This window comes from Paraplanobispora siamensis (assembly GCF_016863175.1).
Taxonomy (GTDB): Bacteria; Actinomycetota; Actinomycetes; order Streptosporangiales; family Streptosporangiaceae; genus Planobispora; species Planobispora siamensis.
The window spans coordinates 1-81,906 of the sequence record NZ_BOOJ01000020.1; the positions used below are offsets into that span (position 1 = coordinate 1).

Below are 81,906 nucleotides of genomic sequence, written 5' to 3' on the forward strand. Positions count from 1 at the left end.
ACCGGCGACCCCTCGCGGGGGCCGTGATTTGGCGGAAGAGGGGTCAGGCCGCGCCGAGGAGGGTGCGCACGGCGGTGATGATGAGCTGGACGGCCAGGGCGGACAGGAGCAGGCCGGCGATGCGGGTGACGAGTTCGATGCCGTTCTCTTTGATCACGCGGACGATGGTCACGGAGAAGCGCATGAACACCCACAGCAGGATGTGCACGACCGCGATGGCCAGGGCCAGGGCCAGGATGCCGCCGGTCTTGGTCTCCGCCTGCTGGGCGAAGACGATCGTCGCGACGATCGCGCCGGGGCCGGCGAGCAGGGGGGTGCCGAGCGGGACGAGCGCGACGTTGACGTTGGACTTCATCGTGCCGGCGGGTGGTTCGGTCTCCCCGGTCAGCAGCTGGAGGGCCACCAGCAGGAGCAGCAGGCCACCGGCGATCTGCATGGCCGCCACCTCGACGTGCAGGTAGGCGAGGATCGCCTGGCCGAAGACCGCGAACAGGACGATGAGGCAGAAGGCGACGATGGGGGCCTGCCGGGCGACCCGCTTGCGCTCGGCCGTGCTGCGGCCGCTGGTGTAGGCCAGGAAGAGCGGGATGATGCCGGGCGGATCCATGATGACGAACATCGTGATGAGTGCTTCAACGAAGAACTGGACGTCGAACACGAATCCCCCCGGAAACGATCAGGGGGACGAGTCTAGTGACGGATCAGGCGCCTTCCGTGCCCAGCCTGGGTGAGAAGGCGCCGAAGGGAAGGTCGAGGGCCTGGTCGTCGTCACGCAGGTCGCGAAGGCAGAGCTCGGTCAGCGTGATCAGGCAGCCCGCCTCGGCGGGCCAGACGATGGTCCACAGCCAGTCTCCCAGCGCCTCTCCGGCGTAGACCGCCCGGTCGGGGGCGCCCTCCACGCACCACAGCGCCGCCGGATGACCCTTGACCTCGATCTTCGCGTGCGCCGGGCCCTGGCCGAACCCGTCCCCGGGATCGGGGCCGTCCAGCCCGGCGAACGCCGCGCCCAGCCCCACTCCCGGCTCCTCAGCGATGATCAGCAGGTCGGCGGGTCCCTGGGTCACCGAGGGGCCCGAGAGCGCCACCACCGCGGCCCGGGTGCCGGTGCGTTCGTCGCCCGCCTCGGCGAAGCCGGTGACCAGCCATCCGGTCGGCAGCGGCCAGGGCAGCCAGACCGGGACGCGCGCACTCTGGACGACCGCCTCGACCGCCGCGGCCGACGGACGTCTGGCCGGTTGTAAGGGCAGGACGTCGCCGTGCGGGCCGCACCGCCAGGCACTTGACCAAGCACTCGGCGGACGAAGCGGGCCGAAACAGCGCGGGCAGGTTGGCGAGGCTCTCACGACTACCCACGGTGCGCTCCACGCGACCCATGAGTCAAGGCCGAAGGTCGTTATAGAGCCGTAATCTTGTCAATGTGCGCGTAAATTGTGTGGGAGCGATCGTCTTCGACGACTCCGGGCGGATCCTTCTCATCCGCCGTGGCCGCCCGCCGGCCCAGGGGATGTGGTCCGTTCCCGGGGGCCGGATCGAGTCCGGCGAGTCCGACGCCGAGGCGGTCGTCCGCGAGATGCTGGAGGAGACCGGCCTGAGGGTCGCGGTCGGTCCCCTGGCCGGCACGGTGGAACGCCCGGGCCCCGGCGGGGTCGTCTACGAGATCCGCGACTATCTGGCCGAGGTCACCGGCGGCACGCTCACCGCCGGTGACGACGCCGCCGACGCCCGCTGGTTCCCCGTCGAGGAGCTGCCGCGCCTGCCCCTGGCGCCCGACCTCCTGGAGGCCCTCACCTCGTGGGAGGTCATCGGCCGCCGTCCAGGGTCGAACGCCACAGGGTGAGGTGGTCGGCGTCGTAGGTGGTCGACCGTCCCAGGGCCACCACCTGGTCGCCGGAGACCGCGACCGCGCCGAACCCCTGGGCTCCGTCACCGGCCAGCTGCCCCTGGGTGGGCGTGTGCCGCTGCCAGGACAGCCCGTCCTCGGAGGTCCAGACCACGCTGTCGCCCTCGCCCGGCGTGCCCTGCCAGCCCACCGCCACCACGCCGTGCTCGACCGCCGCGAGGTCCTGTACGGCCGCCGCCCCCTCGGCCGGCAGCCAGACCGTCCGCCACGTCGTCCCGTTGTCGCGGGAGATCGCGGTGAAGGCCCTGTCGCCGTCCGGGGTCTGCGCGACCCCGGCCACGACGGCCTGCCCGCCGTACGTGACCACGTGCCGCAGGCTCGCCGCGGTCGCCCCTGCGGGCAGGACGGACTTGCGCGCCGTCCAGTTGACGCCGTCGGCCGACACCCAGACCACGCCGGTCTCGCCGTCCCGCGTCCCGGCGCCGCCGACGGCCATGTAGCCGGAGGAGGTCGGCGCGACGTCGTACAGGCGCACCCCGGCGCCGCCCGCGGGGAGCTTGCCCGCCCTGGTGAAGCGCTTGAGGTCGGTGGAGAACCACAGCACCGGCACGGTCCCCGACAGGTTGCGCTCCTCCCCGGCCAGGACGTAGCCGGACGGGCCGGCCGCGACCGCGTGGGGGGCCAGGAAGGCCTCGTCGGCGCCCTCCGGCTTCAGCGCGCCCATGACCGGGACCCTGCGCCAGTTCCGGCCGTCGCCGGAGACGACCAGCAGGGGCTCGGTGGAGGCGACGCTGTTCATCGTGCTGCCCACGGCGAGCCAGCCCTGCCTGCCGTACGCGATGTCGCTGAGCGCCTGGCGCCGGTCGCCGCCGAGGATCTGCGCGGGACCGCCGGGCGTCCACCGCTCGCCGTCCGGACTGGTCCAGATCCCGGCGTCACCGGACATGGCGCCGACCGCGACGAACCCGTCCTTGCCCGCGGCCACGCGGGTCATCTCGCGCGCGGGCCGGGTGAGGCCGTCGACCGCGTCCAGGGAGACCTGCCTGGCCCCGCCCCCCCGGGGCGCCGTCATGAGGACGAGCCGGTTGTCCACCCCGACGCCGGGCCGGTCACCGCCGACGACGAGGGTCCCGTCCCCGGAGATCGCCAGTGCCCGCAGCGTGCCGGGTATCTGGCCCAGTTCGGTGCTCTTGTCCCACCGGTTACGACCGTCCTTGCTGGTGTAGACGGTGTAGCTGCCGGGACCCGAGTCGGCGACCGCGGCCAGCCCGCCGGGGAAGGCCGCCAGACGCCTGACGCCGGTCCCCTGCCGGTCCAGGCCCTCGATGGTGCCGCACCGGCTCCATTCGCCGCCGTCGGAGGAGCAGTAGACCGTGGTCTCCCCCTTGGCGCTGCGCTGCTGTGCGGGGACCAGGACGAACTGCTTGCCCGCCACGGCCAGCGATCCCGGCTGGGCCGCCACGCCGTCGAGTTCCCCGTCCCCCCGGCGCCAGGACTCGCCGCCGTCGTCCGATCGCAGGGTGACGGCGCCGCCGCCCTCCCGGTCGGCCAGCACGACCACCGTGTCGCCCCGGGCGGCCACCGTCCTGAGACTGCGCACCCCGCCGGGCACGTCGAGGTCGTCCGCCTGCACCGGGGTCCAGCTCCGGCCGTCGGCCGAGGTCCAGGCGGCGGCCCGCTGGTTGCCGTCCGCGGGGACGGTGGTGCCGACCGCGACGAAGCCCGAGGAGGTCCGGGTCAGATCCATGATCCGGTCCCCCGTCTTGAAGGTCGCCCCGCCGGGCTCCACCTGGGTCCAGGTCAGGCCGTCGGTGCTGGTCCACAGGCCCGGAGGGCCCGACAGCTCGTAGCCCACGGCCGCCCAGCGGCCGTCGCCGCCGGCCACCAGGCTGACGGTGGTCGGGCCGCCCTCACGCACCGGCCCGGCCAGCTCGCCCAGCCGCCACGTCGTGCCGCCGTCCGGGGACACCAGGAACAGCGGGCGGGGAAGCGGGCTGGTGGTGTCGGTGCCGACCGCGACCACGGTGGAGCCGTCCGAGGCCATGGAGTTGAGCACCTGGCTGGAGCCGTCGCCGCCGCCTGCCGGAGGCGCGAAGGCCTGGTCTCCCGAGCGGAAGTCGTCACCGACCAGGCGCAGGCCCGAGGCGAACGGGCTGCTCATCCACCCCCACAGCACCAGTCCTCCGCCGACCGCGGCGGTCAGGACGAGGACCATCAGGAAGGGGATCACCAGGCTCCGGCCGCGCCGGCTGCGCATCGGGCTGGAACGGCGCACGGCCGAGGGGGCGGTGGCGGCGCGGTGGTGCCGTCCGCCGTTGGGGCCCCGCCTGCGCGGCGGCCCCTGGGCCACCAGGAGATCCGGCCGCGCCGGACGCCCGCCGGGGGGCTTGCCGACCCGGCGCACCGGCTCGAAGTCGTCATGGCCGTCCGGTTCGGGACGGGAGTCCTGCCGGGCCTCCCCCTGCGGCTCCCGAGCCGGAGTCACCTGCTCCGGCTCGCGGCCCCGCGTTTCCTGTTCCGGCTCGTGGGCCGGTACGGCCTGCCCCGGTCCTCGGGCCGGCACGGCCCGATCCGGTTCACGGACCCTCGGGGGCTGCTCCGGCGCGGCCCGTTCGGGTTCATGGGGCGGCGCGGCCCCTTCGGGTTCATGGGGCGGCGCGGCCCGTTCGGGTTCCGGCGGGACAGCGGGCCCCGTCGGGTTCCCCCCGTCCCGGGTGTCCCGGGTGTCCCTGGGCGGGCCCGAGGCGACCAGCAGGTCCGGACGGGTCACCATCCTGCGGCGCGGCCCCGCCGCGGGCGCCGGTTCCCCGGCGTCTCGTCCGGCTCCAGGATCGCCCGTGGGCGGCTGGGCGCCTTCCTGGGCGGGCTCGGGGGCGGGGTGGCCGGGAGGACGGGAGGCGGGGGCGTAGGGGCGGGCGTAGGGGCGGCGGCGCTCGCCGGGGGGACGGGGAGGCTCCATGTCCTCGGGGGCGGGGGCCGAGAAGGGCGGCGACATCCACGGGGAGGACAGCGGGAGGCCGCGGGTGCGGTCGTCGGAGGGGCCCGGTGGGGAGTGCTGGATCGTCGGCGGGAAACGGCGGGACTCGGGGGTCCCGGACGCGTTCGTCGCGTCGTCGGCCACGCCGTCGTCCGGCGGCCGTTGTCTCGAGCGCGGGTCGTGAGAACCCGAGGCCACGCTCAGCACCTCCTCGCAGGAAGCCTATCTGTCCGGTTTTTATCGATTACCGGACCGTTCCAGTCGTCTCCATGACACTTAACCGCAATTCCCTACAGGAAGGGCAAATCGCACGTGACCATAGTCCTACCCGCATCTCCGAAACGATCACCTCGCCGTCCGGGCCGCCTCGCGCCGCGCCGTACACCATCCAGAGCAGCATGCCGCGACGGCTATGGCGATACCTCTCTAGTGAGATTCACCATCACTGCGCCTGTTTTGTCACTCGTTAAAGAAACAAATCCGATTTCATCAGTCCACGGAGCCCCGGAAGAGAACGCGTGAACCTCCCGTCCCGGGCAGGACGACCGGACTCCGCGGGCGACATCGGGCACCAGCCCGCCACCGCCGCATCCGTGGGAGATCGCACATCTGCGGATTACTTCACAGACACCCCCGCCGGTGGGACCTTTTCATAGGGGCCAGGAAAACCCCAACCCCAGGGAGCGAACTATGAAACGGCTGGGGCCCGTTCTCACGCTGGCGTCCGGCGCGGTCATCGCCGTCGCGCTCGGAGCGCTCAGCGCCACCACCTCACCAACGATTCAGACCGCCAACGCGCAGGGCCAGCAGGCTCCGGCGGTCGAGGCCACCTCCGAGGCCTCCGCCGCGCCCAAGCCCGCCAAGACCGTCAAGCCGGTCCCGGCCAAGGCCGACTACGCCGGCCGGGTCAAGGGCAACGGCGGGCTCATCGCCATCTCCATCCGCAACGGCAAGGCCGTCGGCTACTTCTGCGACGGCAGGGTGGAGGCCTGGCTCAAGGGCAAGGCCGCCGACGGCAAGGTCACGCTGACCGGCGCCCGCAACGCCTCCGTCGAGGCGAACCTGGGCGGCGGCCGGGCCTCGGGGACGCTGGAGTTCGGCGCCAAGTCGTGGGAGTTCACCGCGCCCACCGTCAAGAAGCCCTCCGGCCTCTACCGGGCCACCGCCGTCGTCCGCGGCGCGAACGTCAAGGCCGGCTGGATCTACCTGCCCGACGGCAGCCGGGTCGGTCTGCTCTCCGTCGACGACGAGCCCGTCGACGTCGCGATCCCCGAGCCCGGCGAGAACGCGACCGTCGACGGCGAAGAGGTCGACCCCAAGGACGTCGACGAGTTCATAGGGGAGTTCTGATGCACGAGAACACGCGAGTCTCCCAGCTTCCCCCGCGGCAGAACCTCGCCCCGCTGCTCGTCCCGCTCGTCGTCGGCGGCCTCGTGGCGGTCGCGCTGGGCGTGTACGGACGCCTGCACACGCCCACCGGCTACGCGATCGGCCCGGCCGGGTTCTCCGGCCCGCTGGCGATGAAGGCCTGGCTCACCACCGGCGCGTTCCTGCTGGCGCTGGTCCAGCTGTTCTCCGCCCTGGTGATGTGGGGCAAGATCAAGATGGACGCCCCGTGGGCCCCCACCCTGCACCGCTGGTCGGGCCGGTTGGCGTTCATCCTGACGATCCCGGTGGCGTTCCACTGCCTGTACGCCCTGGGCACCCAGTTCGACGTGCCGCGTGTGATGATCCACTCGCTGCTGGGCTGCTTCTTCTACGGTGTCTTCACCGCGAAGATGCTCGCCCTGCCCAAGCGCGGGCTGCCCGGCTGGACCCTCCCGGTGCTGGGCGGGCTGACGTTCACCGCGCTGACCGGGCTCTGGCTGACCTCGTCGCTCTGGTTCTTCACCACGATCGGGATCAAGTTCTAGTCTCCGGCGGGGTGAAGGCGGTGGTCCGGGGGAGCCCTGCCGCGCGCCCCTTGGCCGCCACCACCAGCGCCATCTTCCGGGACGCCTCGTCGATCATCTCGTCGCCGAGCATGACCGCGCCGCGCTTCTCCACCGTCGTGTAGTACTCGTACGCGTCGAGGATGAGCTCGGCGTGGTCGTAGTCCTCCTGCGACGGCGAGAACACCTCGTTGGCCGCCTCCACCTGGGTGGGATGGAGCACCCACTTGCCGTCGAACCCGAGCGCCGCCGAGCGCCCGGCCACCCGGCGGTAGCCGTCCAGATCCTTGATCGCCAGGTACGGCCCGTCGACGGCCTGCAGGTCGTGGGCGCGGGCCGCCATCAGGATGCGCATCAGGATGTAGTGGTAGGCGTCGCCCTCGGTGTAGCCGGGCGGCTGCTCGCCGACCACCAGGGTCCGCATGTTGATCGAGGCCATGAAGTCGGCGGGGCCGAAGACCAGCGTCTCCAGACGGGGCGAGGCCCCGGCGACGGCGTCCACGTTGACCAGGCCCCGGGCGTTCTCGATCTGCGCCTCGATGCCGATCCGGCCGACCGGCAGCCCGTTGGCCTTCTCGATCTGGGTGAGCAGCGTGTCCAGCCAGATCACCTGGGTGGCGTCCTCGACCTTGGGCAGCATCAGGCAGTCGAGGAACTCCCCCGCGCCCTCGACGACCTCGATGACGTCGCGGTAGGTCCACTGCGTGCCGACGTCGTTGACCCGCACCACCCGGACCTTGCCCGACCAGTCGCCCTCGCGCAGCGCGGCCACGATGTTCTTGCGGGCCCCCTCCTTGGCCAGCGGCGCGACGGAGTCCTCCAGATCGAGGAAGACCTCGTCGGCGGGGAGGCCCTGCGCCTTCTCCAGGAACCGGGGGTTGCTGCCGGGGACCGCGAGGCACGAACGACGGGAGCGCATGGCCACACCGTAGCGGCCGCCCCTCCGGCCGCGGCAGAGCGGTCCCGCCTATGGCGGTCATACAAAGTCTCGGCCCCGTTCTTGGAGCCACCCTCGTGCAGGTCTCCGGTGCGATGTCCGAATAATGGGCACGACGCCTCGGTAAAGGGAGACATATCACGATGGCAAACGCTTCCTCGGTGGCCCGGCCCGCCGTACTGTCCGACCTCATCCCCGGCACCTGGGCCCGCGACATCGCGCTGGTCGTCGGCGGCGCCGCGCTGACCGGCCTGGCCGCGCAGCTCAGCTTCCCGATGTGGCCGGTCCCGGTCACCGGCCAGACCTTCGCCGTGCTGCTGGTCGGCGCGACCCTCGGCATGGGCCGCGCGGCGCTGAGCATGGCGCTCTACATGGCCGTGGGCATCGCGGGCGTGCCGTGGTTCGCGGAGGGCGCCTCGGGCTTCGGCGGCCCCACCTTCGGCTACGTCGTCGGCTTCATCGCCGCCGCCGCCGTGGTCGGCAAGCTCGCCGAGCGCGGCGGCGACCGCACCGTCGCCCGCACCGTCGGCACGATGGTCCTGGGCAACCTGGTCATCTACGCGTTCGGCCTGCCGGTCCTCATGGCCACCCTCGGCCTGGGTCTCGGCAAGGCGCTCGCGGTGGGCGTGATCCCCTTCCTCGTCGGCGACGCGATCAAGATCGCCGTCGCGGCCGGTCTGCTCCCGGCGGCCTGGAAGCTCGCCGGCCGCTGATCTCACGATCCTGTACGGCCTGCGCCCCGGAATCCGCGGGGCGCAGGCCGTACAGTCGTTTCATGAGCGTGATCGAAGAGGGCGCCAAGAAGTCGAGCGTCCTGTGGCTCTCGCTGGACCGGCCGCGGCTGGCCTGGCACACCTGGCACGACGGCGCGATCTACCTGGTCACCGGGGGCGGCGAGCAGGAACTGCCGGGCCTGGCCGGATCCGAACGGGTCGAGGTGACGCTGCGCAGCAAGGACAACGGCGGGCGGCTGGTGGTCTTCGACGCCTCCGTGGAGGTGGTCGACCAGGCCGCGCACACCGACGCGGTCGCCGCCCTGGCCAAGGACCGGCTCAACGCCGCCGACGGCGCGACCATGACCGACCGCTGGGCCGCCGAGTCCCAGGTCGTACGGCTCACGCCGCGGGAGTCGACCCTCTGAGCGAGGCCGTACGGCTCACGCCGCGGGCCCGCCGGTCACCCGACCGCCACCGACTCCCCGGGCTCCCGGACGGCGACGGGCAGGTCGGCCGTGGCCCGCTGGGCGAGATAGGCCCCGGTCAGCACGATCAGGCCGCCGACGATCTGGAAGACGCCCAGCGCCTCCCCGATCAGCACCCAGGCGATCACCGCCCCGGCGATGACCTCCAGCGAGGCGACCGTGGAGCCGACCGCGGCCGACAGCCTGCGGACCGCGGTGACGCCGAGGATGTAGGCGACGACCGTGGCGATCACGATCATCCACAGCACCGCCCCCAGCACCGGCATGGCGGGCCCGCCCTCTGGGGCGGCGGTCAGCGTGAAGGCCGACCACGGGATGTCCCACGGCCGGGAGATCGGCACGAGCACGACGGCCGCGCCGGCCAGGCCCCAGGCGATCAGCCCCAGCGGGTCCACGTCGTCGCCGAAGCCGTCGCTGAGCAGGAAGTACCCGGCGCAGCACGCCGCGGCGCCGAAGGCGAGCAGCAGGCCGAACGGGTCCAGGCTCAGGCCCGACCAGGCCTCCACCACGATGCCCAGGCCGACGACCGCCACCACGGCCCCGGTGAAGGCCGCGCGCGGCAGCCGTACCCGGCGCACGAAGCGCACCCACAGCACGACCAGCACCGGCGAGGTGAACTCGATCAGCAGGGTGATGCCCACCGGCAGCCGCGTGATCGCCGCGAAGTAGAGCGCCTGCACACCGGCCACCGCGACCACCGCGTAGGCCAGGAAGAACGGCAGGCGCGAGCGCGGGATGCGCAGGGCGCGGGGCCTGACCGCCGCCAGGATGCCGAGCAGCAGCAGCCCGGCCCCGGCCATCCGCACCCAGACCGCCTCCAGCGGCGTCAGCCCGGCGGCCCCGAGGTATTTGGCCATCGGCCCCGAGAAGGCGAAACACCAGGACGACGCGAACGCGATCAGCAGGCCTGCACGCCTCATACAGCACCATCCATGTAACTACCGTTCTAGTCTTTTGATGCTGTCATGTTGTGGCGGGTGAGGGCAAGTGGCATCCGGTATATGGGCGTGCCATGGGACTGTGTCCGGGGATACGGCCTACGCTTCAAATGTGAGGATCTTCATCGCCCGGCTCGCCGGCACCCCGATCTTCGACCCGGCCGGTGACCAGATCGGCCGGGTGCGCGACGTGGTGGTGACCGTGTCCGGGACCGCGCCGCCGCACGTGCACGGTCTGGTGGTGGAGGTGCAGCCGCGCCGGCGGATCTTCGTGCCGATCACCCGGGTCCTCGGCATCGAGGCCGGCGCGATCGTCTTCAGCGGACGGGTCAACATGCGCAGGTTCGAGCAGCGGGCCTCGGAGACCCTGGTGATCGCCGAGATGCTCGACCGGACCGTGGAGGCCGGCGGCCGGAAGATGACCGTGCTGGACCTGTCCATGGAGAAGACCAGGACGGCGGAGTGGCTGATCACCAAGGTCGCGCTGGTCAAGAGCGGTTCCGTGCTCGGCCTTCGGCGGCGCGGCGCCAGCGTGATCGTGGACTGGGACGAGGTCACCGGCTTCGACACGGTGCAGAGCGACCAGGGCGCCGCGGCGCTGCTGGCCGCCTTCGAGAGCGAGCGCGCCGCCGACCTGGCCAGCGCCCTGCACACGCTGTCCGACAAGCGGCGGATCGAGGTCGCCGCCGCCCTGGACGACGCGCGGCTCGCCGAGGTGCTGGAGGAGCTCCCCGAGCCCGACCAGATCGGCATCCTCAGCCGGCTGGACCCCGAGCGCGCCGCCGACGTGCTGGAGGAGATGGACCCCGACGACGCGGCCGACCTGCTCCAGGACCTGCCCCTCGACCAGGCCGAGGCGCTGATGGCGCTGATGGAGCCGGAGGAGGCCGCACCCGTCCGGCGGCTGCTGATCTATCCGGAGAACACCGCGGGCGGCATCATGACGTCCGAGCCGATCATCCTGCCGCCCAGCGCCACCGTCGCCGAGGCGCTGGCGCACATCCGCCAGCGGGACCACATCCCGGCCGTGGCCACGCAGGTCTACGTGACCCGCCCGCCCGTCGAGACGCCGACCGGCAGGTATCTCGGCCTGACCCACTTCCAGCGCCTGCTCCGCGAGCCCCCGTCCACCCTGATCGGCACCGTGATGGACGACTCCCTGGACCCGATCAGGCCCGACTTCACCCTGAAGCAGGTGACCTCCTACCTGGCCACCTACGACCTGGTGGCCGTACCGGTGGTGGACGAGGCGGGCCTGCTGGTCGGCGCGGTCACCGTCGACGACGTGCTCGACCATCTGCTCCCGGGTGACTGGCGGGAGCATGAGGACCACGGAGGAGCGTGAGCATGACCGACCGGCTCGACCAGCCCAGGGAACTGGGCCTGCGCCTGCGCCCGCACTACGACCCGGAGGCCTTCGGGCGGCTGTCGGAGCGCATCGCCCGGTTCCTCGGCACCGCCAGGTTCCTCGTCTACATGACCGGCTTCGTCGCGGTCTGGATCCTGTGGAACATCTTCGCCCCCGAGGCCTGGCGCTTCGACCCCTACCCGTTCATCTTCCTCACGCTGATGCTGTCGCTGCAGGCCTCCTACGCCGCCCCGCTGATCCTGCTGGCCCAGAACCGGCAGGACGACCGGGACCGCATCCAGAACGAGCACGACCGCCGGGCCGCCGCGCGCAACCAGGCCGACGTCGAGTATCTGACCCGCGAGATCGCGGCCCTGCGCATCGCGCTCGGCGAGGTGGCCACCCGCGACTACATCCGCTCGGAGCTCCAGCGTCTCCAGGAGGACCTCCGCGAGCCCTCCGAGGCCGCCCTCCCCCGCTCCAACGTGACCCGGTGAGCCGCCGCCGTCCGGGGCCCGGGACTGCGGCCGGGGCCCGGCGGTCAGCGCTCGGCGGCGTCGGGGAACAGCTTGGTGAGCATGGCCGCGCACTGGCGCAGCTCGTCGGCGTCGAGCACGTCGAGGAAGCGGGTCCGGATGCCGCGCAGGTAGGTGGGGGTGGCCTCGGCCAGGCGCAGGGCGCCGGCGTCGGTGAGGACCGCGAACAGGCCGCGCGCGTCACTGGCGCAGGCCTCCCGCTGGACCAGGCCGTCACGCTGGAGCCGGTCGATGAGCCGCGTCAGCCCGCTGCGCGAGAGCAGGACCCGCTCCGCCAGGTCGTTCATCCGCAGCCGCCGCTCGGGCGCCTCCGACAGCTGGGTCAGCACGTCGTAGGAGGCCAGGGCCAGGTCGTGCTCGACCAACAGATCCGTCTCCAGCAGCCGGGTGATGCGCACCTGGGCCCGCTGGAGCATGCGCCAGACCACCAGCTCCTCGGAACTGATCTCCCCGGGGCCGATGGCGTCTCTTGACTCGCTCGCCGTCACGGTCACGGAGTAACCTTAGAACGTTGCATGCGCATCTACATAGCGAATTGTCCGGATCGGTTCAGCGTGCCCACCCCCGGAGTTCTTCGCAGTCCCGCTGGGTTCATACCATGGACCCGGCCCCTGAACGTCTGGACGACACACGACAAGGAGGGACGGCATCCCCCGTCGCCCTCAAGGTGGCGGTCTCTTGCCTACACTTTCGATGGCACCTACCCCGGAACTCGTGACGGCCGCCCTCGCGACCGTCAACGACCCTGAGATCCGTCGGCCGATCACCGAGCTCGACATGGTCAAGAGCGTCGACATCTCCCCCGAAGGGGTCGTGCGCGTCGGCGTCTTCCTCACGGTGGCGGGCTGTCCCATGCGCGACACCATCACCCGCGACGTCACCGCCGCGGTCTCCAAGGTCGAGGGCGTGACCGGCGTCCAGGTCGAGATGGACGTGATGAGCACCGAGCAGCGCAAGACGCTGCAGACCAAGCTGCGCGGCGACCGCGGCCCCGAGAAGGAGATCCCGTTCGCCAAGCCCGGCTCGCTGACCCGCGTGTTCGCGGTCGCCTCGGGCAAGGGCGGCGTCGGCAAGTCCTCCGTCACGGTGAACCTGGCCGCCGCCATGGCCTCCAACGGCCTGAAGGTCGGCGTCGTGGACGCCGACATCTACGGCCACAGCGTGCCCCGCATGCTCGGCGTCTCCGAGCGGCCCACCAAGGTCGAGGACATGATCATGCCGCCGGTGGCGCATGACATCAAGGTCATCTCGGTCGGCATGTTCAAGCCCGAGGGCAACACCCCGGTGGTGTGGCGCGGCCCCATGCTCGACCGCGCGCTGCACCAGTTCCTGGCGGACGTCTACTGGGGCGACCTCGACGTCCTGCTGATGGACCTGCCCCCGGGCACCGGCGACATCGCGATCTCGGTGGCGCAGCGTCTGCCGTCCGCGGAGATCCTGGTGGTGACCACCCCGCAGCAGGCCGCCGCCGAGGTCGCCGAGCGCGCCGGCTCCATCGCCGCGCAGACCCACCAGCAGATCGCCGGCGTCATCGAGAACATGGCGTGGCTGCCCTGCCCGCACTGCGACGAGAAGATCTCGGTCTTCGGCGAGGGCGGCGGCCAGACCGTGGCCGACGCGCTCACCCGCACGCTCGGCTCCCGCGTGCCGCTGCTGGGCCAGGTGCCCATCGACATGCGGCTGCGCGAGGGCGGCGACGAGGGCAAGCCGCTCGTGCTCACCGACCCCGACGCGCCGGCCGCGGCCGAGCTGCACCGCATCGCGGCGGGCCTGAGCAAGAAGTCGGGCAGCCTCAAGGGCATGCAGCTGGGCATCTCCCCCACCCGGGGCCGCTGAAGACCGGCGAGAAACGACAGGAGGCGCTCCCCCGAGGGGGGCGCCTCCTGCCGTTTCCGTCGTCCGTCGCGTGTTTCCGTCGTCCCACGCCGTTCCGTCCCACGCCGTCCCGTCGCCCGTCGTGCGCGCTCGCCGTACCGGCGGCTCAGGTGGCCTCCGGGTCGTACGGCGGGACCTCGCCGTAGCCGAGCTCCTCGACCGCGTGGGAGGCCGCGGCGGGTACGGCGGCCGCGGCGGTGGGAGAGGCGTTCCAGTCGTCCTCGAGGTCGGCGGTGAGGTGCTTGCGGACGAAGTTCTTCGGGTTGAGGTCCGCGGGGTCGAAGTTGGCGAACTCGGGCCCGAGCCCCGTCTGCAGGTCCTCCTTGGCGTTGTTGGCCATCCGGCGCAGGTTGCGCAGGGTCCTGCCGGCCTGGGCGGCGGCCTGCGGCAGCTTCTCCGGGCCGAAGACCAGCAGGGCGATGACCACCAGCGCCGCGATCTCAGGCCAGCCGAGTCCGAACACTGTGATCTCCTACGGGCTCAACGAGGTCGCTCTCCCGGACGGGTCCCGGAGAGCTTCCAGACTAATGCTCCCGACCTCAAGCATGCACCCACGCGGTCCGCAGGTCAGGAGGGAGCGGGCGTGGGGGTGGCCACATCCGCCTGCACGGTCACGGTGGCGGTCTTCTCCTGGCCGCCGCGCAGGTACTTGACCTCCAGCTTGTCGCCCGGCGCCTTGCCCCGGACCAGGGCGATCAGCTCGTTGCCGTCCTGCAGGACCAGGCCGTTGACCTCCAGGATGACGTCGCCCGGCTTGATCCCGGCCTTGTCGGCGGCGCCGCCCGGCGTGACGGGCGCGCTGCCGTCCACCGCCTCGCTCGCGATCCGCACGCCGGTCCCCTCGTACCGGGGGTCGATCATCACGCCGATCCGGGACTTGCTCGCCTTGCCGGTGGTGACCAGCTCCTCGGCGACCCTGCGCGCGTGGTTGACCGGGATGGCGAAGCCGAGGCCGATGCTGCCGCCCTGCTCGCCGATCTGCCGGCCCAGGGTGGCGATCGCCGAGTTGACGCCGATGACCTCGCCGTTGGCGTTGACCAGCGGGCCGCCGGAGTTGCCGGGGTTGATCGCGGCGTCGGTCTGGATGGCGCTGAACCAGGTGGTGTCGGAGCTGTTCTCCTCGCCCGCCTGGACCGGGCGGTTGAGGGAGCTGACGATCCCGGTGGTGACCGTGCCGGTCAGGCCGAGCGGGGAGCCGATCGCGATGACCGGGTCGCCCACCACCACGTTGTCGGAGTTGCCGAGGGTGATCTCCGGCATGCCGAAGGTCTCCTCGGGCTTGACCACGGCGAGGTCGGACTCGGGGTCGCGGCCGATGATCCGGGCCGAGGTGGACTTGCGGTTGTTGAACTGGATCTGGATCTGCCCGCCGCCGGCGGCGGCCGCGACCACGTGGTTGTTGGTGACCACGTAACCGCCCTTGATCAGGAAGCCGGAGCCGGTGCCCGAGCTGCCCCCGCCCTCGACGGCCAGCGAGACCACGCTGGGCAGCACCTTGGTCGCCACGCCCGCCACGGACTCCGGGGGCCTGGCGTTGGAGGCGCCGGAGCCGGTCGCGGGAAGGTTGTAGGAGGGGTCCACGCCCGAGCCCGTCGGGCGGGTGAGCAGGTAGGTGCCGACGCTGCCGAGCGCCGAGGCGAGCAGGGCGATGACCACGGCGAGCGCGACGAAGGTGCCGATGCCCATGCCCCGCCTGACGGGGGCCCCGGCGGGCGCGACGGTCGCGACGGAGGCGGGCGGCGGCGCCCAGCCCGGTCCCATGCCGAACGCCTGGGAGGGCGGGGGCGGCGGGTTGCCGAAGACCGCGGTGTCGTTGCCGGGCGGTCCCGGTGGCGTGATCATGGGCGCGGTGTCCGGGCGCGGGCGGCCGGAGGGGTCGCCCCAGCCGGTGTCCTGCGCGGATCCGGTCCAGCCCTGTTGCGGCGCGGGCTGGTCCCGGCGGTCCCGCGCGGGCGGCCCGCCCAGCTGGCTCCAGCCGTCACCGGGACGGTCTCCGCCGGACTCTCCGGCGGGCGCGGAGCCCTCGGCGGGCAGGAACTCCGGCCGGGAGGGCTCCGGGGACCGGCCAGACGCGTCGGCGAGATCCGACGGCGCGCGCCCCTCGGCGTCGTTCCCCTGGTGGGTGCGGGGGTCGTCGGTCATCGACTACTCACTACTCCTCGCCTCGTATGAGACCGCTCGCCGGCAGCAGGCCACGCCATTTTCCCTGGAACGGCATACGAGAGACATAAAGCACGCCTCATCCGGAGGGATCGTCCCAGGCGGGGGCGGCCCCGCCCGGATCCCGATCGTATGCCCGCGGCGCCGCCGCGCATGCCCGCACCGGGGCACTCACCGAGCGCACGCGGCCCCGGAGAAACGGACATCTCAGCCATACGATCTGGATTCATCAGATACCAGTATCGCGGAGAGACGTCGTGCACGAGATGCCGCCCTCACGGCACCCGGGTGAGCGGTCCCGTCAGGGGCTGGGAGACAGCGGCGCGGGCAGCGGGGTCGGCGTCACCGTGACGCTGCTGGACGGCGCGGTGTTCCCGGGCTGGTTGGCGAACATGTCGGCCGGCGGGCGCGGGCCGGACTCGGCCCCTCCTACGACGAACAGCGTGCCCAGCGCCACGGCCGCCGAGGCGAAGCCCACCGCGACGTAACCCGCCCGGCGCGAGCGGCGGGGTCCGGCGGCGCGTCCGCGGGGCCGGTTGTCCGGCGGTGCGATGCTGTGCATGCTCGGAATCGGCGCCCCGCCGAAGGTCCTGGGCGCCGGAAAAGGCCGCTCCCGCGGCGGCAGCGGGCCACCGGGCTCCGCCATCCGCAACAGCGACACGGTCAGGTCCGCCGGCATCGACGGCCCGTCCAGGGACCGCAGGCGGCTCTTCAGCGCGCGCATGGTGTCGACCTCGGCCCGGCAGCTCGCGCAGAACGTCAGGTGGGCCAGGGCGCGGTCGCGCTCGTGGTGGTTCAGCTCTCCGTCGACGAGGGCCGAAACCCGCTCTCCAAGATGACTCATGCCGACTCCTTGCCAAGCAACTCGTCGTGACATTCGCCCTTGACGGTGGTGCTCATTTCGGGCCTTCGCTGGTTCTTCATGCCAACTCCTCCCCACGAGTGACACTCGGGGGGAACTGCTCGTCGCGCGGCGCACGGTGCTCCAGCGCGTCACGCAACTGGGCCCGGCCGCGGTGGATGCGGCTGCGGACGGTGCCGAGCTTCACCCCGAGCGTCGCGGCGATCTCCTCGTAGGACAGTCCCTCGATGTCGCACAGGACGACGGCCGCGCGGAACTCCGGGGCGAGCGCGTCGAGCGCCGCCTGGATGTCGGGCTCCAGATGGTTGTCGTCGTAGGCCTGGGCCGGGGACGGCTCGCGCCCGCGCAGCCGTTCGGCCGCGTCGTCGGCGAGCCCCTCGAACCTGATGCGCTGCTTGCGCCGCGCCATGTCGAGGAACAGGTTCGTGGTGATGCGGTGCAGCCAGCCCTCGAAGGTGCCCGGCGTGTAGTTCGACAGGGATCTGAAGACCCGGACGAAGACCTCCTGGGTGAGGTCCTCGGCGTCGTGGACGTTCCCGGTCAGCCGATAGGCCAGCCGGTAGACACGGGCCGAGTGGGTCCGGACCACCTCCTCCCAGGTGGGAGGCGTCCAGTCAGACATGGGAGCATCCGCCTGGTGGTCGGATCCGTCCACCGGCACTCCTCTCTCCGGGACCACCGCTATCGCCATAGTGCCTGGTTTCGTCCCTTCATGCGTACTCACTACCTTCAGGACCGGCAAAGGCCGCTTAAACCGTGCAACGCACCGGGCGTGACATGAGTTCCCGATCTGGCCTGACTCCCTTAGGCTGCGACCCAGTCCTATATGACTGTGTACGGAGAAAGCGGGAGGAGAGGCCGATGGCAGAGACGCCGACAAGTCCGTTGGAGGCCACTCTGGCCTATGCCGAGGACTTCCATCCCGAGGACGAGATCCTGCGCACCGCACGCCTGCGGGGCGCGGAGGTGGGCGCGCCCCCGATCGCCCCCAGCGGCGGCGCGGCCCTGTGCTTCCTGGCCACGGCCATCAACGCCCGCGCCGTCGTGGAGATCGGCACCGGCTGCGGCGTCTCCGGTCTGTGGCTGCTCCGTGGCATGCGTCAGGACGGCACCCTGACCAGCGTGGACGTCGAGCCCGAGCACCAGCGCCTGGCCCGGCAGAGCTTCGCCCAGGCGGGGTTCTCCGGCGGCCGGGTCCGGCTGATCACCGGCCGCGCCCTCGACGTGCTGCCCCGCCTGTCCGACGGCGGCTACGACATGGTCTTCTGCGACGGCGCCAAGCAGGAGTACGGCGACTATCTGGCCGAGGCCGTACGGCTGCTCCGGGTGGGCGGCATCGTGGTCTTCGACAACGCCCTGTGGCACCACCGGGTCGCCGACCCGACCCAGCGCGACCCGGACACCGTCGCCGTGCGGGAGCTGGGCAAGCTGGTGCGCGCCGACGAACGGCTCCGCCCGCTCCTGCTGCCGCTCGGCGACGGCATCCTCGCCGCGCTCAAGCTCACCGACTAGCGCTCAGGCTCACCGGCCGGTCAGCCACTCCAGCAGCAGGCGGACGCCGAACCCGGTCGCGCCCTTGGTGAGCAGGCCCTCGTCGGCCGTGCTGCGGCCGACCCCGGCGATGTCCAGGTGGGCCCACGGCCGCTTGCCGGTGAACTCGCGCAGGAACAGCGCCGCGGTGATCGACCCCGCGCCGTAGGCGGAGCCCGCCTCGATGTTGGCCAGGTCCGCGACCGCGGACTCCAGGGCCGGGGCGTAGTCGTCGATCAGTGGCATTCGCCACAGTCGCTCGCCGCTGGCCTCCCCCGCCTCGTTCAGCCTCGCGGCCAGCTCGTCGTCGGAGGCGAACACGGCGCCCAGGCCCTTGCCGAGCGCGATGCCGATCGCCCCGGTCAGCGTGGCGATGTCCACCATGAGGTCCGGGTCGAGCTCGGCGTCGGCGTAGGCCAGCGCGTCGGCCATCACCAGGCGGCCCTCGGCGTCGGTGTTGAGCACCTCGACGGTCCGCCCGCCGTACTGCGTGATCACGTCTCCGGGCCGCTGGGCGGAGCCGGAGAAGGAGTTCTCGGCGGCGGCGATCAGGCCCGTGACGCGCACCGGCGCCCCCAGCCTGGCCAGCGCGCCGAGCACCGCGATGACGACCGCGCCGCCCGCCATGTCGGTCTTCATGAACTTCATGTTGTCGGTGGGCTTGAGCGACAGGCCGCCGGTGTCGTAGGTGATGCCCTTGCCGACGAGGACGTAGTGCCCGATCCGCTCGCCCCGGGCGCGGCGCTCCGGCGCGTCGGCGGGCTCGTAGGACAGCTGGATCAGCCGCGGCGGGCTCACCGAGCCCTGGCCGACGGCCAGGATGCCGCCGAAGCCGCCGGACCGCAGCGCGTCCTCGTCCCACACCCGGGCGCTGGTGCGCCCCTGCGGGCCGTCCTCGGCCAGCTGCTCCAGGGCCCGCTCGGCGAGCCACTCGGGGTTCTTCTCCGACGACGGCGTGTTGGCCAGGTCCCTGGCGAGCGCGACCGCTCCGGCGATCGCCTGCCCCCTGGCCACCTCGGCCTCGGCGTCCTCGCTTGCGAACTCGATCGCGGCGACCGGCCCGGAGCCGCTCTCGCCGATCCGGAAGGTGTAGGCGGCCAGCAGCGCGCCCTCCACGAACGCGGCCCGCGCCCCCTCGGGCAGCACCACGCTGAGCGCGTCACGGCCCTTGGCCCGGCGCGCGACCGCCGCCCCCGCCTTGCGCAGCGCGGTGGCCGAGCCGTCGCCCACGCCGTACAGCAGCACGCGCCCGACGGCGTCGCCGCGGGCGACCGGCACCTCGACGATCTCACCCGCCTCGCCTTTGGCCTGGTAGTGCTCCAGCAGCGGGGCGGCCGGGACGGGGAGCTCGACCCGGGGAGCGAGATCCTCCCCGAAGGGGACCGCCAGCAGGGCGGCGTCCGCCGACGCCTGCGCGACCGTGGTGATCGAGGTCTGTATGGGCACGTGACAACTCCAGATCGTGAACCGGGAAACACCACGGCCCTGGCGCGAGCCACCACGGAGGCGGTCCAGCGGCCAGGGCCGTGTCATCGGTCGCGGTCGGACGGGCCATCGTCGGTGTCGTGCTTCTCGGAGCACGGGGGTCGGCGCCCGTCACATCCCGCCGGAGATCAGGCCGGACTCAGCCGACGACCTTCTTCAGCTCCTCACCCAGGGCCCCCGCCTCGTCGGCCGAGAGTTCGACGACGAGCCGGCCGCCGCCCTCCAGGGGAACCCGCATGACGATCCCCCTGCCTTCCTTGACGACCTCCAGCGGACCATCGCCGGTCCTCGGCTTCATCGCCGCCATGCGTGTATCCCTTCCTGCTTCGGGCTCCGGATCTCCGACTGACCCGAGGGTGGCCGACGCATTCACGTCTTCTGTGATGTCCTATTATCCCGCCTCCGCACTCGGATTGGGAACGATCAGGTTCCGCATCTCGCCATCAAGCGCTCAATACCGTTGTCCGCAGCCCCTCCGGACGACCAAACTTGTCTTCGTGAACGCCCGCGCCGCGTTGTTCGACCTGTACGGGGACCACCTGCGGTCCCGGGGCGGCCGTGCGTCCGTGGCCGCGCTGGTCCGGCTCCTCGCCCCCCTGGAGATCGCGGCTCCCGCCGTGCGCACGGCCATCTCGCGGATGGTCCGGCAGGGCTGGCTCACCCCCGTCCGCCTGCCCAGCGGCCCCGGCTACGAGGTCACCCCCAAGTGCGTGCGCCGTCTCGACGAGGCCGCACTGAGAATTTACCGAGCCGGGACGATCGCCTGGTCGGGCCGCTGGCACCTGGTCGTGCTCCAGCCGTTGCGCGAGCGTCCGCGACGCGAGCGGGTCAAGGCCGACCTGTCCTTCCTCGGATACGCGCCGCTGTCGGAGACGACCTGGATCGGCCCGCGCTCCTCCCCCGAACTCGACTCCCTGCTCGCGGGGGAGAAGGCCGTGGCCGAGCGGTTCGAGGCCGTGCTCGACGGCGACCCGCGGGCCATGGTCGCCAGGACCTGGGACCTGGAGGCCATCGGGACGGCCTACGAGGAGTGGCTGGCCCAGGCGACGGAGCTGATCGGCGCCCTGCCGGACGGCTCCCCCGACGACCGCGTCTTCGCCACCCGCAGCAGGCTGTTGCACGGGTGGCGCAACTTCCTCTTCCGCGATCCCGGGCTCCCGGCCTGCCTGCTGCCGGACGGCTGGGCCGGGGAGAAGGCCAGAGCCTACTTCGAGCAGGAGGCCGCCCGGCTGCTCCCCGCGGCCGCGGCGTTCGTCGACAGCCAGCTGACCGAACAGTGAAGGGGTCCTTCCGTTGAACGATGTCCTCTACTCCGTGGACGACGGGGTCGCCACCGTCACCCTGGACCGCCCCGAGGCGATGAACTCGCTCACCGTCCGGATGAAGACCGAGCTGCTGGAGGCGCTGAACAGGGCCTCCCAGGCCTTCGCCGTGCGCGCGGTGCTGCTGACGGGCTCTGGCCGGGCCTTCTGCGCCGGGCAGGACCTCAACGAGCACGCCGCGAACCTGGAGGCCGGCCGCGGCCTGAACGACACGGTGCGCGAGCACTACAACCCGATCGTCCGCACGATCGCCGAGATGGGCAAGCCGGTGATCGCCGCGGTGAACGGCGTGGCGGCGGGCGCGGGCGCCTCCCTGGCCTTCGCCTGCGACCTGCGGATCGCCTCGGAGAAGGCCAAGTTCGCGATGGCCTTCACCGGGATCGGCCTGGCCCCCGACTCCGGCGCCTCCTGGACCCTGCAGCGCCTGGTCGGCCCGGCCCGCGCGGCCGAGCTCCTGCTGCTGGGCGAGCCGCTGGACGCCGCCCGCGCGATGGAGCTCGGCGTCGTCTCCAAGGTCGTCCCGGCCGGGGAACTGGAGGCCGCCGCCCGGGCTCTGGCCGTACGGCTGGCGCAGGGCCCCACCGCCGCCTACGCCGCCACCAAGCGGGCGCTGGCGTTCGCGGCGGACAGCGGCCTGGGCGAGGCACTGGAGCTGGAGGCCGACCTGCAGGACGCCTGCGCCAAGACCGACGACCACCTGAACGCCACGCGGGCCTTCCTCAAGAAGGAGCGACCGGTCTTCGAGGGCCACTAGGCCGTCTCCCGGGCCGCCTCCTAGATCGTCCCCTGGGTCGTCTCCCGGGTCGTCTCCGCCCCTCCTGCGGGCCCTTTCCCCGATCTTTGCCGGGATCGGGCCCGGCGGGGTGACGCGGCGGGCAGGGGACTCCGGGAAACGCGCCGCCGGCGCCGGGCCGTGTCCCGGCCCGGCGGTCCCTCCTGGAGGATCACAGAGGAGCCCAGGTGTCCAGCCCTCAGCCCGCCTCCGGACGTCGCCTCACCCCCGAGGAGCGCGCCGCCCTGTACGAGACGTCCCGGCGCACCAGACTCCGGGTGCTGGTCCTCGTCCCGGTGGTGATCGCGCTGTTCGTCCTCCTGATGGTGGCCGTCCCTCCCGCGGCGACGAAACCGGCGGCGTTCCTGGGCACCCTCCTCGGCATCGGGGTCGTCGTGCTGCAGGGAAGGGCGCTGCACAACCTGCACACCAGGCTGGGGATCACCGGCGAGGAGGGCAGGGCGGTCGTCGCCGAGGAACGGGCCCGGCGCCGCGCGTGAGGAGGGAACCTCAGGGCGTGTCCGAGGGGCGCGCTCCGGTCAGGAGACCGCGTCCCGGACCCAGCAGCCGGCGACGTGGTCGTTGACCAGGCCGATGGCCTGCATCAGCGCGTAGGCGGTGGTGGGGCCGACGAAGCGGAAGCCGTGCCTGCGCAGCTCCTTGGCCAGCGCCTTGGAGCCGGGGGTCTGGGCGGGCACGTCGGCGTCGGTCGCCGGCACCGGAGAGCCGGGGTCGGCATGGCGCCAGACCAGGTCGGACAGGCCCACGTCGAGCGCGACCCGCGCGTTGGCGACGGCCGCCTCGATCTTGGCCCGGTTGCGGACGATGCCCGGGTCGGCGAGCAGCCGGTCCACGTCGGACTGGCCGAACGCGGCCACGGCCGGGATGGAGAACCCGGCGAAGGCGGCGCGGAAGTTCTCCCGCTTGCGCAGGATCGTGATCCAGGACAGGCCCGACTGGAAGGCCTCCAGCGTGAGCCGCTCGAACACCCGGTCGTCGCCCTCGACCCTGCGGCCCCACTCGTCGTCGTGGTAGGCGATGTACTCGGGCGCGGAGGTCACCCACCCGCAGCGCACGGGCCCGTTCTGCCGCCCGCTCATCGCGGCTCCTCCGCCTCCGCCCGTCCGGTGGAGGCGGTCTCGGCCCGGTCGGCCGGCGCGGCCTCCGCCTGGTCGTCGCTCACCGTCCCGGCCTGCCCGGCGCGCGCCGTGCCGGTGCGGGCGGCCGCCGGCTCCGCGTGCCCGGCGGACGCCCCGCCGTTCTCCGACGACGGGTTCTCCCAGCCGCCGAAGGACCCGGCGGCCTCCCCGGGCACCTCGGCGGGCTCATCCCGCGGGATCTCGGGCTTGTGCTGGGTGACCGGCCCGTACGCCGGGGCCGCGTGGACCTCCTGGCGCGCCTGGAGCCTGCTGGCGAGCAGCTCGGAGACCCGCTGCTCCAGCACCGCGATCCTGGTGTCGCGCTCGCTCAGCGCGCTGGCGACGCGCTGCAGCGCCTCGTCGACGCTCTGCGTGTGATAGCCGACCAGGCTCACCGGCAGCTGCAGCGCCATGAAGTCCACGGCGTTGAGCTGCCCGGCCTCGGGCAGGGCGAGCGGGGGGACGTCGGGGGCGAACTCGGTGAGCTCGCCGCCTTTCCCCATGGCGACCATCACCACACCGGCGAGGATGGCGAGGGCGGCGAGGGCGAGTACGACCAGCAGCACACTACGAATCGTGCCACAACTCTCCCGCCTTAGGATCGTGGGATGGCGGCGCTCATGGTGATCGGACCGGATGACGACGGCGAGGCCGGCTGGGCCGAGGCCCGCTCGGTCGCGGAGATCGAACGGCTCGTCCGGGCCGGGCGCACCGTCGTCGTCACCCCCGCGGAGCTGACCGGGCCGCAGGACGGCGGGTCCCCGGACGACGAAGAGGCCGCCGAGCTGGCCGCGGCCTCGATCTGCGCCTGGCTGGGCGCCCGGGTCTTCCGTACCTCCCGGCCCGATCAGGTACGGCTCGCGGTCGAGATGACCGAGTCCCTGGCCGGCCGCCGGCCTCCCGCCCTGGCCCGCCGCGGCCTCGCCTGAGTCCCCGCCGGGCGGGCGGGGATCGGGCCGGCACCGATCCGTCCGGGTCTTGACAGCTCTGGGGAGCCTGCCTAGGCGTGGGACCGGAGGTGGTTCATGACGGGGCAGACACCGACCGGACGCGACGACGGAGCCGCCGCGCGGGAGGAGCGGAATCTCCTCTACTCCGCATGCCGGTGGATCGCCGCACTGATCCTGGTGCAGTACGGCTTCGCCAAGCTCTTCGGCGCCCAGTTCACCGTGCTCGACTCCGAGCTCGACAAGCCGATGGGCACGGTGAGCGGGTTCTGGCTGACGTGGTACTACTTCGGCTACTCGCCGATCTTCGGCAACCTGCTCGCGCTCCTGCAGATCGGCCTCGGCCTGGCGCTGGCGTTCCGTCGCACCGCGCTGCTCGGGGCCGCGGGCACCGCGCCGCTGCTCGGCGGCATCAGCGTGCTGAACCTCTCCTACGGGATCGCCCTGGACGCCCTGGTCGTCTCCCTGATCGGAGCCGGCTGCGCCGGCTACGTGTTGTGGCGGCACCGCCGGGAGCTGAAGGCGGTGTTCTGGGACGACCGGGCCGCCTCCGGCGCGCGTCCGCGATGGGTGCGCGCCGTGCTCGTGGTGCTCCTGCTCGCCGTTCCGGCCTCGTGCTCGTACTACGTCGCCAACTACAACAACCGGGCGCCCACCGCGCTCGACGGCACCTGGGAGGTGACGGCGGGCGACTTCCGGCCGCCGGGCCTGCCCGGTCCGGCCGAGCGCGCCTACTTCGAGCACAACCGCGCCCACCAGCTCGTCCTGCGCAGCGGATGGACATGGCAGACCCATCACTTCGAGGTCGATCCGGCCGCCCGCGCGATCGGGGTCTGGCGGACGTGGCTCCGCAAAGACGAACAGCTGCTGTCCGGGCGCTACGACCTCACCGGCGACCGGCTGGTGATCACCGCTACGGACCCGGCCTCCGGCCGGCCCCTGCGCTGGGAGCTGCGGCGGGTGCCCCCCGGGCAGCTCCGCCGCAGCCTGTGACCGGTGCGCGGCGCGTCAGCCCGCGCTGGCCTCTCCCAGTTCCTCCGGGCTGGGGACCAGGTGCCGGGGCGTCTTCTCCAGGAGCTCGAAGGCCTCCTCGACCGCGGTGGTCCAGGAGATCGCGTCGAAGACGCCCGGGCGGGTGAAACCGGCCTCGTGCATGCCCTCGACGAGCTCGCGCAGCGGGGCGTACAGGCCCCAGGGGTCCAGGATCACCAGCGGCTTGTCGTGCAGCCCCAGCGTCCGCGCCGTCCAGATCTCGAACAGCTCCTCCAGCGTGCCGATGCCGCCGGGCAGCACCAGGAAGGCGTCGGAGCGGGCGTCCATGATCCCCTTGCGCTCACGCATGTCGGCGGTGACGACGAGCTCGTCGGACTCCTGGTCGGCGATCTCGATGTCCACCAGGACCTGCGGGATCACCCCGACCGTACGGCCGCCGGCCGCGCGGGCCGCCCGCGCCACCGCCCCCATGCACGACACCGTGGCGCCTCCGCTGACCAGAGTGTGCCCGCGTCCGGCGAGTTCCCGGCCCACCTCCTCCGCCAGGGCCAGGTACTTCTGGTCAATCTTCTGGCTCGACGCCAGGAATACGCAGATAAACACGGATCAACCCTATTGGGCGTCCCCCACCGTGTTCTTGACCGCCTCCGCCTCCTCATCGCGCAGCCGGGACCTGTTGCGATCCGCGTCGACGATGATCCGCACCGCCTCGTCCGGGTCGTCGGTCACGTGGATGAGGTCGAGGTCCTCCGGGGAGATCTTCCCGGAGGACGCGAGGCTGGACTTGATCCAGTCGATCATCCCGCCCCAGAACTCCGTGCCCATCAGCACCACGGGGAAGGAGGTCACCTTGCGGGTCTGGACGAGCGTCAGCGCCTCGAACAGCTCGTCCAGGGTGCCGAACCCGCCCGGGAGCGTGACGAAGCCACAGGAGTACTTCACGAACATGGTCTTGCGGACGAAGAAGTAGCGGAACTCGATGCCGAGGTCCACGTACTCGTTCATCTGCTGTTCGAAGGGCAGCTCGATGCCGAGCCCGACCGAGACGCCGCCCGCCTCGACGGCCCCCCTGTTGGCCGCCTCCATGCAGCCGGGACCGCCGCCGGTGATCACGGCGTAGCCCGCCTCGGAGAGCTTGCGACCGAGCTCGACGCCCAGCGCGTACTCCGGAGAGTCCTCGGGCGTGCGGGCGGAGCCGAAGACGGTCACCGCCTGGGGCAGCTCGGCGAGCTGGCCGAAGCCCTCCACGAACTCCGCCTGGATGCGCAGGACCCGCCACGGATCCATGTGCAGCCAGTCCGCCGGTCCCCGGCGGTCGAGCAGCCTCTGGTCGTAGGTGGAATCGGGGACGAAGTCGCCGCGGACCACAGCGGATCCCTGACGGCGCTCCGGACGTGTCTTCTTCATGCGGATCACGCTAGCGCCACCCCACAAAAAATCTTGAAATTCTCTCCGGAGACACGGAACCGGATTTCGAGGAGGCTGCGTCTAACTGCCGAGGGTGCTGCTCGGGACTGAAAGTGGCTTTCCCCGCCAAATGGCCGGCGAGGAAAGCCACTTTCTCTTTTCTATGGCGACGCCGCGCGTCGCGGGCTCGGGGCTGTATCGATGGCGACGCTGCGCGTCGCGGGCTCGGGGGCTCCTTGATCCGGCTCCCGCCCTCGTCACGTCCTCGCTCGTTCCTCGCTCCGGGCGTTCCTCGGTTGGTTCACCGGCGCCCCCTCGCGGAGGCCGTGGCGACGGAGAGGTCGTTGAGCGGTTCCCCGGAATCTCCTTGTCGGTTAGGCGAGCCAGGTGAGCATGCGGTGTTCACAGTCGGCGATCTTGGATAGGGAGACGTGCTCGTCGCGCTGGTGGGCGAGGTTGGGGTCTCCGGGGCCGTAGTTGACGGCCGGGATGCCGAGGGTGGAGAACAGGGAGACGTCGGTCCAGCCGAGCTTGGCCCTGGGGACGCCGCCCACGGCGGTCACGAAGGCGGCCGCCACGGGGTGGGTCAGGCCGGGGCGGGCGGCGGGGGCGCCGTCGGTGAAGCGGACCTCGAAGCCGTCGAACACCTCGGTCACGTGCTCGCGCGCCGCCTCCAGGGACAGGTCGGGGGCGAAGCGGTAGTTGACCGTCACCGTGCACTCGTCGGGGATCACGTTGCCCGCGACCCCGCCGGAGATCCCCACCGCGTTCAGGCCCTCGTGGTACTCCAGCCCGTCGACGACCGGCAGCCTCGCCTCGTAGGCCTCCAGGATCTCCAGCACCGGCCGGGCGGCGTGGATCGCGTTGATCCCCAGCCAGGACCGGGCGCTGTGGGCGCGCTTGCCCCGGGTGACGACCTGGGCCCGCAGGGTCCCCTGGCAGCCGCCCTCGATGGTCCCGTCGGTGGGCTCCATGAGCACCGCGAAGTCACCGGCCAGCCAGTCCGGGCGGTTGCGGCTGAGCCGCAGCAGCCCGTTGCGCTCGGCCTCGATCTCCTCGCAGTCGTAGAAGACGTAGGTCACGTCCCGGCTCGGCGCCTCCAGCGCGGCGGCCAGCTTCAGCGCGACCGCGACCCCGCTCTTCATGTCGGAGGTGCCGCAGCCGTACAGCAGGTCGCCCTCGACCCGGCTGGGCAGGTTGCCGGCGACCGGGACGGTGTCGATGTGCCCGGCGATCACCACCCGCTCGTCGCGGCCGAGCCGGGTGCGGGCCACGACCGCCTCCCCGTCGCGGTCCACGGTCAGGTGCGGCAGGGCTCGCAGGGCCTCCTCCACCGCGTCGGCGAGCGTCTTCTCCCCGCCGCTGACCGACTCGATGTCGACGATGCGCGCGGTGAGCGCTCCGACGTCCTGTGCGAGATCCAGCCGCGTACTCATGTCCGCGACCTTATCGCCGCCCGCGGGTTCCGCCGGAACGCGGGTTTCGCCCGCGAGGTGGGTTTTACTGGAAGGCGTGTTGCGTATCGGGGAGTTCGCCGCCCTGGCCGGGGTCAGTGTCGGGACGATTCGCCGCTACCACCGGACGGGCCTGCTGCCCGACCCGCCGGACGCGAAAGGGCGGCGGCTGTACGGCACGGCGGACGTGGTCCGCCTGATCAGGATCCGGCGGCTGGTGGCGCTCGGGGTGGACCTGCCCGACATCGCCCGGGTGCTCGGCCCCGACCCCGGGCTCGACGGGGATCTGCGCAGGGCCCTGGCCGACCTGGACGCCGACCTCGCCGTCCAGGAGGAGGCGGTACGGCGGCAGCGGGCGATGCTGGCCGAGCTGCGGCACACCGGGCCCGACCCGGCCCCGACCCCGGCGCTGACCCAGATCGTCGGCGAACTGGAGCGCGTCGTCCCCGCCCACCCGCTGCTGGAGCGGGCACGGGAGACCATCGCCCTGCTGGGCGCCGCGGTGCCGGGGCTTGCCGGGGCGCTCGCCGGAGCCTACCGGGCGTCCATGGGCGACGAGGGGCTCAGGCGCCGGCTGTGGGATGTCGGCCTGCGCTTCGAGGAGCTCAGGGACGCCCCGCCCGAGGCTCCCGAGGTCGCGGTCCTGGCCGAGGAGCTCGGCCGTCTCCTGCGGCCCTTCTTCGACAGCCGTCCCATCGGGGCCGTGCGGGGCGGCAGGATCGACGAGCTGTCCCCCGCGCAGCGGCACGTCGTCCGTCTGCTCGGCCGTTGACCTGCCCGTACGGGACGGAATCCCCTATCCGGCAGGGTTTGCCGGACCGCGTACCAGTCGTGGGCATGTAGGTTCTTCACCGTGCGGCGGCGGTTGTCCAATGGGGTCATCGCGATCATGGTGATCGTGACCGTGCTCGCGGTGGCCATCACCGTGGGCGTCTTCGTGCTGATCAACCGGTTCGACACCCTGACCGTCGCACGCGAGGGCTGCCGGGTGACCACCCCGCAGGGGAGCATCGACCTGGAGATCGAGCAGGCCCAGGTGGCGGCGGCGATCGCCGGTGTGGCCCACCGCCGCAAGCTCCCCGAGCGCGCGGTGGTGATCGCCTACGCCACCGGCATCCAGGAGTCCAAGCTGCTGAACCTGACCTTCGGCGACCGCGACTCGCTCGGGGTCTTCCAGCAGCGGCCCTCGCAGGGCTGGGGCCCGCCCGAGAAGCTCGTCGACCCGGTCTACGCCAGCGGCAAGTTCTTCGCCGCCCTGGTCAAGGTGAAGAACTACCGGAAGATCCCGTTGCACGTGGCCGCCCAGGAGGTGCAGCGCTCGGCCGACGGCTCGCTGTACGCCCAGCACGAGGAGAACGCCAAGATCCTGGCCGCGGCGTTCACCGGCCGGGTGCCCAAGGCGGTGCACTGCTGGTTCCCTCCCCGCGGCGAGGAGACTCCCGCGCCCTCTCCCTCACCGGACGGGGCGGAGCGGGAACTGGCCCGCACGCTCGGCGCGGGGACCACTCTCGAGGCCGGTTCGCGCAAGCGGGGCTGGCTGATCGCCACCTGGTCGCTCGCCCACGCCCAGAAGTACGGCCTGCGCCGGATCCGTTACGACGGTCAGGCATGGAGCGTGACAACGGGCGAGAAGGGCGACTGGACGCCCGACGCCGGTTCCTCCCGGGAACGGGTCCAGATCTCCTGAGGCCGGCGGGTCCCCCGATCGGGGGCCTCAGACCTTCCTGTCGATCGTGATCGAGCCCGGCGGGAGCGACTGGGCGTAGGAGGAGTTCCAGGCCCCGCCCTGGACCCGCTCGAAGGCGAGCAGACGGCCGTCGGCCGCGTGATAGTCGGCGAAGTCGAGCAGGCCCCGGTCGGGCATGCCGGTGTAGCCCTCGGAGCGGAAGGCCGCGGTGCCCCGGTCCGCCGGGAAGAACTCGGCCCCCTCAACGATGATCATCCGCTTGGCGGGGACCATTCCCTGGGTGGGCACCGGCGTCCACAGCAGCACTTCGAGGTGGGGGGCATCGCCCGGAGCGTTCCCCGAGCGCGTCTCGACCGACAGCCACCGGTGGCGGCGGCTGCCGTCGTCGAGCATGTACTCGGTCCACTGGACGCCCTGGCACGACAGGTAGACCGCTCCGAGGACCCGGGAACGCGTCCCCTGGCACTCGATCGTGTCGCCCACCTTGATCGTGCGGGGGTCGGGGTAGTCGATGCCGACATGGCCCGTGTCCTGCACAGGCCCGCGCGGAGGCGACCGCTCGGCTTCGACCGGCGGCGGCAGGGGGGTCTCGCCGGAGGACCCGTCCCCGGGCGTCCTGCGGTCCTGGCGGGTGGTCGCGTAGAACGCGCCCAGCAGCAGGACCACAGTGATCGCGCCCAGTCCGATCATCACGGCGACCGCAGGGGTCATGCCGCGGGATCCTACTGGAGCCGGCGCACCGCCGCATCGACGCGTTCGTCACTGGCGGTCACGGCGATCCGGACATGGCGGTCGCCGGCCGCCCCGTAGAAGTCACCAGGAGCGACGAGAACGCCCTTCTCGGCCAGGGCGCGCACCTGGTCCCAGCAGTTCTCGCCGTTGGACGCCCACAGGTACAGGCCCGCGGCGGAGTGCTCGATCCGCCAGCCCGCCGACTCCAGCGCGGGGCGCAGCGCCGCCCGCCGCGCGGCGTAGCGGGCCCGCTGCTCCTCGGCGTGCGCGTCGTCGTCCAGCGCCGCGGTCATCGCCGCCTGGACCGGGGCCGGGACGATCATGCCCGCGTGCTTGCGCACCTCCAGCAGCCGCCGGATCAGCGCGGGGTCCCCGGCCACGAAACCGGCCCGGTAACCCGCCAGGTTGGAGCGCTTGGACAGCGAGTGCACCGCGAGCAGGCCCTCGTGCGAGCCGCCGCACACGTCCGGATGCAGGATCGAGATCGGCTGCTCCTCCCAGCCCAGCTCGATGTAGCACTCGTCGGAGGCCACGATCGCGCCGTGCTCGCGCGCCCAGGAGACGACCTTGCGCAGGTGCTCGGCGGGCAGGACCTTGCCGGTCGGGTTGGACGGGGAGTTCACCCACACCAGCGGCACCCGCTCGGGCCCGAGCGCGAGCAGCCCGTCGGTGGCGTACGGCTCCGCGCCGGCCAGCCGGGCGCCCACGTCGTAGGTGGGGTAGGCCAGCTCGGGGAAGATCACCCGCTGGCCGGGACCGATGCCCAGCAGCGTCGGCAGCCAGGCCACGAACTCCTTGGAGCCGATCAGCGGCAGCACGTCCGCCTGGTCGAGGACGACGCCGTGCCTGCGCCGGAGCCATCCGGCCGCGGCGGAGCGCAGCCGCTCGGTGCCGTAGGTCAGCGGGTAGCCGGGGCTGTCGGAGGCGTCGGCCAGCGCACGCCGTACGACGTCGGGAACGGGGTCGACGGGGGTGCCCACCGACAGGTCGACGATCCCGTCCTCATGCCTGCCCGCCAGCTCCTTGTACGGCGTGAGCCGATCCCATGGAAAGTCCGGCAGCCCGATCACAGTTCTCCCCGCTGGCGTGCCCCCACCCGGGCGGGAGGGGGAAAGGTCGTCGATGGAACCCGTGCACGGGGGCGGCGCGTCGCGCCGCCCCCGCCCACATCGGCTTTCTAGTGCCCCTCGGCCTGCGGAGGCAGGGCCGCCACGACCGGGTGGTCCTTCTCGATCTTGCCGACCTTGGAGGCGCCGCCGGGCGACCCCAGGTCCTCGAAGAAGTCCACGTTGGCCTTGTAGAAGTCCTTCCACTGCTCGGGAAGGTCATCCTCGTAGAAGATCGCCTCAACGGGGCAGACGGGTTCGCACGCGCCGCAGTCCACGCACTCGTCGGGGTGGATGTAGAGCATGCGCTCGCCCTCGTAGATGCAATCGACGGGGCACTCCTCGATGCACGCCTTGTCCAGGACGTCCACGCAAGGCTGCGCGATGACGTAGGTCACCTCGGGCTCCTTCTTCTTTACGCACCTAGGCACGACTTCGACCGCGGGTTGCTACGACCTAGTATTGCCGTGCCCGCCATATGTCTGGAACAGGAGGGGGTCCTCTGCGGTGTCCCCCGCATTCGGCGCTCGGCTCAGTATCAACATAACCCCAGCTGACGTGGGGAAAAGGGTAACCGTCCGGCGACGGGTCCCCGAGGGCTTCCGCGACGCCGTCGGGCAGCTGGAGTTCTGGCGGGACGGCGTGCTGGGCGTGCGCAAGCGCGACGGCACCCTCGTCGAGATCCCCGAGGACACCCTCGCCGCGGCAAAGGTTGTCGTGAGCCGGGCGTAAGCCGTTCACCAAGAACGCTCGCGCCTCCTCGACCGCCCCGGCAGGACCCGAGAAGGATCCGGCGCGTGACCGTACGCAGCATCACCGCCGCCGTGATCCTCCTCTCCGTGATCACCGGATGCAGCTCCGCCGTCCCCGCTCCCGAGCAGGGGCCGCTCCCCCCGGTGAAGCTCCAGGCCGCCTCGCTCCAGGAGGGCTTCGCGAGCATGGAGCGCCTCGTCGAGGAGGCCAGGAAAGAGGGATCGCTCAACGTCGTCGGCCTGGCGCGCGACTGGGTGAACTACGGCGAGATCATCGACGCCTTCTCCGAGGAGTACGGCGTCAAGGTCAACGAGCTCGAACCGGACGCCGGCAGCCTGCGGCAGATCGAGGCCGCCGCCCGGCTCAGGCCCGACGTGTTCGACCTGAGCCTGGAGGTGGCGGTGGCCAACGCCGGCTCCTTCGCCCCGTACAAGGTGCGCGGCTGGCAGGACCTGCCCGACGACCTCAAGGACTACGACGGCGCCTGGTACGCCGCCTACGGCGGCTACATGTCCATCGGGTACGACTCGGCCAAGGTGTCCGCCCCGGCCTCCTACGAGGACCTGCTCAAGCCCGGCTACAGCGTCTGGCTCCCCGGCGACCCCCGGCACAGCGCGGCCGCCTTCGGCGGCGTGATGGCGACCGCCTTCGGGGAGGGCGGCACGGCGGGTTCCGGCAGGCCCGAGGCGCGGCGCGGGGTGGAGTTCTTCGGCCGCCTGAAGGAGGCCGGCAACCTCGCCGAACCCGGCGCCACGCCCACGGCCGTCCTCGACTGGGACTTCCTCAACGCCGGGCGGGTGACGAGCCGGAAGGGCTGGAAGGTCGTCATCCCCGGCGACCGCGTGCTCGGCTCCTACTACGTGCAGGCCATCGGCAAGGACGCCCCGCACCCGGCCGCCGCCCGGCTCTGGCAGGAGTTCCTCTTCTCCGACCGGGGCCAGAACCTGTTGCTGAAGGGTTACGCCCGCCCGGCCCGCATGGAGGCCATGCGGATGCGCGGGACGCTCGACGCGGAGCTCGCCCGCAGACTCCCGGAGACGGCGGCGCGGCCGGTGGTGCTCACCGTCCCGGAGACCGACGCCGCCAAGGCCTACATCCGAAGTGAGTGGGCCGTGACGGTTGAGTGACACTGATGCCGGTGAGACTGATATGTCGCGACATGCTTGAGGCTCTAAAGTGTCAGGAGAGTACCGGCACGAGGCCGCGTCTTCTCAGAATGTGAGCTGATCGTCTTGCGATACGATACACCGAGCATGATCAGGTGGAACGCTCGCACCTATGACAGCAGCTTCGGTTACGTTTCGGCGCACGGCGCCCCCCTGGTCGACCTCCTCGACCCCCAGCCCGGGGAGCGCATCGTGGACCTGGGCTGCGGCACGGGGGTGCTGACGGCCGAGATCGCCTCCCGGGGCGCCCACGTCCTGGGCATCGACGGATCACAGGCGATGATCGAGAAGGCGCTGGCCCAGTACCCCGGACTGGACTTCATCGTCGGCGACGGTCACGACTTCGTGCTCGCCCAGCCGTACGACGCGGTCTTCTCCAACGCGGCTCTGCACTGGATGGGCCGGCAGCCGGACGCGGTGATCGCCAGCGTGCGCGAGGCCCTGGCCCCGGGCGGCCGGTTCGTGGCCGAGATGGGCGGCGCGGGCAACTGCGCCGCGCTGACCGCCGCGGTCTCCACGGCCTGGCGCGAGCACGGGCTGCACGAGCCCGATCTGCCGTGGTACTTCCCGAGCCCGGCCGAGTACGCCACGCGCCTGGAGAAGGGCGGGTTCACCGTCCGAATTCTGGAGTACTTCGACCGGCCGACTCCACTTGACGAATGCCCCAACGGTGCGGCGGACTGGGTGCGGATGTTCGCCGGTTCACTGCTGCGAGGAGTCCCGGTGAACCTGGTCGAATCGCTGCTGCGCCGGGTGAATGAGCTGGCAGCGCCCGCTCTGCGGCGGGAGACCGGGTGGGTGGCCGACTACGTGCGGCTGAGGTTCGCCGCCGTACGCCGTTGACCAGACTCGTGCGCTGGGGCGATTTGCCAGACTAAGGTCTGTTCCATGAGTCTCGTTCTCCAGCGGCGAGGAGTGGATCAGGCGGCTTGAGGGGCTGGTGAAGGGAACGGATGAACTTCTGTCTGAGTGACCTCGTGCCGCCGTTGCGCTGGAGCGACGCGGCCGCGATCCCGCTTCTGCGCGACCGGCCGGACCTTCCGGACGCCTGGTGGCGGAGTCTGCCGCTGGCACGGGTGCTCGCCGTGGTGCCGCCCCAGGAACTGGCCGAGCTGCTCGCGGAGATCGCCCTGGAGCACTGGCCCGCGGCGGCCGTGGGCGACGTGCTGCCCGCCCTGCACGTCCTGGACCCGGAAGAGGCCGACGAGCCCTGCACGTCCATCGCCCTCGACCGGGCCGGCTCGTGGCCGGGCCTGCTCTCCCTCACCGGTCACGACCTGCGCGACCAGCCCTTCATCCAGGCCCGTCCCGTGCTGCACGCCCTGTTCGGCGCGGTCTTCGCCCACCTGGCCCCCGCGCCCTCCCCCGCGCAGGCGCCCCCCGCCGCGCAGGCGCCGCCCGTGTACGTGCCCGCGGCGGTGAGCGGTACGGCCGAGGCCCCCGTCGCGCCGGAGTTCATCGAGGCCGGGTTCATCGGGGCCACGCCCGCGGGCGTGGCCGAAGCCGGTGTGGACGACGCAGCCGCCGAGCCTGTGGACGCCGAAGCCGTCGCACCCGTGGAAGCGGAACACGACGACGCCGTGGCCGCCGGCCCGGACCCGGACGAAGACGCCGTCGAACCCGCAGAAGCGGACGAAGACCCACCCGAGCCTGCAAACGCGGACGAAGACCTCGTCGCACCCGTGAACGCCGGACACCGCGCAGCCGTATCCCCGGACGTGGGGGTGGACGAGCCGCGCGATCTGCTTGCTCTGGTGGACGGCGTCTTCGCCGGGCTGGAGGACACGAGCTGGGCCGTCGCCCAGAACCGGGTGTTCAGTGACGAACCCGCGGCCGTGGAGGCGCTGGCCAAGCTCTTCGCGGTCTCGCCCGAGGCCATCGCCGAGATCGAGACCGGGCTGCGGCGGCGGCTGGCCGGCTGGCTCGGCTCCGAGGAGGCGGCGCCGTACCGGGAGCACCTGGCGGAGATGAGGACGGTCCTCGGCAAGGCCGCCCCGCGCAACCGGCTGATCGGCGCGGCCGGCTGGCACACGCGCGAGCTGCGCTCGCTCGACGTGCCCGCCTGGCAGTTCGTGCTGGCGACGCTGACCGACTACTACGTGGTCGACGGCTGGCTGGTCGACGGCGACATCGCCGAGCTCCAGCACCGCACCCGCGACCTGATCGGCGGGGCCGAGCGCCCGCCCACCGTCAGCCGGGCCCTCGAGCTGGTCTCCACCCTCGGCATCCACCCCGAGGTGGCCGAGGAGTGGCTGGAGAACGTCCCGCAGCTGCGCATCCTCGGCGGGGGCGACCCCGCGGCCCAGCGGTCCAACGGCGCCGTCCCGGTCCAGGCGTCCGGCCCGCCCTCCGCGTCCCACACCGGGCATCCGGAGAGCGAGCCCGCCCAGGGGCCGCCGCAGGACCCCGCCTGGGCCAAGACCCCGTTCCGCCCCCTCAAGGACGTCGCGCTCACCCGGCGCTGCTTCCGGCAGCCCGACGGCCGCTGGTGGCTGCGGATCGACGTCACCGCCGAGCACCTCGAAGGCGCGGAGTGCCCGCTGCCCAGCGGGTTCGCCGCCTACCTGGGCATGGCGCCCGGCGACAGCCGCACGGTCGGCAGCGTGGTGGGCGAGCTGGTCGTCAGCTGGCACGACCGGCCGGTCCTGGAGTCGCTGGGCACCCTCCTGCGGGACGCGGGCGCCAAGGAGGGAAGCCACCTGTTCCTGACGCTGTCCGACGAGGGGGTCCTGCGCGCCAGGCACCTGCCGGCCGCCGGGACGGCCATGGAGCCGGTGGTGCGGGCCCTGCGCCTGGTGGGCTACACCGCGCCGTGCGAGACCGCCGAGCACGCCGCGCGGGTGATCGGCACCAGGGTCGGGATGTCCGGGCCGGTGAGCCTGCCCGAGCTGCTGACCCGCCTGCGCGAGCGCGGGGACCGCGACCTGCAGTCCCTGCTGGCGTAGCCCATGCCCCGACTAGCGCTCTCCCCCGAGTTCCCCGCGGAGCTCAGCGCCCTGGCCCAGCCGGTGCGCCGGGACGCGGTGGTCTCCGTACGCCGGTTCCTGCAGAACGTGTCGGGGGCCCCGCATCCGGAGCGGGTCAGGGGGGCGCGGGACGAGCGGGTGGCGACGCTGCGTCTGGCCGACCGGCACCGCGGCGTCGTGGTCAGGCAGCGGGACGTCTACTGGCTGCTGACCGTCCTGCCGGAGCCCGAGTCCTGGGCCTACGCCCAGCGTCACCGCTTCGCGGTCAACTCCGCCCTGGGCGTGGTCGAGATGTGGGACGCCGCGGCGCTGGAGCGGGCCGAGTCGGCGATCCGCCGGGCGGCGCGCTCGTCCCGGACGCGCCTGTTCGCCGACTTCTGCGACACCGACCTGACCGAGCTGGGCGTCGGCCACCGGTTCCTGCCGCTGGTGCGGCAGATCACCGACGAGCTGACCCTGGAGGCGCTGGAGCCGCTGCTGCCCCCCACGCAGTACGCGCCGCTGGCCGCGCTGGCCCGGGGGGAGTCGATGACCGGGGCCTGGCGGGAGCTGGAGAACTGGCGGTGCGTCCCGGCCCCCTTCGAGCCCGCCGGCTGCGCGGAGCTCGACGACCTCGCCGCCGCGCTCCTGCGCAGCCCCGACCGCGCCGTCTTCGTCGAGGACCCGCGCGAGCTGAACCACGTGCTGGACGCCCCCGACTGGTGCGTGTTCCTGCACCCGCCGCAGCACCGGCTGTCCCACTGGGAGTCCTACGAGCGGCCCGTGCTGGTCACCGGCGGCGCGGGCACCGGCAAGACCCTCACCGCCCTGCACCGCGCGGCCCATCTGGCCAGGAACGGGCGCGGGCCGATCCTGCTGGTCACCTTCTCCCAGGGGCTGAGCACCGAGCTGTCGGCCAGGCTCGACCTGCTGATCGAGGACGAGGTGGTGCGCAAGCGGGTCGAGGTCGGCAACGTGGACCGGCTGGCCCACCGCATCGTCTCCCAGGCCGAGGGCCGCCCGCCCACGCTGGTCGGCGCGGCCGAGCTGACCGCGCTCTGGCGGGAGGCGGAGAGCGAGCACGGCCCGGCGTTCCTGCTGCGCGAGTGGGAGCAGGTGATCCTGGCGCAGAACCTCCAGACCCTGGACGAATATCTGGCCGCCCCCCGCCCCGGCCGCGGGGTCGAGCTGTCGGCCGAGGAGCGGACCGGCGTCTGGAAGGCCGTCGGGCACGTCACCGGCCGGCTGGCCGAGCGCGGCAAGCGCACCCTGCTCCAGCTCGCCGCCGAGGCGGCCACCCTGCTCGGCCAGAGCACCGGGGACCTGCTGGAGGAGGACGAGCCGCGGCGGGAGCCGTACCGGCACATCGTGGTGGACGAGGCGCAGGACCTGCACCCCACGCAGTGGCGGCTGCTGCGCGCCGCGGTGCCGTACGCGCCCGACGACCTGTTCATCGTCGGCGACCCGCACCAGCGCATCTTCGACACCCGGGTGGCGCTGGGCGCGGTGGGCATCGACGCGATCCAGCAGCTCCTGCAGGTCTCGCACCGGCTCCCCCAGGAGATCCTCTCGTGGGGGGTGCGGCTGCGCGGAGGCGGACCGGCCGACGGGCTGGTGGCGGGAGTCCAGGAGTTGTACGGTTTCCGCGCCACGCGGCACGGCCCGCGCCCCATGGTGCGTGCCTACGATTCACCGGAGGAAGAGCTGAGCGGACTGGTCGCGCACGTCTCGCAGTGGGTGAAAGACGGCGTCTCCCCCGGCGAGATCGGTGTGGCGGCCAGGACCCCGGACCTGGTCCGGGAAGCCAGATCCCTCCTGCGGGAGTCCGGGGTGCGGGTGAGCACGCTGCACGGCATGAAAGGGCTGGAGTTCCGGCGGGTCGCCGTGATCGGCGTCGCCGACGGGATCGTGCCGGCTCCCGAGTCGCTCACCCCGGCCGAGGAGGATCCCGCGGCCCGGGCGCACGATCTTCAGCGCGAGCGCGGTCTGCTCTACGTGGCCTGCACCCGGGCGAGGGAGGTGCTGTACGTGTCCTACTCCGGACGGGCAAGCCCATTCCTACCCACCTGACCACATACTCTGAACTGCGGATACATTCCCCTTTGCCGGTTGGACCCCAATGAACCTCAGCCTGAGCGACATCGCGCCACCCCTGCGCTGGACCTCTCCCGGCCAGGTAGCGCCGATCGCAAACGACACCCGTCTTCCCGAGGCGTGGTGGCAGGCAATCCCGCTGGAGCGGGCCTGCTCCACCATCGGGACCTCCGAGGTCGCCGGCCGGCTGGCCGATCTCGCCCTGGCGTCCTGGGGACATCTGGCGCTCGGCGACGTCCTGCCCCTGCTCAGGTTCGCCGACCCGGCCGCAAGCATGAACACCCCCGAGGGGCTCGGCCGCGAGGCGGTGCACAAGCTGTTCACCGGGGTCCTGGAGAGGCTGCTCGAACCGGTCACCGAGGACACCGTCGCCCCGGCGCGTCCCTCCCGGCCGGACCGCCCGCTGCCCGAGCTGATCGACGAGGTCTTCTCCTCCCTGGACGACCGCCAGCGGGCCATCGCCAGGGACCGGCTCTACGCCTCCCAGCGGGTCACGCTGGACGAGCTGGCCCAGCGGTTCTCGGTGACGCGCGAGCGCATCCGGCAGATCGAGCGCGACCTGCGCGACCACGTCGAGGCCTGGCTGACCTCCGCGGACGCGGCCCCGCTGGTGGCGCACGTGTCCTGGCTGCGCGGCCGGCTGGGCTCCGCCGTACCGGCCGACGACCTGGCCGCCGCGGTGCCGTGGCACCGGACCGAGCTGGCCACGCTGACCATCCCGGCCTGGCGGTTCGTGCGCACCCTGCTGACCGGCTACGAGCAGGTGGACGGGTGGCTGGTCGCCGGGGGCGCCGACGAGCTGCGCGAGAAGACCCGGCAGCTGTTCACCGACGGGCCGCGCCCGCTGGCCGAGGCCATCACGCTGGTCAGCCAGCTCGGCATCCGCGAGGACGTGGCCGAGCGCTGGCTCATCTCCGTGCCCCAGCTGCGGGTGCTGGAGGAGCACGTGGTGCCCTGGCCGCGCAGCGTCAACGACAAGGCGGAGGCCGTGCTCGCGGTGGCGGGCAACGCGCTGACCCCCGAGGAGATCCAGGAGCGCATCGGCGAGGACTACAGCCTGGTGGGCATCCGCAACCAGCTCACCGCCGACGACCGGTTCCTGCGCCTCGACCGCAACAAGTACGGCCTGACCCGCTGGGGCGGCGAACAGTACCTCGGCATCCGCGAGATGATCGTCCGGGAGATCGAGCGGGCCGGGGGCGAGGCCTCGGTCAACACGATCGTGGCCAACCTCACCGGCCGCTACGACGTGAGCGAGAGCTCGGTGCGCGCCTACGCGGGCGGGCCCGGCTTCGAGCGCACCCAGCGCGGGTGGATCCGGGTGGCCGGCACCGAGCCGTCCGAATACCAGCCGCGCCGGGACGTCTCGGCCACCCGCCGCTGCTTCCGCAGCCGCGACGGCCGCTGGTGGCACCGGGTGGACGTCAACGCCGAGCACCTGCGCGGTTCCGGCTCACCGCTGCCCACCGGTTTCGCCGCCTACCTCGGCATGGCGCCGGGCGGCCAGCTCACCGCCTCCACCCCCTCGGGCGACGTGGTGATCAGCTGGCACAACCAGCCGACCATGGGCTCCATCCGCCCGGTGCTGGTCGCCGCCAACGCCTCCGAGGGCGACCACGTCTTCCTGACGGTCTCCGACGGCGGCGAGCTGCTCACCCGCTACCTGCCCGCGGCGATGCCCGGCATCCCGGCGCTGAACCGGGCGCTGCACCTGATCGGCTACACCGCTCCGGTGGCCTCGGAGACCGAGGGCATGCGCCTGATCGGCGCCCGCATCGGCCTGCCCGACGGCTCCGGCCGCGAGGAGGTGCTGGGCCGTCTGCGCGAGCGCGGCGACCGCGACATCCTCGGCTATCTGGAGGGCGGCGTCTGAACTAGTCTCGGTTCATGCTGCGGCTCTATGACACGCGGAATCGCGAGGTCCAGCCGGTCGTGCCCGACGGTGCCCGCTCCCTGCGGATGTACACCTGCGGCCCGACCGTCTACCGGCACGCCCACGTCGGCAACCTGCGCTCCTACCTGCTGTCCGACCTGATCCGGCGGATCGCCGAGCGGCAACGGCTCCGGGTGACCGTCTGCCGCAACATCACCGACGTCGGGCACCTGGTGGACGACGCCGAGATCGACCCGACCGGCGAGGACAAGGTGCTCGCCCAGGCGCGGGCCGAGGGCCGGGCCTGGCAGGAGATCGCCCGCTTCTACGAGGAGGCCTTCACGGCCGACACCGCGGCGCTGAACATGCGGCCGCCGGAGCACTCGCCCCGGGCGAGCGAGACGATCGACCTGATGGTCGAGATGATCGCCAAGCTGATCGAGAAGGGGCACGCCTACGCGACGCCCGACGGCTCGGTCTTCTTCGAGGCGGGCTCCTTCCCGTCCTACGGCGAGATCTCCGGCAACCGGCTCGACCGGCTCAAGCCCGGCCACCGGGAGGCCGTCGACCCGCGCAAGCGCTTCCACGCCGACTGGGCCCTGTGGAAGTCCTCGGACCGGGAGGCCACCTGGGACACCCCGTGGGGCCGCGGCTTCCCGGGCTGGCACATCGAGTGCTCGGCCATGTCGCTGCGCCTGCTCGGCGAGCACATCGACGTCCACACCGGCGGCATCGACCTGCGCTTCCCGCACCACGAGGACGAACGGGCCCAGTCCGACGCGACCGCGGGGCACGAGGTGGTCCGGCACTGGGTCCACGGCGAGCACCTGCTGTTCGACGGGCGCAAGATGGCCAAGTCGACCGGGAACGTCGTGCTCCTGCGGGACGTGGCGGAGCAGGGCCTCGACCCGCTGGCCGTACGGCTGGCGCTGATGGAGCACCGCTACCGCCAGCAGATGAACCTCACCTGGGACACCCTGCGGGCCGCCGACCGGACCCTGCGGCGCTGGCGCTCCCGCGTCGCCGAGTGGTCGGAGTCGCCGAGCTCCCCGATGCCCGCCGAGCCGGTCGCCCGGATCGAGGCGGCGCTGGACGACGACCTGGACACCCCGCTGGCGCTGCGGCTGCTGCGCGAGCTCGACCGGGACGAGTCGATCGCCCCCGGCTCCCGGTTCGAGGCCTTCCTGCACCTGGACCAGATCCTCGGCCTGGACCTGCCGGCGGACATCGGCAGGGTCAGGGTGCTGCCGCCGGGCGCGGCCGAGCTGCTGGAGCAGCGCGAGCGGGCCCGGACCGCCAGGGACTGGGCGGTCGCCGACCGCCTGCGCGACGAGCTGGCCGAGCTCGGGGTGAAGGTCTCCGACACTCCCGAGGGTCAGACCTGGAGCTGAGCGGCCGAAATGTCGGCGCCGGTCGATAGCGTCACGATCATGACTGAGACCGGTGTTGTGGTACGGCCCGCTGGGGCGGAGGATCTGGACGGCGTCGTGGCCTGCAGCGCGGCGCTGTTCGCCGAGGACGCGGGGACCCGCGACCCGGCCGTGAACGTGAACTGGCCGAAGGAGTACGGCGCGGCGAAGTTCGCCGACGCGCTGCACGACCCCGACCGCCTGGTGCTGGTGGCCGACGACGACGGCCGGATCGTCGGCCACCTGACCGGCGCGCTGTCGGGGCCGACCCCGATGCGGCCGGTCACGGTGGCCACCCTCGGCAGCATGTACGTCCGGCCCGCCTACCGCGGCCGCAAGATCGGCACCCGGCTGGTGGAGGAGTTCCGCGACTGGGCCCGCCTGCACGGCGCGCTGTACGCCGGGGTGACCGCCTACGCCGGCAACGAGGGGGCCTCGCGTTTCTTCGAACGCAACGGTTTCGCGATGCACTCCACCGTCAGGGAGGCCACTCTCTAGCCGGAGTCCTGCCAGACTTCTGAGACATGTCGCTTAGGAGGTCTGTGTTGAGGTTCCGGCCGTATGCCTGGATGCCCCGGCCGCTGCGGTGGCCGGCGCGGGTGCTCACCGTGCTGGTGGTGCTCGGGCTGGCCCTGGGCGGGGTGGTCGTGTGGAACGTGCGCGCGTCCTTCCCCCAGGTGTCGGGCGAGCTCAAGGTGGACGGCCTGACCGGCAAGGTCACCGTATATCGCGACAAGACGGGCATTCCGCACATCTATGCGGACTCTCCGGAGGACCTGTTCCTGGCCCAGGGATACGTCCACGCGCAGGACCGGTTCTTCGAGATGGACTTCCGGCGGCACGTGACCGCCGGGCGGCTGTCGGAGATGTTCGGCTCCGCGACCCTCACCGAGGACAAGGTCATCCGGACCATGGGCTGGCGCAGGGTGGCCGAGGAGGAGCTGCCGACGCTCGCCGAGAGCACCCGGCACTACCTCGACGCCTACGCCAAGGGCGTGAACTCCTGGCTGGAGCGGCACCGGGGCGCCTCCGAGCGGAGCCTGGAGTACGGCGTGCTCAAGCTGACCAACTCCGCCTACGAGCCCGAGCCGTGGACCCCGGCCGACTCCCTGGCCTGGCTCAAGGCCATGGCCTGGGACCTGCGCTCCAACATGTCAGACGAGATCGGCCGGGCCCTGGCCGCCACGAAGCTGCCGCCCGAGCGGGTGGAGCAGCTGTGGCCGGACTACCCGTTCGACGACCACCAGCCGATCGTGACCCGGGGCACGGTGGTCCGGGGAAGGTTCGACCAGGACGGGGAGCCGTCCCGGGACGGCGTGGCGACCGGCGCAGGCGCGCTGACCCGGGCCGCGCGGGCGATGCGGGCGGTGCCGAGCCTGCTGGGCGACCCCGCCGGCGGCAACGGCATCGGCTCCAACTCCTGGGTGGTGGACGGGCGGCACACCGCCTCCGGCAAGCCGCTGCTGGCCAACGACCCGCACCTGTCGGCCGCCATGCCCTCGGTCTGGTACCAGGCGGGGCTGCACTGCCGTACGAAAAGCGCAACCTGTCCCTTCGACGTCACCGGCTTCACCTTCTCCGGCGTGCCCGGCGTGATCATCGGCCACAACGACAAGATCGCGTGGGGCTTCACGAACCTCGGCCCGGACGTGGCCGACCTGTACATGGAGAAGGTCGAGGACGGCTCCTACCTGTTCATGGGCCAGTGGCGGCCGCTGACCGTCAGGACCGAGACGATCAAGGTGGCGGGCGGGCCCCCGGTCCGCCTGGAGGTCCGGGACACCATGCACGGGCCGATCATCTCCGACGTCATGGAGAACGTGACGAACGCTCTGCCCGGCGCCGCCGAGGCCGCCGGGCAGGAGGCCGACGCGGTCGCGCTGAAGTGGACCGCGCTGGAGCCCGGCAAGAGCGCAGACGCGATCTTCGCGATCGACGCGGCGCAGAACTGGCAGGAGTTCCGCACGGCGGCGGCCCTGTTCGACGTGCCCGCGCAGAACCTGGTCTACGCCGACACCGAGGGCAACATCGGCTACCAGGCGCCCGGCCGGATCCCGGTCAGGACCCTCGGCGACGGCACCTGGCCGGTGCCCGGCTGGACCGGCGAGTACGCCTGGAAGGGCACGATCCCCTTCGACGAGCTGCCCTCCCTGTACAACCCGCCGGAGGGCTACATCGTGACCGCCAACAACGCGGTCATCGACCCCGGGCGCTATCCGCACATGCTCACGACGGACTGGGCGTACGGCTACCGCTCCCAGCGCATCCTGGACCTGCTCCGCGCCGAGCTGGACAGGGGCAAGGTGGACGTCGCGGCGATGGGCCGCCTGCAGCAGGACACCCACAACGGCCTCGCCCGCTTCCTGGTGCCCGCGCTGATGGAACTCGACGTCGCCGGGCCCGCCGAGCAGGCCCGCGCGCTGCTGCGCGGCTGGGACGGCTCGCAGGGGTCCGGCTCCGCCCCCGCGATGTACTTCAACGCCGTCTGGCGCCACCTGCTGATCGAGACCTTCAACGACGACCTGCCCGAGGGCGCGCGGCCGGGCGGCGGCGACCGCTGGTTCGAGGTGGTGCGCGTCATGCTGGACCGGCCCGACGACCCGTTCTGGGACGACGTCAGGACGGACCTCACCGAGACCAGGGACGACATGCTGCGCCGGGCCCTGGGCCGGGCCTACGACGAGCTGAGCGCCCGCCTGGGCCCGGACCCCGGGCAGTGGCGCTGGGGCGACCTGCACTCCCTCACCCTGGTCCACCAGTCCCTGGGCACCTCGGGGATCACCCCGATCGAGTGGCTGTTCAACCGGGGGCCGTTCCCCCTGGGCGGCAACGACGACGCGGTCAACGCCATCGGCTGGGACGTCCAGGACGGCTACGAGGTGGGGTGGCTGCCCTCCATGCGGATGGTCGTCGACCTGGCCGGCTTCGACCGGTCGCAGTGGATCAACCTGACCGGCGCCTCCGGCCACGCCTTCCACGACAACTACGCCGACCAGGCGCCCCTGTGGGCGAGCGGCAGGACCCTGCCGATGCTCTCCGGGCGGGAGGCGGTCGAGAAGGCGGCGGCGAACACGCTGACGCTGGCGCCCGCCGGGTGAGCCCGTCTCAGGGCGTCTTCGAGCGGACCCACCAGGGCGATCTGCGGGGATAGTTGCCGTCCTCCAGGTTGGCCAGGCGCTCGAAGACGTTCCAGGAGGCCTGGTTCCCGCAGATCAGCATCGAGACGACCACCGCCACCACATAGAGCGGGAGCATGAACACGCCCGCGCAGGCCGCGTACTGCGAGGCGTGCCGGTCCTCGTGCCGGAGCAGGTGACCGGTCAGGCGGCCCTCCTCGTGCCGGGTCAGCACCACGTTCCCGAGGGTGAAGGCCCCCGCGACCGGGAACGGGATGCGGTAGCCGTACGCCAGCAGCAGGCCGTCGGGCCCGGGGGTCACCCGCGCGCGGCCCAGGCGCGCCACCAGCAGCCCCAGGGGCGTGGAGAGGTTCACGTAGTTGACGACCCGCCGCACCCGATGCCACCGCCGCATACCGGTGATTGTCCGCTATTCGGCCAGCCGGCGGTAGCGACCCTCGTGATACAGCAGCGGGGAGCCGTCGGCCGGGGTCGCCACCGCGACCACCTCGCCGACCACGATGGAGTGGTCGCCGCCGTCGTGGACCGCGGCGGTGCGGCACTCGAGGGTGGCCAGGGCGTCGTCGAACAGCGCGACGCCGAGCCGGCCGTGGTGGTGCGGGTGCGCGTCGAGCTGGCCGGTGAGGGGGCGGCCGCGGTGGGCGAAGAAGCGGGAGACCTCCTCGGCGGAGTCCGGCAGGATCGACACCCCCCATATCCCGGCCGAGAGCACCGCGTCGTGGAAGCGGGCGATCTTCTCCACGCAGAACAGCGCGAGCAGCGGATCGAGGGAGACCGAGGCCAGGGAGTTGATGGTCATCGCGTAGTCGGCGTCGTCACGGCGGGTGGTGACGACGGCGACGCCGGTCGCGAACCGGCCCATGGCCCTGCGGTAGGAATCCCGGTCCGCCCGATCATCTGTCTGCACGCAGGCCACCTTATGCAATCAGGACGGATCGGACCTGACCGGGGCGGGGCCGTACGGATGCGGGGTGAGCAGCCAGGACCCGCCGCCCCTCGACGGGACGAGCAGGACGCCCGCCATGACGGCGAACACGCCCCCGTAGAGGTAGACGTAGCCCGACAGGTCGTTGGCCACCACCACGTCGCCCTCGGGGCGCTCGCCCAGCCAGAGCATCGTGACCAGGATCCAGCCCACCGCGGGCGCCAGGGCGGCCGCCTTGCCGCCGATCCCCCGGCCGGCGCCGTAGCAGGCCGCGAACAGAGCCACGACCCAGGCGATGGCCGCGACCGGGACGGGCCGCAGGTACCACGAGTGGTGGAACCCGCCCAGCACGCCCATGAGAAGACCGGGCACGGTGAGCGCGGCGTACGTCGCCACGGCGGCCGCGCCCCGCCACGACGGCCTCGTGCCCGCCGGGACCTGCTCCATCACAACCACCGAGGCTATCCGATGCCCGCGAAGAGATCGTTCTCGCGGTCGTACGGCTCGCCGACGCCGCCCGCCTCGGCCGGCGCGCCCGGCCCGGCCGGACCCGGGACGCCGGAGTGCAGGATGAAGTGCTCGACCCCGAGCGCCTGCTGGCCGATCCCGTTGGACAGGGCGTACCAGGGCGCGTCCACGCTGATCTGGGTGGCGTGCGCGCGCATCGCCTCGAGCTTGGCGCCGACGTACGCGCGGGCGTCGATCTCGGTGGTGACGTCCCGGTCGGCGCAGCCGAACGGCAGGTCGTCCACGGACTCCTCGACGACGAAGCCGATGCCCGCCTCGCGCATCGCCTCGGCGGAGCGCCGCATGACCGAGCGGGGCAGGGCGGTGAGATAGAACTTGGCGATCCGCCACGGCTCGCCCTCGCCGAAGCCCGGGTCGGCGGCCAGGTCGAAGGCCCGCCGGGAGACGCGGTGGGCCTGGATGTGGTCGGGGTGGCCGTAGAAGCCGTTCTCGTCGTAGGTGACCAGGACCTGGGGCCGTACCTCGCGGATCACCTTGACCAGCTCGCCGGCCGCCTCGTCCGGGTCCGCCTGCCAGAAGGCGTTCGCGCGGTGGTTGGAGGCCACGCCCATCATCCCGGAGTCGCGCCAGCGGCCGGGGGCGCCCAGGAAGCGGTGGTCGGTGACGCCCAGCGCCTTGCAGGCCGCGGCGAGCTCGCCGATGCGGTGTTCGCCCAGGGTGTCGTCGCGGTCGGCGGCCAGGTGGGCCAGCTCGGGCGGGATGACCTCGCCCTCCTCGCCGAGGGTGCAGGTGACGAGGGTGACGTGGGCGCCCTCGGCGGCGTACTTGGCCATGGTGGCCCCGGTGCCGATCGTCTCGTCGTCGGGGTGGGCGTGCACGAGCAGCAGGCGCCGGTCATTCATGCCATGAGCGTATCGGGGGCCGGGGGCGGCGGGTCCGCGGGGCGGCCGGGGTCTCCCGCGCCCCTGCCGGTGACAGGTGTCACGCGGGCACCGGCTCCTGTCGCCGGGGCACCGGCGCCGCCGGGCGCGTACGGGCTCCGCACACCTGCACTGTCCGGCGGAGCTGGCAGGATGGACGGTATGAGTGAGAGCTTTCCTCGTCTGCACGCCCGGACCCGCCGTTTCAGTCTCGGTGTGCCGCGCGGCTTCACCATCGCGCCCGACGGCTCACGGGTCGTCTTCCTGCGGACGAAGAGCGGCTCCGACCCCGTCACCTGCCTGTGGGAGTTCGACGTCGCCGCCGGCGCCGAACGGCTGGTCGTCGACCCCCGCGCGCTGGACGCCGACGACAGGGACCTCCCGCCCGAGGAGCGCGCCCGCCGCGAGCGCAGCCGGGAGCAGGCCGGCGGCATCGTCGGCTACAGCACCGACACCGCGGTGACCACGGCCGCCTTCGCCCTCGCCGGCGGCCTCTACGTCGTGGACCTGCGCAGCGGGGGCGTGCGCCGCCTGCCCACCGCCGGGCCCGTGGTCGATCCGCGCATGTCCCCCACCGGCGGCCACGTCGGCTACGTGACCGGCGGCGCCTTCCACGTCCAGGACCTGGAGCAGGGGGTGGACCACGCGCTGGCCCGCCCCGAGAAGCCCGAGGTGACCTACGGCCTGGCGGAGTTCGTCGCGGCCGAGGAGATGGACCGCCTGCGGGGCTTCTGGTGGTCGCCCGCCGGTGACGCGGTGCTGGTCGAGCGCGCCGACGAGTCGCCGGTGCACAAGTGGTTCATCGCCGACCCGGCCAATCCCTCCCGCCCGGCCGTCGAGCAGCGCTATCCCGCCGCGGGCACGCCGAACGCCGAGGTCGAGCTCTTCGTCCTCGGCCTGGACGGCTCACGCGTCCGGGTCCCCTTCACCGACGAATACCTCGTCACCGCCACCTGGGACGCCCACGACCTGGTGATCGTCACCATGTCCCGCGACCAGCGCTCGATGAGCGTGTTCTCGGTGGACCCGGTGACCGGGGCCACGACCCTCCTGCGCCGCGACACCGACGACGCCTGGGTGGAGATCGTCACCGGCGTGCCCGGGCACCTCTCCGACGGCACCCTCGTCTGGGTCGCCGACTCCGACGGCGGCCGGCGGCTGGTCATCGGCGACGCGCCGGCCACGCCCTCCACCCTCCAGGTCCGGCAGGTCCTCGACATCGAGGGCGACACCGTGCTCTTCCGGGCCAGCGGCGGCGACCCCGCCGAGATCGCCGTGTGGGCCTACCGCGACGGCCGGATCACCCTGGTCAGCCCCTCCGAGGCCGGCGTCTACAGCGGGCACGTCGCGGGCGGCACCCTGGTGATCACCGGCCACACGCTCGACAGCGAGGGCCCGGTGACCCAGGTCTTCCACCACCACAAGCCGCGCGGCCACATCACCTCGCACATCGAGCGGCACGGCCTGGACCTGCGGGTCTCCCTCATCAGGACCGGCGAGCGCGAGCTGTCCACCGCCGTGATCCTGCCCGCGGGGCACGTGCCCGGGTCCGCGAAGCTGCCGGTCCTGATGGACCCGTACGGCGGGCCGCACGCCCAGCGCGTCCTGTCCGCCTCCGGGGCCTACCTCACCAGCCAGTGGTTCGCCGACCAGGGCTTCGCCGTGGTCGTGGCCGACGGCCGGGGCACCCCGGGCCGCAGCCCCGCCTTCGAGCGGGCCATCCTGCACGACCTGGCCGGGCCGGTCCTCCAGGACCAGGTGGACGCCCTGCACGGCGCCGCCGCCCAGTATCCCGACGACCTCGACCTGTCCAGGGTCGGGATCCGCGGCTGGTCCTTCGGCGGCTTCCTCGCGGCCCTGGCCGTGATGCGCCGCCCCGACGTGTTCCACGCGGCCGTCGCCGGGGCGCCGGTGACCGACTGGCGTCTCTACGACACCTGCTACACCGAGCGTTATCTCGGCCACCCGGAGGAGGGCCACTACGACGCCTCGTCCCTGTTCGGCGACGCCGCCAAGCTCGACCGCCCGCTCCTGCTGGTCCACGGCCTGGCCGACGACAACGTGGTCGCCGCGCACACGCTGCGGCTGTCCTCCGCGCTGCTGGCGGCGGGCCGCCAGCACAGCGTGCTGCCGCTGTCGGGAGTCACCCACATGACCCCGCAGGAGGTCGTGGCCGAGAACCTGCTCCTGCTCCAGGTGGCGTTCCTCAAGAAGGCCCTCGGCGTGGAGTGACCCCCGGCGCCCGCCGGTCAGCGGCGGGCGCCGGGGGACGCCCCCTCGGGGGCGCCGTGCCAGCTGCTCCACAGGGCGGCGTAGGACCCGCCGGCGGCCACGAGCTCGTCGTGGGAGCCCAGCTCGCTGATCCGGCCGTCCTCGACCACCGCGACCCGGTCGGCGTCGTGCGCCGTGTAGAGGCGGTGCGCGATGGCGATCACCGTACGGCCGTCGAGGACCGCCGCCAGCGACCGTTCCAGGTCGCGGGCCGCCCTGGGGTCGATCAGCGAGGTGGCCTCGTCCAGGACGAGGGTGTGCGGGTCGGCCAGGACCAGGCGGGCGAGCGCGATCTGCTGGGCCTGAGCCGGTGAGAGCGTCTCGCCGCCCGAGCCCACCACGGTGTCCAGCCCGGCGGGCAGGGCCTCGACCCACTCCCGGGCGTCGACGGCCTCCAGGCACGCGCGGACGCGCTCGTCGCCTGCGTCGGGGCGGGCGATCAGCACGTTGTCGCGCAGCGTGCCCCGGAACACGTGGTGCTCCTGGGTGACCAGGGCGACGTGGCCGCGCAGGTCGTCCAGGGGCAGCTCGACGAGCGGGGTGCCGCCGACCGTGACCGCGCCCTCGCGCGGGCCGTGGATGCCCGCCAGCAGGCGGCCGAGCGTGGACTTGCCCGCCCCGGACGGGCCGACCATCGCCAGCCGCTCCCCCGGCCGGACCGTCAGGTCGATGCCGTGCAGCACGTCGTGGCCCTCGCGGTAGGCGTAACGCACGCCGTCGGCCCGCAGCTCCTCGCCGTCGGGGACGCCGGAGCCCGCCTCGCGGTCGTCGGGCACCTCGGCCACGCCCAGCAGGCGGGCCATGGAGGCCCCGCCGACCTGGAGCTCGTCGATCCACATGAGCAGCCGGTCGAGCGGGTCGATCAGCTGCTGCACGTAGAGCGTGGCCGCGGTGACCTGGGCCAGCCCGGCCCAGCCCTCGATGTAGAACAGCCCGCCGACCACCAGCGTGGACACCACCGGGATCACGTAGCCCATCTCGACCGCCGGGAACCAGACCGTGCGCAGCCCGAGGGTGTAGCGCTCGGCCGCCCACGAGCGGGCGATGTCGGTGTCGGTGCGCCGGTGCCTGCGCTCCTGCAGGCCCAGCGCCTCCACCGTGCGGGCGCCGTTGACCGTCTCGGCCAGGCCGTCGGTCATGTCGGCGTACGCCGCGCTCTCGCGGAGGTAGCCGTCCCTGGCCCGCTTGAGGTACCAGCGTGTGGAGATCCACAGGACGGGGACGGCCAGCAGCGACGGCAGCATCAGCAGCGGCCCGGTCAGCAGCAGCGCGCCGACGGTGATCACGCAGGTGACCAGCGCGATCAGCGTCTCGGGCACGGCGTGCCTGACGGTGCGCGACAGCGAGTCCACATCCCGCGAGGTCCGGCTGATCAGGTCGCCCGACCCGGCGCGCTCGACGACGGACAGCGGCAGGCCGAGCACCCGCCCCACGAACTCCTCGCGCAGTTCGGCCAGGACCTTCTCGCCGAGCCTGGAGGAGGCCAGGACGGCGTATCTGACCAGTACGGCCTGCAGGGTCAGGAAGCCCGCCACGGTCAGCGCGACCACGGCGACGTCGACCCCGACGCCCTCCTTGATGTCCTGGACGAGCCCGCCCAGCAGCCACGGCACGACCAGGCCCGTGACCGCGGACAGCCCGTGCAGGGACAGCGCCAGGGTCAGCTCACGGGGGTACTTCAGCGTGAGCCTGCGGGCGTAGGCCCGGACCTGGGCCTGGCCGGCGACCGGCAGGATCTGCCTGCTCATCTGGCTCAGTCCTCCCCTCGGGTGACGGTGGCGGTGTAGGCGGGTGCGGTGGCCAGCAGCTCGCGGTGCGTGCCCTGGGCCTGGACGAGGCCGTCCTCGACGTAGATCACGTGGTCGGCGCGGTCGAGCACCAGCGGGCTGGTGGTGCAGACCAGCGTGGTCCTGCCCGCGCGGGCCTCGGCCAGGCGCCCGGCGATGCGGGCCTCGCTGTGCGCGTCGACGGCGCTGGTGGGCTCGATGAGGATGAGCACCTCGGGGTCGTTCACCAGGGCGCGGGCCAGCCGGAGCCGCTGCCGCTGACCGCCGGAGAACTCCCGGCCCGCCTCGGCGACCCGGCTGTCCAGGCCGTCGGGCAGGGCCTCGACGATGTCCTCGGCGCAGGCGGTGCGCAGCGCCGCGGCCAGCTCGTCGGCCGAGGCCCGGCCGCTGACGTCCAGCTCATCCCTGAGCGTCCCGGCGAACAGCGCGGCCCCGTTGTCGGCGACCAGGATCCGGCGGCGGACCTCGGCCAGCGGCAGCGTGTCCAGCGGCACGTCGCCGAAGTCCACGTCGCCGTCGGCGTAGCGGCCGAGCCGGTCGGCGACGGCGATGGCCTCCTCGGGCGTGGCCGCCGCGACGGCGGTGAACACCCCGGGCCGGACCGCCACCCCGGAGGCCACGTCGCGCAGCAGGCCGCCTTCGGAGCGGCCGGTGCCGCCGGTCATCTCGGGCTCCAGGTTCAGGATCCGCACCACCCGGCGGGCGGCGACGTGCCCCTTGGTCAGCTTGTCGGCCGCCTCGGTGAGGGTCCGCATCGGGGCGATCAGGAAGACCGCGTAGCCGTAGAAGGCGACGAGCTGGCCCGCGTCGATCTCCCCCTGGACGGCGAAGGCGGCGCCCACCCAGATCACCGCGGCGGTCAGCAGGCCGGGCAGCAGGATCTGCGCGCCCTCCAGCATCGACTCGACCGAGGCCACCCGGACGCCCGCGTGCCGTACCCGCTGCGACTCCCCGGCGTAGCGGTCGGCGAAGACCTGCTCGCCGCCGATGCCGCGCAGCACGCGCAGGCCGGCGACGATGTCGGCGGCCCGGGTGGACAGGTCGCCCTGCAGGTCGCGGTGGGCCTGCTGACGCCGGTGCAGCGGCTTGAGCAGCGGCGCGACGGCGGCGGCCATGACGGGCACGCCGACCAGCACCATCAGCCCCAGCGGCGGCGAGGCGTCGATCAGGATCACGGTCACCGTGCCGATGGCGACGAGCGAGCCGATGCCGCGCAACAGGATGTCGATCGCGTTGCCGATGTGGGCGATGTCGGAGTTGCCGATGCTGACCACCTCGCCGGTGGACATGCGCTTGGGCAGCGTCGCGCCCAGCCGGGTCGCCTGCCTGGCGGTGACCTGGACGGTCCGGTAGGCGGCGCTCAGCCAGTTGTAGACGGCCATGCGGTGCCGCAGGATGCCGGTCACCGCCTGCACGACGCCCAGGGCCAGCACCACGGCTCCCCAGGTCAGCAGCCCGCGGGTGTCCATGACCGTGATGGCGGTGATGGCCTTGCCGATCGCGGCGGGCACCAGCGCCATGGCCAGCCACCACACGGTGGCATAGCCGATGCCGCCCAGCAGGGGGCCCATCTGACGGCGGGCCACCCACAGCAGGTAGCGGATCGGTGAACGGGCGTCGGGAATGCCGGGATCATCGGCTGGCAGGGAGCGCATAACCGTTACAGGCTGGCAAGATCTTCCTGGCCGGGCAAACCATTTTCCCTTGACTGTCAACTATTGTTGACAAGGGAACGCCGTCAACATAAATTGACATCATGAGCGACACGGCACAACTGGCCTCCGACGCCAGCAGCCGCGACCCCTCCGTCGGCCTGCGGGCCGTACGGGCCCTGCGGATGCTGGTCGAGCGGCTGGAAGCCCTCCAGGTGGAGAACGCGCGCGAGCAGGGATGGTCCTGGCAGGAGATCGCCCACTGCCTGGAGGTCTCCCGGCAGGCGGTGCACAAGAAGTACGCGGGGGGCCGGGGGCTCCTGAGAAGGGAGAAGTGACCATGTTCGAGCGCTTCCAGCAAGAGGCCCGCCAGGCGGTCGTCCTCGCCCAGGAGAACGCCCGGCAGCTCAGGCACCACCACATCGGCACCGAGCACATCCTGCTGGGCCTGCTCGCCCAGCCGCAGAGCCTGTCGGCCCGGGTGCTGGACCGGCACGGCCTCGACCACGCCCGCGCCATGCAGGCCGTCGCCACGCTGATGCCGCCCCAGGGCGGCGACGACATCGACGCCGACGCCCTGGAGACGATCGGCATCGACCTGTCGGCCATCAAGGAGAAGATCGAGGCCGCCTTCGGCCCCGGCGCCCTGGACCGCCCCGCACGCCCCGACCGCAAGGGCCGCCTCTTCGGCGGCCGCCACATCCCCTTCACCCCGCGGGCCAAGAAGACCCTGGAGCTGTCCCTGCGCGAGGCGATCCACCTGAAGCACAACCACATCGCCGACGGCCACATCCTGCTCGGCGTCCTACGCGAGGGCGAAGGCCTGGGCGCCCGCATCCTCGCCGAGGCCGACATCGACCTCACGACCCTCCGCCAGGAGATCGTCACCGAACTCGGCTGATCCCACCCCGCCCGGCGGCGAAACAGACCGAGCCTGCGGAAAAACCAACCGGCACGCGGTGCTCATGGACAGCAGGCCCGAGAAGAACCCCGGCACGTTCAAGAGCCGGATCAACCGTGCCGGGCTGACGGAGTCCGCCTTCCCCGCTCTCGTCGACGGCACTTTGCGGGGCGGCTTCGCCCTCACCGGGGGTCTGACCGCCGGCATACGCCTGGCCCTTCCCCGACGTGCGGCCCGGGGGCCGTACGGCGTGCGGGACGATGGGCGGAAAAAGAGATTGAATCTCCAGCCGCTGGAGGATTGAGGCTCGTCCCGTGAACGACCGCACCCAGCTGTTCACCATCGGGCAGCTCTCCGACCGCACCGGCCTGTCGGTGCGCACGATCCGCTTCTGGTCCGACAGCGGCATCCTGCCGCCGACGCGCCGTTCCGCCGGTGGGCACCGGCTCTACGGCGCCGAGGCGGTGGCCCGCCTGGACCTGGTCCGGACCCTCCGCGAGCTGGGACTCGGCCTGGACACCGTCCAGCGGGTCCTGGCCGGGCAGGCCACGATGGCCGAGGTGGCAAGGACGCACGCGGACGCCCTGGACGCGGAGATCCGCACCCTGCGGATGCGGCGCGCGGTGCTGCGGTCGATCGCCCGGCGTGGGAACACGGCAGAGGAGATGAGACTCATGCACGAGATGGCCAGGCTGTCGGCGCGGGAACGGCAGCGCCTGATCGACGACTTCGTCGACCGCGCCTTCGAGGGCGTCGGCCCCGAGGCGCCGGGAGGGCACATCGCCCAGGCGATGCGGCGGCTCCCCGCGGAACTGCCGGACGAGCCCACCTCCGAGCAGGTGGACGCCTGGATCGAGCTCTCCGGGCTCATCGCGGACGGCGGCTTCCGGCAGCGCGTGCGCCAGATAGTGGTGGCCGGCGCGCAGGCCGCGCAGGAGCAGCGGGAGCCGTACGACACCGCCCCGATCGTGGAGCACGCCGGGGGCGCGGTGGAGGCGGGCATCGCCCCTGGCAGCCCCGAGGGCGGGGCGGTCCTGGAACGCATCATCGCCCCCGACATCCCGGCCGGGGAGCGCGCCCGGCTGGCCGAGGAGATCGAGATGTTCACCGACCGGCGGGTGGAGCGCTATTGGCAGCTGATGGGCATCCTCAACGGCTGCTCACCGATCCCGACCGTCACCCCCGCCTTCGAATGGTTCGCCGCCGCCCTGCGCGCCCACCCCTGAACCGGCGAACCCCCGAGAGAGCGCGGCTCGCGGTGGCGGGGTCAGGGTTCCACGGGGGTGCGCAGGCCGTCGAAGACGACCTGGAAGGTACGGCTGCGCACGTCGGGGGGTGCGGTTTCGGCGGCCCTGGACATGCCGACCATGAGGGTGACGAGTTCGGGGACGCCGATGTCGGGGCGGACGGCGCCGGCCTCCTGGGCCCGGGTGAGCAGGATGCCCAGGACGCGTGGCAGCTCCCGGCGGCCTTCGGCCAGGGCCTCGTCCATGTCGACGCCGGCGGCGGCCAGCGCGTCGGCGTAGGCGTTCTTGGCCGCCGACATGTCGACCATCCGGGCCAGGAGGGCGAAGAGGGCCTCGCCGGGGTCGGGGGCGGAGACCAGGGCGTCGGCCTCGTCGGCGAGGCGGCGCATCAGCTCGGTGAAGACGGCCTCGATCAGGGACTCCTTGGCCGGGAAGTGCCGGAAGACCGTGCCGATCCCCACGCCCGCCCGGCGGGCCACGTCCTCGGTCGAGGCGGAGGTGCCCTGCTCGGCGAACACGGCCTCGGCGGCCTGGAGGATCCGCGCGCGGTTGCGCAGGGCGTCGGCGCGCAGCGGCCTGCCCGTCGCCGGAGAAGTCATGGGCACCTCGTTGACAAACGGAGTCGTCGCTCCGTATTTTCTAATCGGAGTCAGCACTCCGATTCTATGACACGGTCCCAGCGAGGAGAGTGCCGTGAAGAAGACGACCACCATCGATCCGCGCGAGGTCCTGGAGCGCTACCTGCGCACCGGCCTCGCCGGAGACCGCGACGCGCAGGCCGACATGTTCCTGGAGGACGGGGTCGTCGAGTTCCCGTTCGCCCCGCCGGGCACCCCGCGCCGCTTCGAGGGCCGCGAGGAGATCCGCGCCGTGCTCGCCGCCCTCGGCCGCGCGCGGGCCGGGATGCGGGTCGACGAGGACAGGACGGTGCTGGAGGTGCACGAGACGGCGGATCCGGAGGTGCTCGTCGCAGAGATGGAGATCCACGTGGACGTGGAGGCGACCGGCGACACCCTCAGGGTCCCCTACGTGCAGGTGTTCCGGATCCGTCACGGCGGGATCGCCCTGTTCCGCGACTACTGGGCCACGACCACGGCCGACTTCGTGAAGGCCGCCCTCGGAGACCCTGGGACGGCGTGACGGCCGCGGGACATCACGGCCGCGGGACATCACGGCCGCGGCACACGACGGCCGGAAAAACGGGACCGCGGGTCGTACCTCCCCACGAAGGTACGGCCCGCGGCCCGGAAGCCATGTTCCCCTACCGGGACACAACTTTCACATTCTTCACATCCGCGACTACTTCGATGCCTTGAGGTAATCGCGGTTCATCCGGGCGATGGTGTCCAGCGGGATGCCCTTGGGGCAGACCGCCGTGCACTCGCCGGTGTTGGTGCAGCCGCCGAAGCCCTCGGCGTCCATCTGCTCCACCATGGCCTTGGCGCGGGAGGCGCGCTCGGGCTGGCCCTGGGGGAGCAGGGACAGGTGAGTGATCTTGGCGGCGGTGAAGAGGGAGGCCGAGCCGTTGGGACAGGCGGCGACGCAGGCGCCGCAGCCGATGCAGGTGGCCGCGTCGAACGCCGCGTCGGCGTCGACCTTCTTCACCGGGACGCTGTGCGCGTCGGGGGCCGAACCGGCCGGGACGGAGATGAAGCCGCCCGCCTGGATGATCCGGTCGAACGCCGAGCGGTCCACGACCAGGTCCTTGACCACCGGGAACGGCGCGGCGCGCCACGGCTCGATGGTGATGACCGCGTTGTCCTCGAAGTGCCGCATGTGCAGCTGGCAGGTGGTGGTGGCCACCTGCTCGCCGTGCGCGACACCGTTGATGACCATGCCGCACATGCCGCAGATGCCCTCGCGGCAGTCGTGGTCGAAGGCGATCGGGTCGTCGCCCTCCAGGATGAGCCGCTCGTTGAGCACGTCCAGCATCTCCAGGAAGGACATGTCCGGGGACACGTCCTCGACCCGGTAGGTGACCATGCGGCCCTTGTCCTCGGGGCCGTTCTGGCGCCAGACCTTGAGAGTGAGGTTCATACCCTTGGCTCGCTCGCTCACTTGTAGCTCCGCTGGCTCATCTTGACGTACTCGTAGTCCAGCGCTTCCTTGTGCAGGATCGGCCCCTGCTCGCCGTACTCCCAGGCCGCGACGTAGGCGAAGTTCTCGTCGTCGCGCAGGGCCTCGCCGTCGGCGTCCTGCGACTCGGCGCGGAAGTGGCCGCCGCACGACTCGGTGCGGTGCAGGGCGTCGATGCACATCAGCTCGGCCAGGTCGAAGAAGTCCGCGACCCGCCCGGCCCGCTCCAGCGCCTGGTTGAGCTCCTCGGCCTGGCCGGACACCTTCACGTTCTGCCAGAACTCCTCGCGGAGCTCGGGGATCCGCTCCAGGGCCTTGCGCAGCGACTCCTCGGTGCGCTCCATGCCGCAGTAGTCCCACATGATCTTGCCGAGCTCGCGGTGGTAGGAGTCGGCGGTACGGGTGCCGTTCACCGAGAGCAGCTTCTCGATCTTGTTGCGGACCGCGATCTCGGCCTCGGCCACGGCCTCCTCGTCCACCTCCCCGTAGGGACCGTTCGCGAGATAGTCGCCGATCGTGGTCGGCAGCACGAAGTAGCCGTCGGCCAGGCCCTGCATCAGCGCGGAGGCGCCCAGGCGGTTGGCGCCGTGGTCGGAGAAGTTGGCCTCACCGATCACGAACAGGCCGGGGATCGTGGACTGCAGGTCGTAGTCCACCCACAGGCCGCCCATCGTGTAGTGCACGGCCGGGTAGATGCGCATCGGCTGGGTGTAGGGGTCCTCGCCGGTGATGCGCTCGTACATCTCGAAGAGGTTGCCGTACTTCTTCTCCACCGCGTCCCGGCCGAGACGGCTGATCGCGTCGGCGAAGTCGAGGTAGACGCCCAGGCCGCCGGGGCCGACGCCGCGGCCCTCGTCGCAGACGTTCTTGGCCGCCCGCGAGGCGATGTCACGCGGGACCAGGTTGCCGAAGGCCGGGTAGATGCGCTCCAGGTAGTAGTCGCGCTCGTCCTCGGGGATCTCCGCGGCCGGGCGGGTGTCGCCGGCCTTGGCCGGGACCCACACGCGGCCGTCGTTGCGCAGCGACTCCGACATCAGGGTCAGCTTGGACTGGTACTCGCCGCTGACCGGGATGCAGGTCGGGTGGATCTGCGTGTAGCAGGGGTTGGCGAACATCGCGCCGCGCCGGTGCGCCCGCCAGATCGCCGTGGTGTTGCAGCCCTTGGCGTTGGTGGACAGGAAGAACACGTTGCCGTAGCCGCCGGTGGCCAGCACGACCGCGTCGGCGACGTGCCGCTCGATCTCGCCGGTGACCATGTCGCGGACGATGACGCCGCGCGCCCGGCCGTCGCTCACGATCAGTTCGAGCATCTCGTGGCGGGTGTGCATCTTCACGGTCCCGGCCGCGATCTGCCGCTCCAGCGCCTGGTAGGCGCCGAGCAGCAGCTGCTGGCCCGTCTGGCCGCGGGCGTAGAAGGTACGGGAGACCTGGGCGCCGCCGAAGGAGCGGGTGTCGAGCAGGCCGCCGTACTCACGGGCGAACGGCACGCCCTGGGCCACGGCCTGGTCGATGATGTTCACGCTGACCTGGGCCAGGCGGTAGACGTTCGACTCGCGGGCGCGGAAGTCGCCGCCCTTGACGGTGTCGTAGAACAGCCGGTAGATCGAGTCGCCGTCACCGCGGTAGTTCTTGGCCGCGTTGATACCGCCCTGCGCGGCGATGGAGTGCGCGCGCCGGGGCGAGTCCTGATAGCAGAACGACGTGACGTTGTAGCCCAGCTCGCCCAGGGTCGCGGCGGCCGAGCCGCCCGCGAGACCGGTGCCGACCACGATGACGTGCAGCTTGCGCTTGTTGGCCGGGTTGACCAGCTTGGCGCTGAACTTCCGCTTCTCCCAGCGGTCCTCGATCGGTCCCTCGGGAGCCTTGGTGTCGCGGATCGGCTCGCCCTCGGTGTACAGCTCGTTCACTTGATCACTCCGATCATGACCGCCACGGGGACCACGAGGAAGCCCAGGACCAGCACCGCGGAGATCGCGGCGGCGGTGAGCTTCAGCGGGCGGTAGCTGCGGCCGCTCGCCAGGCCGAGGGTCTGGAAGGCGCTCCACAGGCCGTGGCGCAGGTGCAGGCCGACCATGACGACGGCGACGACGTAGAAGAGGGTGACCCACCAGCGCCCGGGGGCGAAGCCCTCCACCAGGCGCTCGTACGGCGTGCCGTCCCAGCCCGCCGGGTTGACCGTGCCGAAGGTCAGGTCGAGCAGGTGGTAGATCACGAACAGCAGGATGATGACGCCGCCGTAGCGCATGGTGTGGACGGCGTAGCCGTTCGCCTGCGACTTGCGCCTGGCCGCGTACTTGACCGGACGGGCCTTGCCCGCCCGGCGGGCCAGCGAGATCGCCGACCACATGTGCAGGACGATGCAGACGCCCAGCACGACCTCGACGAGGGTCAGCGCGACCCGGTAGGTGAGCAGCGGCTCGCCCATCGTGCGCAGGAAGCTCGCGTACTCGTTGAACGAGTCGGCGCCGAGGAACGCCTTGAGGTTGCCGACCATGTGGCCGACGAGGAAGAGCACCAGTACGGCGCCCGTGACGGCCATCACGGCCTTCCTCCCGTTGGAGGATCCCAGGAACCCGCCGCGACGCCTGGGCGTTGTCGGCCTGGTGTTCCTCGGAGGCGTCGCTGGCTTCGCGGGGGTCCGCGCGGGGGGCTCAACCGGCGCGGTGGAACTCCCGCGCTCAATCATGGCAGTCACGACCCCGAAGGTAGGAAAAGGACTTTGGTCCCGTCCAAGTCATCGTGGATGTGGTTTCCATAGCCCCCGGCTATGGCCTCTGTTTACCTGCCCCTTACATGGCCTGGTCAGCGGCGTAAGTGCGACTAAGCTCACAGGGTTGACGGCCGTGCTGCGCACGGCTGGCTCGGGGACTCCTTGATCCGGCTCCCGCCCTCGTCACGTCCTCGCTTCGCTGCGGGCGTTCCTCCGTTGGTTCACCGGCGCCCCCTCGCGGGTCTGGGTGCTCGGGGTGTCCGTACGCTAGGGAAACGTGCAGCTCCAGCAACTGGCCTACTTCGTCGCGGTCGCCGAGACCCGGCACTTCACCCAGGCCGCCGAGCGGATGCGCGTCGCCCAGCCGTCGCTGAGCAAGCAGATCAAGACCCTGGAGGCCGAGCTCGGCGCGCCGCTGTTCAGCCGTGCCCGGGGGAACGTCACCCTCACCCCGGCCGGGGAGGCCCTGCTGCCGCTGGCCCGCCGCATGCTGGCCGACGCCGACACCGCCCGGCGGGAGGTCGCGGAGCTGGCGGGGCTGCGGCGGGGGCGGGTACGGCTGGGCGCGACCCCCTCGCTGTGCGCGGGGCTGATGGCCGACGCCCTGGCCCGCTTCCACCAGGCCTATCCCGGCATCGAGCTGCTGGTGGAGGAGGGCGGCTCGCGCGACCTGGTCCGCGCCCTGGCCCGCGGCCAGCTCGACCTGGCCCTGATCATCATGCCGTTGCAGAGCGACGACCCCGCCCTGGTCACCGAGGAGATCCTGCGGGAGAACCTGGTCGTCGTCTCCCCCTCGTCCTCGCGCGTGCGCAAGCCGTACCTGCGCATCCAGGAGCTGCGCGGGCAGCCGATGGTGATGTTCCGGCGCGGTTACGACCTGCGGGAGGCCACGCTCGGCGCCTGCCGGCAGGCCGGGTTCGAGCCGCGCTTCGCGGTGGAGGGCGGTGAGATGGACGCCGTGCTGCGCTTCGTGGAGGCCGGGCTGGGCATCGCGCTGGTCCCCTCGATGGTCCTGGACGGGCGGCCCGGCCTGACGGGGACCCCGCTGGCGCCTCCCGGCCTGCGGCGTACGATCGCCATCGCCCACCGCAAGGACGTCGAGCCGACCCGGGCCGCGCAGGCCTTCCGCGCCACTCTGCTGTTCTTCCTCGCCGAGGCCGCCCACGAGGGCAGCCTGCCCGAAGGGGTGGAGCTGCTGCCCGGCGGTCAGGCGGGGCGACGGCCGTAGGCCTTCACCGGACCGAAACCGATCGCATATCCGCGACATGAGGCCCCGGCCACTATTCTCGTATGGTCGAACAAGTGTCCCCCGAACCCGAAGAGGCGTAGTGACCGCCCCTCCCAACGAAACGCTCACCCTCCTCCTCATCGAGGATGATGCGGGCGACGCCTTCCTTGTGGAGGAACTGCTCAGTGAGGCGGAGAACCCGCCGAAGATCATTTGGGTTCGCAGTCTGGCCGAGAGCCGGATACGGCTGACCGACGAGGTCCGATGTGTCATCGTTGACCTCTCGCTTCCCGACGCCTCCGGCCTGGAGGCCCTGCAGCAGGTGCTGGCGATGGCGCCGGAGGCGGCCGTCCTGGTGCTCACCGGCCTGAACGACTCGTACGTGGGCGTGGAGGCGGTCTCCGCCGGAGCCCAGGACTTCCTGATCAAGCAGGACATCGACGCCCGGCTCCTGATCCGGGCCGTCCGCTACGCCATGGAGCGCAAGCGCGCCGACCTGGCCCACCTCAAGCTGGTCGAGGCCGAGCTGACGACCAAGGAGAACTCCCGGCTGGAGCGCGGGCTGCTCCCGGTCCCCCTGCTGCAGGACGGGCTCCTGGACCACGAGGCCCGCTACCTGCCCGGCCGCCAGCGCACGCTCCTGGCCGGGGACTTCTGGGACACCGTGCAGGGCCCCGACGGCTCCGTGCACGTGGTGGTCGGCGACGTCTGCGGGCACGGGCCCGACGAGGCCGCCCTCGGGGTGGCGCTGCGGATCGCCTGGCGGACCCTGGTCCTGGCCGGTCACACCGGCAACGACGTGCTGCGCACCCTCGACTCGGTGCTCCGGGTCGAGCGCAAGTCCGGGGAGATCTTCACCACCCTCTGCACGATGACCGTGGACCCCGGTCTGCAGAGCGCCCGCATGCACGTCGTCGGGCACCCGCCGCCGTTGCTGATCCGCGACGGCGTGATCGACGTGGTGCCCGGCACGCCCTCCGGGCCTCCCCTGGGCATCTTCCCGAACATCGACTGGACGCCCATCGACGTGCCGCTGGGCGACCGGTGGTCGGTCCTGCTCTACACCGACGGCCTGATCGAGGCGACCGTGGGCGGCGGCCCGGACCTGCTGGGCACCGAGGGCCTGCAGCGGCTGGTCCGCGAGCAGGGCGGGGTCAACCTCGACCGGCTCATCGAACGCGTCGTCGAGCTGAACGGCGACAGCCTCAGCGACGACCTGGCCACCGTGCTCATCTCGCGGGGAAGCAGGGAATGAGCGGACCCTCCCGGCTCCGCCCCCTGCCCCGCCCCGCGCCCGCCCAAGGCGTCGGCAAGCTGCCGGTCGGGCGGTGGTTCCTGCTCGCCGGATCGGCTGCGACGCTGCTGCTCGCGGTCGCCGCCGTGATCACGGTCGGCGTGGTCAGAGAGACCCGCGAGGCCCGCTCGGTCGTGATCGACGTCATCGACCCGGCCGCGCTGAGCACGCTCGAGCTCTCCGGGGCGCTGACCACCCAGGAGAGCGCGGCCCGGGCGTACGGCAGGACCGGTGAGCAGCAGCACCTCGACGACTACTGGACGGGGGTCCGCCAGGAGACCGAGGCGCTGGCCACGATCGACGGCCTGCTGCCCCGCATGCCCGAGCGGGAAGGCGTGCGCGCCGAACTCACCGCGATCAGGAACGCCACGGCGAACTGGCGCAGGGAGTACGGTGACCCCGTCGTGGCCGGCGGCCGGGAGGATCCCTCCCGGGAGGTGCTGAGGGACGCCCAGCAGGCCGGCAACGTGCGCTACACCGCGGTCCGCGCCTCCCTGACGGCGCTGGAGAACCACCTGAAACGACTGCACTCGGCCGCGGGCGAGCAACTGGAGCAGGGGTGGCGGCAGATCTACTTCGCCCTCGGCGGGATCGCCGCGGTGCTGCTCCTGACGGGTACCGGTTTCACGGTCATCGTCCGCTACGCCGTACTGCGCCCGGTGGCCATGCTCACCGGACAGGTCCGCGCGGTCGCCCAGGGCGATTTCGGGCACGCCCTGAAGGTGGAGCGCCCCGCCGAGCTCGCAGAGCTCGCCGGCCACGTGGACGCGATGCGCGACCGCATCCTCGCCGAGTGGCAGCGGGCCAGTGAGGCGCAGGCCAAGCTCCAGGAGCAGGCAGTCGAGCTGCGGCGCTCGAACGCCGAGCTGGAGCAGTTCGCCTACGTGGCCAGCCACGACCTGCAGGAGCCGCTGCGCAAGGTGGCCAGCTTCAGCCAGATGCTGGAGCAGCGCTACGGCGACCGGCTCGACGATCGGGCCAAGCAGTACATCGGCTTCTCGGTGGACGGCGCCAAGCGCATGCAGTCGCTCATCAGCGACCTGCTGGACTTCTCCCGGGTGGGCAGGCTCGGCGGCGAGCGCGTCCCGATCGACAGCGCCGAGCCGCTGAAGGAGGCGCTGAACAACCTGTCGGCCCGGATCGAGGAGAACGGGGCGACGGTGACCCACGACGAGCTGCCCCGGGTGCTCGGCAACCGCCCCCAGCTCATCCAGCTGTTCCAGAACCTGATCGGCAACGCGCTGAAGTTCCGCAGCGACCAGGCCCCGGCCGTGCACATCGGGGTGCGCCGCGACGGGGAGATGTGGGAGTTCTCCTGCTCCGACAACGGGATCGGCATCGACGGCAAGTACGCCGACCGGATCTTCCTGATCTTCCAGCGCCTGCACGGCCGCGACGTCTACCCCGGCACCGGGATCGGGCTCGCCCTGTGCAAGAAGATTGTCGAATATCACGGCGGGCACATCTGGCTGGACGCCGACGAGAGCTCTCCTGACCTCGCAGAAACCGATAAATCCATGAAAAGCGGGACAACCTTCCGCTGGACTCTTCCTTCCGGAGACACGAATGAATGACTTCCGCTGGATCGACGTGCTCCTGGTCGAGGACGACCCGGGCGACGTCCTGCTGACCCGGGAGGCCTTCGAGCTCAACAAGGTCAGGAACAAGCTGCACGTCGTCAACGACGGTGAGCAGGCCATGGCGTTCCTGCGCAAGGAGGGCGAGTACGCCGACGCGCCGACCCCCGACCTGATCCTGCTCGACCTCAACCTGCCCCGTAAGGACGGCCGCGAGGTGCTGCAGGACATCAAGGCCGACGACAAGCTGCGCCGGATCCCGGTGGTGGTGCTGACCACCTCCGAGGCGGAGGAGGACATCCTGCGCAGCTACAACCTGCACGCCAACGCCTACGTCTCCAAGCCCGTGGACTTCGACCAGTTCATCAACGTGGTCCGCCGGATCGACGACTTCTTCGTGACGGTGGTGAAACTCCCAAGCTCTATCTGACTTTTACGGGACCTCTCACTGTCTGACGTGACAGGAATCACACTCTGTCAGCGAAAATGTGAGTGACGCTTCTCACACAAGTGCTGGGCCGCGTCGTAACGTATCCCCCACCGATAGGCGTGCGCCCCTGTGAGCCGGGCCTGGGCCCGCTCCGGCGTGCGGCACAACTGAAACGACCCGGACCCCTTAGGCGAGCAGGGTCCGTGGGAGGTGGAGAGGTCCCCGATGACCCAGACAGCGGCCGACAGTCCGGCCCCGGCCAGAAGGCAGCGCGCGCAGCTCAAAGAGCGCACCCTGCGAACCGACCAGTGGTGGCGTTATCCACTGGTCACTTTCATCATTTTCACGGCGTTCCTCGTCTACGCCACGTGGGCGATCTTCGATAACGACTTCTTCGTCGCGCCGTACCACGCGCCGTTCGCCTCGCCGTGCCTGGCGGAGGCGGTCTGCCCCGAGGAGGCGCAGCTGTTCGGCTGGGCCCCGCTCGGCGACTGGTACACCTGGCCCCCGGGCCTGCTGATCCTCGGCCTGCCGGCGGGCTTCCGCTTCACCTGCTACTACTACCGCAAGGCCTACTACCGCGCCTTCTGGCTGTCGCCCCCGGCGTGCGCCGTCAACGAGCCGCACAGCAAGTACACCGGTGAGTCCCGTTTCCCGCTGATCCTGCAGAACATCCACCGCTACTTCTTCTACGCGGCGATCGTGATCGGCCTGATCCTGGCCTACGACGCGGTGAAGGCGCTCATCGAGAAGCCGGCCGGCGTGGGCACCTGGGTCCTGATCGTGAACGCGATCCTGATCAACATGTACACGCTGTCGTGCCACTCCTGCCGGCACATCACCGCCGGACGCCTGAACCACTTCTCCAAGCACCCGATCCGCTACCGCGCCTGGGGCTTCGTCTCCAAGCTCAACGCCAAGCACCAGGAACTGGCCCTGATCTCGATGTTCTCGGTCATGGGCGCCGACCTGTACGTACGGCTGGTCGCCAAGGGCGTCATCTCCTTCCCGTTCGCATAAGGAACCGTGGAACCTCACATGGAAATCGAGCGTCACGAATACGACGTCGTCGTCATCGGCGCCGGCGGGGCGGGGCTGCGGGCCGCGATCGAGGCCCGGCAGCAGGGCAAGCGCACCGCGATCGTCTGCAAGTCGCTGTTCGGCAAGGCGCACACCGTCATGGCCGAGGGCGGTGCCGCCGCGGCCATGGGCAACGTCAACAGCGACGACAACTGGATGGTGCACTTCCGCGACACCATGCGCGGAGGCAAGTTCCTCAACAACTGGCGGATGGCCGAGCTGCACGCCAAGGAGGCCCCGGACCGGGTCTGGGAGCTGGAGGCCTGGGGCGCGCTGTTCGACCGCACCAAGGACGGCAAGATCAGCCAGCGGAACTTCGGCGGGCACCAGTACCCCCGTCTGGCCCACGTCGGCGACCGCACCGGCCTGGAGATGATCCGCACCCTCCAGCAGCGCGTGGTCGCGCTGCAGCAGGAGGACGAGAAGCTGCACGGCGATCCCGAGGCCTACATCAGGGTCTTCCAGGAGTGCACGGTCACCCGCCTGCTCAAGACGGGCGACGGCCCCGGGGACCCCATCTCCGGCGCCTTCGGCTACTGGCGGGAGAACGGCAGGTTCATCCTGTTCGACGCCCCCGCGGTCGTGCTGGCCACCGGCGGCATCGGCAAGTCCTACGTGGTCACCTCCAACTCCTGGGAGTACACCGGGGACGGCCACGCGCTGGCGCTGCTGGCCGGGGCGAAGCTGATCAACATGGAGTTCATCCAGTTCCACCCGACCGGGATGGTCTGGCCGCCGTCGGTCCGCGGCATCCTCGTCACCGAGTCCGTCCGCGGTGACGGCGGCGTGCTGCGCAACTCCGAGGGCAGGCGCTTCATGTTCGACTACATCCCGGACGTGTTCAAGGACCAGTACGCCACCACCGAGGAGGAGGGCGACCGCTGGTACAACGACCAGGCCAACAACCGCCGTCCCCCGGAGCTGCTCCCGCGCGACGAGGTGGCGCGCGCCATCAACTCCGAGGTGAAGGCCGGGCGGGGCTCACCCCAGGGCGGCGTCTATCTGGACGTCTCCACCCGGCTCCCGGCCGCTGAGATCACCAGGCGGCTGCCGTCGATGCACCACCAGTTCAAGGAGCTGGCCGACGTCGACATCACCAAGGAGCCCATGCAGGTCGGCCCGACCTGCCACTACATCATGGGCGGCGTCGAGGTCGACGCCGACAGCGCCGCGGCCTCCGTCCCCGGCCTGTTCGCCGCCGGCGAGGTCTCCGGCGGCATGCACGGCTCCAACCGGCTGGGCGGCAACTCCCTGTCCGACCTGCTGGTCTTCGGCCGCCGGGCGGGCGCCGGGGCCTCGGCGTACGTCGACGGGCTGAAGGCCCGCCCGGTGGTCTCCGAGGAGTCGGTGGCCACGGCGCGGGCCGAGGCGATGGCCCCGCTGGAGCGCGACGGTGAGAACCCCTACGAGGTCCACCACGAGCTGCAGCGGACGATGAACGAGCTGGTCGGCATCATCCGCAAGGCCGAGGAGATCACCCAGGCCCTGGAGGCCGTGGAGAAGCTCAAGGAGCGGGCCAAGGGCGTGGGCGCGATCGGCGGCCGGATCTACAACCCCGGCTGGCACCTCGCGCTCGACCTGCGCAACATGCTGCTGGTCTCCGAGTGCGTGGCCAGGGCCGCGCTGAAGCGCGAGGAGAGCCGCGGCGGGCACACCCGCGACGACTTCCCCGGCATGTCCCCCGAGTGGCGGCGCAAGCTCCTGGTCTGCGGTGCCTCAGCCGACGGGTCGAGCGTCACCGTCGAGGAGAAGGTCCAGCCGGGCATGCGCGACGACCTGATCAAGCTGTTCGACCGGGCCGAGCTGAAGAAGTACATCACCGACGAAGAGCTGGCCGCCTTCGACGCGCTGGTCAAGGAGTAGAGCCATGGGTTACAAGGCGAAGTTCCGCGTGTGGCGGGGCGAGGGCGGCGAGGGCAGGCTGGAGGACTTCACCGTCGAGGTGAACGAGGGCGAGGTCGTCCTCGACATCATCCACAGGCTCCAGGCCACCCAGGCCCCCGACCTGGCCGTGCGGTGGAACTGCAAGGCCGGCAAGTGCGGGTCCTGTTCGATGGAGATCAACGGCAAGCCGCGGCTCGGCTGCATGACCCGGATGTCCACCTTCGCGGAGGACGAGACGATCACTGTGACGCCCATGCGGACGTTCCCGGTGATCAAGGACCTGGTCACGGACGTGTCGTTCAACTATCAGAAGGCACGGGAGATCCCGTCCTTCACCCCGCCGGCCGGAGTCCAGCCGGGTGAATATCGCATGCAGCAGATCGACGTCGAGCGGAGCCAGGAGTTCCGCAAGTGCATCGAGTGCTTCATGTGCAACAACGTCTGCCACGTGATCCGCGACCACGAGGAGAACAAGCCCGCCTTCGCCGGGCCGCGCTTCCTGATGCGGATCGCCGAGCTGGACATGCACCCCTACGACGTGGTGGACCGCAAGGACTCCGCCCAGGAGGACCACGGCCTCGGCTACTGCAACATCACCAAGTGCTGCACCGAGGTCTGCCCCGAACACATCAAGATCACCGACAACGCGCTGATCCCGATGAAGGAGCGCGTCGTCGACCGCAAGTACGACCCGCTCGTCTGGCTGGGTGACAAGATCTTCAAGCGCTCCAGGAGCACGAAGGGCTGACACCCGTCCCGCTCGCCGTACCGGCCCGCTCGGGCGGCCGGTACGGCGAGTTCTTCTTTTCCGGGCCTTCCCGGTTTTCCACGCCTCCCGGACCCCGTCAGGCGGCTTCCCCGTCAGAAGGCTCCCCCGTCAGGCGGCTGCGCCGCCGAAGAAGTCGGCCAGCGCGGGGGCCAGCACCTCGTCGGGCACGCCGTGCCAGTCGCCCTTGAGCGCCAGGTGACGCCCCTGCGGAAGGGCGGCCGCCACCTCCTCGGCCCAGCCCCGCAGCCGGTCGTCGCTGGCCTCGCTGTTGACGACCAGGGCGGGCACGGTGACGGACCGGAGCGTGTCGCGGGAGACGGCCGGGGTGATCCGGCTGTCGTAGGCGAGGGTGTGCGCGATGCCCTCCAGCATCGGGAAGAAGGAGGCCTGCCGCAGCCCCGCGGTGATCTCCTCGGGGACGCCGATGCTCCGGTGGAAGTGCTCGACCGCCTCGGCCCGGCGGCCGGCGGCGACGAGCTCGTCGATCTCGGCCGCGAGGTCCCCCTGGTCGTCCTGCTGCGACCGGTCCAGGACGATCGGCGGTTCGAGGAGGGAGAGCATCGGGATCGGCAGCCCGGCCGCGGCGCCGAGCAGGGCCAGGACCGCGCCGGAGGAGAAGCCGTGGACGAACGCCCGCCCGCCGTTGGCCTCGATCACCGCCGCGAGGTCCTCCACCTCCCGCTCCACCGCGTACGGCGGGGTGTCGCCGCTCTCGCCCCGCCCGCGCCGGTCGTAGGTCACCACCGTGAACCTGTCGGCGAGGTGCTGGGCCAGCGAGCCCATGGGCCCGAACCCGCGGAACCCGCCCGCCGCGTCGACCAGGACGAGCGTCGGCCCGGTCCCCACCTTTTCGAATCCGATCCGTGTGCCATCGCGTGACGTCACCATGGTGGTCCCTCCGTCCGGCTTCGGTGGCCTCCGACGCTACAGATCACCACCGACAAATCCGCGCCCGCCGTACCTCATGGGATACGGCGGGCGCGGCAGGCGGGTGCGGGCGGTGGCAGAGGACGGGCGGAGGCCGTACGGCGGGCTCCCGGGCCCTCGGGCCTACGGGCGCTTGCGGCGGAACAGGCCGCGCTTCTGCTTGCCCTGGTCCTTCTCGGGGAGCGGGTAGACCGCCGTGGCACCGCCGGGCGGGACGTCCTGGGGCGGCGGACCGGCGGGCCCCTGCCACTGCGGGGGCGGAGGCTGCTCCGGGAACCTCATCGTGCCGCCCGGACCGTCGGCCGGTCCCTGGAACGGGCCGCCGGCCGGACCCACCGGACCCTGGAACGGCCCGCCGGGAGAGTCCGCCGGGCCCTGGGGCGGGCCGGCCGGCGACCCGCCGGGAGCGAACCAGGTCTCGGGCACGGGCGGCGGGAGGTCGGGACCGGGGCCGGGTGAGGCGGGCCCGGCGGAGAACCGCTCCGGCGCGCCCGGCCCATGCTGCCCGGGACCCTCCTGCCCGGGACCCTCCTGCCCCGGACCCTCCTGCCCCGGACCCTGCGGTCCGCGCGGCCCGGGGTCGTGTCCGGGGCCCTGCGGTCCCATGTCCTGGAGGCCGGGGTCCTGGGGGAAGCGGTCCGGGACGGCCGGATCCTGCGGCGGCTGCGCCTGCAGAGCGGGATCCTGCGGGAAGGGGGCGCCGGAGAAGTCACCGAGGCCCTGCGGGTGCGCGGCCGACGGGTCGCCGGGGCGCCCGTGCCCGCCCTGGTCCCCGGGGGCGGCGGGCTCGAACCACGAGGGCTGGTCCGAGGGCCGCCCGGGGGCCTGCGGGGCGTCGAAGCCGTAGAAGGGCTGCTCGGCGCCGGGCGGCGGCGCGTAGGCCGTCGTCTGCTGCTCGTAGAGCGTCTGGTCGTAGGCCGCCGGGTCGTATCCGTGCGGGTACTGCTCGGGGACGTAGCCCTCGGGATAGACCGGCGGATACATCTGCATCGGGACGAAGCTGATGATCGGGGCGTACGCCGCGCCCCCCTGGTAGGCCGGGTGCGGGAAGCCCGCCGACGCGTAGCCCGGGCCCGCCGGGTAGGCCGCGGGCTCCACGGCGCGCGGCCCGGCCCGGCGGACCGCGGCGGCGTGGGCCAGACGGCGCAGCCTGCCCTCGAAGATCAGGATGGCGAACACCACGAGCAGGACCAGGATCAGCGCCGGGATGCCGAGCTGCTGGCTCAGCGCGGTCGTGTTGTACTCGGAGCCCGCGTTGCGGATCTCGTACGGCACCGTGGAGGAGTCGGGCTCGAACGAGCTGGCGCTCGGCTCCGGCGTCGCCGTCGGGATCGCGCTCTGCGACGGCTGGGTGCTGGGGAACACGACGTCGGGGTCGGTGGCCGTCTCCGACGGCACGACCGGCGGCGGCTGGACCGGGGCCGTGGTCGCCGGGGGCGGCGGCGGCGCGGTCGTGGCGGGCGCCGTGGTGGCGGGCGCCGTCGTGGCCGGCGGCTTCGCCGCGGAGGTCTTCGTCGGGGTCACGGTGACCGTGGCGGTCACCGTGACCTGGTCCGTCGAGGTGCTCGTCGGCGCGGGGTTCGGGTCGTCCGGGTTGTGGGTGATCGTGACGGTGACGACCGGCGTGGGGTCGCACTCCGCGGCGGGATCGACGTCGCATCCCGGGATGGAGGAGGGGTCGGCGATGACCGCTCTGGTGGAGGCGTCCGCCTGGCCGGAGCCGGCGAGCGCCCCGGCGGCGATCGTGATCATGCCGCTCAGGCCCAGAGAGAGGGCCACGGCCGAGACGGCCGCCACACGGCGAGATCTCGTCACCGACGCCTCCGTGAAATCCCGCACTTCTCAGGTCGAGGAAATTCTAGTGCGGTAAAAATAACAGCAAAGCACCTTTTACAGTACAGCTCGCGAGTCACGCCTCCGCTGAATCCTCGCTTGCAGCCACAACAGGCCGAGCAGTCCGCCGATCGCGACCCCCGCCGCGGGAAGCCCGCGGATTCCTGTCAGGTCCTCACTTGACCGGCCCACGGTACGGATCTCCGGCTGCGAGCCGTACGGATCCATGGGCAGCGGCGCCCCCAGCGTCTCCTGACCGCCCGACAGGCCGGGCGGTATGGCCGCAGGCGGCGCGGCCGGCGGCATCCGGACTCCGGGAGGGGCCCAGGCGCCGGGGGTCTGGGCCGTCGTCGGCGGCGGGAAGCTCGGCGCGGCGGGAGCCGGGGCGACGGTCACCGGGCTCGTGTACAGGTCTCCGATGATGATCGGGTACGGGGTCTGGGGAGTCTGCGGCAGCTGCGAGCTCTGCGTGGCCTGCGGATCGGGCGCGCCCTGCGATGACTCCGGCAGCAGTTCGCCGCCCAGGTCGCCGGCGTAGGGATCCTCCCCCGACTTCTCCTTTTCACGGTCTTTCTTTTTCTGCGACTCGTCCGGCTCCGGCCATTTCGGCAGCACCGTGGCCCGGGGCTCCTCCTTGGGGTCGTCCGGGGTGGAGGGAGCCGGCTTGAGCGGCGCCGGCTTGCCCGGAGTCGTGCCGGGCTTGCCGGGGGACGTACCGGGCTTGGACGGCAGCTTGCCGGGGATGGCCGGGATGGGCGAGACCGGGGGCACCGGGGGAACCGACCCCTGGCCGTCCTCGGCCGGGCACCCCGGATCGGCGGACGCGGCCTCCGAGCCGCCCTCTCCGCCCCCGGCCGGGTCCCCGGCGCATTCATCCCCGGACCCGGCCGAACCGTCCGGGACATCATCCTCAGAACCAGACGAGCCGTCCGGGGTATCACCCTCAGAACCGGCCGAACCATCCGGAACGTCACCCTCGGAATCGAACGAGCCGTCCGGGACGTCACCCTCAGAACCGGCCGGTTCACCCAGGAGGTCGTCTTCGGGCCCGGCCGGGGTGTCGGGGGCCTTCTCCGGGGCGTCCGGCACCTCGGACGGGGCGCCGGAGACGCCCTCCAGCGCCGCCAGGAGCCCGGCCAGGTCCCCCTCGTCATGGTCGCGCAGCCAGCGCCACAGCTCGTCGGCGTTCCCCCCGCGCTCCTGGAGCAGGCTCCAGAGATCGTCCGTCCCGTGCTCCAGGAGCCAGCGCCGGAGCTCCTCCGCTTCCTGTCCGTGCTCCCGGGACCAGTCCTCCGGCCGCTCCCCGCCGTGATCCCCGAGCAGGTCCCAGAACCGGTCGTGCTCCTCCCCCCGGGTGAGCAGCCACGAGGCGAGATCCTCAGCCGTGGAGTGGCCGGACACGACGGGCGCGTCCCCGAGCACGTCCGTCACGGGCGTGTCCGCCGCCGCCATCGTGCCCGGGACCAGCGCCCCCGTGCCCACGGCCGACACCACCACGACATGTCTCAGCCAACCGGTTACCCCGCTCACCGTGCGTCTCCGATCCCCCGACTCGGACGTACGAGGACAGCACGCCCAGTAGCTGTTATGTCACCATGCGCTAACTTTCAATCCTCGCGGAGGAAGTCCCGTACGGCGTTCACGATCGGCAGGTCGGCGGGCAGCCAGGGCACGTCGTACAGCTCCTCCATCGTGAGCCAGCGCAGGTCATGGTGCTCCTTGGCCTCCGGGGTCCCCTCCACGATCGTCGCCACCCAGACCCGGAGCACGTAGCCCCGCGTCAGCGGCCAGTCCCCGCCGACCCGCTCGCCGATCTCGATCAGGACGCCGAGCTCCTCGTGGCACTCGCGGACCAGCGCCTCGTGGTCGCCCTCCCCCGGGTCGACCTTCCCGCCCGGGAACTCCCAGCCCCCGGCCAGCTCGGGCGGCTCGGCGCGCTGGGCGGCCAGCAGCCGGCCCGTCCCGTCGACGATCGCGGCTCCCACGACGACTTTCTCCACGCGTTCCATGAGCCTCGATTCTGTCCCATGGGCGGTACGGCCTAACCCTGCTCCCTCAGTTCGAGCTGGGCCTTGATGGCGGGGTTCTGGAGGGGGCGGGTGAAACCGACGATGCCGGTGCGGGTCCGGTAGGACGTGACCTTGATCGGACCGCACAGGCGGCACCTGGCCTCGATCATCTTGCCCGGCGAGACCACCATGCCCACGTGCCCCGGCCTGTCGGGGCCGGTGCCCGGACCGGAGTTGAAGAAGACCAGGTCCCCGGCCTGCTCCTGACCGGCCTCGATCTTCACGCCGAACGGCCACTGGCCGAAGGTGGTGCGCGGGATGGTCAGGCCGACGCTCCGGTAGGCCATGTAGATGATCCCCGAGCAGTCGAAGGCGTCGGGTCCCGTGCCGCCCCACAGGTACGGCTTGCCGCGCTGGGCCAGCGCGTAGGAGAGGATCTCCGCCACCACCTCGTTGGGCGCCGCCGCCACCAGCGGCGGGTCGCAGGCGGGCTCCGCCTCCGGCGGGGTGCCGACCGCGCCGTCCTCGGCGTACTTGCCGGCGATCTCCATGACCTGGTCCACGTACCACCAGGCCCGGTTGTAGACGAACAGCGCCCGCCGCACGTCCTCCGGCGCCCCGTTGCGCTTGAGCATCTTCGCCGCGCCGAGGATGGCGTCCGCCGGGTTGTAGACGTCGGCCCAGCCGTCGCCGTCGCCGTCGGAGGCGTAGCCGTTGAACTCCGACGGGATCTTGATCTTCGCCTTGCCGCCCCAGGTGCTGATCAGGAACTGCATCGGCCCCGCGGCCCCGGCGTAGTTGGTCCCGCTCTGCACGCCCGGGAGCGTGGAGCGCCCGTGGTCGGTCTCGCGCTTGCCGACCCCGGCCAGCACGTTCCACTGCACGCCGACCTTCTCGCCGTGCTCGCGGTACAGCTCCAGGTACTCCTGCGGGATGTCGGAGGCCGCAGTCTCGGAGGCGTCGGCCGGCCGTCCCGCGTTCTCCTCGCAGTCGGGGATGTCGCCCCCGCCGGTGAACGACGGGAAGGTGCTCACCATCATCATCGGAGCCATGATCAGGGTCACCAGGCAGAGCCCCGCGACGGCGAGGACCAGGATGATCCGGCCCTTCGTGCCGCTCATCCGGCCGTCTCCGCGACCTGGTCGTCACCCTCCTGCCCGTCCGCGGCCGGCTGGAGGTCGTGGACCCGCCAGCCGGAGCCGACCGGGACGAGCGTGACGGCGTACTCGTCGGTGCGGTCACGCTTGCCGCTCTTGGCGGTGATCTGCTCGGTGGCGGTGACCACGAACACCACCGAGGAGTCCTGGATCTGCCGGATCTCCTTGACCTTCGCCGATCCGGACGAGACCACCTCGTCGGCGGTGTTGGCCTCCACGAAGGCCGGCGCCGTGCGCGCCCGCACCAGCGTGTCGCCGAACTCCGCCGTGGCGTAGCCCCGCAGCCGCTCCCCCGCGGCCACCGGGTCCTCGTCGTAGCGGTAGGTCCCGTAGTCGGCGGCGAAGCGCTCGGCGTAGTCGGCGGCGGCGGCCAGCTCCTGCTTGCTCATCGGCAGGTAGGAGTAGACGTCGAAGGGCGCGTCGCTCGCCGTCGCCTCCGGGCGCGAGGGCTCCGCGGACGCCCGCTCCGTCGCAGGCGCGGTACGGCTGACGCCCGCGGGCTCGGCCTGCGGGCGCTCACCGGCCCCGGACCCCGGAGTCCCCGAGGACATGGTCAGGTACACCCCGACCGCGGCGAGCAGCGCCACGAGCACCGCGAAGACGACCCCCCTGCGGCCGCCCGGTTCCGCCATCGTCAGTCCTTGTCGGGGTTGGACGGGCGGAGCCAGAAGGGCGTGGGCGCCTCATCGGCCCGCCTGCCCCGGTCGGAGCGGCCGGACAACCAGAGCGGGGGCGCCTCGGACGAGCGACCCGAGCGGTCGGAGCCGCCGCCGCGCGAACCCCCCGATCCCCGCGAACCGCCGAAGATGCTCCCGCCGGAGTCGGAGGACCCTCTCGACCCGCCGCCGAAGATGCTCCCGCCCGACGACCCGGAGGACGTGCGGGAGCCGCCGGACGAGCCGCGCGGACCGGTGTTCCGCGAACCGCCCGAGGAGCCGCGGGAACCACCCGAGGAGCCGCGTGAGCCGCCGCCGAAGATGCTCCCGCCCGGTGAGCCCGAGGAGGCCCGTGAGCCGCCGGAGGACGGGGCGGGCGCGGAGCCGCCGCCCGAGCTCGAACCGTTCTGGGAGGCCCAGCCTCCGCCGGACCGCCCGCCGAACCAGCCGCCGGCGCTCCCGGTGCGCGTCGGAGTGCCGCCGCCACCGCTCCCACCGCGTGCCGGAGCGCCGCCGCTCCCGCCCCGTGCGGGAGCTCCGCCGCCGGTGCGCGCGGGGGGCACGGTGCCCGCCGTACGGCCTCCGGACAGGTTGAGCGGCGGCGCCGCGCCGGTGCGCGGGGCGGTGACCGGACGGCCCACGCCCTTGCGCCGCCCGCCCGCCTGGGCGTCGGTGTCCAGCGGCGCGGGCTGCCCCGCCACCGGGACCCGGGTGCCCGAGGGCGTGCCCGCCGCCGGACCGCCCTCCTCGCCGCGGAGCTTGCCCTGGGCGACCGCGGCCGCCGCTCCGACGGACGCGCCTCCGGCCACCGCGGCCGCCTGCAGCAGGGGCTCGGCCTTGCGCATGCCCCACCGGCCGGCCCGGACCGCCGCGACCGGCGGCAGCACGCCCGCCGCGCGCTGCAGGGTGGGCGCGCTGGCCGCGTCGCCCAGCACCCGGGTGGTGAAGGTGTGCCCGTCCATCGAGGCGAACAGGTGCTGGAAGGGGCGCCGGTAGAAGAAGACCGCGATGGTCAGCAGTGCCATGAACATGACCTGCATGCCCCACGGCATGGCGGCGGAGATGATCAGGGCGTAGCCGTACACCAGCACGCCCAGCACCAGCGCCAGCACGGCCTGCCGCAGGAGCGTGCCGACCAGCATCTCCACCCAGCGCATCGCGATGATCCGGCCCGAGCCCGGATGCACGCCGATCAGCAGGAAGACCGGCGCGAGGATCAGCAGTAACAGGAAGCCGACCTTCAGCACCAGCAGCGATACCGCCACCAGGAAGATCAGCAACCCGGCGACCACCGCGGCCATGAGCGCGCCGATCGCGATGCCGAGCCGGCTGGTCCAGTCCTTGCCCTGCAGGAGGAAGTAGGTCGGGGTCTCCTTCAGGTAGGTGACGACCTCCTGCTCGTACCGGGCCTGGTGGGCGCTGCTGCCGGGCTGCTGGGCGGCCTTCTGCTCGGCCAGGTCGATGGCCTGGATGTCCAGCACCTTGGGCCCGAACTCACGCACCACCGGGGCGTCGGCGTCGGCGGTGCCGAACATGCCCATCAGCCACGGCTTGCAGACCAGGGTGGACCACAGCGCGTCGGCGTTCTGCTCCACCGCCGGGACGCCCGTGCGGCCGTAGCCGCCGGCCTGCGCCTGCGGGTTGGTCTCCCCCTTGGCCGGCAGGCACGACGCCCCGCCCGCGCCGGGCAGGCCGGAGAAGGCCGAGTTGACGACCTCGCCGGTCTTGTCGGTGACGACCTTGCCCATCCCGGTGAGGTCGCCGGGACGGCTGAAGAACCACACCGCGACGGTGACCGCGAGCACCATCCAGATGACGCCCTCGGCGGTCGTGGTCGCGCGCTTGCGGATCAGGCCGTACCAGGCCAGCCAGATGGCCCCGAGGATCACGACGGGCCGCAGGTACGGCCAGTACATCGCGTTGGACAGGCTGACCACGATGTCGTCGACCACGTTCTTGATCGACTCCAGCGGGCCCTCGGTCGCCGCCGCCTGGTAGGTCGTGATGGTCAGCCGGTCCAGCGCCTTGGCCCAGGAGAAGACCGTGTTGGCCCAGGCGTTGCCCAGCACCGCGGCGACGTCGTCGCAGCCGAGCTCGTTGGTGTGCCAGAACTGGCCGCTCATGCCGTAGGTGGCGTAGTTCGACTGCGCGGCCGGGGGCTGCGCCTGCGCACCCTCGACGGGCGGCGGCTCGACCAGGCCGTCCACTCCGGCGCCGACGACCTCGGGGGCCAGGTCGGGCGAGAGGTCGCAGGGCGCCGCGGCCGCGACGGACCCGCCGGTGGGGAAGACCAGCGGCAGCGCCATGAAGGCCACCAGCGCCACGAGCGCCACGGCGATCCGGCGGCCGACCCGCCCGCGGGGCCGTTCCGGACGCCGTCCGGACCGTTCCGTACGCCGCATGAGCGTCCATCCGCCGACGGCACGTCCCGGCCACCGGCGCGAACGTCTCCCACGGGGAGGATTCGATCCCTCGTCGGAGTCCTTCATGACCGCACCTCCAGCGCCGCAACCCCCGCCTGACCGACTCTGCCGCCCCCGGGAAGATCATGCACGTTCTCGTGAGGTTTGTCGTGGGTGGGATTCGTGTCGAGCCAGCTCAGCAGCTCGCCGGAGATGAGATCCACCCCGATGCGGCCCGCACGGCCGTCCAGGTCGCGGAAGATGCACTCGCCGTTGCCCAGCAGGCGCAGCACCGCCTTGTGCTCCTCGGAGGGGTCGACCCCGAGCAGCGCCATGACGTTCTCCACCTCGACGCGCTCGGTGGAGCGGAAGGCGAACACCGACGACAGACAGTTCGTCACCTGCTCGTTCAGCAGGTCGCCGGCGTTCTGCGAGACCATGACGAGCGCGGTGTTGCGCGAGCGGCCCATCCGGCTCACCTCGGGCACCAGCTTGGCGCCCTCCGGCGTGGAGGTGATCGCCCACGCCTCGTCCAGGAAGATCGCCTTGGGGGTCCGCCGGTCCAGGCCGTTCATCAGGCCCCTGGCGAACTGGGCGACCAGGTACAGCAGCGCCACCGACAGCCGCTGCTCGTAGGAGTAGTCGTCGCGGCCGGTCACGGCGTCCGGCAGGGTCAGCCCGCCGAGGGTGAAGACCGTGGTCCAGCCCTCGGTGTCGATCTGGTCGCCGCCGGAGGGGTCGAAGCAGAGCCGGGCCAGGTGCATCTCCGACATCGAGCGCAGCACCGCGCCCAGGTTCTTGGAGGCGGCGTCCTCCGCCTGCTCCAGATAGTCGACGACCTTGCCCAGCGAGGGCGCCTCGGCGTTGGAGACCGCCGCCACCGCCTGGATCATCGCCGACTCGCGCTCCTCCGACATGCGCGGCAGCAGCAGCCGCAACGTCTCGGTGGCCATCGTCTTCTTGGCCGCGAGGTCGTCGCCGAAGGAGAACGGGTCGAGCAGCCCCGGCGCCGCCGAGCCGAGCGGGATGATCCGCGCCTTCCTGCCCCGCTCCTGCAGGAGCCGGACCAGGGACTCGGCGTCCCCCTTGGGGTCGATCACCGCCACGGTGACCCCGCGCATCGCCATCTGGTAGATCATCAGCAGCGCCAGCGTGGTCTTGCCGCCGCCGGGCTCACCGGTGATCGCGATGGCCGTCGGCCGGTTGCGGGCCGCCGCCACCAGCGGGTCGAAGTGCACGATGCTGCGGGCGCGGCCCAGGGTCTCCCCGATGTACGGCCCCGCCCAGCCGGCGTTCGTCTCGTCCTCGCGGTCGCCGAGGTCCACCGTGGCCGTGGCCATGCCGCCCGCGATGGTGCGCAGCGGCTGCCGCTGGGCGTAGGCGTTGACCCGCACCCGCTCGCCCGGCAACGCCTCGCAGAACAGCGAGAACTGGTCGCCGGTGGAGTTGACGATGTCGATGCCCATGTCGCGGTAGTGCTCCACGACCGCCTCGACCCGCTGCACGCAGATCTCCTCGGTGGGAGCGGAGACGATCAGCCGGTGCCAGCCGTACACGAACGGCAGGCGCTCCTTGGTGATGCCGTGCTCCAGCATCCGGGCCGCGTCGATCTGCTCGGCCAGCGCCAGCGGCGCCTCCGCGCCCGCCTCCCGGATGTGGATGTCCATGTCCCGGGCGTGGGCGAGCTTGCGCGCGACGTCCTTGCTGGCCTTGACCGGGGAGATCAGCCGCATCCTGGAGCTGATCTCGACCGGGAAGGGCAGCTGGTCGGCGAAGTGCATCCACGGCTCGCCGTCGGGGAAGGGCATCAGGTCGGGGAAGCGGGCGAAGGACAGGTGGGCGACGTAGGAGTCGCCGTGCGGCTGCTCGATCCGCAGCAGCGACCTGCCGTTGTGGATCTGCCCCTCGACCAGGGACTCGATCTCCCCCTTGCCCCAGCGGCGTTTCGGGCTGGCCGAGGCGGGCGGGTCGCCGAGGGAGCCGGTCGCGGCGTGCTGGAACAGCCAGGCGATCTCGGTGGAGGTGGCGTGCCGGGCGTACAGGGCGCTGGCCCCCAGGGCCCGCCCGAGCCGCTCGGCCTGCTCGGTCCACCGGGTGATCTCCGTCTTGGGGATCTGGTCGTCCTCGATGCCCAGGGCCTTCTCGCTGCGCTGGTAGAAGCCGAAGAGCTGGGCGAAGACCCCGGTGCCCAGCTGCACGCCCCGCTGGCCGAGCCGTACGCCGAGGTAGACCTCCTTGCTCCAGAAGTCCTTGGCCCAGACGTGGCGGTACATCTCCTCCAGGTAGTCGCGCCAGCCCGGTCCCTCGTCGGAGGTCGCGTTGAGCGCCATCGCCCACTCCGCCGCGGGGTAGGTGCGGTGCGCCACCCTCAGGTGCACCTCGGCGTCCGGCATCCTGATCGCCGCGAGCGCGATCGTGATGTTGGTGGCCAGCGCCTCCCGCTCCTCGGGGGTGATGAACTCGTAGCTCACGGTCGGGAGGCGGAAGTACGCCCACGCCGCCGAGTCGGTCAGCAGGATCCGGTCGTCGAAGTAACGGACGGCCAGGCGGCTGCGCGCCCGCGACGCACGGCTCATACGCTCTCCTCCAACCGCACGGCCCCACCGCCGCCAGGCTCATCCGCGCCGTAACCCTCCGACCGCACGGCCCGATCGGCTCGCTCGGCCGCTGTCGGGGACAGCTCGTCTTGTCGCGTCCCGGGGATCACTGGGCCAGTTCCTCCTCGTTCGTTCGCGCCGCCCGCGCCGCTCCGAAGCCGGCCACCACCACACCGGCCAGCGCGAGATACGCCCGTCGGCCGGCCGCGCGCAGGTGGGACGGTTCCACCCGGTCGGACCTGCCGGGAGCCAATTCGTCCTCCCAGGGCACGCGGACGATCGCCCGGCACCTTCCCCGCGCCACCGCCTCCGCCTGCTCGACGTCTCCCATGCTCCGGCGGCTCACCCCGTTGACGACCATGACCGCCCGCCGGCGCAGGTCCTCGCAGCCGTGCCCGTCGAGCCACTCGTAGGTCATCGCCACCGCGTCCGGCCCGTCCTCGCTGGCCGGGGCGACCAGGACCAGCTGGTCGGCGTACGGCAGGACCCGGGCGGCCAGCGCCGCGGCGGGATCCACGATGATCAGCTTGTAGTGCAGGTCCAGCAGGTCCATGGTCCGGCCTAGCCTGTGGTCGGAGAACAGCGCCCGGTCCGCCAGGCGCTGCTCTGCGCCCGCGTCGCTCTCGCCCGCCAGGACCTCCAGGCCGGAGGCGCAGCGGCTGGTGTAGGCCCGCATGCCCAGATAGCCCTGGACGTTGTCCAGGTTCGCCAGCAGGGAGCCCAGCGTCTCGGGCGACTCCTCCTCGATCCGGCCGGACAGGGGATGCGGCCCGGCCCCGGCGTCGACCGCGAGCACCCGGTCCTCGCGGTAGCGGGCGAGCGTGTGTCCCAGCATGAGCGCCGTGGTGGTCTGACCGGCGCCACCGGTGCACCCCAGCACGACCACCCTGCGGCTGCCGCTGAAGATCCCCTTGGCCCGCGCCTCGTCGATCTCCGACCCGTCCGTACGGCTCCCGCTCCCGGGCCCCATCACGACCTGGGCCAGCCGCCGCCATCCCCCTTCGGAGTCCCGCCCGACGACCGACTCGACCCTGCGTACCCTGGCCTCCCCACGCCCCGGCCCACTCTCGCCCCGCCCGGCCCTGGGCACCGGCACCCCGGGATCGGTCTCCCCCGCACTCCCCGAGGGCACCGCCCGAATGGAGACGTTCCCCGGCACGATCACCGGCCGCTCCGGCCCCCAGACCCGCCGATCCCGCCCGGCCTGCCCGCCTTGGCCCTCACCAGCCCCCTGCCGACCCTGAACCGCCCCACCCTGCTCAGCCCGGTCCTCAGCCCGCTGCACGCCCTGCCCGGTCCGGTCCTCGGCCGGCTCGCCCTGCTCAACCGCCCGAACTTCGTCGGCCTTCCTGGCCACCGCTTCCCGGGCCTGCTCTTCGGCCCGGCGCCCGCTCTGAGGCTGAACCTCGCCGCTCAGGTCCGCCGACCCCAGCTCAGGCCGGGTCACCGCCGGCTGTCCAGCCGAGGAGCCGCTCTTTCCGATGGGCGACGGCTGCCCGCGGCGATGCTGGGCACGCACGCTCTCGTCCGTCTCCGCCTCCATCCCGGCGGCCCGCGATTCGACCGCAGCCGCACCGGAGGACGCCGGAGCCATGCCGGGTGTCTCCTCCACCCCTCGGGCGGAAATCGTGCCCCCAGGAGCGCTCTCAGCCCGGCCCGAAGGCACCTCGGCCGCGAACGGCTGAACGGCCGAACTCCGCTCCCCGGAAGCCGTACCCTCCGAACCGCCCTCGGCCCGAGCCGGAGAGTTCTCGGCCGCGAACGACTCAGCAGCCGAAGCCCGCTCCCCGGAAGCCGCGCCCTCCGAACCGCCCTCCGGACGGACCGAGGGGATCTCCGTGGGGAAGGGCCGGGCGGGCGGAGGGGTCTGAGCCGGAGGCGAAGGGGTGTGCGGTGGCGGGGGCGGGGAGACCCGGTCGGCCTCGGCGGAGGCGGCGAGCCTACGCAGGCGGCGTAGCGCCTCGGTGTCGATCGGGGCGGCGCGTCCGCCCGTCGCCCGTGCGGGGCGCGGCGCCCTGCCTTCGGAGGACTCGGCACCTCTGGAGGACTCGGCCGGTTCGGCGCGCTCCTGCGGTGCGGCGGGGGACTCTCCCGCCGAACCCCAACCCGAACCGGCGGGCGCTCCGGAGGAGGCCGTGGATCCGGTCGGAGTGGCGGGAGCCGCCCCGGACGAGAGGGCGGGAGCGTCCGAAGTCGCAGAGACCGGCCTCAAGGAGGCGTCCGGAGCCGTGGGCTCGGACGAGGTGACCGGAGTGGTGGACTCGGACGAGGTGCCGGGACGGATCCGCGCGGCGGAACCCGCCGATCCCACCTGTTCGACGGAACCCGCCGACTCCGACTGTGCGGCGGGGCCCACTGCCTCCGCCCGTGCGCTGGAGTCCACCGGCTCCACCCGCGCGGCAGAACCCATCGACTCCGCCCGGGCAGGAGAGCCCGTCGGCTCCGCCCGCACGGTGGAGTCCGCCGCCTCCGGCCGTACGCCGGAACTCCCCGCCTCCGGCCGTACGCCGGAACTCCCCGCCTCCGGCCGTACGCCGGAACTCCCCGCCT

77 protein-coding genes are annotated in these 81,906 nt (G+C 72.1%); 38 read left to right on the top strand and 39 right to left on the bottom strand.

Features of this window, described 5'->3' with window-relative positions; translation table 11 throughout:
• Nucleotides 1-43 precede the first annotated feature (43 nt).
• Both Psi01_RS10130 and Psi01_RS10135 read right to left on the bottom strand, forming a co-directional pair.
• Complete coding sequence (locus tag Psi01_RS10130; protein WP_239127413.1) at nucleotides 44-658, bottom strand: MarC family protein; 615 nt, start codon at nucleotides 656-658, stop codon at nucleotides 44-46.
• A 43-nt stretch (nucleotides 659-701) separates the two neighbouring features.
• Nucleotides 702-1,343: a DUF6758 family protein gene (locus Psi01_RS10135; RefSeq protein WP_204063699.1), complete on the bottom strand. Its 642-nt coding sequence runs from the start codon at nucleotides 1,341-1,343 to the stop codon at nucleotides 702-704.
• 74 nt (nucleotides 1,344-1,417) lie between these two features.
• On the opposite strand from Psi01_RS10135, the gene Psi01_RS10140 reads away from it, so the two are divergent.
• On the top strand, nucleotides 1,418-1,837 hold the full coding sequence (locus tag Psi01_RS10140) for an NUDIX hydrolase (protein ID WP_204063700.1): 420 nt from the start codon (nucleotides 1,418-1,420) through the stop codon (nucleotides 1,835-1,837).
• Here the strand turns inward: Psi01_RS10140 and Psi01_RS10145 are convergent.
• The gene (locus tag Psi01_RS10145) at nucleotides 1,800-5,015 is read right to left on the bottom strand and encodes a hypothetical protein (RefSeq protein WP_204063701.1); all 3,216 of its coding nucleotides are present in this window, start codon (nucleotides 5,013-5,015) and stop codon (nucleotides 1,800-1,802) included. The genes Psi01_RS10140 and Psi01_RS10145 overlap by 38 nt on opposite strands.
• Before the next feature lie 492 nt (nucleotides 5,016-5,507).
• Here Psi01_RS10145 and Psi01_RS10150 point away from each other — a divergent pair, with 492 nt between their 5' ends.
• Nucleotides 5,508-6,167 carry a hypothetical protein gene (locus Psi01_RS10150; protein WP_204063702.1) on the top strand — a complete coding sequence of 220 codons (660 nt, stop codon included), beginning with the start codon at nucleotides 5,508-5,510 and terminating at the stop codon, nucleotides 6,165-6,167.
• Nucleotides 6,167-6,730 carry a DUF6529 family protein gene (locus Psi01_RS10155; RefSeq protein WP_204063703.1) on the top strand — a complete coding sequence of 188 codons (564 nt, stop codon included), beginning with the start codon at nucleotides 6,167-6,169 and terminating at the stop codon, nucleotides 6,728-6,730. The genes Psi01_RS10150 and Psi01_RS10155 overlap by 1 nt, the downstream gene beginning before the upstream one ends.
• Here Psi01_RS10155 and Psi01_RS10160 read toward each other — a convergent pair.
• Entirely contained in the window at nucleotides 6,720-7,667 is a 948-nt protein-coding gene (locus tag Psi01_RS10160) for an HpcH/HpaI aldolase/citrate lyase family protein (RefSeq protein WP_204063704.1), read from the bottom strand. The genes Psi01_RS10155 and Psi01_RS10160 overlap by 11 nt on opposite strands.
• Nucleotides 7,668-7,828: 161 nt before the next feature.
• Here Psi01_RS10160 and Psi01_RS10165 point away from each other — a divergent pair, with 161 nt between their 5' ends.
• The gene (locus Psi01_RS10165; RefSeq protein WP_204063705.1) at nucleotides 7,829-8,398 is read left to right on the top strand and encodes a biotin transporter BioY; all 570 of its coding nucleotides are present in this window, start codon (nucleotides 7,829-7,831) and stop codon (nucleotides 8,396-8,398) included.
• Nucleotides 8,399-8,460: 62 nt separating this feature from the next.
• Nucleotides 8,461-8,826 (top strand): hypothetical protein, encoded by a 366-nt coding sequence (locus Psi01_RS10170; RefSeq protein ID WP_204063706.1) that lies wholly within the window; start codon nucleotides 8,461-8,463, stop codon nucleotides 8,824-8,826.
• Between the two features lie 35 nt (nucleotides 8,827-8,861).
• On the opposite strand, the gene Psi01_RS10175 is transcribed toward Psi01_RS10170, so the two are convergent.
• The gene (locus Psi01_RS10175; RefSeq protein ID WP_204063707.1) at nucleotides 8,862-9,806 is read right to left on the bottom strand and encodes an EamA family transporter; all 945 of its coding nucleotides are present in this window, start codon (nucleotides 9,804-9,806) and stop codon (nucleotides 8,862-8,864) included.
• A 130-nt stretch (nucleotides 9,807-9,936) separates the two neighbouring features.
• Between Psi01_RS10175 and Psi01_RS10180 the strand changes: the two genes are divergently transcribed.
• Nucleotides 9,937-11,169, top strand: coding sequence for a magnesium transporter MgtE N-terminal domain-containing protein (locus tag Psi01_RS10180; RefSeq protein ID WP_239127421.1), 1,233 nt, complete (start codon nucleotides 9,937-9,939; stop codon nucleotides 11,167-11,169).
• A gap of 2 nt (nucleotides 11,170-11,171) precedes the next feature.
• Nucleotides 11,172-11,669 (top strand): DUF1003 domain-containing protein, encoded by a 498-nt coding sequence (locus Psi01_RS10185; RefSeq protein ID WP_204063708.1) that lies wholly within the window; start codon nucleotides 11,172-11,174, stop codon nucleotides 11,667-11,669.
• A gap of 44 nt (nucleotides 11,670-11,713) precedes the next feature.
• Here Psi01_RS10185 and Psi01_RS10190 read toward each other — a convergent pair whose 3' ends face one another.
• Nucleotides 11,714-12,202, bottom strand: a complete 489-nt coding sequence (locus Psi01_RS10190) for a MarR family winged helix-turn-helix transcriptional regulator (RefSeq protein ID WP_239127424.1) — start codon at nucleotides 12,200-12,202, stop codon at nucleotides 11,714-11,716.
• A 199-nt stretch (nucleotides 12,203-12,401) separates the two neighbouring features.
• Here Psi01_RS10190 and Psi01_RS10195 point away from each other — a divergent pair, with 199 nt between their 5' ends.
• Nucleotides 12,402-13,544, top strand: coding sequence for an Mrp/NBP35 family ATP-binding protein (locus Psi01_RS10195; RefSeq protein WP_204063709.1), 1,143 nt, complete (start codon nucleotides 12,402-12,404; stop codon nucleotides 13,542-13,544).
• Nucleotides 13,545-13,689: 145 nt separating this feature from the next.
• On the opposite strand, the gene Psi01_RS10200 is transcribed toward Psi01_RS10195, so the two are convergent.
• The 4 genes from Psi01_RS10200 to sigE all read right to left on the bottom strand — a co-directional run bounded on the left by Psi01_RS10200 (nucleotide 13,690) and on the right by sigE (nucleotide 17,296).
• Nucleotides 13,690-14,046, bottom strand: coding sequence for a sec-independent translocase (locus tag Psi01_RS10200; protein WP_204063710.1), 357 nt, complete (start codon nucleotides 14,044-14,046; stop codon nucleotides 13,690-13,692).
• Between the two features lie 104 nt (nucleotides 14,047-14,150).
• The gene (locus tag Psi01_RS10205) at nucleotides 14,151-15,725 is read right to left on the bottom strand and encodes a S1C family serine protease (RefSeq protein WP_239127426.1); all 1,575 of its coding nucleotides are present in this window, start codon (nucleotides 15,723-15,725) and stop codon (nucleotides 14,151-14,153) included.
• A 319-nt stretch (nucleotides 15,726-16,044) separates the two neighbouring features.
• Nucleotides 16,045-16,587, bottom strand: coding sequence for a zf-HC2 domain-containing protein (locus tag Psi01_RS10210; protein WP_204063711.1), 543 nt, complete (start codon nucleotides 16,585-16,587; stop codon nucleotides 16,045-16,047).
• 76 nt (nucleotides 16,588-16,663) lie between these two features.
• Nucleotides 16,664-17,296 (bottom strand): RNA polymerase sigma factor SigE, encoded by a 633-nt coding sequence (gene sigE / locus Psi01_RS10215; protein WP_204063712.1) that lies wholly within the window; start codon nucleotides 17,294-17,296, stop codon nucleotides 16,664-16,666.
• Nucleotides 17,297-17,466: 170 nt separating this feature from the next.
• Between sigE and Psi01_RS10220 the strand changes: the two genes are divergently transcribed.
• A complete protein-coding gene (locus Psi01_RS10220) occupies nucleotides 17,467-18,117 on the top strand; it encodes an O-methyltransferase (RefSeq protein ID WP_204063713.1) in 651 nt (216 codons plus the stop codon).
• Between the two features lie 9 nt (nucleotides 18,118-18,126).
• Here the strand turns inward: Psi01_RS10220 and Psi01_RS10225 are convergent, their stop codons facing one another.
• On the bottom strand, nucleotides 18,127-19,581 hold the full coding sequence (locus Psi01_RS10225; protein WP_239127427.1) for a leucyl aminopeptidase family protein: 1,455 nt from the start codon (nucleotides 19,579-19,581) through the stop codon (nucleotides 18,127-18,129).
• A gap of 178 nt (nucleotides 19,582-19,759) precedes the next feature.
• Complete coding sequence (locus Psi01_RS10230; protein WP_068901342.1) at nucleotides 19,760-19,927, bottom strand: DUF3117 domain-containing protein; 168 nt, start codon at nucleotides 19,925-19,927, stop codon at nucleotides 19,760-19,762.
• A 190-nt stretch (nucleotides 19,928-20,117) separates the two neighbouring features.
• On the opposite strand from Psi01_RS10230, the gene Psi01_RS10235 reads away from it, so the two are divergent.
• From Psi01_RS10235 to Psi01_RS10245, 3 genes are all read left to right on the top strand, one after another.
• A complete protein-coding gene (locus Psi01_RS10235; RefSeq protein ID WP_204063715.1) occupies nucleotides 20,118-20,900 on the top strand; it encodes a PaaX family transcriptional regulator in 783 nt (260 codons plus the stop codon).
• A 13-nt stretch (nucleotides 20,901-20,913) separates the two neighbouring features.
• A complete protein-coding gene (locus Psi01_RS10240; protein ID WP_204063716.1) occupies nucleotides 20,914-21,696 on the top strand; it encodes an enoyl-CoA hydratase-related protein in 783 nt (260 codons plus the stop codon).
• 206 nt (nucleotides 21,697-21,902) lie between these two features.
• A complete protein-coding gene (locus tag Psi01_RS10245; RefSeq protein WP_204063717.1) occupies nucleotides 21,903-22,214 on the top strand; it encodes a hypothetical protein in 312 nt (103 codons plus the stop codon).
• Nucleotides 22,215-22,253: 39 nt separating this feature from the next.
• Here Psi01_RS10245 and Psi01_RS10250 read toward each other — a convergent pair whose 3' ends face one another.
• Together Psi01_RS10250 and Psi01_RS10255 are read right to left on the bottom strand one after the other, a co-directional pair.
• The gene (locus Psi01_RS10250) at nucleotides 22,254-22,814 is read right to left on the bottom strand and encodes a DNA-3-methyladenine glycosylase I (protein WP_204063718.1); all 561 of its coding nucleotides are present in this window, start codon (nucleotides 22,812-22,814) and stop codon (nucleotides 22,254-22,256) included.
• Nucleotides 22,811-23,419 carry a hypothetical protein gene (locus tag Psi01_RS10255; RefSeq protein ID WP_204063719.1) on the bottom strand — a complete coding sequence of 203 codons (609 nt, stop codon included), beginning with the start codon at nucleotides 23,417-23,419 and terminating at the stop codon, nucleotides 22,811-22,813. The genes Psi01_RS10250 and Psi01_RS10255 overlap by 4 nt, the downstream gene beginning before the upstream one ends.
• A gap of 42 nt (nucleotides 23,420-23,461) precedes the next feature.
• Here Psi01_RS10255 and Psi01_RS10260 point away from each other — a divergent pair, with 42 nt between their 5' ends.
• Both Psi01_RS10260 and Psi01_RS10265 read left to right on the top strand, forming a co-directional pair.
• Nucleotides 23,462-23,782, top strand: a complete 321-nt coding sequence (locus tag Psi01_RS10260; RefSeq protein WP_204063720.1) for a hypothetical protein — start codon at nucleotides 23,462-23,464, stop codon at nucleotides 23,780-23,782.
• Between the two features lie 96 nt (nucleotides 23,783-23,878).
• Nucleotides 23,879-24,793, top strand: a complete 915-nt coding sequence (locus Psi01_RS10265; RefSeq protein ID WP_204063721.1) for a hypothetical protein — start codon at nucleotides 23,879-23,881, stop codon at nucleotides 24,791-24,793.
• Between the two features lie 15 nt (nucleotides 24,794-24,808).
• Here the strand turns inward: Psi01_RS10265 and Psi01_RS10270 are convergent, their stop codons facing one another.
• The 3 genes from Psi01_RS10270 to dapE all read right to left on the bottom strand — a co-directional run bounded on the left by Psi01_RS10270 (nucleotide 24,809) and on the right by dapE (nucleotide 27,636).
• Entirely contained in the window at nucleotides 24,809-25,396 is a 588-nt protein-coding gene (locus Psi01_RS10270; RefSeq protein WP_204063722.1) for an LOG family protein, read from the bottom strand.
• A gap of 9 nt (nucleotides 25,397-25,405) precedes the next feature.
• A complete protein-coding gene (locus tag Psi01_RS10275; protein ID WP_204063723.1) occupies nucleotides 25,406-26,200 on the bottom strand; it encodes an LOG family protein in 795 nt (264 codons plus the stop codon).
• Between the two features lie 374 nt (nucleotides 26,201-26,574).
• Nucleotides 26,575-27,636, bottom strand: coding sequence for a succinyl-diaminopimelate desuccinylase (gene dapE, locus Psi01_RS10280; RefSeq protein WP_204063724.1), 1,062 nt, complete (start codon nucleotides 27,634-27,636; stop codon nucleotides 26,575-26,577).
• Nucleotides 27,637-27,712: 76 nt separating this feature from the next.
• Here dapE and Psi01_RS10285 point away from each other — a divergent pair, with 76 nt between their 5' ends.
• Nucleotides 27,713-28,426 (top strand): MerR family transcriptional regulator, encoded by a 714-nt coding sequence (locus Psi01_RS10285; RefSeq protein ID WP_204063725.1) that lies wholly within the window; start codon nucleotides 27,713-27,715, stop codon nucleotides 28,424-28,426.
• Between the two features lie 117 nt (nucleotides 28,427-28,543).
• Nucleotides 28,544-29,341: a hypothetical protein gene (locus tag Psi01_RS10290; RefSeq protein WP_239127429.1), complete on the top strand. Its 798-nt coding sequence runs from the start codon at nucleotides 28,544-28,546 to the stop codon at nucleotides 29,339-29,341.
• Nucleotides 29,342-29,368: 27 nt separating this feature from the next.
• On the opposite strand, the gene Psi01_RS10295 is transcribed toward Psi01_RS10290, so the two are convergent.
• The 3 genes from Psi01_RS10295 to fdxA form a co-directional block, all read right to left on the bottom strand.
• Nucleotides 29,369-30,052 (bottom strand): DUF4178 domain-containing protein, encoded by a 684-nt coding sequence (locus tag Psi01_RS10295; RefSeq protein WP_204063727.1) that lies wholly within the window; start codon nucleotides 30,050-30,052, stop codon nucleotides 29,369-29,371.
• An 11-nt stretch (nucleotides 30,053-30,063) separates the two neighbouring features.
• Nucleotides 30,064-31,143 carry a succinyldiaminopimelate transaminase gene (gene dapC, locus Psi01_RS10300; RefSeq protein WP_204063728.1) on the bottom strand — a complete coding sequence of 360 codons (1,080 nt, stop codon included), beginning with the start codon at nucleotides 31,141-31,143 and terminating at the stop codon, nucleotides 30,064-30,066.
• A gap of 107 nt (nucleotides 31,144-31,250) precedes the next feature.
• Nucleotides 31,251-31,577, bottom strand: coding sequence for a ferredoxin (gene fdxA / locus Psi01_RS10305; protein WP_184940603.1), 327 nt, complete (start codon nucleotides 31,575-31,577; stop codon nucleotides 31,251-31,253).
• Nucleotides 31,578-31,737: 160 nt separating this feature from the next.
• On the opposite strand from fdxA, the gene Psi01_RS10310 reads away from it, so the two are divergent.
• The 9 genes from Psi01_RS10310 to Psi01_RS10350 all read left to right on the top strand — a co-directional run bounded on the left by Psi01_RS10310 (nucleotide 31,738) and on the right by Psi01_RS10350 (nucleotide 44,517).
• Entirely contained in the window at nucleotides 31,738-31,911 is a 174-nt protein-coding gene (locus Psi01_RS10310) for a putative acetyltransferase (protein WP_239127431.1), read from the top strand.
• A gap of 65 nt (nucleotides 31,912-31,976) precedes the next feature.
• Nucleotides 31,977-33,059, top strand: a complete 1,083-nt coding sequence (locus tag Psi01_RS10315) for an ABC transporter substrate-binding protein (RefSeq protein WP_204063730.1) — start codon at nucleotides 31,977-31,979, stop codon at nucleotides 33,057-33,059.
• A gap of 126 nt (nucleotides 33,060-33,185) precedes the next feature.
• Nucleotides 33,186-33,941, top strand: coding sequence for a class I SAM-dependent methyltransferase (locus tag Psi01_RS10320; protein WP_204063731.1), 756 nt, complete (start codon nucleotides 33,186-33,188; stop codon nucleotides 33,939-33,941).
• 110 nt (nucleotides 33,942-34,051) lie between these two features.
• Entirely contained in the window at nucleotides 34,052-36,043 is a 1,992-nt protein-coding gene (locus Psi01_RS10325; protein WP_204063732.1) for a hypothetical protein, read from the top strand.
• Between the two features lie 3 nt (nucleotides 36,044-36,046).
• Nucleotides 36,047-38,113, top strand: a complete 2,067-nt coding sequence (locus Psi01_RS10330; protein WP_204063733.1) for a UvrD-helicase domain-containing protein — start codon at nucleotides 36,047-36,049, stop codon at nucleotides 38,111-38,113.
• 49 nt (nucleotides 38,114-38,162) lie between these two features.
• Entirely contained in the window at nucleotides 38,163-40,010 is a 1,848-nt protein-coding gene (locus tag Psi01_RS10335; protein ID WP_204063734.1) for a sigma factor-like helix-turn-helix DNA-binding protein, read from the top strand.
• 14 nt (nucleotides 40,011-40,024) lie between these two features.
• Complete coding sequence (gene cysS, locus Psi01_RS10340; protein ID WP_204063735.1) at nucleotides 40,025-41,401, top strand: cysteine--tRNA ligase; 1,377 nt, start codon at nucleotides 40,025-40,027, stop codon at nucleotides 41,399-41,401.
• 39 nt (nucleotides 41,402-41,440) lie between these two features.
• Complete coding sequence (locus Psi01_RS10345; protein ID WP_204063736.1) at nucleotides 41,441-41,917, top strand: GNAT family N-acetyltransferase; 477 nt, start codon at nucleotides 41,441-41,443, stop codon at nucleotides 41,915-41,917.
• A gap of 71 nt (nucleotides 41,918-41,988) precedes the next feature.
• A complete protein-coding gene (locus Psi01_RS10350; protein WP_239127437.1) occupies nucleotides 41,989-44,517 on the top strand; it encodes a penicillin acylase family protein in 2,529 nt (842 codons plus the stop codon).
• Between the two features lie 7 nt (nucleotides 44,518-44,524).
• Here Psi01_RS10350 and Psi01_RS10355 read toward each other — a convergent pair whose 3' ends face one another.
• Genes Psi01_RS10355 through mshB form a run of 4 tightly spaced genes read right to left on the bottom strand, consistent with a single transcriptional unit; the run spans nucleotide 44,525 to nucleotide 46,851 of the window.
• Entirely contained in the window at nucleotides 44,525-44,950 is a 426-nt protein-coding gene (locus tag Psi01_RS10355) for a hypothetical protein (RefSeq protein WP_204063738.1), read from the bottom strand.
• A 15-nt stretch (nucleotides 44,951-44,965) separates the two neighbouring features.
• Nucleotides 44,966-45,463 carry a flavin reductase family protein gene (locus Psi01_RS10360; RefSeq protein WP_239127432.1) on the bottom strand — a complete coding sequence of 166 codons (498 nt, stop codon included), beginning with the start codon at nucleotides 45,461-45,463 and terminating at the stop codon, nucleotides 44,966-44,968.
• Nucleotides 45,464-45,481: 18 nt separating this feature from the next.
• On the bottom strand, nucleotides 45,482-45,928 hold the full coding sequence (locus Psi01_RS10365; protein WP_239127439.1) for a DUF6113 family protein: 447 nt from the start codon (nucleotides 45,926-45,928) through the stop codon (nucleotides 45,482-45,484).
• A gap of 14 nt (nucleotides 45,929-45,942) precedes the next feature.
• Nucleotides 45,943-46,851 (bottom strand): N-acetyl-1-D-myo-inositol-2-amino-2-deoxy-alpha-D-glucopyranoside deacetylase, encoded by a 909-nt coding sequence (mshB, locus tag Psi01_RS10370; protein WP_204063740.1) that lies wholly within the window; start codon nucleotides 46,849-46,851, stop codon nucleotides 45,943-45,945.
• Nucleotides 46,852-47,031: 180 nt separating this feature from the next.
• Here mshB and Psi01_RS10375 point away from each other — a divergent pair, with 180 nt between their 5' ends.
• On the top strand, nucleotides 47,032-49,101 hold the full coding sequence (locus tag Psi01_RS10375; RefSeq protein WP_204063741.1) for a S9 family peptidase: 2,070 nt from the start codon (nucleotides 47,032-47,034) through the stop codon (nucleotides 49,099-49,101).
• A 17-nt stretch (nucleotides 49,102-49,118) separates the two neighbouring features.
• Here Psi01_RS10375 and Psi01_RS10380 read toward each other — a convergent pair whose 3' ends face one another.
• Complete coding sequence (locus Psi01_RS10380; RefSeq protein ID WP_204063742.1) at nucleotides 49,119-50,888, bottom strand: ABC transporter ATP-binding protein; 1,770 nt, start codon at nucleotides 50,886-50,888, stop codon at nucleotides 49,119-49,121.
• Nucleotides 50,889-50,893: 5 nt separating this feature from the next.
• Entirely contained in the window at nucleotides 50,894-52,582 is a 1,689-nt protein-coding gene (locus Psi01_RS10385; protein ID WP_204063743.1) for an ABC transporter ATP-binding protein, read from the bottom strand.
• 101 nt (nucleotides 52,583-52,683) lie between these two features.
• Here Psi01_RS10385 and Psi01_RS10390 point away from each other — a divergent pair, with 101 nt between their 5' ends.
• The 3 genes from Psi01_RS10390 to Psi01_RS10400 all read left to right on the top strand — a co-directional run bounded on the left by Psi01_RS10390 (nucleotide 52,684) and on the right by Psi01_RS10400 (nucleotide 54,706).
• On the top strand, nucleotides 52,684-52,917 hold the full coding sequence (locus Psi01_RS10390) for an RNA polymerase subunit sigma-70 (protein WP_204063744.1): 234 nt from the start codon (nucleotides 52,684-52,686) through the stop codon (nucleotides 52,915-52,917).
• Nucleotides 52,918-52,919: 2 nt separating this feature from the next.
• Nucleotides 52,920-53,480, top strand: a complete 561-nt coding sequence (locus tag Psi01_RS10395; protein ID WP_239127441.1) for a Clp protease N-terminal domain-containing protein — start codon at nucleotides 52,920-52,922, stop codon at nucleotides 53,478-53,480.
• Nucleotides 53,481-53,794: 314 nt separating this feature from the next.
• Nucleotides 53,795-54,706 (top strand): helix-turn-helix domain-containing protein, encoded by a 912-nt coding sequence (locus Psi01_RS10400; protein ID WP_204063746.1) that lies wholly within the window; start codon nucleotides 53,795-53,797, stop codon nucleotides 54,704-54,706.
• A 41-nt stretch (nucleotides 54,707-54,747) separates the two neighbouring features.
• Here Psi01_RS10400 and Psi01_RS10405 read toward each other — a convergent pair whose 3' ends face one another.
• Nucleotides 54,748-55,326: a TetR/AcrR family transcriptional regulator gene (locus tag Psi01_RS10405; RefSeq protein WP_204063747.1), complete on the bottom strand. Its 579-nt coding sequence runs from the start codon at nucleotides 55,324-55,326 to the stop codon at nucleotides 54,748-54,750.
• Nucleotides 55,327-55,420: 94 nt separating this feature from the next.
• Here Psi01_RS10405 and Psi01_RS10410 point away from each other — a divergent pair, with 94 nt between their 5' ends.
• Nucleotides 55,421-55,867, top strand: coding sequence for a nuclear transport factor 2 family protein (locus tag Psi01_RS10410; protein WP_204063748.1), 447 nt, complete (start codon nucleotides 55,421-55,423; stop codon nucleotides 55,865-55,867).
• Between the two features lie 159 nt (nucleotides 55,868-56,026).
• Here the strand turns inward: Psi01_RS10410 and Psi01_RS10415 are convergent, their stop codons facing one another.
• The 3 genes from Psi01_RS10415 to Psi01_RS10425 are packed head-to-tail and all read right to left on the bottom strand — an operon-like array spanning nucleotide 56,027 to nucleotide 59,489.
• Nucleotides 56,027-56,764, bottom strand: a complete 738-nt coding sequence (locus tag Psi01_RS10415) for a succinate dehydrogenase/fumarate reductase iron-sulfur subunit (protein ID WP_204063772.1) — start codon at nucleotides 56,762-56,764, stop codon at nucleotides 56,027-56,029.
• A 17-nt stretch (nucleotides 56,765-56,781) separates the two neighbouring features.
• Nucleotides 56,782-58,710, bottom strand: coding sequence for a fumarate reductase/succinate dehydrogenase flavoprotein subunit (locus Psi01_RS10420; protein ID WP_204063749.1), 1,929 nt, complete (start codon nucleotides 58,708-58,710; stop codon nucleotides 56,782-56,784).
• Nucleotides 58,707-59,489 carry a succinate dehydrogenase cytochrome b subunit gene (locus Psi01_RS10425; RefSeq protein WP_204063773.1) on the bottom strand — a complete coding sequence of 261 codons (783 nt, stop codon included), beginning with the start codon at nucleotides 59,487-59,489 and terminating at the stop codon, nucleotides 58,707-58,709. Before Psi01_RS10425 ends, Psi01_RS10420 begins: the two co-directional genes overlap by 4 nt.
• A 301-nt stretch (nucleotides 59,490-59,790) precedes the next feature.
• Here Psi01_RS10425 and Psi01_RS10430 point away from each other — a divergent pair, with 301 nt between their 5' ends.
• From Psi01_RS10430 to Psi01_RS10460, 7 genes are all read left to right on the top strand, one after another.
• Nucleotides 59,791-60,741, top strand: a complete 951-nt coding sequence (locus Psi01_RS10430; protein WP_204063750.1) for a LysR family transcriptional regulator — start codon at nucleotides 59,791-59,793, stop codon at nucleotides 60,739-60,741.
• A 100-nt stretch (nucleotides 60,742-60,841) separates the two neighbouring features.
• Nucleotides 60,842-61,996 carry a PP2C family protein-serine/threonine phosphatase gene (locus Psi01_RS10435; protein ID WP_239127434.1) on the top strand — a complete coding sequence of 385 codons (1,155 nt, stop codon included), beginning with the start codon at nucleotides 60,842-60,844 and terminating at the stop codon, nucleotides 61,994-61,996.
• Entirely contained in the window at nucleotides 61,993-63,609 is a 1,617-nt protein-coding gene (locus Psi01_RS10440; protein ID WP_204063752.1) for a sensor histidine kinase, read from the top strand. The genes Psi01_RS10435 and Psi01_RS10440 overlap by 4 nt, the downstream gene beginning before the upstream one ends.
• Entirely contained in the window at nucleotides 63,602-64,042 is a 441-nt protein-coding gene (locus tag Psi01_RS10445; RefSeq protein WP_204063753.1) for a response regulator, read from the top strand. Before Psi01_RS10440 ends, Psi01_RS10445 begins: the two co-directional genes overlap by 8 nt.
• A 225-nt stretch (nucleotides 64,043-64,267) precedes the next feature.
• Entirely contained in the window at nucleotides 64,268-65,062 is a 795-nt protein-coding gene (sdhC, locus tag Psi01_RS10450) for a succinate dehydrogenase subunit SdhC (RefSeq protein WP_204063754.1), read from the top strand.
• Between the two features lie 18 nt (nucleotides 65,063-65,080).
• A complete protein-coding gene (locus tag Psi01_RS10455; protein WP_204063755.1) occupies nucleotides 65,081-66,985 on the top strand; it encodes a fumarate reductase/succinate dehydrogenase flavoprotein subunit in 1,905 nt (634 codons plus the stop codon).
• 4 nt (nucleotides 66,986-66,989) lie between these two features.
• Nucleotides 66,990-67,754: a succinate dehydrogenase/fumarate reductase iron-sulfur subunit gene (locus Psi01_RS10460; RefSeq protein ID WP_204063756.1), complete on the top strand. Its 765-nt coding sequence runs from the start codon at nucleotides 66,990-66,992 to the stop codon at nucleotides 67,752-67,754.
• Nucleotides 67,755-67,883: 129 nt separating this feature from the next.
• Here Psi01_RS10460 and Psi01_RS10465 read toward each other — a convergent pair whose 3' ends face one another.
• The 9 genes from Psi01_RS10465 to Psi01_RS10505 all read right to left on the bottom strand — a co-directional run bounded on the left by Psi01_RS10465 (nucleotide 67,884) and on the right by Psi01_RS10505 (nucleotide 80,521).
• Nucleotides 67,884-68,621: an alpha/beta fold hydrolase gene (locus Psi01_RS10465; RefSeq protein WP_204063757.1), complete on the bottom strand. Its 738-nt coding sequence runs from the start codon at nucleotides 68,619-68,621 to the stop codon at nucleotides 67,884-67,886.
• A 204-nt stretch (nucleotides 68,622-68,825) separates the two neighbouring features.
• Nucleotides 68,826-70,517, bottom strand: coding sequence for a hypothetical protein (locus tag Psi01_RS10470; RefSeq protein ID WP_204063758.1), 1,692 nt, complete (start codon nucleotides 70,515-70,517; stop codon nucleotides 68,826-68,828).
• A gap of 75 nt (nucleotides 70,518-70,592) precedes the next feature.
• Entirely contained in the window at nucleotides 70,593-72,065 is a 1,473-nt protein-coding gene (locus Psi01_RS10475) for a hypothetical protein (RefSeq protein WP_204063759.1), read from the bottom strand.
• A gap of 77 nt (nucleotides 72,066-72,142) precedes the next feature.
• Nucleotides 72,143-72,544: a (deoxy)nucleoside triphosphate pyrophosphohydrolase gene (locus tag Psi01_RS10480; protein WP_204063760.1), complete on the bottom strand. Its 402-nt coding sequence runs from the start codon at nucleotides 72,542-72,544 to the stop codon at nucleotides 72,143-72,145.
• Between the two features lie 32 nt (nucleotides 72,545-72,576).
• Nucleotides 72,577-73,665, bottom strand: a complete 1,089-nt coding sequence (locus Psi01_RS10485; RefSeq protein ID WP_204063761.1) for a C40 family peptidase — start codon at nucleotides 73,663-73,665, stop codon at nucleotides 72,577-72,579.
• Nucleotides 73,662-74,333, bottom strand: a complete 672-nt coding sequence (locus Psi01_RS10490; RefSeq protein ID WP_204063762.1) for a hypothetical protein — start codon at nucleotides 74,331-74,333, stop codon at nucleotides 73,662-73,664. The genes Psi01_RS10485 and Psi01_RS10490 overlap by 4 nt, the downstream gene beginning before the upstream one ends.
• A gap of 2 nt (nucleotides 74,334-74,335) precedes the next feature.
• A complete protein-coding gene (locus Psi01_RS10495) occupies nucleotides 74,336-76,759 on the bottom strand; it encodes a type IV secretion system protein (protein ID WP_204063763.1) in 2,424 nt (807 codons plus the stop codon).
• Between the two features lie 83 nt (nucleotides 76,760-76,842).
• The gene (locus Psi01_RS10500; RefSeq protein ID WP_204063764.1) at nucleotides 76,843-79,335 is read right to left on the bottom strand and encodes an ATP-binding protein; all 2,493 of its coding nucleotides are present in this window, start codon (nucleotides 79,333-79,335) and stop codon (nucleotides 76,843-76,845) included.
• Between the two features lie 127 nt (nucleotides 79,336-79,462).
• The gene (locus tag Psi01_RS10505; protein ID WP_204063765.1) at nucleotides 79,463-80,521 is read right to left on the bottom strand and encodes a MinD/ParA family ATP-binding protein; all 1,059 of its coding nucleotides are present in this window, start codon (nucleotides 80,519-80,521) and stop codon (nucleotides 79,463-79,465) included.
• A gap of 970 nt (nucleotides 80,522-81,491) precedes the next feature.
• Here Psi01_RS10505 and Psi01_RS10510 point away from each other — a divergent pair.
• On the top strand, nucleotides 81,492-81,906 hold a 415-nt coding region (locus Psi01_RS10510; RefSeq protein WP_204063766.1), incomplete at its 3' end, for a dihydrolipoyllysine-residue succinyltransferase component of 2-oxoglutarate dehydrogenase complex.

Coding starts and splice junctions, on each gene's coding strand:
- Psi01_RS10325 (WP_204063732.1), top strand. CDS start 34,052: ATGAACTTCTGTCTGAGTGACCTCGTGCCGCCGTTGCGCTGGAGCGAC.
- dapE (WP_204063724.1), bottom strand. CDS start 27,636: ATGAGTACGCGGCTGGATCTCGCACAGGACGTCGGAGCGCTCACCGCG.
- Psi01_RS10380 (WP_204063742.1), bottom strand. CDS start 50,888: ATGAGCAGGCAGATCCTGCCGGTCGCCGGCCAGGCCCAGGTCCGGGCC.
- Psi01_RS10495 (WP_204063763.1), bottom strand. CDS start 76,759: ATGCGGCGTACGGAACGGTCCGGACGGCGTCCGGAACGGCCCCGCGGG.
- Psi01_RS10490 (WP_204063762.1), bottom strand. CDS start 74,333: ATGGCGGAACCGGGCGGCCGCAGGGGGGTCGTCTTCGCGGTGCTCGTG.
- Psi01_RS10230 (WP_068901342.1), bottom strand. CDS start 19,927: ATGGCGGCGATGAAGCCGAGGACCGGCGATGGTCCGCTGGAGGTCGTC.
- Psi01_RS10485 (WP_204063761.1), bottom strand. CDS start 73,665: ATGAGCGGCACGAAGGGCCGGATCATCCTGGTCCTCGCCGTCGCGGGG.
- Psi01_RS10445 (WP_204063753.1), top strand. CDS start 63,602: ATGAATGACTTCCGCTGGATCGACGTGCTCCTGGTCGAGGACGACCCG.
- Psi01_RS10210 (WP_204063711.1), bottom strand. CDS start 16,587: ATGAGTCATCTTGGAGAGCGGGTTTCGGCCCTCGTCGACGGAGAGCTG.
- Psi01_RS10330 (WP_204063733.1), top strand. CDS start 36,047: ATGCCCCGACTAGCGCTCTCCCCCGAGTTCCCCGCGGAGCTCAGCGCC.
- Psi01_RS10265 (WP_204063721.1), top strand. CDS start 23,879: ATGACGGGGCAGACACCGACCGGACGCGACGACGGAGCCGCCGCGCGG.
- Psi01_RS10155 (WP_204063703.1), top strand. CDS start 6,167: ATGCACGAGAACACGCGAGTCTCCCAGCTTCCCCCGCGGCAGAACCTC.
- Psi01_RS10480 (WP_204063760.1), bottom strand. CDS start 72,544: ATGGAACGCGTGGAGAAAGTCGTCGTGGGAGCCGCGATCGTCGACGGG.
- Psi01_RS10460 (WP_204063756.1), top strand. CDS start 66,990: ATGGGTTACAAGGCGAAGTTCCGCGTGTGGCGGGGCGAGGGCGGCGAG.
- Psi01_RS10365 (WP_239127439.1), bottom strand. CDS start 45,928: ATGGAGCAGGTCCCGGCGGGCACGAGGCCGTCGTGGCGGGGCGCGGCC.
- Psi01_RS10260 (WP_204063720.1), top strand. CDS start 23,462: ATGGCGGCGCTCATGGTGATCGGACCGGATGACGACGGCGAGGCCGGC.
- Psi01_RS10195 (WP_204063709.1), top strand. CDS start 12,402: ATGGCACCTACCCCGGAACTCGTGACGGCCGCCCTCGCGACCGTCAAC.
- mshB (WP_204063740.1), bottom strand. CDS start 46,851: ATGAATGACCGGCGCCTGCTGCTCGTGCACGCCCACCCCGACGACGAG.
- Psi01_RS10425 (WP_204063773.1), bottom strand. CDS start 59,489: ATGATTGAGCGCGGGAGTTCCACCGCGCCGGTTGAGCCCCCCGCGCGG.
- Psi01_RS10455 (WP_204063755.1), top strand. CDS start 65,081: ATGGAAATCGAGCGTCACGAATACGACGTCGTCGTCATCGGCGCCGGC.
- cysS (WP_204063735.1), top strand. CDS start 40,025: ATGCTGCGGCTCTATGACACGCGGAATCGCGAGGTCCAGCCGGTCGTG.
- Psi01_RS10185 (WP_204063708.1), top strand. CDS start 11,172: ATGACCGACCGGCTCGACCAGCCCAGGGAACTGGGCCTGCGCCTGCGC.
- Psi01_RS10205 (WP_239127426.1), bottom strand. CDS start 15,725: ATGACCGACGACCCCCGCACCCACCAGGGGAACGACGCCGAGGGGCGC.
- Psi01_RS10290 (WP_239127429.1), top strand. CDS start 28,544: ATGGTGATCGTGACCGTGCTCGCGGTGGCCATCACCGTGGGCGTCTTC.
- Psi01_RS10175 (WP_204063707.1), bottom strand. CDS start 9,806: ATGAGGCGTGCAGGCCTGCTGATCGCGTTCGCGTCGTCCTGGTGTTTC.
- Psi01_RS10395 (WP_239127441.1), top strand. CDS start 52,920: ATGTTCGAGCGCTTCCAGCAAGAGGCCCGCCAGGCGGTCGTCCTCGCC.
- Psi01_RS10390 (WP_204063744.1), top strand. CDS start 52,684: ATGAGCGACACGGCACAACTGGCCTCCGACGCCAGCAGCCGCGACCCC.
- Psi01_RS10160 (WP_204063704.1), bottom strand. CDS start 7,667: ATGCGCTCCCGTCGTTCGTGCCTCGCGGTCCCCGGCAGCAACCCCCGG.
- Psi01_RS10320 (WP_204063731.1), top strand. CDS start 33,186: ATGATCAGGTGGAACGCTCGCACCTATGACAGCAGCTTCGGTTACGTT.
- sdhC (WP_204063754.1), top strand. CDS start 64,268: ATGACCCAGACAGCGGCCGACAGTCCGGCCCCGGCCAGAAGGCAGCGC.
- Psi01_RS10355 (WP_204063738.1), bottom strand. CDS start 44,950: ATGCGGCGGTGGCATCGGGTGCGGCGGGTCGTCAACTACGTGAACCTC.
- Psi01_RS10415 (WP_204063772.1), bottom strand. CDS start 56,764: ATGAACCTCACTCTCAAGGTCTGGCGCCAGAACGGCCCCGAGGACAAG.
- Psi01_RS10335 (WP_204063734.1), top strand. CDS start 38,163: ATGAACCTCAGCCTGAGCGACATCGCGCCACCCCTGCGCTGGACCTCT.
- Psi01_RS10250 (WP_204063718.1), bottom strand. CDS start 22,814: ATGAGCGGGCGGCAGAACGGGCCCGTGCGCTGCGGGTGGGTGACCTCC.
- Psi01_RS10220 (WP_204063713.1), top strand. CDS start 17,467: ATGGCAGAGACGCCGACAAGTCCGTTGGAGGCCACTCTGGCCTATGCC.
- Psi01_RS10150 (WP_204063702.1), top strand. CDS start 5,508: ATGAAACGGCTGGGGCCCGTTCTCACGCTGGCGTCCGGCGCGGTCATC.
- Psi01_RS10350 (WP_239127437.1), top strand. CDS start 41,989: ATGCCCCGGCCGCTGCGGTGGCCGGCGCGGGTGCTCACCGTGCTGGTG.
- Psi01_RS10170 (WP_204063706.1), top strand. CDS start 8,461: ATGAGCGTGATCGAAGAGGGCGCCAAGAAGTCGAGCGTCCTGTGGCTC.
- Psi01_RS10165 (WP_204063705.1), top strand. CDS start 7,829: ATGGCAAACGCTTCCTCGGTGGCCCGGCCCGCCGTACTGTCCGACCTC.
- Psi01_RS10345 (WP_204063736.1), top strand. CDS start 41,441: ATGACTGAGACCGGTGTTGTGGTACGGCCCGCTGGGGCGGAGGATCTG.
- Psi01_RS10500 (WP_204063764.1), bottom strand. CDS start 79,335: ATGAGCCGTGCGTCGCGGGCGCGCAGCCGCCTGGCCGTCCGTTACTTC.
- Psi01_RS10295 (WP_204063727.1), bottom strand. CDS start 30,052: ATGACCCCTGCGGTCGCCGTGATGATCGGACTGGGCGCGATCACTGTG.
- Psi01_RS10405 (WP_204063747.1), bottom strand. CDS start 55,326: ATGACTTCTCCGGCGACGGGCAGGCCGCTGCGCGCCGACGCCCTGCGC.
- Psi01_RS10375 (WP_204063741.1), top strand. CDS start 47,032: ATGAGTGAGAGCTTTCCTCGTCTGCACGCCCGGACCCGCCGTTTCAGT.
- Psi01_RS10440 (WP_204063752.1), top strand. CDS start 61,993: ATGAGCGGACCCTCCCGGCTCCGCCCCCTGCCCCGCCCCGCGCCCGCC.
- Psi01_RS10385 (WP_204063743.1), bottom strand. CDS start 52,582: ATGCGCTCCCTGCCAGCCGATGATCCCGGCATTCCCGACGCCCGTTCA.
- sigE (WP_204063712.1), bottom strand. CDS start 17,296: ATGGCGATAGCGGTGGTCCCGGAGAGAGGAGTGCCGGTGGACGGATCC.
- Psi01_RS10275 (WP_204063723.1), bottom strand. CDS start 26,200: ATGAAGAAGACACGTCCGGAGCGCCGTCAGGGATCCGCTGTGGTCCGC.